This is a genomic window from Hylemonella gracilis str. Niagara R, from assembly GCF_000600295.1.
Classification (GTDB): Bacteria; Pseudomonadota; Gammaproteobacteria; order Burkholderiales; family Burkholderiaceae_C; genus Hylemonella; species Hylemonella gracilis_A.
This window is the reverse complement of record NZ_JEMG01000001.1, coordinates 28313-137821: the sequence shown is the minus strand read 5'-3', so window position 1 is coordinate 137821 and position 109509 is coordinate 28313. Positions and strand designations below refer to the sequence as shown.

General features: G+C 63.0%; 114 protein-coding genes, 1 tRNA gene and 5 pseudogenes (1 of these 120 running past the window's edge). 80 read left to right on the top strand and 40 right to left on the bottom strand.

Annotation, left to right across the window (positions count from 1 at the left end; all coding sequences use genetic code 11):
• The 11 genes from rplC to AZ34_RS00655 all read left to right on the top strand — a co-directional run.
• A protein-coding gene (rplC, locus tag AZ34_RS00705; RefSeq protein WP_035603694.1) for a 50S ribosomal protein L3 crosses the window boundary here: on the top strand, positions 1-480 show its 3' portion. Its footprint begins 195 nt before the window's first position; 480 of the gene's 675 nt are visible here — the last part of the coding sequence; its start codon lies off the left edge, out of view; it ends in the stop codon at positions 478-480.
• The gene (rplD, locus tag AZ34_RS00700) at positions 480-1100 is read left to right on the top strand and encodes a 50S ribosomal protein L4 (RefSeq protein WP_035603691.1); all 621 of its coding nucleotides are present in this window, start codon (positions 480-482) and stop codon (positions 1098-1100) included. Before rplC ends, rplD begins: the two co-directional genes overlap by 1 nt.
• Positions 1097-1414: a 50S ribosomal protein L23 gene (gene rplW, locus AZ34_RS00695; RefSeq protein ID WP_006296710.1), complete on the top strand. Its 318-nt coding sequence runs from the start codon at positions 1097-1099 to the stop codon at positions 1412-1414. The genes rplD and rplW overlap by 4 nt, the downstream gene beginning before the upstream one ends.
• A gap of 2 nt (positions 1415-1416) precedes the next feature.
• Complete coding sequence (gene rplB / locus AZ34_RS00690; RefSeq protein WP_035603688.1) at positions 1417-2241, top strand: 50S ribosomal protein L2; 825 nt, start codon at positions 1417-1419, stop codon at positions 2239-2241.
• A 10-nt stretch (positions 2242-2251) separates the two neighbouring features.
• Positions 2252-2530 (top strand): 30S ribosomal protein S19, encoded by a 279-nt coding sequence (gene rpsS, locus AZ34_RS00685; protein WP_006296712.1) that lies wholly within the window; start codon positions 2252-2254, stop codon positions 2528-2530.
• A 12-nt stretch (positions 2531-2542) separates the two neighbouring features.
• A complete protein-coding gene (rplV, locus tag AZ34_RS00680) occupies positions 2543-2872 on the top strand; it encodes a 50S ribosomal protein L22 (RefSeq protein ID WP_006296713.1) in 330 nt (109 codons plus the stop codon).
• A gap of 15 nt (positions 2873-2887) precedes the next feature.
• On the top strand, positions 2888-3778 hold the full coding sequence (gene rpsC / locus AZ34_RS00675; protein WP_035603685.1) for a 30S ribosomal protein S3: 891 nt from the start codon (positions 2888-2890) through the stop codon (positions 3776-3778).
• Positions 3779-3780: 2 nt separating this feature from the next.
• On the top strand, positions 3781-4197 hold the full coding sequence (gene rplP / locus AZ34_RS00670) for a 50S ribosomal protein L16 (RefSeq protein ID WP_035603682.1): 417 nt from the start codon (positions 3781-3783) through the stop codon (positions 4195-4197).
• Between the two features lie 14 nt (positions 4198-4211).
• Positions 4212-4409, top strand: a complete 198-nt coding sequence (rpmC, locus tag AZ34_RS00665) for a 50S ribosomal protein L29 (protein ID WP_035603679.1) — start codon at positions 4212-4214, stop codon at positions 4407-4409.
• Between the two features lie 9 nt (positions 4410-4418).
• Positions 4419-4688 (top strand): 30S ribosomal protein S17, encoded by a 270-nt coding sequence (rpsQ, locus tag AZ34_RS00660; protein ID WP_035603675.1) that lies wholly within the window; start codon positions 4419-4421, stop codon positions 4686-4688.
• A 138-nt stretch (positions 4689-4826) separates the two neighbouring features.
• Complete coding sequence (locus AZ34_RS00655) at positions 4827-5333, top strand: peroxiredoxin (protein ID WP_035603674.1); 507 nt, start codon at positions 4827-4829, stop codon at positions 5331-5333.
• Positions 5334-5426: 93 nt separating this feature from the next.
• On the opposite strand, the gene AZ34_RS00650 is transcribed toward AZ34_RS00655, so the two are convergent.
• Complete coding sequence (locus AZ34_RS00650) at positions 5427-6161, bottom strand: GntR family transcriptional regulator (RefSeq protein WP_035603671.1); 735 nt, start codon at positions 6159-6161, stop codon at positions 5427-5429.
• A 270-nt stretch (positions 6162-6431) separates the two neighbouring features.
• Here AZ34_RS00650 and AZ34_RS00645 point away from each other — a divergent pair, with 270 nt between their 5' ends.
• From AZ34_RS00645 to AZ34_RS00600, 10 genes are all read left to right on the top strand, one after another.
• Positions 6432-7754 carry an aromatic ring-hydroxylating dioxygenase subunit alpha gene (locus AZ34_RS00645; protein WP_035603669.1) on the top strand — a complete coding sequence of 441 codons (1323 nt, stop codon included), beginning with the start codon at positions 6432-6434 and terminating at the stop codon, positions 7752-7754.
• Between the two features lie 12 nt (positions 7755-7766).
• Positions 7767-9206 (top strand): glutamine synthetase family protein, encoded by a 1440-nt coding sequence (locus AZ34_RS00640; protein WP_035603667.1) that lies wholly within the window; start codon positions 7767-7769, stop codon positions 9204-9206.
• 22 nt (positions 9207-9228) lie between these two features.
• Positions 9229-9552: a 2Fe-2S iron-sulfur cluster-binding protein gene (locus AZ34_RS00635; RefSeq protein WP_035603664.1), complete on the top strand. Its 324-nt coding sequence runs from the start codon at positions 9229-9231 to the stop codon at positions 9550-9552.
• Positions 9552-10805: an NAD(P)/FAD-dependent oxidoreductase gene (locus AZ34_RS00630; protein ID WP_035603662.1), complete on the top strand. Its 1254-nt coding sequence runs from the start codon at positions 9552-9554 to the stop codon at positions 10803-10805. Before AZ34_RS00635 ends, AZ34_RS00630 begins: the two co-directional genes overlap by 1 nt.
• A gap of 21 nt (positions 10806-10826) precedes the next feature.
• Positions 10827-12005, top strand: a complete 1179-nt coding sequence (locus AZ34_RS00625) for an ABC transporter substrate-binding protein (protein ID WP_081767017.1) — start codon at positions 10827-10829, stop codon at positions 12003-12005.
• A 78-nt stretch (positions 12006-12083) separates the two neighbouring features.
• Complete coding sequence (locus AZ34_RS00620) at positions 12084-12941, top strand: branched-chain amino acid ABC transporter permease (protein ID WP_035603660.1); 858 nt, start codon at positions 12084-12086, stop codon at positions 12939-12941.
• Complete coding sequence (locus AZ34_RS00615; protein ID WP_035603658.1) at positions 12938-13903, top strand: branched-chain amino acid ABC transporter permease; 966 nt, start codon at positions 12938-12940, stop codon at positions 13901-13903. Before AZ34_RS00620 ends, AZ34_RS00615 begins: the two co-directional genes overlap by 4 nt.
• Complete coding sequence (locus AZ34_RS00610; protein WP_035603655.1) at positions 13900-14679, top strand: ABC transporter ATP-binding protein; 780 nt, start codon at positions 13900-13902, stop codon at positions 14677-14679. Before AZ34_RS00615 ends, AZ34_RS00610 begins: the two co-directional genes overlap by 4 nt.
• A complete protein-coding gene (locus AZ34_RS00605) occupies positions 14672-15391 on the top strand; it encodes an ABC transporter ATP-binding protein (protein ID WP_035603652.1) in 720 nt (239 codons plus the stop codon). Before AZ34_RS00610 ends, AZ34_RS00605 begins: the two co-directional genes overlap by 8 nt.
• Positions 15392-15424: 33 nt before the next feature.
• Complete coding sequence (locus AZ34_RS00600; protein WP_035603650.1) at positions 15425-15790, top strand: 5-carboxymethyl-2-hydroxymuconate Delta-isomerase; 366 nt, start codon at positions 15425-15427, stop codon at positions 15788-15790.
• 46 nt (positions 15791-15836) lie between these two features.
• Here the strand turns inward: AZ34_RS00600 and AZ34_RS00595 are convergent, their stop codons facing one another.
• Both AZ34_RS00595 and AZ34_RS00590 read right to left on the bottom strand, forming a co-directional pair.
• Positions 15837-16358, bottom strand: a complete 522-nt coding sequence (locus AZ34_RS00595; protein WP_035603647.1) for a GNAT family N-acetyltransferase — start codon at positions 16356-16358, stop codon at positions 15837-15839.
• A 52-nt stretch (positions 16359-16410) separates the two neighbouring features.
• Positions 16411-17121, bottom strand: coding sequence for a cytochrome b/b6 domain-containing protein (locus tag AZ34_RS00590; RefSeq protein WP_051509422.1), 711 nt, complete (start codon positions 17119-17121; stop codon positions 16411-16413).
• A gap of 40 nt (positions 17122-17161) precedes the next feature.
• On the opposite strand from AZ34_RS00590, the gene AZ34_RS00585 reads away from it, so the two are divergent.
• On the top strand, positions 17162-17629 hold the full coding sequence (locus tag AZ34_RS00585) for a c-type cytochrome (RefSeq protein WP_035603645.1): 468 nt from the start codon (positions 17162-17164) through the stop codon (positions 17627-17629).
• Positions 17630-17631: 2 nt separating this feature from the next.
• A complete protein-coding gene (locus AZ34_RS00580; RefSeq protein WP_035603641.1) occupies positions 17632-18315 on the top strand; it encodes a phytanoyl-CoA dioxygenase family protein in 684 nt (227 codons plus the stop codon).
• A gap of 36 nt (positions 18316-18351) precedes the next feature.
• Here the strand turns inward: AZ34_RS00580 and AZ34_RS00575 are convergent, their stop codons facing one another.
• Positions 18352-18906 (bottom strand): TlpA disulfide reductase family protein, encoded by a 555-nt coding sequence (locus AZ34_RS00575; protein WP_081767016.1) that lies wholly within the window; start codon positions 18904-18906, stop codon positions 18352-18354.
• A gap of 72 nt (positions 18907-18978) precedes the next feature.
• Here AZ34_RS00575 and AZ34_RS00570 point away from each other — a divergent pair, with 72 nt between their 5' ends.
• From AZ34_RS00570 to ptsP, 5 genes are all read left to right on the top strand, one after another.
• Positions 18979-19575, top strand: coding sequence for a hypothetical protein (locus AZ34_RS00570; RefSeq protein WP_035603638.1), 597 nt, complete (start codon positions 18979-18981; stop codon positions 19573-19575).
• A gap of 23 nt (positions 19576-19598) precedes the next feature.
• A complete protein-coding gene (locus AZ34_RS00565; protein WP_035603635.1) occupies positions 19599-20843 on the top strand; it encodes an MFS transporter in 1245 nt (414 codons plus the stop codon).
• A gap of 65 nt (positions 20844-20908) precedes the next feature.
• Entirely contained in the window at positions 20909-21325 is a 417-nt protein-coding gene (locus AZ34_RS00560; RefSeq protein ID WP_231495426.1) for a PTS sugar transporter subunit IIA, read from the top strand.
• 58 nt (positions 21326-21383) lie between these two features.
• Complete coding sequence (locus tag AZ34_RS00555; RefSeq protein WP_035610503.1) at positions 21384-21653, top strand: HPr family phosphocarrier protein; 270 nt, start codon at positions 21384-21386, stop codon at positions 21651-21653.
• 101 nt (positions 21654-21754) lie between these two features.
• The gene (gene ptsP / locus AZ34_RS00550) at positions 21755-23542 is read left to right on the top strand and encodes a phosphoenolpyruvate--protein phosphotransferase (protein WP_035603628.1); all 1788 of its coding nucleotides are present in this window, start codon (positions 21755-21757) and stop codon (positions 23540-23542) included.
• A 69-nt stretch (positions 23543-23611) separates the two neighbouring features.
• Here ptsP and AZ34_RS00545 read toward each other — a convergent pair whose 3' ends face one another.
• The 6 genes from AZ34_RS00545 to AZ34_RS00520 all read right to left on the bottom strand — a co-directional run bounded on the left by AZ34_RS00545 (position 23612) and on the right by AZ34_RS00520 (position 27781).
• Positions 23612-24469, bottom strand: coding sequence for a DMT family transporter (locus AZ34_RS00545; protein WP_035603626.1), 858 nt, complete (start codon positions 24467-24469; stop codon positions 23612-23614).
• A gap of 146 nt (positions 24470-24615) precedes the next feature.
• The gene (locus AZ34_RS00540; RefSeq protein ID WP_035603623.1) at positions 24616-25296 is read right to left on the bottom strand and encodes a helix-turn-helix transcriptional regulator; all 681 of its coding nucleotides are present in this window, start codon (positions 25294-25296) and stop codon (positions 24616-24618) included.
• Between the two features lie 9 nt (positions 25297-25305).
• Positions 25306-25605 carry a zf-TFIIB domain-containing protein gene (locus AZ34_RS00535; RefSeq protein WP_035603620.1) on the bottom strand — a complete coding sequence of 100 codons (300 nt, stop codon included), beginning with the start codon at positions 25603-25605 and terminating at the stop codon, positions 25306-25308.
• Between the two features lie 106 nt (positions 25606-25711).
• Positions 25712-26710, bottom strand: a complete 999-nt coding sequence (gene lipA / locus AZ34_RS00530) for a lipoyl synthase (RefSeq protein ID WP_035603617.1) — start codon at positions 26708-26710, stop codon at positions 25712-25714.
• A 7-nt stretch (positions 26711-26717) separates the two neighbouring features.
• Positions 26718-27404: a lipoyl(octanoyl) transferase LipB gene (gene lipB, locus AZ34_RS00525; protein ID WP_035603614.1), complete on the bottom strand. Its 687-nt coding sequence runs from the start codon at positions 27402-27404 to the stop codon at positions 26718-26720.
• 59 nt (positions 27405-27463) lie between these two features.
• Positions 27464-27781 (bottom strand): YbeD family protein, encoded by a 318-nt coding sequence (locus AZ34_RS00520; protein ID WP_419670225.1) that lies wholly within the window; start codon positions 27779-27781, stop codon positions 27464-27466.
• A 140-nt stretch (positions 27782-27921) separates the two neighbouring features.
• Here AZ34_RS00520 and AZ34_RS00515 point away from each other — a divergent pair, with 140 nt between their 5' ends.
• The 12 genes from AZ34_RS00515 to AZ34_RS00460 all read left to right on the top strand — a co-directional run bounded on the left by AZ34_RS00515 (position 27922) and on the right by AZ34_RS00460 (position 38497).
• Positions 27922-28485, top strand: a complete 564-nt coding sequence (locus tag AZ34_RS00515) for an ATP synthase subunit I (RefSeq protein ID WP_419670181.1) — start codon at positions 27922-27924, stop codon at positions 28483-28485.
• A gap of 24 nt (positions 28486-28509) precedes the next feature.
• Positions 28510-29400, top strand: coding sequence for a F0F1 ATP synthase subunit A (gene atpB / locus AZ34_RS00510; RefSeq protein WP_035603608.1), 891 nt, complete (start codon positions 28510-28512; stop codon positions 29398-29400).
• A 94-nt stretch (positions 29401-29494) separates the two neighbouring features.
• The gene (gene atpE / locus AZ34_RS00505; protein ID WP_035603606.1) at positions 29495-29743 is read left to right on the top strand and encodes a F0F1 ATP synthase subunit C; all 249 of its coding nucleotides are present in this window, start codon (positions 29495-29497) and stop codon (positions 29741-29743) included.
• Between the two features lie 36 nt (positions 29744-29779).
• Positions 29780-30250: a F0F1 ATP synthase subunit B gene (locus AZ34_RS00500; RefSeq protein WP_035603603.1), complete on the top strand. Its 471-nt coding sequence runs from the start codon at positions 29780-29782 to the stop codon at positions 30248-30250.
• Positions 30251-30260: 10 nt separating this feature from the next.
• On the top strand, positions 30261-30791 hold the full coding sequence (locus AZ34_RS00495; protein WP_035603600.1) for a F0F1 ATP synthase subunit delta: 531 nt from the start codon (positions 30261-30263) through the stop codon (positions 30789-30791).
• Positions 30792-30843: 52 nt separating this feature from the next.
• Positions 30844-32397 carry a F0F1 ATP synthase subunit alpha gene (gene atpA, locus AZ34_RS00490; protein WP_035603598.1) on the top strand — a complete coding sequence of 518 codons (1554 nt, stop codon included), beginning with the start codon at positions 30844-30846 and terminating at the stop codon, positions 32395-32397.
• Positions 32398-32426: 29 nt separating this feature from the next.
• The gene (gene atpG, locus AZ34_RS00485) at positions 32427-33308 is read left to right on the top strand and encodes a F0F1 ATP synthase subunit gamma (protein WP_035603595.1); all 882 of its coding nucleotides are present in this window, start codon (positions 32427-32429) and stop codon (positions 33306-33308) included.
• A 39-nt stretch (positions 33309-33347) separates the two neighbouring features.
• Positions 33348-34763, top strand: a complete 1416-nt coding sequence (gene atpD / locus AZ34_RS00480; RefSeq protein ID WP_035603592.1) for a F0F1 ATP synthase subunit beta — start codon at positions 33348-33350, stop codon at positions 34761-34763.
• A 118-nt stretch (positions 34764-34881) separates the two neighbouring features.
• Positions 34882-35301, top strand: a complete 420-nt coding sequence (locus tag AZ34_RS00475) for a F0F1 ATP synthase subunit epsilon (protein WP_035603589.1) — start codon at positions 34882-34884, stop codon at positions 35299-35301.
• A gap of 135 nt (positions 35302-35436) precedes the next feature.
• The gene (locus AZ34_RS00470; protein WP_035603586.1) at positions 35437-36450 is read left to right on the top strand and encodes a YheT family hydrolase; all 1014 of its coding nucleotides are present in this window, start codon (positions 35437-35439) and stop codon (positions 36448-36450) included.
• Entirely contained in the window at positions 36443-37015 is a 573-nt protein-coding gene (locus AZ34_RS00465) for a DUF2946 family protein (protein ID WP_035603584.1), read from the top strand. Before AZ34_RS00470 ends, AZ34_RS00465 begins: the two co-directional genes overlap by 8 nt.
• A 189-nt stretch (positions 37016-37204) precedes the next feature.
• Positions 37205-38497: a Glu/Leu/Phe/Val family dehydrogenase gene (locus AZ34_RS00460; protein ID WP_035603581.1), complete on the top strand. Its 1293-nt coding sequence runs from the start codon at positions 37205-37207 to the stop codon at positions 38495-38497.
• 39 nt (positions 38498-38536) lie between these two features.
• On the opposite strand, the gene AZ34_RS00455 is transcribed toward AZ34_RS00460, so the two are convergent.
• The gene (locus AZ34_RS00455) at positions 38537-39028 is read right to left on the bottom strand and encodes a low molecular weight protein-tyrosine-phosphatase (protein ID WP_035603578.1); all 492 of its coding nucleotides are present in this window, start codon (positions 39026-39028) and stop codon (positions 38537-38539) included.
• Between the two features lie 144 nt (positions 39029-39172).
• Positions 39173-39682: a c-type cytochrome gene (locus AZ34_RS00450; protein WP_035603576.1), complete on the bottom strand. Its 510-nt coding sequence runs from the start codon at positions 39680-39682 to the stop codon at positions 39173-39175.
• A 125-nt stretch (positions 39683-39807) separates the two neighbouring features.
• On the opposite strand from AZ34_RS00450, the gene AZ34_RS00445 reads away from it, so the two are divergent.
• Positions 39808-39883, top strand: a tRNA-Arg gene (locus tag AZ34_RS00445).
• A gap of 284 nt (positions 39884-40167) precedes the next feature.
• On the opposite strand, the gene AZ34_RS00440 is transcribed toward AZ34_RS00445, so the two are convergent.
• The 6 genes and pseudogenes from AZ34_RS00440 to AZ34_RS00425 form a co-directional block, all read right to left on the bottom strand.
• Positions 40168-40701, bottom strand: coding sequence for a hypothetical protein (locus AZ34_RS00440; RefSeq protein WP_035603573.1), 534 nt, complete (start codon positions 40699-40701; stop codon positions 40168-40170).
• 549 nt (positions 40702-41250) lie between these two features.
• Positions 41251-42066, bottom strand: a complete 816-nt coding sequence (locus AZ34_RS17810) for a TIGR04255 family protein (RefSeq protein ID WP_081767015.1) — start codon at positions 42064-42066, stop codon at positions 41251-41253.
• A gap of 81 nt (positions 42067-42147) precedes the next feature.
• Positions 42148-43014: a hypothetical protein gene (locus AZ34_RS17805; protein WP_231495425.1), complete on the bottom strand. Its 867-nt coding sequence runs from the start codon at positions 43012-43014 to the stop codon at positions 42148-42150.
• A 51-nt stretch (positions 43015-43065) separates the two neighbouring features.
• Positions 43066-43530 (bottom strand): annotated as a pseudogene (locus AZ34_RS18985) (TniQ family protein); the annotation flags it as partial.
• On the bottom strand, positions 43518-44678 hold the full coding sequence (locus AZ34_RS00430) for an AAA family ATPase (protein ID WP_081767013.1): 1161 nt from the start codon (positions 44676-44678) through the stop codon (positions 43518-43520). The gene AZ34_RS00430 and the pseudogene AZ34_RS18985, both read right to left, overlap by 13 nt.
• Positions 44675-47398, bottom strand: coding sequence for a DDE-type integrase/transposase/recombinase (locus AZ34_RS00425; RefSeq protein WP_035603564.1), 2724 nt, complete (start codon positions 47396-47398; stop codon positions 44675-44677). Before AZ34_RS00425 ends, AZ34_RS00430 begins: the two co-directional genes overlap by 4 nt.
• Positions 47399-48283: 885 nt before the next feature.
• On the opposite strand from AZ34_RS00425, the gene AZ34_RS00420 reads away from it, so the two are divergent.
• From AZ34_RS00420 to AZ34_RS00380, 9 genes are all read left to right on the top strand, one after another.
• On the top strand, positions 48284-50461 hold the full coding sequence (locus AZ34_RS00420; protein ID WP_155831683.1) for an RNA polymerase sigma factor RpoD/SigA: 2178 nt from the start codon (positions 48284-48286) through the stop codon (positions 50459-50461).
• Between the two features lie 47 nt (positions 50462-50508).
• A complete protein-coding gene (locus tag AZ34_RS00415) occupies positions 50509-51939 on the top strand; it encodes an ATP-binding protein (protein ID WP_035603560.1) in 1431 nt (476 codons plus the stop codon).
• A 48-nt stretch (positions 51940-51987) separates the two neighbouring features.
• Positions 51988-54882 carry a Z1 domain-containing protein gene (locus AZ34_RS00410; RefSeq protein ID WP_035603558.1) on the top strand — a complete coding sequence of 965 codons (2895 nt, stop codon included), beginning with the start codon at positions 51988-51990 and terminating at the stop codon, positions 54880-54882.
• 10 nt (positions 54883-54892) lie between these two features.
• The gene (locus tag AZ34_RS00405) at positions 54893-55867 is read left to right on the top strand and encodes a PD-(D/E)XK motif protein (protein WP_231495424.1); all 975 of its coding nucleotides are present in this window, start codon (positions 54893-54895) and stop codon (positions 55865-55867) included.
• Positions 55864-57651 (top strand): AIPR family protein, encoded by a 1788-nt coding sequence (locus AZ34_RS00400; protein WP_035603551.1) that lies wholly within the window; start codon positions 55864-55866, stop codon positions 57649-57651. The genes AZ34_RS00405 and AZ34_RS00400 overlap by 4 nt, the downstream gene beginning before the upstream one ends.
• Before the next feature lie 13 nt (positions 57652-57664).
• Positions 57665-58123 carry a very short patch repair endonuclease gene (locus AZ34_RS00395; RefSeq protein WP_035603548.1) on the top strand — a complete coding sequence of 153 codons (459 nt, stop codon included), beginning with the start codon at positions 57665-57667 and terminating at the stop codon, positions 58121-58123.
• A gap of 3 nt (positions 58124-58126) precedes the next feature.
• Positions 58127-59908, top strand: coding sequence for a hypothetical protein (locus tag AZ34_RS00390; RefSeq protein WP_035603545.1), 1782 nt, complete (start codon positions 58127-58129; stop codon positions 59906-59908).
• A gap of 248 nt (positions 59909-60156) precedes the next feature.
• Positions 60157-61746 carry a DNA cytosine methyltransferase gene (locus tag AZ34_RS00385; RefSeq protein ID WP_035603542.1) on the top strand — a complete coding sequence of 530 codons (1590 nt, stop codon included), beginning with the start codon at positions 60157-60159 and terminating at the stop codon, positions 61744-61746.
• 202 nt (positions 61747-61948) lie between these two features.
• The gene (locus tag AZ34_RS00380) at positions 61949-62185 is read left to right on the top strand and encodes a hypothetical protein (protein WP_035603538.1); all 237 of its coding nucleotides are present in this window, start codon (positions 61949-61951) and stop codon (positions 62183-62185) included.
• A 16-nt stretch (positions 62186-62201) separates the two neighbouring features.
• Here the strand turns inward: AZ34_RS00380 and AZ34_RS17800 are convergent.
• Both AZ34_RS17800 and AZ34_RS18590 read right to left on the bottom strand, forming a co-directional pair.
• Positions 62202-62459, bottom strand: a pseudogene (locus AZ34_RS17800) (IS21 family transposase); the annotation flags it as partial.
• Positions 62460-62578: 119 nt separating this feature from the next.
• Positions 62579-62716: pseudogene (locus AZ34_RS18590) on the bottom strand (IS3 family transposase); the annotation flags it as partial.
• A gap of 13 nt (positions 62717-62729) precedes the next feature.
• Here AZ34_RS18590 and AZ34_RS17795 point away from each other — a divergent pair.
• Positions 62730-62876, top strand: a pseudogene (locus tag AZ34_RS17795) (IS3 family transposase); the annotation flags it as partial.
• A 148-nt stretch (positions 62877-63024) separates the two neighbouring features.
• On the opposite strand, the gene AZ34_RS00375 reads toward AZ34_RS17795, so the two are convergent.
• Entirely contained in the window at positions 63025-63969 is a 945-nt protein-coding gene (locus AZ34_RS00375; protein ID WP_035603535.1) for a hypothetical protein, read from the bottom strand.
• 44 nt (positions 63970-64013) lie between these two features.
• Here AZ34_RS00375 and AZ34_RS17790 point away from each other — a divergent pair, with 44 nt between their 5' ends.
• The gene (locus AZ34_RS17790; RefSeq protein ID WP_081767012.1) at positions 64014-65063 is read left to right on the top strand and encodes a YiiX/YebB-like N1pC/P60 family cysteine hydrolase; all 1050 of its coding nucleotides are present in this window, start codon (positions 64014-64016) and stop codon (positions 65061-65063) included.
• Entirely contained in the window at positions 65060-65446 is a 387-nt protein-coding gene (locus AZ34_RS18460) for an AAA family ATPase (protein WP_051509420.1), read from the top strand. Before AZ34_RS17790 ends, AZ34_RS18460 begins: the two co-directional genes overlap by 4 nt.
• Before the next feature lie 21 nt (positions 65447-65467).
• Here AZ34_RS18460 and AZ34_RS00365 read toward each other — a convergent pair.
• Positions 65468-66558, bottom strand: a protein-coding gene (locus tag AZ34_RS00365; RefSeq protein ID WP_419670180.1) for an IS3 family transposase whose coding sequence is annotated in 2 segments (ribosomal slippage) — positions 65468-66300 and positions 66300-66558 — 1092 coding nt in all. Because the reading frame shifts where the segments join, the coding sequence is not laid out codon by codon here.
• Between AZ34_RS00365 and AZ34_RS00355 the strand changes: the two genes are divergently transcribed.
• Positions 66557-67138 (top strand): AAA family ATPase, encoded by a 582-nt coding sequence (locus tag AZ34_RS00355; RefSeq protein WP_231495423.1) that lies wholly within the window; start codon positions 66557-66559, stop codon positions 67136-67138. The two genes, AZ34_RS00365 and AZ34_RS00355, sit on opposite strands and share 2 nt — an antisense overlap.
• A gap of 221 nt (positions 67139-67359) precedes the next feature.
• Here AZ34_RS00355 and AZ34_RS00350 read toward each other — a convergent pair whose 3' ends face one another.
• Together AZ34_RS00350 and AZ34_RS00345 are read right to left on the bottom strand one after the other, a co-directional pair.
• A complete protein-coding gene (locus tag AZ34_RS00350; protein WP_035603527.1) occupies positions 67360-68172 on the bottom strand; it encodes a metallophosphoesterase in 813 nt (270 codons plus the stop codon).
• 2 nt (positions 68173-68174) lie between these two features.
• Positions 68175-68717 carry a hypothetical protein gene (locus tag AZ34_RS00345; protein ID WP_155831681.1) on the bottom strand — a complete coding sequence of 181 codons (543 nt, stop codon included), beginning with the start codon at positions 68715-68717 and terminating at the stop codon, positions 68175-68177.
• Positions 68718-69423: 706 nt separating this feature from the next.
• On the opposite strand from AZ34_RS00345, the gene AZ34_RS00340 reads away from it, so the two are divergent.
• Positions 69424-70680, top strand: coding sequence for a putative Na+/H+ antiporter (locus AZ34_RS00340; RefSeq protein ID WP_035603522.1), 1257 nt, complete (start codon positions 69424-69426; stop codon positions 70678-70680).
• An 87-nt stretch (positions 70681-70767) separates the two neighbouring features.
• Here AZ34_RS00340 and AZ34_RS00335 read toward each other — a convergent pair whose 3' ends face one another.
• The gene (locus AZ34_RS00335; RefSeq protein ID WP_035603519.1) at positions 70768-71673 is read right to left on the bottom strand and encodes a LysR substrate-binding domain-containing protein; all 906 of its coding nucleotides are present in this window, start codon (positions 71671-71673) and stop codon (positions 70768-70770) included.
• A 111-nt stretch (positions 71674-71784) separates the two neighbouring features.
• On the opposite strand from AZ34_RS00335, the gene AZ34_RS00330 reads away from it, so the two are divergent.
• Genes AZ34_RS00330 through AZ34_RS00310 form a run of 5 tightly spaced genes read left to right on the top strand, consistent with a single transcriptional unit; the run spans position 71785 to position 75714 of the window.
• Positions 71785-72675 (top strand): amidohydrolase family protein, encoded by an 891-nt coding sequence (locus AZ34_RS00330; RefSeq protein ID WP_035603515.1) that lies wholly within the window; start codon positions 71785-71787, stop codon positions 72673-72675.
• Positions 72672-73511: an SDR family NAD(P)-dependent oxidoreductase gene (locus AZ34_RS00325; protein ID WP_081767011.1), complete on the top strand. Its 840-nt coding sequence runs from the start codon at positions 72672-72674 to the stop codon at positions 73509-73511. The genes AZ34_RS00330 and AZ34_RS00325 overlap by 4 nt, the downstream gene beginning before the upstream one ends.
• Before the next feature lie 60 nt (positions 73512-73571).
• Positions 73572-74552, top strand: a complete 981-nt coding sequence (locus AZ34_RS00320; protein ID WP_035603511.1) for a Bug family tripartite tricarboxylate transporter substrate binding protein — start codon at positions 73572-73574, stop codon at positions 74550-74552.
• Between the two features lie 8 nt (positions 74553-74560).
• Entirely contained in the window at positions 74561-75079 is a 519-nt protein-coding gene (locus AZ34_RS00315; RefSeq protein WP_035603509.1) for a carboxymuconolactone decarboxylase family protein, read from the top strand.
• A 5-nt stretch (positions 75080-75084) separates the two neighbouring features.
• On the top strand, positions 75085-75714 hold the full coding sequence (locus AZ34_RS00310; protein WP_231495561.1) for a DUF4286 family protein: 630 nt from the start codon (positions 75085-75087) through the stop codon (positions 75712-75714).
• Here AZ34_RS00310 and AZ34_RS00305 read toward each other — a convergent pair.
• Complete coding sequence (locus AZ34_RS00305) at positions 75693-76589, bottom strand: LysR family transcriptional regulator (RefSeq protein ID WP_035603506.1); 897 nt, start codon at positions 76587-76589, stop codon at positions 75693-75695. The genes AZ34_RS00310 and AZ34_RS00305 overlap by 22 nt on opposite strands.
• Before the next feature lie 96 nt (positions 76590-76685).
• Here AZ34_RS00305 and AZ34_RS00300 point away from each other — a divergent pair, with 96 nt between their 5' ends.
• The 3 genes from AZ34_RS00300 to AZ34_RS18140 all read left to right on the top strand — a co-directional run bounded on the left by AZ34_RS00300 (position 76686) and on the right by AZ34_RS18140 (position 79573).
• Entirely contained in the window at positions 76686-77765 is a 1080-nt protein-coding gene (locus tag AZ34_RS00300; RefSeq protein ID WP_081767010.1) for an NAD-dependent epimerase/dehydratase family protein, read from the top strand.
• A 196-nt stretch (positions 77766-77961) separates the two neighbouring features.
• Complete coding sequence (locus AZ34_RS18145; protein ID WP_035603503.1) at positions 77962-78720, top strand: hypothetical protein; 759 nt, start codon at positions 77962-77964, stop codon at positions 78718-78720.
• 175 nt (positions 78721-78895) lie between these two features.
• Positions 78896-79573 carry a hypothetical protein gene (locus AZ34_RS18140; RefSeq protein ID WP_155831680.1) on the top strand — a complete coding sequence of 226 codons (678 nt, stop codon included), beginning with the start codon at positions 78896-78898 and terminating at the stop codon, positions 79571-79573.
• A gap of 332 nt (positions 79574-79905) precedes the next feature.
• Here AZ34_RS18140 and AZ34_RS00290 read toward each other — a convergent pair whose 3' ends face one another.
• Genes AZ34_RS00290 through AZ34_RS00235 form a run of 12 tightly spaced genes read right to left on the bottom strand, consistent with a single transcriptional unit; the run spans position 79906 to position 90058 of the window.
• Entirely contained in the window at positions 79906-80364 is a 459-nt protein-coding gene (locus tag AZ34_RS00290) for an SRPBCC family protein (protein ID WP_035603500.1), read from the bottom strand.
• 45 nt (positions 80365-80409) lie between these two features.
• Entirely contained in the window at positions 80410-81078 is a 669-nt protein-coding gene (locus AZ34_RS00285) for a glutamine cyclotransferase (RefSeq protein WP_051509417.1), read from the bottom strand.
• A 49-nt stretch (positions 81079-81127) separates the two neighbouring features.
• The gene (locus tag AZ34_RS00280; RefSeq protein ID WP_035603497.1) at positions 81128-82354 is read right to left on the bottom strand and encodes a hypothetical protein; all 1227 of its coding nucleotides are present in this window, start codon (positions 82352-82354) and stop codon (positions 81128-81130) included.
• A 41-nt stretch (positions 82355-82395) separates the two neighbouring features.
• Complete coding sequence (locus tag AZ34_RS00275) at positions 82396-82968, bottom strand: nuclear transport factor 2 family protein (RefSeq protein ID WP_035603495.1); 573 nt, start codon at positions 82966-82968, stop codon at positions 82396-82398.
• Positions 82969-82991: 23 nt separating this feature from the next.
• On the bottom strand, positions 82992-84275 hold the full coding sequence (locus tag AZ34_RS00270) for an amidase (protein WP_035603492.1): 1284 nt from the start codon (positions 84273-84275) through the stop codon (positions 82992-82994).
• Positions 84276-84308: 33 nt separating this feature from the next.
• Positions 84309-84815: a flavin reductase gene (locus AZ34_RS00265; RefSeq protein WP_035603490.1), complete on the bottom strand. Its 507-nt coding sequence runs from the start codon at positions 84813-84815 to the stop codon at positions 84309-84311.
• Between the two features lie 59 nt (positions 84816-84874).
• Complete coding sequence (locus AZ34_RS00260; RefSeq protein WP_035603487.1) at positions 84875-85852, bottom strand: PDR/VanB family oxidoreductase; 978 nt, start codon at positions 85850-85852, stop codon at positions 84875-84877.
• 13 nt (positions 85853-85865) lie between these two features.
• Positions 85866-86636, bottom strand: coding sequence for an SDR family NAD(P)-dependent oxidoreductase (locus AZ34_RS00255; RefSeq protein WP_035603484.1), 771 nt, complete (start codon positions 86634-86636; stop codon positions 85866-85868).
• Positions 86637-86646: 10 nt separating this feature from the next.
• Complete coding sequence (locus AZ34_RS00250) at positions 86647-87135, bottom strand: aromatic-ring-hydroxylating dioxygenase subunit beta (RefSeq protein WP_035603481.1); 489 nt, start codon at positions 87133-87135, stop codon at positions 86647-86649.
• A gap of 23 nt (positions 87136-87158) precedes the next feature.
• Positions 87159-88466, bottom strand: a complete 1308-nt coding sequence (locus tag AZ34_RS00245) for an aromatic ring-hydroxylating oxygenase subunit alpha (protein ID WP_081767009.1) — start codon at positions 88464-88466, stop codon at positions 87159-87161.
• A 29-nt stretch (positions 88467-88495) separates the two neighbouring features.
• Positions 88496-88855, bottom strand: coding sequence for a hypothetical protein (locus tag AZ34_RS00240; RefSeq protein WP_035603478.1), 360 nt, complete (start codon positions 88853-88855; stop codon positions 88496-88498).
• A 57-nt stretch (positions 88856-88912) separates the two neighbouring features.
• Positions 88913-90058, bottom strand: coding sequence for an acyl-CoA dehydrogenase family protein (locus AZ34_RS00235; protein WP_035603475.1), 1146 nt, complete (start codon positions 90056-90058; stop codon positions 88913-88915).
• 468 nt (positions 90059-90526) lie between these two features.
• Between AZ34_RS00235 and AZ34_RS00230 the strand changes: the two genes are divergently transcribed.
• The 16 genes from AZ34_RS00230 (at position 90527) to AZ34_RS18855 (ending at position 105088) form a co-directional block, all read left to right on the top strand.
• Complete coding sequence (locus AZ34_RS00230; RefSeq protein ID WP_035603472.1) at positions 90527-91678, top strand: ABC transporter substrate-binding protein; 1152 nt, start codon at positions 90527-90529, stop codon at positions 91676-91678.
• A 105-nt stretch (positions 91679-91783) separates the two neighbouring features.
• Positions 91784-92815, top strand: coding sequence for a branched-chain amino acid ABC transporter permease (locus AZ34_RS00225; RefSeq protein ID WP_035603469.1), 1032 nt, complete (start codon positions 91784-91786; stop codon positions 92813-92815).
• A gap of 2 nt (positions 92816-92817) precedes the next feature.
• Entirely contained in the window at positions 92818-94659 is a 1842-nt protein-coding gene (locus tag AZ34_RS00220; protein ID WP_035603467.1) for an ABC transporter permease subunit, read from the top strand.
• Positions 94656-95432 (top strand): ABC transporter ATP-binding protein, encoded by a 777-nt coding sequence (locus AZ34_RS00215; protein WP_035603464.1) that lies wholly within the window; start codon positions 94656-94658, stop codon positions 95430-95432. The genes AZ34_RS00220 and AZ34_RS00215 overlap by 4 nt, the downstream gene beginning before the upstream one ends.
• Complete coding sequence (locus tag AZ34_RS00210) at positions 95429-96460, top strand: ketopantoate reductase family protein (RefSeq protein ID WP_035603460.1); 1032 nt, start codon at positions 95429-95431, stop codon at positions 96458-96460. Before AZ34_RS00215 ends, AZ34_RS00210 begins: the two co-directional genes overlap by 4 nt.
• 31 nt (positions 96461-96491) lie before the next feature.
• Entirely contained in the window at positions 96492-97268 is a 777-nt protein-coding gene (locus AZ34_RS00205; RefSeq protein WP_155831679.1) for a class II aldolase/adducin family protein, read from the top strand.
• A 5-nt stretch (positions 97269-97273) separates the two neighbouring features.
• On the top strand, positions 97274-97726 hold the full coding sequence (locus tag AZ34_RS00200; protein WP_035603457.1) for a DUF4116 domain-containing protein: 453 nt from the start codon (positions 97274-97276) through the stop codon (positions 97724-97726).
• A 36-nt stretch (positions 97727-97762) separates the two neighbouring features.
• On the top strand, positions 97763-98230 hold the full coding sequence (locus tag AZ34_RS00195; protein WP_035603454.1) for a MarR family winged helix-turn-helix transcriptional regulator: 468 nt from the start codon (positions 97763-97765) through the stop codon (positions 98228-98230).
• 167 nt (positions 98231-98397) lie between these two features.
• Complete coding sequence (gene rfbF, locus AZ34_RS00190) at positions 98398-99171, top strand: glucose-1-phosphate cytidylyltransferase (RefSeq protein ID WP_035603451.1); 774 nt, start codon at positions 98398-98400, stop codon at positions 99169-99171.
• Positions 99168-100250, top strand: a complete 1083-nt coding sequence (rfbG, locus tag AZ34_RS00185; protein ID WP_035603449.1) for a CDP-glucose 4,6-dehydratase — start codon at positions 99168-99170, stop codon at positions 100248-100250. Before rfbF ends, rfbG begins: the two co-directional genes overlap by 4 nt.
• A gap of 8 nt (positions 100251-100258) precedes the next feature.
• Positions 100259-100825, top strand: coding sequence for a dTDP-4-dehydrorhamnose 3,5-epimerase family protein (locus AZ34_RS00180; protein WP_231495422.1), 567 nt, complete (start codon positions 100259-100261; stop codon positions 100823-100825).
• A complete protein-coding gene (locus tag AZ34_RS00175; protein WP_035603443.1) occupies positions 100822-102048 on the top strand; it encodes a class I SAM-dependent methyltransferase in 1227 nt (408 codons plus the stop codon). Before AZ34_RS00180 ends, AZ34_RS00175 begins: the two co-directional genes overlap by 4 nt.
• A 36-nt stretch (positions 102049-102084) precedes the next feature.
• The gene (locus tag AZ34_RS00170) at positions 102085-103158 is read left to right on the top strand and encodes an FkbM family methyltransferase (RefSeq protein ID WP_051509416.1); all 1074 of its coding nucleotides are present in this window, start codon (positions 102085-102087) and stop codon (positions 103156-103158) included.
• A 58-nt stretch (positions 103159-103216) separates the two neighbouring features.
• Positions 103217-104080 carry an NAD-dependent epimerase/dehydratase family protein gene (locus AZ34_RS00165; RefSeq protein ID WP_051509415.1) on the top strand — a complete coding sequence of 288 codons (864 nt, stop codon included), beginning with the start codon at positions 103217-103219 and terminating at the stop codon, positions 104078-104080.
• A complete protein-coding gene (locus tag AZ34_RS00160; RefSeq protein WP_035603440.1) occupies positions 104061-104714 on the top strand; it encodes a hypothetical protein in 654 nt (217 codons plus the stop codon). The genes AZ34_RS00165 and AZ34_RS00160 overlap by 20 nt, the downstream gene beginning before the upstream one ends.
• Positions 104715-104782: 68 nt before the next feature.
• Positions 104783-105088, top strand: coding sequence for a CmcI family methyltransferase (locus AZ34_RS18855; protein ID WP_331280890.1), 306 nt, complete (start codon positions 104783-104785; stop codon positions 105086-105088).
• On the opposite strand, the gene AZ34_RS00155 is transcribed toward AZ34_RS18855, so the two are convergent.
• Together AZ34_RS00155 and AZ34_RS00150 are read right to left on the bottom strand one after the other, a co-directional pair.
• Positions 105036-107264, bottom strand: coding sequence for a tetratricopeptide repeat protein (locus AZ34_RS00155; RefSeq protein ID WP_081767006.1), 2229 nt, complete (start codon positions 107262-107264; stop codon positions 105036-105038). The genes AZ34_RS18855 and AZ34_RS00155 overlap by 53 nt on opposite strands.
• Before the next feature lie 82 nt (positions 107265-107346).
• Entirely contained in the window at positions 107347-108849 is a 1503-nt protein-coding gene (locus tag AZ34_RS00150) for a flagellin (RefSeq protein WP_035603437.1), read from the bottom strand.
• Positions 108850-109358: 509 nt separating this feature from the next.
• On the opposite strand from AZ34_RS00150, the pseudogene AZ34_RS18580 reads away from it, so the two are divergent.
• Positions 109359-109509, top strand: a pseudogene (locus AZ34_RS18580) (flagellin); the annotation flags it as partial.

The window sequence follows — 109509 nt, the reverse complement described above, 5'->3', positions numbered from 1 at the left end:
ACCAAGCCTCAAGCCGGCCACCTCGCCAAGGCGGGTGTGGAAGCCGGTGAAATCATCCAGGAATTCCGCGTCGCCGCAGACACCGCCGCCAAGTACCAGGCCGGCGCCAAGCTGCCCGTGACCGAGATCTTCGCCGTGGGCCAGAAGGTGGATGTGCAAGGCACCTCCATCGGCAAGGGCTACGCCGGCACGATCAAGCGTCATAACTTCAGTTCGCAGCGCGCGTCCCACGGTAACAGCCGTTCGCACAACGTTCCGGGTTCCATCTCGATGGCCCAGGATCCGGGTCGCGTGTTCCCGGGCAAGCGCATGACGGGCCACATGGGCGACGAAACCGTCACCACCCAGAACCTTGACGTGATCCGCATCGACGAAGCCCGTCAGCTGTTGCTGATCAAGGGCGCAGTTCCCGGCTCCGCCGGCGGTTTCGTGACCGTCCGCCCCGCCGTGAAAGTCCAAGCCAAGAAGGGAGCGAACTGATGCAGCTCGAACTCCTGAACGAACAGGGCCAGGCCGCCTCCAAGCTGGAAGCGCCGGACACCGTGTTCGGTCGTGAATACAACGAAGCGCTGGTCCACCAGATCGTCGTGGCCTTCCAGGCCAATGCCCGCCAGGGCACGCGCGCCCAGAAGGATCGCGCCACGGTCAAGCACTCGACCAAGAAGCCGTTCAAGCAAAAGGGTACGGGCAACGCCCGCGCCGGTATGACGTCCTCGCCCCTGTGGCGTGGGGGCGGCCGCATCTTCCCTAACTCGCCGGAAGAAAACTTCAGCCAGAAGGTCAACAAGAAGATGTACCGCGCCGGCATGGCGTCCATCTTCTCGCAGCTTGCCCGCGAAGGCCGTCTGGCCGTGGTCGAGTCGCTCAAGGTGGATTCGCCCAAGACCAAGGCGCTGGCCGCCAAGTTCAAGGCCATGAAGCTCGACTCCGTGCTCGTCATCGCCGACGAGGTCGACGAGAACCTGTACCTGGCCTCGCGCAACTTGGCCAATGTGCTGGTGGTCGAGCCGCGTTATGCCGATCCGCTGTCGCTGGTCCACTACCGCAAGGTGCTGGTGACCAAGGCGGCCGTGGAACAACTCAAGGAGATGTACGCATGAGCGCCGCCATCCAATTCGATGAAGGTCGCCTGATGCAAGTGCTGATCGCGCCGATCGTGTCTGAAAAGGCCACGATGGTCGCCGAGAAAAGCAATGCGGTGACGTTCAAAGTCCTGCAAAACGCCACCAAGCCCGAGATCAAGGCGGCCGTCGAGCTGCTGTTCAAGGTCGAAGTCAAGGGCGTTTCCGTGGTCAACACCAAAGGCAAGACCAAGCGCTACGGCAAGTCCGTGGGCCGTCGCGACAACGTGCGCAAGGCCTACGTCATGCTGAAGCCCGGTCAAGAGCTGAACCTGTCCGGGGAGGCCGCGTAATCATGGCTGTCATCAAGATGAAACCGACCTCCCCCGGCCAACGTGCCGTGGTGAAGGTCTCGCGTGATCACCTGTACAAGGGTGAGGGGTACGCGCCGCTGCTGGAACCGCAATTCCAAAAGTCGGGTCGTAACAACAATGGCCACATCACCACCCGTCACAAGGGCGGTGGCCACAAGCACCACTACCGCGTGGTGGACTTCAAGCGCGACAAGGACGGAATTCCGGCCAAGGTCGAGCGCATTGAATATGACCCGAACCGCTCGGCCCACCTGGCTTTGGTGTGCTATGCCGACGGCGAGCGTCGTTACATCATCGCGCCGCGTGGCCTGGAAGTCGGTTCGACCATCCTGAACGGTGCCGAAGCGCCGATTCGCGTGGGCAACACCCTGCCGATCCGCAACATTCCCGTGGGCTCCATCATCCACTGCATCGAGCTGCAGGTCGGCAAGGGCGCGCAAGTCGTGCGTTCCGCCGGCGCCTCGGCCACGCTGCTGGCGCGTGAAGGCACCTACGCCCAGGTGCGCATGCGCTCGGGCGAAGTCCGCAAGATTCACATCGAGTGCCGCGCCACGATTGGCCAGGTCGCGAACGAAGAGCACAGTCTGCGCCAATTCGGCAAGGCTGGTGTCAAGCGCTGGATGGGCATTCGCCCGACCGTGCGCGGCGTCGTGATGAACCCGGTCGACCACCCGCACGGTGGTGGCGAGGGCAAGACTGGCGAAGGCCGTCATCCGGTGGACCCGTGGGGCAACCTCACGAAGGGCTACCGCACCCGCAACAACAAGCGCACGCAGACCTTTATCGTGTCGCGTCGCAAGAAGTAAGAGGTAGCAAATGACTCGCTCTCTCAAAAAGGGTCCGTTTGTTGACCATCACCTGCTGGCCAAGGTTGAAAAAGCCGTGGCCGTCAAGGACAAGAAGCCGATCAAGACCTGGTCGCGCCGCTCCATGGTTCTGCCCGATTTCATCGGTCTGACCATCGCCGTGCACAACGGCAAGCAGCACGTGCCGGTCTACATCACCGACCAAATGGTGGGCCACAAGCTGGGTGAGTTCGCGCTGACTCGCACCTTCAAGGGCCACCCCGCGGACAAAAAAGTCCAGAAGAAGTAAGGAGTAGCCAACATGGAAACCCGTGCAAGCCTCCGTGGCGTCCGCCTCTCCGTGGACAAGGGTCGTCTGGTCGCGGATCTGATCCGCGGCAAGAAGGTCGACCAGGCGCTCAACATCCTGCAGTTCACGCAGAAGAAGGCAGCCCTGATCATCCGCAAGGTGCTGGAGTCCGCCATCGCCAACGCCGAGCACAACGACGGCGCCGACATCGACGAGCTGAAGGTCAAGACCATCTACGTCGAGCAGGGCACCACGCTCAAGCGTTTCACCGCCCGAGCCAAGGGCCGTGGCAACCGCATCAGCAAACCGACGTGCCATGTGTACGTGACGGTCGGCAACTAATCGAGGTCTGAGGATATGGGACAGAAAATCAACCCGACCGGTTTCCGCCTTGCGGTGAGCCGCAACTGGGCCTCGCGCTGGTACGCCAGCAACCGTGACTTCGCCGGCATGCTGGCTGAAGACATCAAGGTGCGCGAGTACCTCAAGACCAAGCTGAAGAACGCCTCCGTTTCTCGCGTGCTGATCGAGCGCCCCGCCAAGAACGCCCGCATCACGATCTTCTCGGCTCGTCCGGGCGTCGTGATCGGCAAGAAGGGCGAGGACATCGAGAACCTGAAGCGCGACCTGGGCAAGCAGCTGGGTGTGCCGGTGGCCGTGAACATCGAGGAAGTGCGCAAGCCCGAAATCGATGCCAAGCTGATCGCCGACAGCATCACCCAGCAGCTCGAGAAGCGCATCATGTTCCGCCGCGCGATGAAGCGCGCCATGCAGAACGCGATGCGCCTGGGCGCCCAGGGCATCAAGATCATGTCCGCCGGTCGTCTCAACGGCATCGAAATCGCTCGCACCGAGTGGTACCGAGAAGGTCGCGTGCCGCTGCATACCCTGCGTGCGGACATCGATTACGGTACGTCCGAGGCCAAGACCACCTATGGTGTCATCGGCGTCAAGGTGTGGGTGTACAAGGGCGACAACCTGGGCCGCAACGACCAGCCCGCCGCCGCCGAGCCGCGCGCCGAGGAAGAGCGTCGTCCGCGTGGTCCGCGCCGCGATGGCGCTGGCCGTCCGGGCGCCGACCGTCCGGCCCGTGGGGGCGCGCGTCGTCCCGCTGGCACGAACGCCGCTCCCGCCGATGGAAGTGACAAACCCGCGGAGGCCGCAGACGCCGCCGCCCCGAAAACCGCCGTTAAGCGCGTCCGCAAAGCCGCGCCAGCCGCATCTGCTGACGGTGCTCAAGGAGAATAAAGATGCTGCAACCTGCTCGCAGAAAATACCGCAAGGAGCAAAAGGGCCGTAACACGGGTCTTGCCACCCGTGGCAGTTCCGTGGCCTTTGGCGACTTCGGCCTCAAGTGCGTCGAACGCGGCCGCCTCACGGCTCGCCAGATTGAGGCGGCACGCCGCGCCATTTCGCGCCACGTCAAGCGTGGCGGTCGGATCTGGATCCGTGTGTTCCCAGACAAACCCATTTCCCAGAAGCCTGCTGAAGTGCGTATGGGTAACGGTAAGGGCAACCCGGAGTACTACGTGGCTGAAATCCAGCCGGGCAAGATCGTGTTCGAGATCGTCGGCGTGCCCGAGGAACTCGCGCGCGAAGCCTTCCTGCTGGCCGCTGCCAAGCTGCCGCTGCGCACCACCTTTGTCAGCCGCATGATCGGCCAGTAATCAGGAGCATCGACATGACGAAATCTGCTGATCTGCGCCAGAAGGACGTGGCCGCCCTGCAAACCGAAGTGAAGTCCCTGCAAAAGGCCCACTTCAACATGCGCATGCAAAAGGCCACGCAACAGCTCAACAACACGGCGCAACTGCGTCTGACGCGCCGTGCCGTTGCGCGCGCCAAGACGATTCTTGCCGAAAAGCAAGCGGCCAACTAAGGAGTGACCATGACGGAAGCCAAGAAATCCCTCAAGCGCACCCTCGTTGGCAAGGTCGTCAGCGACAAGCGCGCCAAGACCGTGACTGTGCTGATCGAGCGTCGGGTGAAGCACCCGATTTACGACAAGATCGTGATCCGTTCCAGCAAGTACCACGCCCATGACGAAAACGGCGAGTACAAGCTGGGTGACGTGATCGAGATCACCGAGAGCCGTCCGCTGTCCAAGACCAAGAACTGGGTTGCGACCCGCCTGGTCGAAAAGGCCGTGGCGGTTTAAGCCTCGGCTCCGACTCGGACTTGCAGAACGGCTCACAATGGTGGGCCGTTTTGCTTTTTGCATGACCTGCGCTGCGGTCGGCAAAGACCAAGTTCTTGATGTATTCATCCCTCATTCATACGCAACCAGGAGCGCGACATGATCAAAGTTGGAGACAGCCTGCCGGACGTCACTCTGTCGGAATATTCCGAAGTCGAAGGCAATGGATGCAGCATCGGACCCAATCCGGTGCCGGTTGCCCAGGCCCTCGCGGGCAAGACCATCGCCTTGTTCGCCGTGCCGGGCGCCTTCACGCCCACTTGCTCGGCCAAGCATGTGCCGGGGTATGTCGAGCATCACGCGGCGTTCAAGGCTGCGGGTGTGGACGAGATCTGGTGCCTGGCGGTGAACGATCCCTTTGTCATGGGTGCCTGGGCGCGTGACCAGAAAACCAATGGCAAGGTGCGCATGCTGGCCGACGGCAGTGCTGAATTCGCCAAGGCCACGGGCCTTACGCTCGACCTGACCGCGCGCGGCATGGGTCTACGCAGCAACCGTTACTCCATGCTGATCAAGGACGGCAAGGTGCAGTCGCTCAACGTCGAGGCGCCGGGCAAGTTCGAAGTCAGCGACGCGGCGACCCTGCTGGCCCAGGCCAAGGGCTGAAGCGCGGAGCAGCGCAAGGCGCAAGCCCACAAAAAAGCCATCGCGGGTCGATGGCTTTTTTCATGCGCGGCTCCGGGCGGCGTGGCCACGGCGTCACTTGCCGGAATGCACGCCGACCAGTTTCAGTCCGGGCATGAGGTTGGCGGCCAGCTCCGGCCGCTCCGAGGCATAGTCGAGATTCATGCGGGCAATCTCCACATGCTCTTCGCCCAGGGCCTGGGCTCTAGAGCCTTGGCCGCGCTCGATGGCCTGAACAAGCGCATGGTGCTGGCGATGCGCCTGCTGCATCCATTGATGCCCCTCTTCCATGGAGGATTGCATCGGTAGCATCGCGCTGGGAGCGGCGAAGGGCTGGCCCATGAGTGACTCCATCGTCCGCTTGAGCGCGGCATTGCCGCAGCCGTCCATGATGAGGCGATGGAAGGTGTCGTTCATTTCGACGTAGGCGGCATAGTCGTCCAGGTCCATGCGCGCCTTGTAGACGGCTTTGTCCCCCGCAGCGAGGCAGTCGTGCAGCGCTCTGAGCAGGGGGCGGGTAGCGCCTTCTTCCGCCAGCAGCCGGGCTGCGCAGCCTTCGATCAAGCCCCGGACCCGGATGGCGTCAGAGATCTCGCGCAAGGTGAACCGCCGCATCTGGTAGCCCCCGCCGGGCGAGGGCTCAATCAAGCCCTCGTGCTCCAGGCTGCCCAGTGCCAGGCGAACGGGGGTGCGGGAAGCGCCCAGCCGCTCGGCCAGCGGAATCTCCGCCAGACGTTCGCCCGGGCCAAACTCACCCTTGAGGATCATGTCCCGCAGCTGAACCAATACCCGCGATTGTTGAGAGTCCATGTGCCGGCTGTATGCATGAAGGTCAGGAATCTTAACAGCAGCAAATTTGGCATACCAAGATATCAAACTGGCCTAAATAATGCATGCATTGATCGGGGATTAGCTAAATCCATAGAAGTGCACCGGCAAATTGCTGAAAATATAGGCAATTTATCTCCGTGTTTACCAGGATTTTTGAGAAATCTCGGCAAATTTCCTTGGTGAAATCCTTGGTAAGCAGAAATAATGAATTCAGTTGCATGCAACGGCATGCCAAATTGGAGCCTTTGAATGATCAGTGCAGAACAAAATGATTTCATGACCCTGGTCGGTGCTGGGACGCCCGCCGGGACCCTGTTGCGCCGCTACTGGCAGCCCGTGGCCTTGTCCGAGGAATTGAAAGGGCCCCGTCCGCTCAAGCCGCTGCAGCTCATGGGTCAGCACTACGTGTTGTTCCGAGACGAAAGCGACCGCCTTGGCCTGCTGGACCGCGATTGTCCCCATCGCGGTGCGGACCTGGCTTACGGTCGGCTCGAGGACGGCGGGCTGCGCTGCGCCTTCCATGGCTGGCTGTTCGATGCCACGGGTCAGTGCCTGGAAACCCCGGCCGAACCCGTGGGCAGCAAGCTGTGCACGCGCATCCGGCAGGGCGCCTACCCGGTCGTGGAAAAGAGCGGTGTGATCTTCGCCTACCTGGGCGAAGGCGAGCCCCCGGCCTTTCCGGAATTCGACTGCTTCGTCGCGCCCGACAGCCACACTTTTGCATTCAAGGGCCTGTGGGAGTGCAACTGGCTGCAGGCGCTGGAAGTCGGCATGGACCCGGCTCACGCGTCCTTCCTGCACCGCTTCTACGAAGACGAAGACACCGCCGAGAGCTACGGCAAGCAGTTCCGCGGCGCCTCGGCTGACTCTGACCTGGCCATCACCAAGGTGCTGCGCGAGTATGACCGCCCGGACATCCAGGTGCAGCCCGCACCCTTCGGCATGCGCCTGACCACGCTGCGCAAACTCAGCGAGGAACAGACGCATGTGCGCGTCACCAATGTGGTGTTCCCGCAGGCCTTCGTGATCCCGATGAGCACCGAAATGACGATCTCTCAGTGGCATGTCCCGGTCGATGACCATCGCTGCTACTGGTATGCCATCTTCACCAGCTTCACCAAACCCGTCGATAAGAAGCAGATGCGGGAGCAAAGGCTGCAAACCATCGAGCTGCCCGACTACGTCTCGCGCAAGAACAAGCGCAACGAATACGGCTACAACGCCGAGGAGCAGGCCACCAAGACGTACACCGGCATGGGCATGGACATCAATGTGCACGACCAATGGGCCTGCGAGTCCATGGGCACGATCCAGGACCGCACGCGCGAGCACCTGGGCACGACCGACAAGGGTATCGTGGCCTACCGCCGCATGCTGGTGCAGGCCATCGAAGCTGCGCAGGCGGGTGCGCCGGTGCCGGTGCGTCCGGACGCGGCCCAGGCCAGCACGCTGACCGGTCCGCCATCGATCGACGGTGTGGCCCCCGCTGACGCCGTTGACGGCTACTGCGAGCAGGCCGACCGGGCGCGACGCCTGAGCTGCGACTGGGCGCGCGCGCGCCTGCAGGCCTGAGGTCCCTGGCCCATGAGCGATTTCATCCAGCGTTTCGGCCTTTGGTCCGCTGATCAGCAGACCCAGGCCCAGGAACTGATGGCCCGGCTCGACGCCAGCGAGGTGGACGTGGTCCGCTTCGCCTGGGCCGACCAGCACGGCGTGTTGCGCGGCAAGACTCTGGTGGCCGAGGCCGCGCGCGGTGCCTTCAAGCGCGGTGTGAACCTGACCACCACCTTGCTGGCCAAGGACACCTCGCACCGCACGGTGTTCCCGGTGTTCACCAGTGGTGGCGGCTTCGACATCCCCGGTCTGCAGGGCGGAGCCGACTTCGTCATCGTGCCCGACCCGACCACCTACCGCATGCTGCCCTGGGCACCGCGCACCGCCTGGGTGCTGTGCGACGCCTACATGAAGGATGGCCAGCGTTGTCCCTTCGACACGCGTCGTATCCTCCAGCGCGCGGTGGAGCAGGTCCATGCGCAAGGCCTGAGCTTCGTCGCCGGCCTGGAAGTGGAGTTCCATGTCTTCAAACTCGACGAGCAAGCCATGCGTCTTGCCGATTCGGGTCAGCCAGGTGAGCCTCCACGCGTGTCCTTGCTGACACATGGCCATCAGTACCTGACCGAGCTGCGCTACGACAGCGTCGATCCGCTGATGGAACTGCTGCGCAGCCAGTTGATGGCCCTGGGCCTGCCCCTGCAATCGCTGGAGATCGAATTCGGCCCGAGCCAGTTCGAGCTGGTGTTCGGCCCGACGCGGGACATGCAACCCGCCGACACCATGGTGCTGCTGCGCAGCGCGATCAAGCAGATCTGCCGCCGGCATGGCTACCATGCCACCTTCATGTGCCGCCCGCGTATTCCGAACGTGATGTCCAGCGGCTGGCATCTGCACCAGTCCCTTTGCCACCAGGCCGACGGCCGCAACGTCTTCGTGCCCGAGCAGGACGGCGCCAGCCTCAGTCCGCTGGGCTTGCACTACCTCGCCGGCCTCAAGGTCCATGCCTGCGGCAGTGCCGCTCTGGCCAGCCCCACGCTCAATGGGTATCGCCGCTACAGGCCCTTCTCCCTGGCGCCAGACCGCGCGATCTGGGCCCAGGACAACCGCGGCGCCATGCTGCGAGTGCTGGGCGCGGTGGGTGACAGCGCCTCGCGCATCGAGAACCGCATCGGCGAACCCACGGCCAATCCCTACCTGTACCTGGCCTCTCAGCTCTACTCTGGTCTGCACGGCATGGCCGAGCGTCTGGACCCCGGCCCGTCGGCCGACGCGCCCTACGAAACGCCGGCCGAGCAACTGCCGCGCACCCTGGGCGATGCGCTCAAGGCCTTGCAGGCGGACCGTTGGCTGTGCACGCAATTCGGCCAGGGTTTCGTCGACTATTACTGCCACATCAAGCAGGCCGAGATCGCGCGTTTCAACCTCGAGGTGAGCGACTGGGAACAGCGCGAATACTTCGACATGTTCTGAGCCTGTGCGGACACCGAATTCCATGCCCACCATCCACTACATCCTGAAGGACGGCGCGACGCGCAGCGTCGAGGCCAAGCCCGGCGCCAGCGTGATGGAGACCGCCATCCGCCACAACATCCGCGGCATCGATGCCGAATGCGGCGGCAGCTGCTCCTGCGCCACCTGCCATGTCTACGTCGAAACGGCGGACCTGCCCCGGCTGACGCCACCCGACGAGATGGAAGACGAGCTGCTCGATGGCACCGCCAGCGCGCGTGCGCCCAACAGCCGCCTGAGTTGCCAGATCACCGTGACCGCCGAACTCGACGGCCTGACCGTGCGCGTGCCGGAGACCCAGGTCTGATGGCTTCCGTCGAGCCCCTGCTCATCGTCGGCGCTTCCCACGCCGGCACCCAGCTCGCCGCGGCCGCGCGCGAGCAGGGCTTCGATGCGCCCATCGTGCTGCTGGGCGACGAACCGCACATTCCTTACCAGCGCCCCCCGCTGTCCAAGGGGTTGCTCACCGGCAAGACCGCCGTGGACCAGCTTGCATTGCGCGGCCCCGATTTCTACCGCGAGCAAGGCATAGACCTGCGCCTGGGCACGCGCGTCACGGGGCTGGACCTGGCGGCGCGACGCCTGAGCCTGGCCGATGGCAGCACACTGGCCTTTGGCTGGCTGGCCCTGGCCACCGGGGCGCGTTGCCGGGCGCTGCCCATGCCCGGCGCCGACCTGCAAGGCGTGCACCAGTTGCGCACGCTGGACGACGCGCTGGCCGTGGCCGCCGCGCTGGGCGGCAGCTCACAGGCTTGCGTGATCGGTGGGGGCTTCATCGGCCTGGAAGTGGCCGCGGCCTTGCGCAGCGCCGGTGCCGCCGTGACCGTGGTCGAGAGTCAACCGCGCCTGCTGGCGCGTACCTTTCCGGCATCCATGTCCGACTACGTGGCTGCGGCGCACCGCCAACGCGGTGTCACGCTGGAACTGGGCTGCGGCGTGCGTGCCCTGCATGGTCAGCAGGGTCGGGTCGAAGCGGTAGAGCTGACCGATGGCCGGTGCATCGATTGCGATCTGGTGGTGCTGGGCATCGGGGTCCAGCCCAACAGCGAACTGGCCGAGCAGGCCGGCATCGCCTGCGACAACGGCGTCCTGGTCGACGCTTTGGGCCGTACCAGTGCGCCGAAGGTGCTGGCCATCGGCGACGTCGCCAACATGGCATTGCCGGCCGTGCCCGGTGGCCCGCAGCGCGTGCGCCTGGAGTCGATCCAGGCCGCGAACGACGGTGCCCGCGCCGCGGCGACCCTGCTGGTCGACCGCCCGCAGCCCCTGGACGCCGTGCCCTGGTTCTGGAGCGAACAGCATGAGCTGAAGTTCCAGATGGCAGGCCTGCCCGCTGCGGGCGACCAGACCGTGTTGCGCGGTGACATGGCCAGTGACAAATACACCCTGTTCTACCTGCGTGACGGCGCGGTGCGCGCCGCACACACGGTGAACCGCCCGGCCGAGCACATGCTGGCGCGCAAGCTGATCGCCGTGGGCGCGCGCATCGCGCCCGAGCTGCTGGCCGATCCTTCGGTCGATCTGAAGTCCTTTTCCACCCCCCCTCGGCCTGCGGGCTGATCTTTTCCACGGAGCACCACGATGAACCTCTCCAAACGCACCCTGCTGGCGGCCATTGCGCTGGCCACCTTGGGCACCGTCGCGCAGGCGCAGGACGCCCTCAAGATCGGCCTGATCGGTACCTACTCCGGTCCGTATGCCGATTACGGTCGTCAGTTCGATGCCGGCGTCGCGCTCTACCTCAAGGAGCATGGCGGCAAGATCGCCGGCCGCCCGGTGGAAGTCATCAAGAAAGACACCGGGGGCGCCAACCCCGACGCGTCCAAGCGCATCGCCCAGGAACTGATCGTGCGCGACAAGGTGCAGATCCTCACGGGCCTGGACTTCAGCCCCAATGCCTATGCCGTCGGTGCCGTCGCCGCCCAGGCCAAGGTGCCGGTGGTCGTCATGAACGCCTCGTCCTCGGCGATCACGAGCAGCTCGCCCTATGTGGCGCGGCTGTCCTTCACGGTGCAACAGGTCTCTGATCCGATGGCGCGCTGGATGCTCAAGCAAGGCATCAAGGAATCCTATGTGGTGGTGGCGGACTATGCCCCGGGTGTTGATTCGCTGACCGCGTTCAAGAAGGCCTTCGAACAGGGTGGTGGCAAGGTCGTGGGCGAGCTGCGCACGCCCATGAGCAACCCCGATTTCTCAGCCTATGTGCAACGCATCAAGGACGCCAAGCCGCAGTCCGTGTTCTTCTTCTTTCCCTCGGGCGTGATGCCGCCGGCCTTCCTCAAGGTCTGGAAGGAGCGTGGCATGGACGCCGCCGGCATCAAGCTTTTCGCCACCGGCGAGGCCACCGACGACAGCTACCTGGACGCGACTGGCGACGTGGCCTTGGGCCTGATCACCAGCCACCACTATTCCTATGCGCATCCTTCGGCCAAGAACCAGAAGTTCGTCAAGGACTTCGAGGCCCAGTTCGGCACCGGCATGCGCCCGAGTTACTTCGCCGTGACGGCCTACGATGCCATGGCCGCGATCGACCAGGCGCTCAAGAAGACTGGCGGCGACGTGACCGGCGACAAGGTGATGGAAGCACTCAAGGGCCTGCAGTTCGAGAGCCCGCGCGGTCCCATCGAGATCGACGCGGCCACGCGCGACATCGTGCAGACGGTCTACATCCGCAAGACCGAGAAGGTCGGTGGCAAGCTGGTGAACGTGGAGTTCGACAAGTTCGACCGCGTGAAAGATCCAGCCAAGGAAGCCAAGTAATTCCGGCGGCGTCGCGCCGCTGTATCCTGCGCGGGCCGGGCGCCACCCGGTCGGCCCGCGCGCAGCAATGGAAATTCGATGGCTATCGTGATCTTTGACGGAGTGGCCTACGGCATGCTCCTCTTCCTCATGGCGGTGGGTCTGTCCATCACCATGGGCCTGATGAACTTCGTCAACCTGGCGCACGGCAGTTTCGCGGTGGTCGGGGGCTACACCGCCGCCGTGGCGATGAACCAGCTGGGCCTGGGTTATGCCACGGCGCTGGCCTGCGCCTTCGTGGCGGCGGCCGTGCTGGGCGCCGTGCTGGAGTTCCTGCTCTACCGCCGGCTGTACCGCGCGCACCCTCTGGACCAGGTGCTGCTGTCCATCGGCCTGGTGTTCGTGTCCATCGCCGCGCTGACGTATTTCTTCGGCCCGACCATGCTGCCCTTCCATCTGCCGCAGTGGCTGCAAGGCCAGGTCGAGGTCGCTGGCCTCGGTGTCGGGCGGTATCGCCTCTTCCTGATCGGCGCGGGTTTGCTGATCCTCTTGCTGCTGCTCGGCATGCTGCGCACGCGTTACGGCGCCATGGTGCGCGCCGCAGTGGACAACCAGCGCGTGGCTGCAGGCACCGGCATCCATGTGCAACGGCTGTTCCTGCTGACGTTCGCCCTGGGCTGCGGCCTGGCCGGGCTGGGCGGCGCCCTGAGCCTGGGCATGCTGGGCCTGGAGCCGTACTTTCCGCTCAAGTACATGGTGTATTTCCTGATCGTGGTCTGCGTGGGCGGTGCCGGCACCATCGTTGGCCCCTTCGTGGCGGCCTTGCTGGTGGGCATCGTGGACGTGGCGGGCAAGTACTACCTGCCCGAAGCTGGCGCCTTCCTGATCTATGTCTTCATGATCGGCATGCTGCTGCTGCGCCCCAACGGCATCATTCCGCGCAAAGGCCTCGCATGAAACGACTCGCACTTTCTCCGGCGCAGTTGCGCGCCGCCGAAGTGGCCTTCTGGCTGCTGCTGGCCTGCAGCTTCTTCCTCGCGCCCGACCACCTGACGCTGCTGAGCCAGATCCTGCTCTTCGGCCTGTTCGCGGTCTCGCTGGACATGGCACTCGGTTACGCCGGCATCCTGACGGTCGGCCACGCCGCCTTCTTCGGCGCCGGGGCCTACGCGGCCGGCCTGCTGGCCCGCCATGGCTGGGGCGAACCTTTCACCGGCCTGCTGGCCGCGCTGCTTGTGGCGGGCGCGCTCGGCTACGCGCTGAGTTACATGGTCGTGCGCGGCGCGGACCTGACGCGGCTGATGATCACCATCGGCGTGTGCGTGCTGCTGTACGAATTGGTCAACCGGCTGTCCGGCATCACGGGTGGCACCGATGGCCTGCAAGGCATGGTGGTGTGGCCGGTGGCCGGGCTGTTCGAGTTCGACCTGTTCGGCAAGACGGCCTTTGTCTATGCCTATGCCATGGTGCTGCTGATGTTCCTGCTGGTGCGCCGCGTGCTGCGTTCGCCCTTCGGCCTGGCGCTGCGTGGCATCCACGACAACCGCAAGCGCATGCTGGCGATCGGCTCGCCGGTTGAATCGCGGCTGCGCATGGCCTATGCATTTTCAGCGGCCATCGCGGGTGTCGCGGGTGCCTTGCTGGCGCAGACCACGCAGTTCGTGGGCATCGAGTCGATCAGCTTCAACCGCTCCGCCGAGATCCTGATCATCCTGGTGCTGGGTGGCACGGGCCGCCTGTACGGAGGGCTGATCGGCGCCATCGTCTACATGCTGGTGCACGATGGGTTCGCCGACCTCAACCCCGAGTACTGGATGTTCTGGCTGGGCATCTTCCTGATCGCCGTGGTGATGGTCGGGCGTGGGGGCATCATGGGGGTCTTGTCCCGATTGGTGCGCGTGAAGGAGCAGGCACGATGAGCGCCCTCGCACTCGAAACCCAGGGCCTGGGCATCCGCTTCGGCGCCTTCCAGGCGGTGGCCGAGGTCAACCTGCAGCTGCAGGCCGGCGCGCGCCAGGCCCTGATCGGCCCCAATGGTGCTGGCAAGACCACGCTGATCAATCTGCTCACCGGCGTCTACAAGCCGACCGCCGGCAGCATCCGCATGAACGGGCAGGACATCACGGCGTATGCGGCCGATCGCCGCGCGCGCAATGGCTTGGCCCGCACCTTCCAGATCAACCAGCTGTTCCCGAGCCTGACGCCCTTGCTGTCGGTGGTGCTGGCCATCCACGAGCGCGAAGGACAGGGCGCGACCTGGTGGCGCCCCTATCAGCGCAGCACGGCCTGCTTCGACGAAGCCCATGCCCTGCTCAGGCGCCTGCGCCTTGACGCGCTGGCGCATGTGCCCGTGGCCCAGCTGGCCTATGGCAAGCAGCGTCTGCTGGAAATCGCGCTGGCGCTGGCGGCGCGGCCGCGCATCCTGCTGCTCGACGAACCCGCCGCTGGCGTGCCCGAGGATGAGAGTGGCGAGCTGTTCGACGTGATCGATGAACTGCCCTCGGAGATCAGCGTGCTCTTCATCGAGCATGACATGAAGCTGGTGTTTCGCTTCGCCCAGCGCATCTCGGTGCTGGTGGCTGGGCGCATCCTGACCGAAGGCGCACCCCGGGACATCGCCCACGACCCCCGCGTGCGAGAGGTCTACCTCGGCAGCGCCCATGTGGGTATCCACCAGGAGAAATCGCATGGCTGAATTGCTGGCCTTCGACCAGGTCACGGCGGGTTACGGCAATGCCGTGGTGCTGGACAAGCTGAGCCTTGCGCTAGAGGAAGGGCAGAGCCTGGCCATCCTGGGGCGCAACGGCGTGGGCAAGACCACTTTGCTCGAAACCCTGATGGGCAACACCCGCGTGACAGGCGGCGCGATCCGCTGGCGCGGGCAGGACATCACGCGCCTGCCGGCGCACCTGCGCGTGCGCGCGGGCCTGGGCTGGGTGCCGCAGGAACGCGAGGTCTTCCCTTCCCTGACGGTGGAGGAAAACCTGACGGTTGTCGCGCGTCCTGGCCCCTGGAAGCTGGACCGGGTTTACACGCTCTTTCCCCGCCTGCGTGAACGGCGCGCCAACTACGGTAATCAGCTCTCGGGTGGCGAACAGCAGATGCTGGCCATCGGCCGCGCGCTGATGACCAACCCCGCATTGTTGTTGTTGGACGAGCCCATGGAAGGCCTGGCGCCCATCATCGTCGAGGAGTTGGCGGCATCCATCCGCCGCCTCTGCGAGGATGAGGGCCTGGCTTCCATCGTGGTCGAGCAGCACCCGGTGCTGGCATTGGACATGACGCACCAGGCCATCGTGCTGGAGCGCGGCACCGTGGTCCACGCCGGTCCGTGCGCGGCGCTGGCGGCCGACCCGTCCTTGCTGGACCGTTTGCTGGGCGTGGGCATCGAGGCCGAAGTTGCTTGAAACACCGTCCAGACATTCACATCCGCCGCGTCCATGCCCCACATCGTTGTCGAATACACCCCGAATCTCGGAGAACTCCCGTTTGACGCCATGCTGGCCGCGGTGACGCGGCGGCTCGCGGCCAGTCCCGAGATCGGGGACGAAGCCGATTTGAAGGCGCGTGTGATGCGCGCCGAGGCCTTCCGCGTGGGGCTTGCGGACGAGGGGCGGGGGTTCATCCACGTCACGCTGCGCATCCTGGCCGGGCGCAGTCCGCAGGCCAAGAAAGACCTGAGCCAGCGCGTGCTCGCCGGCATGCGCGAGCACCTGCCCCCGCTGTCTGATGCACTCATCGCCCACCTGAGCGTCGAGGTGGTGGACATGGACCGTGAAAGTTACAGCAAGGTCAGGCTGAGCTGAGGCGCGCATCCCCGCAGGCGCGGGACCTGCGCGCCGGATCTTGAGGTCACTTTCGCGGAGCGGACAGCGTGGCCAGCAGGTAATGCGCCCCCGCGATGGGGTTGTGGTAGTAGGGCGGGATGTCCACGAAGCCCAGGTCTTCGTAGAGCGCGCGGGCCGCTTCCATGTCGTCCAGCGTGTCCAGCAGCACGTGGTCGTAGCCCTGCACCCGCGCGGCGTCCAGCACCGCCTCGCTCAATTGCCGGCCCAGCCCCAGCTTGCGGAAAGCCGGGCGCACGTAGAGGCGCTTCATCTCGCAGGCGTTGGTGTAATCGGCCGTGTCCAGCGGGCGCAGTGCGCAGCAACCAGCCGCCTGCCCGTCCACCCAGGCCAGCAGCAGGGCACCGCGCGGCGCGGCGTATTCCCCGGGCAGATCGCGCAGTTCCTGCTCGAAATTCTGGAAACCCAGGTCGATGCCCAGACTGTGCGCGTACTCGCGGAACAAGCCCCGCAGGATCTCCAGTTCCTGCGTGCTCCGCGGCGTGACCAAGGTGATGGAGGGAAAAGGCGAGGGAGCGGGTGCGGTCATTCGGTGGGAAGTTGTAAGGAACACGATGGCCCCACGACAGGGGGTGGCGCGATCACGCGGCAAAGCCGGTCAAGTACCAACTCGAGGCCACGCAGGCCAGCAGCAGGCCCAGGGCCAGCAGCCGTGTGCGCAGATCGTCGCGCGAAGCCGGGCTGGGCACGGTGGTGAGGCGGGGCATTTTGTCGCCATGCCACATGGGGCCGATCAGATTTTCCTTCTTCGCGAGCAGATAGAAAAAGACGGCGCCCAGGTGCAGCAGCACCAGCACCACCAGCAGCCATTGGCCGATGGCGGCATGGTAGTCCGTCATCCAATGGCTCACCGCTTCCGGCACCCGGTGTGCCCAGGGGCCGGCGTAGGCAATATCGTCGTCGCTGAGCAACCCACTCAACACTTGCGCGAACAGCACCAGTAGCATGGCCCAGACCGAGAGCGCGCCCAAGGGTTTGTGCCCGAGTGTTTCGGGCTCGACATCTGCTTTCGCACCCAGCCGAGCCCAGATCCGGCGCGGCGAGGGCAGGAAGCGCGCGAAGCGGGACCAATGGCCGCCGACCACGCCCCAGACCAGGCGAAACAGCAGCAGGGCCAACATGGCGCAGCCTATGCGCATGTGCCAGTCCAGGGCGCCGATGTAGGCCGTGATGAACAGGCAAACGACCAGCACCACCAGCAGGCCGTGGAAGAGGCGGGTGGGCAAATCCCAGACGCGCACCCTGTGCTTGGGCTTGGACGTTGTTTGATGCAAGAATGCCCCCGCGCTCATCGTGTGTTCATCCCTGTTCGTTGATTTAGGAGTCGAAATCATGACCGCAAAACAAGCCTTGCGTCGCTTCGCCCTGATGGCCGCCGTGGCCTGGATGTCCCTGCTGACTGCCATGCCCGCATCGGCGCAGTTTGCCAAAGCCGAGGACGCGATTCAATACCGGCAGGAAAAGCTCAAGGCCATGGGCGAGCAGTCCGATCGGCTGGGCGCCATGGTGCGTGGCCGCGTTCCCTTTGACGCCAAGGTCGCCCAGGACAGCGCGGACACCTTGCTGGCCCTCAGCAAGCTGCCCTGGCCCGCGTTCGCGCCGGGTTACGAGGGCGGCAAGGCCAAACCCGAGGTCTGGAAGGAGATGGACAAGTTCACCGCCGCGGCGCAGCGTCTGCAGGCCGACACGGCCAAGCTGGCCGAGGCCGCCAGGACCGGCGATCTGGAGCGCATCAAGGCCGCCTTCGGCGACACGGCGGATTCCTGCCGCGCCTGCCACCGGGAGTTCCGCAATCGCTGAGCATGACACCTGAGCAGACGCAGTTTTTTCGTGACCGTGGCTATCACTGTCTGAGGGGGTTTTACGGCCAGGCGACGATGGAACCGCTGCGGCGCCACGTGCTGGATGAACTGAAGCGCCTGCGCATCTGGGCATCGGGGCGCAAGCTCTCCCGCACGCTGGATGACATTCCACACTTTCAACAAATCGGCCGGTTGGCCCAGATGGTCCACAAGCCGCGGGATTTTCAGAACAGGCTGATTGCGCCAGAGCTCGTTGCCGCCATGTGTGCGCTGGCGGGGACTGAACTGGTTTCGGCGCAGGATGCGCAATGGCTCTTGTCGCTGCCCCATCAGGCCGACTGGTCGCTGTCTGGCTTGAACTGGCATGTGGATGTGGATGGCGGCGCGCAAGCCAAGCGACTTCCGGGCGTGCAGGCGTTTGTCCTGCTGGACGATGTAGCACCCCGGGGCGGCGCAACGCTGGCCATCGCCGGATCGCACCGGGACCCGGGTGTTCGCACCTGGCTGCAACAAGGCGGCGATGCCGGGCAGCAGTTGCGTGCCCGGGGGCTGGAGTTGCTGGAGATGTCCGGGCAAGGGGGTGATGTCTATCTGATGGACATGCGCCTCGTGCACACGCCGTCCATCAATGCCGCGAAGGTGCCACGCATGATGGCAACGGCGCGTTATTTCGCCAGCACCTGAGCGGCTTTGCGCTCCCGCCCTGGGTAACCTCGCTGGTCAAGCCTCGGCCAAGAGGCTTTCAATCAGCTTGTGCAATTCAGCGAAATCAGGCTCACCCACGTAGCGCTTGACGATCTCGCCCCGCTTGTTCAGCAGATAGGTCGTCGGCGTCAGGCGCACATCACCCCAGGCCAGCGCGGCCTCGCCGGTGTTGTCGAAGGCCACCTTGAAAGGCAGCTTGCGCGTCTCGGCGAAGTTCACGACGTAGCTGGGCGGGTCGTAGCTCATGGCCACGGCCACGGTGTCATAGCCTCGTGCGTGGTATTTGTCGTAGGTGGCGATGATCCTGGGCATCTCGGCCACGCAGGTGGTGCAGCTCGTGGCCCAGAAATTCACCAGCACCACCTTGCCGCGCCAAGCTGAGGTGCTTTCGGTCGTGCCGTCAAGCAGCACAAAGTTGGTTTGTGGCGCGGCGCCAAAACCGGAGCTGCGCAGCAGCCACCAAGCGCCCGCAGCCAGCAGCGTCGCGAGGGCGAGTACCAGCGCGCGGGTACGCCAGGGGCGGGACGTTGCCGCGGGGGAGGACGGGATGGGACAGCTATCGGTATCCATGACAAGGTCGAGTGTATCGCCGTGGGGCCGTCATGGGTGGTCGGGGGCGCGGCGGGCGGGGATAATTCCCCCATGCTTCAACGCCTATTCTTCCCGCTCTGTGTCGGTCTGGTCCTGATGGGCTGCAGCCCCAGCCTGAACTGGCGCCAGGTTCGCCTCAAACCGGAACCGGTCAGCACGACCGGGGCACAGGATGACGCGGTCGCCTTGCAGGCCCTCTTGCCTTGCAAACCGGACCGGGCCACGCGCCCCCAGCGCATGGCGGGTTACGAGGTGATGGTGACCATGCTGGGCTGCGAGGCGGATGGCGGCCTGTTCGCGTTGGCCGTCGCGGTGCCGGGCTCACCGCAGGCTGTGATGGCGGTGCTGGCGCAATGGCAGACGCATGTGCTGGCCAGCGTGCGTGCGCAGGGCGGCAGCCGCAAACCCTTCACGCCCAAGGGTGCGGACGCCTCCCCGCCCGGAACCCAGTTGCTGGCCCGGGGACGCGCAGGCTCGGCGCAGGGGGACTCCGGCATGCCTGAGACACCGGGGGCGTCCGGGTCGGCCATGAACGTGCAGGCGGTCTGGTTCGTGCGCGGCGGGCGGCTCTACCATGCGGCGGTGTATGCCGAGCGGCTCAGCCAGGCGATGACGGAGCCCTTCTTCAGCAGCCTCGCCTTTGAGTGAGGTCCCGGCGGACCGTGCTTTCCATGCAATTTGTGAATCGCCGCCAGGCTATCTGGATCTTCCTGGCCTTTGCCTTCGCCTATTTCTTCTCGGCGCTGATCCGCGCGGTGACGGCCACCTTGTCGCCCACGCTGACCCAGGAGTTTGAGCTTGGCGCGCGTGACCTGGGTCTGCTGGCCGGGGGCTACTTTCTCGGGTTTGCGGCCATGCAGTTGCCCCTGGGGCGCTGGCTGGACCGCCATGGCCCTCGCACCGTCATCCTCGGCTTCATGGCCGTGGCGGTCGCGGGCTGCGCGATGTTCGCCCTGAGCACGGGCTTCACCGCGTTGCTGCTGGCCCGGGTGCTATGCGGCGTGGGCCTGGCGGCCGGCCTGATGGCGCCCATGACCGGGTACCGCCGCTGGTTCACACCGGCCACCCAAATGCGCGCCAATTCCTGGATGCTGATGACGGGCTCCATGGGCATGGTCGCGTCCACCTTGCCGGTGCAGTGGTTGCTGCCGGTCCACGGCTGGCGGCCTTTGTTCTGGGGGCTGGCGGTGCTGTTGCTGTTGGCCATGGTCATGATCGCCTGGAAGACGCCCCGCTGGCAGGCCACGACCGCGCCAGCGGTGGCGGCAGCGGTCGGTCGGCCAGTGCGTTATGCCGACCTGCTGCGCCATCCCTATTTCCTGCGCCTGACGCCCCTGGGGTTCTTCAACTATGGCAGTCTGCTGGCGGTGCAGACCCTCTGGGCCGTGCCCTGGATGATGCAGGTCGGGGGCTACAGCGCCGCGCAGGCGGCCACCGGTCTGTTCGCCATCAACCTTTGCATGCTGACGGTGTTCTGGCTCTGGGGCCTGCTGTTGCCTCGTCTCACCCGGCGCGGGGTGCCGGTCGAACAACTGATTGCCTGGGGTGTCCCGCCCAGCCTGGCCCTGTTGGCCTTGTTGGTGTTGGCTGGCCCAGCACTGGGTGCGCACGCGGCATGGCTACTGGCCCTGTTCTGCCTCTGCTCCAGCGTGCTGTCGCTGGCTCAGCCGGCGGTGGGGCTGGCGTTCGCGTCCGAGCTCGCCGGGCGGGCGCTGTCGGCTTACAACCTCGTGATCTTTGGGGGCGTGTTTGTCGTGCAATGGGGCATCGGGTTGTTGATCGATGCCTTGCGCGCCCTGGACTGGGCCATGGCCCAGGCCTACCAGGGCGCATTTGGCGTGCTGCTGGTCTGCAATTTGCTGTCCTATGTCTGGTTTCTCTGGCTCAGAGGTCCAAGGCCAGGCAAAACTTCTTGAGGCGGCGCAAGGTCCGGGCTTGCGCGCCGGCCCTTCCAAGGTTGGGCCGCGAGGGAGACGCCATAATGGAACGTGTATCTATGAATGGCATCGTCATCATCGCCCATGCGCCTCTGGCCAGCGCCTTGAAAACCTGCGTGGCCCACGTGTTTCCCGACCGTGCGCAGGGCGTGTTGGCGCTGGATGTCCAGGCCGATGCGACCGCCGAAAGCAGCCTGAGCTTGGCGCGAGAGGCGGTGGCGAACCTGGGCGGCACGCCCCTGCTGTTGCTGAGCGACGTGTTGGGGGCCACGCCCTGCAACGTGGCCACGCAGCTGCTGCGGATCGTCCACGCCCAAGGGGCGGGACAGGCCCGATTGCTGGCGGGGGTCAACCTGCCCATGCTGTGGCGAGCCGTGAACTACCAGCAGGAGCCTTTGGACGCCTTGGTGGCCCGCGCCCTGCAGAGCGGCAGCCAGGGCGTGCAGGAGGTGGTGGTGTGAGCCGGTCCCTTGCCGCGCGCGGGCCCTGGGGGAAGGAACAAAGCGTATGGAGAACAACATGGTGAAAGCGCCTGCAACGATCAGCAACAAACTCGGGCTCCACGCCCGCGCTTCCGCCAAGCTCACCAAGCTGGCGGGCGGTTTCCCCTGTGATGTCTGGCTGACCCGGGGCGAACGCCGGGTCAATGCCAAGAGCATCATGGGCGTCATGATGCTGGCGGCGGGCCTGGGCTCGACCATCGAGATCGAGGCGGAAGGTGATCGCGCGCAGGAAGCGGTCGATGCCCTGCTGGCCTTGATCGACGACAAATTCGGCGAAGGCGAGTAAGTCATGCGGCCTTGCATGGGCGTCCATCGCCTCACCCCTGTCCGGGCCGGACGCGTGCGGCTTGGGGCCGTGCCAGCCGCACAAGCCCGCGGAGATCGCGGATGACGTTCTCGATTCACGGTCTGGGGGTGACTCGCGGCATCGCCATTGGGCGGGCCGTGCTGGTCGCGTCCAGCCGTGTGGACGTGGCGCATTACTTCATCGAACCCGACCAGGTGGCGGGCGAGATCGACCGCGTGCGGCGCGGCCGCAATGCCGTCATCAAGGAAATCCAGCGTCTGCAGCAGAGCGTGGAGCAGCTCGGCCCGAAGGAAGCGCCACCGGAGCTGAAGGCCCTGCTGGACGTGCACCTGATGCTGCTGCAGGACGAGGAGATCATTGGCGGCGTCAAGCACTGGGTGCGCGAACGTCTTTACAACGCTGAGTGGGCGCTGACATCGCAGCTGGAGGTGATGGCCCGACAATTCGACGAGATGGAGGACGAGTACCTGCGCGAGCGCAAGGCCGACCTCGAGCAGATCACCGAGAAGGTCCTGCGCGCCATGCAAGAGGAAATGCAAGGCGGCAGCGCGTCCCTCTACGTGCCCACCCAGGCCCTGTCCCCCAGCCTGCACGCCGCCAAGCCCGGGGACGCCGATGGCGCCGACAAGACTGCCCTGGTGCTGGTGGCGCACGAGCTGTCACCGGCCGACATGCTGCAGTTCAAGCAGGGTGTGTTCACCGGCTTCATCACCGACGTGGGCGGCAAGACCTCGCACACGGCCATCGTGGCGCGCAGCATGGACATTCCGGCCGTGGTGGGCGCGCGCACGGCCAGCCAGTTGGTGCGGCAGGACGACTGGATCATCATCGACGGCAACGCGGGCGTGGTCATCGTGGACCCCTCGCCCATCATCCTGGCCGAGTACCAATACAAGCAGCGCGAGCATGAACTGGCGCGCAGCCGCCTGGCGCGCTTGCGCGACACGCCGGCCATCACCCTCGACGGCGAGCCCGTGGAGTTGTTGGCCAACATCGAAATGCCCGAGGACGCCGCCCATGCCTTGCGCGCCGGTGCCCAGGGCGTGGGGCTGTTCCGCAGCGAATTCCTCTTCATGGGCCGCCAAGGCCACCTGCCGGACGAGCAAGAGCAGTACCAAGCCTACCGTCGTGCAGTCGAGGGCATGAACGGCCTGCCGGTGACCATCCGCACGGTGGACGTCGGCGCGGACAAACCGATGGACAGCAACGCGCAGGAAGGCAAGCACTTGAACCCGGCGCTCGGCCTGCGCGCCATCCGCTGGAGCCTGGCGGACCCGGCCATGTTCCTCACCCAGTTGCGCGCCATCCTGCGCGCCGCGGCGCATGGGCCAGTCAAGATGCTGGTGCCCATGCTGGCCCATCTGAGCGAGATTCGCCAGACCCTGTCCCTACTGGAACAGGCGCGCACCGAGCTGCACCGCGAAGGGCTGCCCCAGGGCGCGGTGCAGGTCGGCGCGATGATCGAGATCCCCGCCGCCGCGCTGATGCTCAAGACCTTTCTGCGCTATTTCGATTACCTGTCCATCGGCACCAATGACCTGATCCAGTACACGCTGGCCATCGACCGTGCCGATGAATCTGTCGCCCACCTTTATGACCCGTTGCACCCGGCGGTGCTGCGCTTGGTCGCGGACACCATCGCAGAAGGCCGCGCGCAGGGCAAGGAGGTGAGCGTCTGCGGTGAGATGGCCGGTGACGTGGGCATGACGCGCCTGCTGCTGGGCCTGGGACTGCGCAGCTTCTCCATGCACCCCGCGCAGATCCTCGCGGTCAAGCAGGAGGTGCTGCGTGCCGACGCGGCCAAGATCGCGCCCTGGGCGAGAGAGGTGCTGGAGTCCGAAACGCCTGCCGCCCTGATGGGCAATTGAAGCGGCGTACGGCCAGATCCAGATGCGCGCGGGGGCATCCCCCGGCGCGTGACGCCGTCCTCAAGTGCTTCAGCGCGCGCGCGTGCTGAGCAGGGCCGCGCCGATGATGAGCACCGCCGCCGCCGCGATGCTCCAGCGCCAGGGTTGGCCGCTGATCCCCACCAGCAAGGCGGTCGAGCCCAGGGGTGTGAGGTAGCTCAGCACCCCGATCTGCCGCGCGTCGCCGCGCTTGAGCGCGTAATCCCAGAGAAAGAAAGCGGCGCCCAGCGGGCCCAAACCCAGCAGGGTCAGCAGCAGCCAGTCGCGTGCGGAGAGCGCGGCGAAGGAGGCTGCGCCGGACTCCAATACCAGGTGGCACAGCAGGGACAGCAGGCCCGACACCAGGCCGAACAGACCGACCGCCGAAGTTGGAAAAGCCGCGACCCGGCGCGTGAGCAGCGAGTAACTGGCCCACACAAAGGCCGAGGCCAGCGCCAGCAGATAACCCCAGTGCCAGCCGCCGTCTGTCGCCGTCGGGTCCGAGCCGCCGCCCAGGATGGCAACCGCCGCCCCCGCGAAACCCATCACCGCCGCCACTAGGTGCAGGGGTTTGAGTCTGAGTTCGCGTAGGAACAGCGGCGCCATCACCACGATCAGCAGCGGCCAGAGGTAGTTGATCAGATTGGCCTGCACCGGCGGCGCGAGCCGCAGCGAGACGAAGAGCAGAAAGTGGAAGCCAAACAGGCCGTAGATGCCCAGCGCCAGCGTGGACAGCGGCAGCTTCCCCTGCCGCAGCAAACCGGGCAGGGCAGACCAGGCGGGGATGCTGCCGATCAGCAGGGCCAGACCCGTCAGCAGAAAGGGGGGAACGTGCTGGAGCGTGACGCCCAGCGCGGCCAGGGAAGCCCAGAGGGCGATGGCGCCCAGGGCATGAAGATTGGCGTGCATGGGCCGCAGTGTAAAAAATGCGCGACGTGCGCATCCTGGGTCTGTCGTCGCGTTTCACCGGTCTCGGTTCGGGCCCAACCTGCGGCATGGGGCATGGGGCGTGCGCAAGGACCAGCTTCGCAAGCCGAGATCTGGATGTACTGGCGCTAGAAACCAGCGCGGCGCAAGGCGGCCGTGAGCGCGGATGGCGAGCGGTAGCCCGTGCGCCGCGCCGTGTCCTGCACCGACCAGCCAGCGTCCCGCAGCGCGCGCGCGTGGCTCAGGCGCAAGCTGCGCAGCCAGGCCAGCGGGCCCATGCCCTGGGCTTCCTGGCAGCGTGCGGCGAACTGTGATGGGCTCAGGTGCACCTGTTGGGCAAGATCAGTGACCCCCAGCGGGTTGTCCAGCCGGGCCTGCACCCAGTGGCTCAGCGCCAGCCAGTCGATGGCGCGGCGTGGGCGTTGCGCCGCATTCGGCGCACGCCAGGCTTCCAGCAGCAACGCGGGCGCATGGCCCAGCGCCACAGGTTGAGGCCAGGCTTGCGCCAGGTACTGGGCCAGCGCCGCGACCTGAGCAGGCCGGTGGGGCTGGGCGGTGCAGGTGGCCCACGCAGGGTGGGCGCTGTCCAGCACCAGACAACGACTGCCTCGGGGGGATTCGAAGTCGTGGCGATCACCCGGCGAGATCAGCACGGCGTCACCCACCGCGACCCGCTGACCACGGCCCTCGATCTCGAGTTCGAGCAGACCCTCCAGCCCCACCAGCAACTGGTGATGCTGGTGCGCGTGGCTGCCGTGCGAGGGGCCGTAGTCGCGTAGGGACACGGGCAGTGCGGCGGGCGAGGACATGCCGAGTCTTCAGTCGAAGTCAAAAATGTCGGACAAAAACCCCTCCCGCTTTTTCTTGCGGTAGTACATGCCCTGCTGTGGGTAGGGTTGGGGTTGCGGGGGCTGGGGTGCGTAAGGCTGCTGTGCCGGCGCCTGCGCGCGCGGCTGTGGTGCCGCCTGCGCGGGTGCGGCGCTCTGGGAGCGGTCGATGATCTTGTCGAGCTCGCCACGGTCCAGCCACACGCCCCTGCATTGCGGGCAATAATCGATTTCGATGCCTTGGCGCTCGGACATCACCAGCCGGGAGTTCGAGCAGACGGGACATTGCATGCGGATTCCTTTCCAATGAAAGACACAGGTCTGAGTAAAGGCTGGCCTGTTGTGGTTTGGAATCCAGCGGGAAAATACAGGGGCCGGGCTCTAACCCGACCCGGGCTCAGGCGACCACGCCCGCGGCGTGTGCCTGCTGATCTGCGTGGTATGAGCTGCGAACCATCGCGCCCACGGCGGCGTGCGAGAAACCCATCTTGTAGGCTTCGTCCTCGAACATCTTGAAAGTGTCGGGGTGCACGTAACGCTTCACCGGCAGGTGTGAGTTGCTGGGCGCGAGGTACTGGCCGATGGTCAGCATGTCGATGTCGTGCGCGCGCATGTCGCGCATCACCTCGAGGATTTCCTCGTCCGTCTCGCCCAGACCGACCATGAGGCCGCTCTTGGTCGGCACGTTCGGGTGCAGGGCCTTGAACTTCTTGAGCAGGTTCAGGCTGAACTGGTAGTCACTGCCTGGACGGGCTTGCTTGTACAGGCGCGGCACGGTTTCCAGGTTGTGGTTCATCACGTCGGGCGGCGCGGCCTTGAGGATTTCCAGCGCGCGGTCGTCGCGGCCCCGGAAGTCCGGCACCAGCACCTCGATCTGCGTCAGCGGGGAGAGCTCGCGCGTCTTGCGGATGCAGTCCACGAAGTGCCCGGCGCCGCCATCGCGCAGGTCATCGCGGTCGACGCTGGTGATGACCACGTACTTGAGCTTGAGCGCCGCGATGGTCTTCGCCAGATTGAGTGGCTCGTCGGTGTCCAGCGGGTCGGGTCGGCCGTGGCCCACGTCGCAGAAGGGGCAACGGCGCGTGCACTTGTCGCCCATGATCATGAAGGTGGCCGTGCCCTTGCCGAAGCACTCGCCGATGTTGGGGCAGGAGGCTTCCTCGCAGACGGTGTGCAGCTTGTGCTCGCGCAGGATGTCCTTGATCTCGTAGAAGCGCGTGGTCGGGGAGCCGGCCTTGACGCGGATCCACTCCGGCTTCTTGAGGATTTCGCCGGCCTCGACCTTCACGGGAATGCGCGACAGCTTGGCGGCGGCCTTCTGCTTGGCCGATGCATCGTAGGCATCGACGCCTTGCGCCGTGCGCACGACCTGGGAGGCGGGGGTGGGGCTGTTCATCGTGTGTTCAGGGTTGGAGATGGGCGCGCAGTTTGTCGCCCAGCACCTGGGCCACGTCGTTCCAGTCGACGCTGACGTCCATTGTAGAAAGATCGACCGTGGGCAGTCCCGCGTACCCGCAAGGGTTGATACGGTTGTAGGGTTCCAGGTCCATGGCCACATTCAGGGCCAGGCCGTGGTAAGTGCAGTGGCGGCTCACTTTCACGCCCAGCGCGGCGATTTTGCCCAGGCCAGTGAAGTCGGGTTCCTGGTCGCTGGCCTGGTTTTTTTGCGGGCGCTGCGGAAGAGGCGCATGGCCGAACGGGTCGTCCAGCCGCACATAGATGCCGGGCGCGCCCGCCACGCGATGGCCCGTCACACCGTAATGGGCCAGGGTACGGATGACGGCCTCTTCCAGCCGATAGACGTATTCCTTGACGAAATAGCCCGTGCGACGCAGGTCGAGCAGTGGGTAGGCCATGACCTGGCCGGGCCCGTGGTAGGTCACCTGACCACCGCGATCCGTCTGCACCACAGGGATGTCACCCGGCATCAGCAGGTGATCGGCTTGGCCCGCCAGACCTTGCGTGAACACGGGCGGGTGCTCGCACAGCCACAACGCGTCCGGCGTGTCCGGGCCGCGTTGCGAGGTGTAGTCCTGCATGGCCTGGTAGGTGGGCAGGTAGTCCACCTTGCCCAAGACGCGCGTGTCCATTCAATGCCCCGGGCGATGTTTGTTCGGGAGCGGGCGAGGGTCGCTTGGGCGAGGCATCCCTAAAGCACGACCTTGACCATGGGGTGCGAGGTCAGCGCGCGGTAGAGGTTGTCGAGCTGTTCCCGGCTGGTGGCGGTGACCGTGATGGTCACGCCCAGGTAGTTGCCGCCCTTGCTCTCGCGCAACTCCACGGTCGAGGCGTCGAAACTGGGGTCGAATTCCCGGGCCAACTGAGTGACGGCATGGACAAAACCGTCCACCCGGGTGCCCATGACCTTGATGGGAAAGGCGCTGGGGTATTCGATCAGGCTGTCGGCGCGGGAGGCCGGGGTGTCTGGCTGGCTGGTCATGGACGGCAGTGTCGCAGAAGGGGTCATCATCCGGTGCAAATGGGGTTGGAAGGCTGTAAGCCAATGGGGAGGCACTGGCTAGGCGGCGCGATCCGTGCACGCAAGCCCCGGCGGGTCGCTTGGGATTACCCGGGGGAGCCGGAATTTTGAACCTATAATGCGTGGCTTTGCAAAAGTTGACAAACCACGCCAAAAACGAGGGTGCAGGCCGCGACAACCAGGATGCCTGGGACGAGGCCGAGGAGCTTGATTTCCAGCCCTTGAGTGCCGAGGAGGCGCGCTTGTGGCGCCAGCGGCATCCGGTTTCCTCGCCGTGGCGCATCGTGGCCTGGCAGGCTGTGGTGGGGGTGTTCGTTGCGGGGGTGACGGGGCTGGTCGGGCTGGTGAGCGGCTGGGCTGGTTCTGCGGGTGGCGCGCTGTCCATGGCGGGTTCCGTGCTGTATGGCGTGGCGGCGGTGGTTCTGCCATCGGCCCTGTTGGCGCGGGTGATGTCGCGGCCAGTGGCCCGGCAAGCCGGGGCGGCGGGCGTCGCTTTGCTGAGGTTTTTCATTTGGGAGCTGACCAAGCTCGTGCTGACGGTGGCCTTGCTGCTTGCCGCGCCTTGGTGGTTCCCCGGTTTGAGCTGGCTGGCCCTGGTGGGCGGGCTGGTGGTGGCGATGAAGGTGCATGGGCTGGCCGCATGGTTCGAGTTGCGGCGCATGTCCCGGAACATGCCATCGTCCAGGGTTTGAATTGAAAAGTTGGTGATCTGATCTATGTCTGCTGAGATTGCAAGTGAAGCTCACGGCCCGACGGCCAGCGAATACATCAAGCACCATCTGCAACACATGCAGATGGACTTTTCCTTTGCTTCCCGGAAGCAGGAAAGCATCGTTGATTTCAGCCTGTTCAACCTGGACTCGGTGTTCTGGTCGGTGCTGTTGGGCGTGATCGGCTGCTTCGTGCTCTGGCGTGCCGCGCGCAGGGCGACTTCCGGCGTGCCGGGTCGTTTCCAGGCTGCGGTCGAGATCCTGGTCGAGATGGTCGAGAATCAGGCCAAGGGCGTGATCCACAACGCCCAGAGCCGCAAGTTCATTTCTCCTCTGGCATTGACGGTGTTCGTCTGGATCTTCCTGATGAACTTCATGGACATGATCCCGGTGGACCTGCTGCCCAAGGCCTGGGAACTGATCTACGGCGCTGCGGGCCACGATCCCCATCACGCCTACATGCGCGTCGTGCCCACGGCCGATCTTTCGACCACCCTGGGTCTGTCGTGCGCCGTGCTGCTGGTCTGCCTGGTCTACAACATCAAGATCAAGGGCCTGGGCGGCTGGGCGCATGAGCTGATCGCCGCGCCCTTCGGCAACCATTGGGCGCTGTACCCCGTCAACTTCCTGATGCAGGTGATTGAATACGTCGCCAAGACCGTGTCCCACGGCATGCGGTTGTTCGGCAATATGTTCGCGGGCGAGTTGGTCTTCATGCTGATTGCGCTGATGGGCGGCGCCTGGGCGGTGTCGGGCACCGGCATTGGCCTGGCCATCGGTCACGTCATCGCTGGCACGGTGTGGACGCTGTTCCACATCCTGGTGATCGTGCTGCAGGCCTTCATCTTCATGATGCTGACGCTGATCTACACGGGTCAAGCACACGAAGCGCACTGATGCGGATGGCGCGGACGGCCGTTGAAGGCTGGCCCGTCACGCCGCTTTTCGATTTCCTTTTTTCTTTCATTTCTTTAACCTAGGAGTCTCCCAAATGGAAAACATTCTCGGCCTCGTTGCTCTGGCTTGCGGTCTGATCGTCGGTCTGGGCGCCATCGGCGCTTCCATCGGCATCGCCCTGATGGGTGGCAAGTTCCTCGAGTCCTCGGCCCGTCAGCCTGAGCTGATGAACGAACTGCAAACCAAGATGTTCATTCTGGCCGGTCTGATCGACGCCGCCTTCCTGATCGGCGTGGCCATCGCTCTGCTGTTCGCCTTCGCCAACCCCTTCGTGCTGGCCTGATCGCGCGAACCTTCACGCGAGAGAAGGGATCAAGCCGTGAACATCAATGCAACGCTGATCCTGCAAGCCATCGTCTTTTTGATCCTGGTATGGTTCACGATGAAATTCATCTGGCCGCCGATCACGAAGGCCTTGGACGAGCGGGCCCAGAAAATCGCCGACGGTTTGGCCGCCGCGGACAAAGCCAAGGCTGACCTCGCCGCCGCCAACAAGCGCGTCGAGGCCGAGTTGGCCACGTCGCGCAATGAGACGGCATCCCGCCTGGCGGACGCCGAGCGCCGCGCCCAGGCCATCATCGAGGAAGCCAAGGCCCGCGCCACCGAAGAAGGCAACAAGATCGTCGCCGCCGCCAAGGCCGAGGCCGAGCAGCAGGCCATCGCCGCCCGCGAGGCCCTGCGCGAGCAGGTGGCCGCGCTGGCCGTCAAGGGTGCCGAGCAGATCCTGCGCAAGGAAGTCAACGCTGGCGTCCATGCGGATCTCTTGAACCGCCTGAAGACCGAGCTGTGAGGGTGTGACCATGGCTGAACTTGCCACCATTGCCCGACCCTACGCCGAAGCGCTGTACGCCGCGGTCAAGAGCGACCTCGACGGCGCCTCGCGCTGGGTCGAAGAATTGGCCGTGATCGCGGCCAATCCCCAGCTTCAGCAGTTCGCGGGCAATCCGCGCGCGACCGAGGCGCAGGTGTTCGAGCTGATCGCTGGCGTGGCCAAGACGCCGCTGTCCGATGCTGCCAAGAACTTCCTGCGCACCGTCATCGGCAATGGCCGCCTGAGCGCATTGCCCGAGATCGCCGCCCAGTTCCGCGTCCTCAAGAACGCGCAGGGTGGTACATCGGACGCCACGGTCCACAGCGCCTTCCCGATCGAGGGCGCGGCGCTTGAAGACTTGAAGGTGACGCTGGAGAAACGCTTCGCCCGCAAGCTCAACGTGAAGGTGGCGCTGGCCCCCGAACTGATCGGTGGCATCCGCGTGGTGGTGGGTGACGAGGTGCTTGACACGTCCGTCAAAGCCCGTCTGGAACAAATGAAAGTGGCGTTGACGGCCTGAGGCTTGGAGCCCGCCGCGCGTCACCTCCTCAACGAGTAAGAAGGAAAGAGTCATGCAGCTCAATCCCGCAGAGATCTCTGAACTGATCAAGAGCCGGATCCAAGGCCTGTCCGCCAGCGCCGACATCCGCAACCAGGGCACGGTTGTTTCCGTGACCGACGGCATCGTCCGCATCCACGGCCTGTCCGAGGTGATGCAGGGCGAAATGCTCGAATTCCCCGCGACCAAGGATGGTCAACCCACCTACGGCCTGGCCCTGAACCTCGAGCGCGACTCTGTTGGCGCCGTTATTCTGGGCGAGTACGAGCACATCTCCGAAGGCGACACCGTCAAGTGCACGGGCCGCATTCTGGAAGTGCCGGTCGGCCCCGAATTGGTTGGCCGCGTGGTGAACGCCCTGGGCCAACCCATCGACGGCAAGGGCCCGATCAACGCCAAGATGACGGACGTGATCGAGAAGGTCGCTCCGGGCGTGATCGCGCGCCAGTCCGTGGACCAGCCCATGCAAACCGGCCTGAAGTCCATCGACGCCATGGTGCCGGTCGGCCGTGGTCAGCGCGAGCTGATCATCGGTGACCGCCAGACCGGCAAGACTGCCGTGGCCATCGACGCCATCATCAACCAGAAGGGTCAGAACATGACCTGCGTTTATGTCGCCATCGGCCAGAAGGCCTCGAGCGTCAAGAACGTGGTGCGTGCCCTGGAGCAGGCCGGTGCGATGGCGTACACCATCGTCGTGGCTGCCACCGCTTCCGAATCGGCTGCCATGCAGTACGTGTCGGCCTACTCCGGCTGCACGATGGGCGAATACTTCCGCGACCGCGGCCAGGACGCCCTGATCGTCTATGACGACCTGTCCAAGCAGGCTGTGGCCTACCGTCAGGTGTCGCTGCTGTTGCGCCGCCCCCCGGGCCGCGAAGCCTACCCTGGCGACGTGTTCTATCTGCACAGCCGTCTGCTGGAGCGTGCCGCCCGCGTGAACGCCGACTACGTCGAAGCCTTCACCAAGGGCGCCGTCAAGGGCAAGACCGGTTCGTTGACGGCCCTGCCGATCATCGAAACCCAGGCTGGCGACGTGTCCGCCTTCGTGCCGACCAACGTGATCTCGATCACGGACGGCCAGATCTTCCTGGAAACCAGCCTGTTCAACGCTGGCATCCGTCCCGCCATCAACGCCGGTATCTCGGTGTCGCGTGTCGGTGGCGCCGCCCAGACCAAGCTGATCAAGGGCTTGTCCGGCGGTATCCGTACCGACCTGGCACAGTACCGTGAACTGGCCGCCTTCGCGCAGTTCGCCTCCGACCTGGACGCTTCCACCAAGAAGCAGCTGGATCGTGGCGCGCGCGTGACCGAGCTGCTCAAGCAAGCCCAGTACAGCCCGCTGTCCATCAGCCTGATGGCCGCTTCGCTGTTCTCCGTGAACAAGGGTTTCATGGATGACATCGAGGTCAAGAAGGTGCTGCCCTTCGAGCACGGCCTGCACGCCTACCTCAAGGACAAGCACGCCGCCCTGCTGGCCAAGCTGGAAGCCAACAAGGCCATGGACAAGGACGCCGAAGCCGAACTGAGCGCCGCGATCGCCGCGTTCAAGAAGACCTTCGCGTGATCCCGGCCGGACAGGATTAGGAGCCCACGATGGCAGCAGGCAAGGAAATACGCGGCAAGATCAAATCGGTGGAGAACACCAAGAAGATCACCAAGGCCATGGAGATGGTGGCCGCGTCCAAGATGCGCAAGGCACAGCAGCGCATGGCTTCGGCCCGTCCCTACGCCGAGAAGGTGCGCAACATCGCCACCAACCTCGGGCGGGCCAATCCGGAGTACGTGCATCCCTTCATGCAGACGCATGAGGAGGCCAAGGCCGCCGGCATGATCGTGGTGACGACCGACAAGGGCCTCTGCGGCGGTCTCAACACCAACGTGCTGCGTGCCGTGACCAACAAGCTGCGCGAGCTGCAGGCCGCGGGCGTGGAAACCCGCGCCGTGGCCATCGGCAACAAGGGTCTGGGTTTCCTGAACCGCGTCGGCGCCAAGGTGGTGTCGCAGTCCGTCCAGCTCGGCGACACGCCGCACCTGGACAAGCTGATTGGCCCGGTCAAGGTGCTGCTCGACGCCTACACGCGGGGTGAACTGAGCGCGGTGTACCTGTGCTACACCAAGTTCATCAACACCATGCGGCAGGAGCCGGTGGTGCAGCAGTTGCTGCCCCTGTCCGTGCAGCAGATGCGCGACGAGACGCAAGCCAGCGGCCCGCAGCACGATTGGGACTACCTCTACGAACCGGACCCGCAGACCGTCATCGACGAACTGCTGGTGCGCTACGTCGAGGCCCTGGTCTACCAGGCCGTGGCCGAGAACATGGCGTCCGAACAGTCCGCCCGCATGGTGGCCATGAAGGCCGCGACCGACAACGCCGGCAACGTGATCAGCGAGCTCAAACTGGTCTACAACAAGACCCGCCAGGCCGGCATCACCAAGGAACTGTCGGAAATCGTGGCCGGCGCCGCGGCCGTCTGACGGCCGATCAAGCAAGATTCAATTTACCGGAGCAAAGACATGGCTCAAGCAAACACGCAAGTGCAGGGCAAGATCGTTCAATGTATCGGCGCCGTGGTCGACGTGGAGTTCCCGCGCGACCAGATGCCCAAGGTCTATGACGCCCTCAAGATGGAAGGTTCGGCCCTGACGCTCGAGGTGCAGCAGCAGCTCGGTGACGGCGTGGTCCGCACCATCGCCCTGGGTTCCTCCGACGGCCTGCGCCGTGGCCTGGTGGTCACCAACACCGGCAAGGCCATCACCGTGCCCGTGGGCAAGGCCACGCTGGGCCGCATCATGGACGTGCTGGGCAACCCGATCGACGAGCGCGGCCCCGTGGCGCAGACGCAGACCGCGTCCATCCACCGCAAGGCCCCCGCTTATGACGAACTGAGCCCCTCGCAAGAGCTGCTCGAAACCGGCATCAAGGTGATTGACCTGGTCTGCCCCTTCGCCAAGGGTGGCAAGGTGGGCCTGTTCGGTGGCGCCGGCGTGGGCAAGACCGTGAACATGATGGAGCTCATCAACAACATCGCCAAGGCGCACTCGGGTCTGTCCGTGTTCGCTGGCGTGGGTGAGCGTACCCGCGAGGGCAACGACTTCTATCACGAAATGTCGGACGCCGGCGTCGTGAACCAGGAGAACCTGGGCGAGTCCAAGGTGGCCATGGTCTACGGCCAGATGAACGAGCCTCCGGGCAACCGTCTGCGCGTGGCCCTGACCGGCCTGACGATGGCCGAAGCCTTCCGCGACGAAGGCAAGGACGTGCTGTTCTTCGTGGACAACATCTACCGCTACACGCTGGCTGGCACGGAAGTGTCCGCCCTGCTGGGCCGCATGCCCTCCGCCGTGGGTTACCAACCGACGCTGGCCGAGGAAATGGGCCGTCTGCAAGAGCGGATCACGTCGACCAAGGTCGGCTCCATCACGTCCATCCAGGCCGTGTACGTGCCGGCCGATGACTTGACCGACCCGTCGCCCGCCACCACCTTCGCCCACTTGGACTCCACCGTGGTGCTGAGCCGTGACATCGCCTCGCTGGGTATCTACCCCGCCGTGGACCCGCTGGACTCCACCAGCCGCCAGCTGGACCCGCAAGTCGTGGGCGAAGAGCACTACACCGTGGCCCGCGCCGTGCAAGGCACGCTGCAGCGCTACAAGGAACTGCGCGACATCATCGCCATCCTGGGCATGGACGAACTGGCACCGGAAGACAAGCTCACCGTGGCCCGCGCGCGCAAGATCCAGCGTTTCCTGTCGCAGCCCTTCCACGTCGCTGAAGTGTTCACCGGCGCTCCGGGCAAGTACGTGCCCCTGGCCGAGACCATCCGTGGCTTCAAGATGATCGTCAACGGCGAGTGCGACCACCTGCCCGAGCAGGCCTTCTACATGGTCGGCACCATCGACGAAGCCTTCGAGAAGGCGAAAAAAGTCTAAGTAAGCGGCGCATACGGGCGTCCGGTGTTGTTGCCGTGCACGCCGTACTGGTTGTACGGCTGTGCGCGGCGCCTAACCGGCCATCCCGTCTGCTTGCTTACGATGGAAAGGATTGAACATGGCAGCAACTATTCACGTCGATGTGGTCAGTGCCGAAGAGTCCATCTTCTCGGGCGAGGCGCGATTCGTCGCGCTGCCCGGCGAGGCGGGTGAACTCGGCATCTACCCGCGTCACACCCCGCTGATCACGCGCGTCAAGCCCGGTTCGGTGCGCATCGAGTTGGCCGACGGCAAGGAAGAGTTCGTCTTCGTCGCGGGCGGCATTCTCGAAGTGCAGCCCGACTGCGTGACCGTGCTGTCTGACACCGCCGTGCGCGGCAAGGACTTGGACGAGGAAAAGGCGGGCGCCGCGCGCCAAGCCGCCGAGGAAGCGATCAAGAACGCCAAGAGCGAGCTGGACCTGGCCAAGGCCCAGTCCGAATTGGCCATCGCCGCTGCCGAAATCGCGGCCCTGCGCAAGTACCTGCGCAAGAAGTAATTCTGGTCCGCCTATTCCGGCCCAGCCCGGTCTTGCCCACAGCCCCGGCAGCGATGCACGGGGCTGTTTGCTTTGCACCCACGGTTGTGCGCACGCATGACACTCAAATGAACGCCGAGCGACAATCGACGGTCCATGCAGAACTACCGTGCTCCTCTCTGGCTGCCTGGCGGCCACTTGCAGACCATCTGGCCGGCGCTTTATGGCCAGCGCGTTCAGGGCCCCGCGCCCCGGTTTGACCGGGAGCGCTGGGACACGCCCGATGGCGACTTCATCGACGTTGACTGGTTGCAGAACGTGGGCGACGCCCCCGCCGGTCTTTTGGTGCTCTTCCACGGCCTGGAGGGCTCCACGCAAAGCCAGTACGCGCAAGCCTACGCAGGCTGGGCACGTGAGCGAGGGCTGGCTTACGCTGTGCCGCACTTTCGCGGTTGCAGCGGTGAGCTCAATCGCGCGCCGCGGGCCTACCATTCGGGGGACTGGCAAGAAATCGACTGGATCCTGCGGCGCTTGCGCTCCCGCCTCGACACACCCGGACAGTGCCTGATCGTGGTCGGCATCTCGCTGGGGGGCAACGCCTTGCTGCGCTGGGCGGGGGAGCTGGGCGAGGCCGCCACTCAGGTGGCGGATGCGGTTGCCGCAGTTTGTTCGCCCCTGGACCTGGCGGCTGGAGGGCATGCGATTGGTCGCGGCTTCAACCGGCAGGTCTACACGCGCATGTTCCTTTCGACCATGAAACCCAAGGCCCTGGCCAAATGGGACCAGCACCCCGGTTTGTTCGACCGCGAGCGGCTGCACCGCGCGCGCACCCTGTACGAATTCGATGATGTGTTCACCGCGCCGCTGCACGGTTTCCGCAACACCGACGACTACTGGCACCGTGCCTCGGCCAAGCCGCATCTGCCCGCCATCCGCGTGCCTGCGCTGGCGCTCAACGCCCGTAACGACCCCTTTGTGCCCGCATCCAGTCTGCCCCGCGCGCAGGACGCCGGGCGCTTCGTGACGCTGTGGCAACCGACCCACGGCGGACATGTGGGCTTTCCCTGCGGACGCTGGCCGGCCGGTCATGTGATGGACATGCCCCGCGCCGTTGGGGACTGGCTGCTGGATGCAGCGGGCATGTCAAGCAAGGTGGCGGCGCATGGATGACATCGTCCGCCAGGCCATGGCCAAGTGGCCCAACGTGCCGGATTGTTATGGCTGGTTGGGCCTGGACGCGCGCGGCAACTGGTGGATGCGCGACGACCGGGCGCAGGCCGCAGGCGCCTTCGACAGCGGGCAGCCCGGAGCCAAGGGTTCGCTGCTCAGGCACGAAAAACTGATTGACTTCATCCAGCGCAACTACGAACGGGATGCGCGCGGCTGCTGGTACTTCCAGAATGGCCCGCAGCGGGTCTTTGTGGAACTGGAGGCCACGCCCTGGGTCTGGCGCCTGCAGCAGCATGCTGCGGACACTCAGCCCGCAGGGCCGGTGATGCCGGTCAGCGTGCGCGCGCACAGCGGCATGTCCGTCGAGTGTCTTGGCTGCCTGCTCGACGAAGCGGGCCGGCTGTACCTGCACTCCAGCCTGGGCTTGGGCTTGGTGCACACCCAGGACATGAGCCTCGCCGCGGATTTGGTGGAAGCCGGGCAATGGCAGCCCCAAGCTGTTCAAGCCGCGGAATTGCCGGCGCGTTACGGCTTTGTCCGCAGCCCCGCAACCGTCGCTGCGTAGAACACCAGCGAACGCGGGGCATCGCACCTGATGCAAGGGGCAGCTCACGGCAGATGGTCCGCGGATCGTTGAATAGGACACACAAGCCACGCAGGTGCAAACCTCGACATGCACCATGCGGCCCAGGCGTCACAATCTCCCCCGCAAGTCGCCAAGAGGGCGGCTTGCCTCTATCCACAGGAGTCTCCCATGAGTCTTTCCACCCATCCCAATCTGCCCTCCTACCTGAACCCCGCCGACCTGGGGCCCTGGGCCACCTTTCTTGAACAGGTTGACCGTGTGCTGCCCCATCTGGGCAAGCTCAGCGTCTGGGCCGACACCCTGCGGCGGCCCAAGCGCTCGCTGATCGTCGACGTGCCCATCCACATGGACGATGGCACGGTGCGTCACTTCGAAGGCTACCGCGTGCAGCACAACGTCTCGCGCGGACCGGGCAAGGGCGGCGTGCGCTACCACCCCGGGGTGACCCTGTCCGAAGTCATGGCCCTGGCGGGCTGGATGACGGTCAAGAACGCGGCCGTCAACCTGCCTTACGGTGGTGCCAAGGGCGGCATCCGCGTGGACCCCAAGCAGCTCTCGATGAGCGAGCTGGAGCGCCTGACGCGCCGTTACACCAGTGAGATCGGCCTCATCATCGGCCCCGAGCGCGACATTCCGGCACCCGATGTGAACACCAATGAGCGCATCATGGCCTGGATGATGGACACCTACTCCATGAACGTCGGTGCTACCAGCACCGGCGTGGTGACTGGCAAACCCATCACCCTGGGCGGCAGCCTGGGCCGGCGCGACGCCACCGGCCGCGGCTGTTTCGTCGTGGCGCGCGAGGCCATGCAACGCCTGGGCATGGAAATGAAGGGTGCGCGCGTGGCCGTGCAGGGCTTTGGCAACGTGGGCAACGCGGCGGCGCGCGTGTTCCAGGAAAACGGCGCGCGCATCGTGGCCATCCAGGACGTGGCGGGCAGCATCTACAACCCGGCGGGCATCGACCCGCACGCGCTCACGGCGTTCATCGCCGCGCGCCAGGGCACGTTGCTGGATTTTCCCGGCGTCGAGCGCATCAGCAACGACAAGTTCTGGGAGGTCGAATGCGAGGTCATGCTGCCGGCCGCGCTGGAGAACCAGATCACGGCCGACAACGCCGGGCGTATCCGCGCCAAGCTGGTGGTGGAAGGCGCCAACGGACCCACGACCCCGCAGGCCGAGGACATCCTGCTGGCGCGCGGCACCATCGTGCTGCCCGACGTGCTGGCCAACGCGGGGGGCGTGACGGTCAGTTATTTCGAGTGGGTGCAGAACGCCTCGTCCTTCTTCTGGACCGAGGCCGACATCAATGCCCGCTTGGACCGCGCGCTCAGCGACGCCTTCCGGGCCATTTGGGATCTGGGCCAGGAACGCAAGCTGGCGCTGCGCACGGCGGCCTTCGTGATCGCCTGCACCCGGGTGTTGGAAGCGCGCGAGCTGCGCGGCCTCTACCCCTGACGGCTGGGCTGTGCCCCGGCCAGTGATCGGGTCGGCGGCTCAGCCCAACTGCGCGCGCACATGCGCGAGCAGGGCCGCGCAGCCGTCCTCGACCAGGTCCAGAACCTGCTCGAAGCCTTGCGCGTCGCCGTAATACGGGTCAGGCACGTCCTTCACGCGATGATGCTGGCACCAGCGCGTGAAGGCTTGCAGCTTGTGGCTCAACTCGGGCGGGCAGTGCTCGGCGAGCAGGGCCAGGTGGCCGTGGTCCATGGCCAGGATCAGGTCATGGCGGGCAAAGTCCTGGTCCTGGACGCGGCGCGCGCGCAGCGGCGACAGATCGTAGCCCCGGCGGGCTGCATGCGCCTGGCTGCGCTCGTCCGGCGGGTCACCAACGTGGTAGCCGTGCGTGCCGGCTGAATCCACCCACACGCGATTCTGCAAACCAGCCAGCTGCAGCTGCTTCAGGAGCACACCATGTGCTGTCGGGCTGCGGCAGATGTTGCCGGTGCAGACGAAGAGGATGGCGTAGTCCGGACGGGCGGGGATCATGTTTTCGTTGTAAGCCTGGGCATGGTCAATGGCACATCACCTGACCATGACTGGCATGTTGTTGCGGAGCCCAAATGACAAAGCCGGTGCGAGACCGGCTTTGGTGTGGAACGTGGAACGGGCCGTCCGGCCCAGGGCGTGTGATTACTTCGCTGCGGCCGGTGCAGCCGGCTCAGTGAACTTGCCGCCAGCGGCATTGGCCAAGTAAGCCACGGCACGCGCGATCTCGGTGTCGTTGTGCTCGCCGCCGCCTTGCGCCGCCATGGCGCCCTTGCCCTTGAGCGCGGAATTCACCAGGCTGTCAAAACCGGTCTTGATGCGCGCGGCCCAGGCGCCTGCGTCACCGAACTTGGGCGCGCCAGCCAAACCTGCGCCATGGCAGGCCACGCACTGGGCCTGGTAGACCGCCTCACCGCTCTTGAGCGGGCGGTTGGCATCGCGAATTTCCACGGTACCGACCTTTTGCAGGCGCTCGGTCACGGCACGTTCCATATTGGTCGCGCCGGCGGCAGGCTTCTTGTCGGCCACCACGAAAAACACCAGACCGATGATGATGAAGACCGGAAGCACGAAGGCTGCAATCGACACCCACATCACCTGCCCGGGCGTCTTGATGGGGCCGGTGTGGGCTTCTTCGTGTTGTTGTGCGCTCATGTCTTGGTCCTTGGAAATCCTGGGAGTGAATGACTTGCAATCGGGCGGGATTATAGCTTTGGCCTTTGTTCGGACCGCCCAGCCGACGGGCGAAACCGCCTACAATGCCGGCCTGCGCAGACAACGCGGCTGTAGCTCAGTGGATAGAGTATTGGCCTCCGAAGCCAAGGGTCGTGGGTTCGATCCCCGCCAGCCGCACCAGCATCCTCGCCGAAAGAACCGGCAAGTCGTGTGGAGTCCGGCAATTAATGTGCACATTGCGCACGAATTGCCAGATTTCTCCTGTGTGCAGGAAATGCCGGATTACACATCGGAGGGGCTAAATCCGTTGCCCTGGACATGCATGGAGCGACCGAGTTGGCCTTGCAGATTGTTTGCCGCACTTACTGAATTTGAGGCCAAGCGGATCGACCAGGGACCGGAGGACGCGCTGGCTGCGGCCAGGGTCAGCGCACTATCCGTCGGATAAAAGAAGAGAAACAAAATCACGCATGGGCAGCCTGTGGCATCGATGGCCACGGGATAAATTCAGCTTGGTTCTCTTTAAGAAACGTGTTGAAGCTGTCAGCGAGTTGCTGGGCCAGCATAATTGACTTGCTTCGGCGGATCCCGCGAGAGTCATCAGTCTTGATCACGAGGAAGTCTTGCTTAACAAGATCGGCGTGATGCGGGTTTTGGTTGGGCTTAGGCGTTGCGATCACCGAATGGATGCCATGCACAGTTTTGAAGCGCTTAACGCTAGTGCAAGCCCAACCCTTCATCCCGTCCCAGCTTTCGCTGATGCATATCTCTGCGATTAAGTGGGTATGCGCTGCTTTACCCGCCTTAGAAGGCGCTTTGGTGTTGTTCCAGAACCGATCTACGGATATGTGAGCATCAGGTCGGTCTTCCATGAACGCGCCGGCCAAGACACGGAAGCCCCCGTCTCCGTCGGTGATTCCGTGATGCTCATGGTTGTCGCGAATGCGGCGTCCGACGACCTCGTGCTCCACCAGTTCTTCTTGCGGTTGCTCAGCCATTCTGTAATTTCAGGGCGCTGGAAATCTATCAAGATTCTCTGAAATTCTGGTAGCTCTGGCAACTGAGCGAATTCAAAAGACTCATAGCTACTAAAGTCATCCGGACGTTTCCGATAGCTGACGGTGGTTCCTTCGTCATCGGTAGCGATCAGTAACGTCCTGCCAGGGCGCCCAATTTCGCACATCAGCGTCTCACTGGCAACGTAAATTGTGGCACCCAAATAAAAGGCGGCATCGCTGTCGGACAACAACAGAAGCAGTTGGACTAGATGACTATCCCAGTGTTGAGCCTGCTCAGGGTTTAGTAGGCTTCGAACAGGAGATTTCCCCTCAACAATCGAGGTAGAGGCAAAAGGGGTGACGACATAGGACATCCCATAGCTCCTGTCGTCGAAGGAAGACACGACAATGTCATCAGCATGGACTGCAGAAGCCGGTCGTTGGTACCGTGCAAACTGAACAGGATTCAGCCCAGCTATTGCAGTGCGTGTCCGTTTTAGCGCAGCAGGCAGAAACTCGGCGACGATTTCAAATCGCGACGGGACTGACTTAAGCATGGCTTCCCTTTTCACGTTTGAGGTTGCCCATGATGTCACTAGGGATGACGGAAGTAAAGACATCCCAAGCACAGCTGTGGGCTTGATCAAACCAACTCAATATGGAGGCAACATCGAGAGGCTTCAAGTCGGGCGCGCCATTGACCACGAAGTCCAGAATCGCAGCCTGCCGAGGTGTAGCGGTGTTTTTAATCTGGCCACGTGAACCTCTCACCAAGATATTGGTGTTGGGAAGCGAGGGGTGGGCAGCTCGGATTTCACTAGTAGCAATAATGGCTGGCTTACCGACGACCTTGGAAAGAATATCCAGGCTACTCTGGTTGATCAACTGCACCTGTTTTGACAAGAAATGGTCAATGTCGGTGACGCCATGATCTTCTGTGAATGCGTCGCGGTAGGTAAGCTGGCAGCGTTCAGGTCTAAGAGCAGCAAAAAGCGGCGAAGCATCGCGAGCGGACGTAAGAATGCGAGAGAGTAGATTTCTTACAGCATCCCATCCGTCATATGGAGGAGTGGCATTTACAGTCACAATGCCTTGACCGATTTGTGCAAGCGGCCACGCTCCCGGTTTCGGTCGAAACCGGATCAGGGGCTCGCGTCCGAGTACATCCAGCGGAATGACCGTACCAAAAGGCTGCAGCGGTTCAATAACGGGGAGGATGCTTTGAAGCACGGGCTCAATCTGCATCGCCATCTTGAACCAACTGGGATCAACAGGATTGCCTTGCATGTTGTCGTCAAGGACCCAATGGATTTCAGCGATGACTTCAACCAAAGGGGCGTTGGACAAGCGGCGTTCGGCGGTCATGACAAGTGGCGATGTGTCGGCTTCCCGGACGGGTGGTTTTACGGTAGCACTACCCGCAGATACTACATTATTCGGGCTGTACTACCCGCGATGTTCATATGCGGCAGCAGTCCTCCCTTGTCCCTTCAATACCTCATTGCGAATTTGAGCAATGAGTTCGTACTCTTTTCGTCGCATCGAGTAGCCTAATAGCCGGAGCTCTTTTTCTATTGCTCGACGGCTTGGGTGCCGCCCAAGCTCATAGAAAGATTGCACGATACGAAAAGCCTCGAATGTCAGTGCATTCTTGCGCACGAGATCCTTCTTTTCTTGGGCGCGCTTACGCCTTAAAGATAGGACCTCGGCAACTGCTTGAGTTTCATTTTTTGCGATCCGACGCATCTCCCTTACAGAGATGTTGAGAATAGGTGATAGCGCAGTAAGAGTCTGGATGTGTGGGAGTTCGCCTGCGTGTACGCGAGCAAAGAGCTTTAGAAGGGAAGGGATATCGGTCCGCTGTGGGCGTCGCCTGGGCCGATGACTACTGGTGACCAAAAGCGGAAGTGGTCTGTGAAAAGAGACGGGAATGCAGTCCTTGCTACCCGTGAGCATTTCTTGCAACGGGACATGAAATGCATAACTGACGGTGCTCATCGCTTGCCAGCTAGGAGCGCTCCCGCGCGAAAGCCAGGTGGCAATCACCGATTTATTCCGGTCCAGGGATAAAGCCAGATGAGCGCTGACCCCTTGGAAATGGAAGTCTCGAATCTTCTGCAGTGTGGTTCGAAAACCTGAGCCGGCGTCTGTGGTCGCCGCCACTGGGTTTGCGAGCAGGTCAGCAAAAGACCGTGCAACCCAAATCAAATATTTGGACAATCCATCGCGATCCTCGTCTAAAAGACGCGCAGATCCTCCAAGCCACGCACCACAATGCACGCACTGGCCAGGGTTGTCTTTCCCCTGCAACATAAGTAAGTCGCCTTTTCCACAACGCGGACAGCGGGACGTGAGCAGGCAGCGGTGTATGTGGCACGCGTGAACCTCGTTGATGGTCCATAGCAATCGTTCGAAGGGTTCAAAGTACAAAATGTCTTGCTCAAGGCACATCGGGCACCAACGGCGTGCTCGCGTGAGGACAAGTCGACCAACACCCGTCAGAGATGTGAGATCACGCGTTGTCATATCCCAAGGAGATTGAACGATCGTCAAGGCCTCTAGCGCAGATAACCAAGCAGCAGATGTCTTTCCTCCTTTGGAGATGAGGTGAGTGCAGCCGTTTGATAGCTGAATTCGATTCGCCAAGTCGGCTGCAGTGTTTGATTTCGCCTCAGATACGAAAGTCGAAACGTGAATCTGGTTCTTGGCGCAGATGCGGCGCACATAAGACTGAATCGATTCTCGGCAGGATTGGCTTTCCGGAAGAGGCGCTGGCGGAAGTAGTGAGCATCTAGTGGCCAAGATGCTCGGGTGATTCAAGAGTCCCATTTGTCTGTCGCCTCCCTCCGAAACGACGGTTTCATCTCGCCAGGCTTTAACTTCTTGGTGGTAGAAACAGGCACTGAAACTTTGCGTGGCTCCTCGAGCATGTGTCGTGCGAGATCAGCATTGCTCAGAAAGGTTGAGAGCCTCTTGGTGCCAGAAACCATTTCCTGGCGGATCGCCTCGTGAGCCGGGGGACTCAGAAAACATTCCCGCAATACAGCAAAGCTGAGAGGGACTGATCGTTGAAGGGAGAGACTCAAAGCACGCTTCAGAATGTCCTTCAAGTTTCCGATGCAGCCCAGGCTTTGAAGTAAGAGTTCGGTCGCGTGCTCATGGAGTTCGAAAGCATTTTCGACAGGTAAGTGCCGAAGCAGCTCAATCAGTGCGCCGGTAAAACCACTGATGCCTTCGTTGTCCATCCCATAGGGTTCGAAGTGGACAATGGAGCTGCGCCGTGCAAGTTGAGAAGTACTGACTGTCAGTTCGAAGAAATCATGAGCACCTGCGAGGATAAAAGTTGTTGGAGACTTGTTGATGAACGAGCGGAGATGATTGGCTTGGGTTATGACGTGCTTTAGTCGATCCTCATGAGAGCTACTCGAGCCAATCTCAAATGCGAAGATCGCCTCATCAAGAGCAACAATCTCAACCTGACGGTCAATGAGATTGTTTCGGAACCGAATCTTCAGTCGCTCGCCTGAGGTATTCAACTCTTTGGCATCTACCGTGTGAAACAGGATTTGATCTCGTCCAGGTCTCCTCTGAGAAATAGGCAGTGTTTTATCGATGGCCGCCGCGTTCATCAATCCAAGGGCCTCCCGATAAAAAGGAACGAAGGAGAATTTGCCAGTGACCGGGGGTTCAAGTTCGACAAACAGGGCAGGGACACGACGCCGATCGCTAAGCATCTCCTCCTTTCGTGCGTCGAATCTTTTGGAGACGAGTGCTTCCAGAAGAGCGGTCTTCCCCACACCGGCTCCACCAAGTAGGAGGATCATCCGCTGAGAATCGAAAGCCGAAGTGGCTTCGTTCAGCCTTGTCAAGGCGCGCTTCATGTAAGGGTGCTCGACGACAGTCGAGCTGAAGTACTGTTCGCGCTCGGCATTCGAGCTTGCAAGTACTGAGGCCGGGACGAGAGACTGCATCTTCATGTTGCACTCCCCGACAGCTGCAAATGTCTGGCGACAGATTCGCGGACCTTCTCGTGTAGGCGGGTGTAGGCAGAAGTGTCTGTGGCTTCGCTTTCCGATTCGCCCAGATCTGTAATTTCTAGGGTGGCCTGGGCTTCAGCGCTCTCCCAATAGGCTATGTTCTTCAACGCCTTCTCATTCAAAGATTTGCACAGCGCCAGGACGCGAGCTCGTGATCTGGATTTGGCGTTCTTCACGATCAATCGCTCCATGCGCAGTTCTTCGAAAAGGCAAAAGCAAACAGGTTCAGAAAGTCGAGAGATCTGTGCAGAGATGTTGGAGTTGCACGTGACCCACTGACCATCAAGGAACGCAAGGATGGTGCTGGGGTCAAAAGGGTTGATACGGATTTCTGGCCTGGACCCCTTGAGAGCTAGCTTCGCCAAAAGTGGATGGCCATAGTGCCGGCCATTGACAAACAGGCCGCGTGCGGGGTCAATGCGGCTACCCCGTGAGGACGACGGAGGCGGAAGGATGATCGGGAGAATGGACGTCAGGTTCCGGCACCTGTGAATCCTGTGGCCATGAACTAAGAGAGATTGGTTGTAGGCATCCCGCGGTGTGAGATTGGTTGCGGGATGTTTGCGCGTGTCGTAGACGTCAAAGAAATACTCTTCAAGTTTTCCGTATAGATCCGCCAACCAAAGGCCATTGAATCGACTGGGATCAACCAGGGGCGACATGCTCCGAACCTTCTTTCTGAGTTTTGTATTTCCCGTGGTGTTGGCAAGCAACTCGGAAGTTGTAATGCCAAATACCCGCTCCAAGACAGCGCCAAAACGTGGAGCACTCTTGGGTCGGATGTGATGAGTGATCTGTAGTGAAGTAAGGGCGTACCACAGGCACTTGGCCTTGAACTCACTGCCCCAATCATGAATAACTGCGTCGGGGAGACGACCCGTCCTACGAACGATGTCAGCGAGAACCATGAGACTGCTGACATGGCTGGGCGGGGAGTACGAGAGGTACATCCCAACCACGCGACGAGTGTTTGCGCACATTGCCAGGGTGAGCCACGCACGACCTAAAGCCTCTCCCGAGATGGAGCTGCTCGTTTCTATATCGAGCAAAGTGCTATCGATGTGAACCACCTCCATTGCCCGGACTCCATGCATAGGAGTTTCTCGGTAGAGCATCCAATAGCTCGGAGCCAGTTGGTATGAATTTTTGTGCCCGGCAGATTTCTTGATGGTCTCGACGGAGCGGATGTTCTTTACGCGGACGTAGAACGCAGATCTACCAACGGGAGTAAAGCCATGGGCGATCGATTTCTCTTTGCTCTCCTCATATAAAAACTCTGTGGTCGGACAAGTGGGATCGCTTAGACGCTTCTCCAGCCAGAGATTTAACATATCGTGATGCTGAAGATCAATGTGTGGGCCGCGAAATCCACGCGCACCGGAGCTGTCAATCAAGGACTCAATTGCTGAGAGTCCCGCCGATTCGCCCTCACTAACTTTCTTGCGCCAGCGGCGAATAGCGGAAGCGGAATGTTGATCCTCTAGACTCAATTTTTCGCCACGATCAAGCGTCTCCAGGATCGTCAACTTGCGCAGTGCACGTTGCAAATCCTTGGGCGATGCCGTCCAGAGGGGCCCCGCAATCGCAACGTTGGCTATGTCGGAGGGTAAGGCAAGGATGCCTGCTTCCCTTGCTGAATTGAGCTGACCGTATGTAAGGGAGATGGCTTTCCCGCTCTCGTCAAAGGCGTGTAGAGCCGTCGCACCAACCACGCCTACAGATAATGTGCTGCCGTCGAATACGATTCGGCTGCCAGACGACAGAGCTTCCGGCTTGATGGTGCGAGAAGGTGGGCGTGAGCCATTGAGACGAATGGCACGGTTCCATGACTCCAGCAGTAGGCGAGAGGTAAAAACGTTGACTCGATCGGGTTCACGATCCAAGAGCGCAGCATCAAAATCGATGTGCAAGTGCCCGGTGGCGATGGCCCAGTTCAAGTCGTCTGCGTTGACACCTGCGGTAACGAGGTCGTCGTACGAACGGTATCCATGGCCCGTGAAGTTCCCAAGCAACGGTTCCTTAATTTGATGCCAGTCAAATACTTGTTCGACGCCGAGGTAGCTAAAAAGGAAGAGACGGTTTGCGTGGCCAATGGCGTGGATCTCATCATCAAAGCGCACGCGGAATCTGAACCCCCAAGGATGGACTACGTCTAAAGCGGGTGGACAAATGAAGTTGCGGTCATTTGCCTGCGCGTACTTCCCAGGGTGAAGCCGCAATAGATGTTCGCGATCTGACGCCGACTTGTATTCCTCGAGGTAGACGCCGCTGCGCCAATCAAACAGCGCGCAATCTGGTGTGTAGAGGCTTCGCACCTTCTTGTCGTTCCGTCCCAGATATCGCAACTCAAGTGAGGGCGGCTGCATTAGGTAGCCCAGAATCTGGCTGCTGAATATGTGGGCTAGACAGAACTTGAACTCAACAGACTGCGACTCGGTCGGCATCGCGACACCCATCTTGGGGCACGGAATGTCGCTCACCACATTGCGAGTGCCGCCTTGCACATTTCGCGATGGAGCGAGATATGCGCGATCGATGTAATCCTTGCCAGCCTCAGAGACAGGAAATTCCAAAAGAAACTGGTTTAGCTTGTTCAATGTGAAGCGCTCAAATCGCCCTTCAGTGACAAGCGTTTTGGTTCCGAAGCTAGATTGCGACATGTCGACCCCTGTACTTTGACAAAGCACTACCCCTCAATGGCGACGCATTGAACGAGCGGCTAAAAAATGTGTGCAGGGGATTGACCACCTTGAAAAAGGTGGCTAAAGTGCCTTCACCAAGAAATCACGGAATCCCCGTGTAGAAGCCTGGTCTGATTCGCAGTCGGACCGGGCTTTTTTTCGACCTTTTTTTGTCGAACGCATAGGCAACCGTCGGGCCTTGCCTTGGGCCATGGCTACTTCTTAGCTCATTAATCCTCCTGGGGATTTATCACTCTCATGAAGAATGGGCTACCGGTAAGGCAGCGTGCAATCGGCGCATGCTAGTGGGCATTCCTATTGCAATCAACCAGAAGATTGGTAATATCATTTCTTTGGTGTTGCTTAAATTCAGTTTGCGAAGATATATATATCTGAGGTTGATATAAGTAGGTGTTGCCTCAACTCACCAGCCAGCCTTTTTTGCATAAGGCCAGGCTCATGCTATTTGCCACATCCTTGTTCAGCCTAAGCGACCAATGCAGGATAACTAGATTGAGAATTTCAAAGGAATTTTCTGCAATTAGCCTGTGAGCGAAAACTGGATCGACGCTCTGTATCACATTGGTATGACCTTGGCGGTATTACGATGCCACTCACGTTCCATTGATCTAAAAGCTCATCGAATAATCTTGTCCTCGGTCTTCCACTTTTGATTGGTGCGTCTAAAGGGGGGCAGGTCAGACCTGTAGAATTTGTAACGGCACAAACTCACAGAGCCAAAATGGCTACAGGGACAGCACGAGGGTTTCGCCTATCTCAGCGCACATCGTTTGCGGATGTGTTCGCGCGTGAGTGGTGCCCTGGGAATGGCGTCATCAGCGCCTGCGATGAGAGGAGTGCTTCGTGAGCGCCCAAGCCGCTTCGATGCAACCTCTTTCTGACCAAGCCTCGAGCTTTGTCGTCAATCCCGTGGAAATTGGCTCGTTGCCTCCCCTGAGGCCCAACGACTCCGGTGAGTTCGTGCCGCCATCTACTCTGGACGCTTGGGAAGCAGAGGTTGAGGCACCGGCTTTACCCGACGACCCCCTAGTGTGGGAGGCGGCAAGGACGGCGCAGGTAGAGTTGGCCAAGCATGTCCCTGTTGACACTTGGCCAGACTGGGGCGATCTATCCGCCTACTTGCCAGACAACGCCTCGTTTCTTTCGGTCATTGTCGATCCAGAAGCTCACGCGCGGTTGAGGCAGCTGTTTCTACGTGCCTTGCGTGAAGGCAGCGTGCCGGACGAGGAAGTGGTCGAGCTTGCGCGTGACCCGGAAAGCGCGCAGGACGAAGTGAAGGCGGCTGTCTATCGCATGGTCCTGGCGGATATGGGATGCCAGACCGATGAGCGGTTGGAACGGGTAGAAGCATTTGAGGATTCCACCGTCTATGTCGATCCAGACGAGACACCCGAGGAGGAAGATGAGCTGACCGATGCGTTGGCGCATATCGGGACACTAACCTCCACACAATTCGATCCTTTCTACCTGTATCAACGCGAAGCGCAGCGGCACCGGCTGCTGAGCGCCGAAGAGGAAATCGAGATCGGTCAAGCCATGGAGGCCAGTCTCGAATCGGCGCTCAATGCGCTCGCTGCATGGCCTGCCGGCATCTCGCGCTTGCTCGGCGCGGTCCGGGCCGTCCAAGCAGGCAATTTGCCCATGCGCTGGCTTTGTGCAGGCCCGCGACATGACCTGCCTTTGATCCGAGACACGGACGCTACGATCGATGCTGCCCCCGAATTCAAATCCCCGACAAGCGCGGTCGACGACGACACAGAAGGCGATCCAAGCTCGGACTCTAGATCCGAGACCCGTGACGCTGAATTCTTCGCAGCCGCAGAGCACTTGTCCGTCGTCGACGTTGCCCTCAGCCAAAATTCGCCAGCATGGAGCGAGGCGCGAAGCCTGCTCGCATCCATGCGAGTCGCCAGCACCTTCTTGCTTGAGCTGGCTGACGAAGCGCCATTGGATAAATCCGATGCGGCATCCGACTTCAAACGAGCCATGGACACATATCGCCGCAAGCGCGAGTGGATGGCCATCAGTAATTTGAAGTTGGTTCTGTTCCAGGCAAAAAAATACATGTACTCCGGTCAGCCACTCGGCGACTTAGTCCAAGAAGGCAACATCGGCTTGCTGCGTGCGGTGGACCGATTCGATTGGCGGCGCGGCTTCCGGTTCTCCACCTTTGCCACTTGGTGGGTGCGCCAAGGTATCGGCCGCTTTATCGCCGACAAGTGCCGGACGATCCGTCTGCCTGTCTACGTCTTCGACGAGACCCAGCGTCTAGTCCGTGAGTCCGAAGCGTTCGAGGAGCGGATGGGGCGGGCTCCCGAGCCGCGCGAGATCGCCGCCACGGTCGGCCTGACTGAGCACAAGGCCGCCGCGCTGATGTGCATGGCCTTGGAACCACTGCCTTTGGAGGAGACTGACATCGACGTACGCATGGATCCGAGCGTGTCGCATGAGTTGATTGACCCCGATCCGATGGAGACAGTGGCCGAGCGCGAGCTCGAAGGTGCCATCGACACGGCCCTGAAGTGTCTTGCGCCCAAGGATGAGCGGATCATTCGCCAGCGCTTCGGACTTGGCGGCATGGCCGAACACACCCTCGACGAGATCGGCATGGTGATAGGGGTGACGCGCGAGCGCGTCCGGCAAATCGAATATAAGGCGCTTGCAAAATTGCGGCATCCGACGCGCGCCGGACTTCTGGACCCCAGCAGGGTTCGCTCTCGCACGGAAGGCTCGGAGCCGGCGGTCGATGCGGCCGACCGCGAAAGCGGCGGACCGGTGCCAACCGACCCAACCAAGAACATGCTGCCCATCGGGCCTTTGCGGATGGTTCCCATCGCCGTAAACAAGGCGTTGCGACTGGCCGAGAGAGTGAAAGCTACCGTCGAGGACGATAGGCTGGGAAGCAGCGGCAAGATTTGGGTTCGGGCTGATGACGACGAGCAGGCCCACATGCAGATCTTGATCCCGAGGCTCGTGGAGCTGGGCTTTGCGCGCGAGGCCGGGAAGGGCTACTGGCGATGATCCCGCATCCAACCAAAACGAGGGAGGCACCGCCGCGTGCGACCCCCATGCTCGAATCCCTTCGAGGGATGGGCTACTCGCCAGCCACCGCGCTGGCCGACATCATTGACAACAGCATCTCGGCCGGCGCCACGGAAGTCCGCATCGACCTTGCGTGGGATGGCTTGGACAGTCGCATCGCTGTCCTCGACAACGGCGGCGGCATGAGCGACCCGGAGCTTGAAAGCGCGATGACGCTGGGCGAGAAGAGCCCGCTCGACAAGCGCGCGGCGACCGACCTTGGGCGCTTTGGCATGGGCATGAAGACTGCATCACTTTCACAGTGCCGGCGCCTGACCGTGGCGACTGTGAAGGATGGTGCCTCGTGCTGCCTGCGCTGGGATTTGCGCGAGCTCGCGGCGCTGCCCCAGGCGAAGTGGCTAATGTTTGAAGGCCCCGCTCTTGGATCGGAAGCCCATATCTCGGCGCTCGAGGGCAAGACCAACGGCACGCTCGTCCTGTGGGAGCTTTTGGACCGCATAGTCACTGAGGGCTACACGGTCCAAGACTTCCTCAACATGGCCGACCATGTCGAAGCTCACCTTGCGATGGTGTTCCACCGGCTCATCCAAGGGCCCCGGCCCCGGCTTTGCATCCTCATCAATGACAGGCCCATCGCTCCGTGGGATCCCTTCATGACCGGTCGCTCGTGGTCCTCGCCAGTGGGGCGCAAGCACACCCAAGAGGGCTTGGTGGAGGTCGAGTGCTTCGTATTGCCGCACAAGGACAAGCTCACTGAAGACGAATGGAAGGCGGGAGCGGGCCCAAACGGGTGGACCGCCCAGCAAGGCTTCTACATCTATCGCAACGAGCGGCTTCTGCTTGCCGGCGGCTGGCTCGGCCTCGGGCCTGGCCGCGCGTGGAATCGGGAGGAGTCGCACCGCCTCGCCCGCATTCGCTTGGACATCCCCAACACCGCCGATGCCGCTTGGAAGATCGACATCAAGAAGTCCACCGCACGCCCGCCGGTGGCGCTTCGGTCCTGGCTCACCTCCTTGGCGGAGCATGCCCGCGAGCGAGCACGCAAGGTGTTCGCCTACCGTGGCAGCCCCACGCCCAGTCCTACCGGTACCCCGCTCGAGCAGGCTTGGCGGGTAGACCACACAGCCACGGGCATCCGCTACCGCATTGACGAGAAGCACCCGGCCATTGCCGCCGTCACCGAGGCAGCCGGTCCCCTGCTGCCCATGGTCAAGGCGATGCTTCGCGTCATCCAGGAGACGGTGCCGGTGCAGCGCATCTGGCTCGACACGGCGGAGCACAAGGAGACGCCGCGCACAGCGTTCGCCGGGGAGGCTCCTGCCGAGATAGTCGCCGTCATGAACACCATTTATCAAGACATGGTCGGACGGCGCGGCATGGCGCCTGATCTCGCCAAGCGCGCCTTGCTGTCCACCGACCCCTTTCAGAATTTTCCGTCGTTGATCGACAAACTCTAGGCCGAGGACCCGCCTTAGGCTCCAAGCTCCTAAAAGAACGAGAACGCCATGCCGCAACCCGAAAAATCCTTGCTGCCCGTCATCAACATGGCTCAACTCATGCTCGAGGCCGAGCGCGAGACCGTGGGTATCACGCCAGCCGCCATTGCCACCAAGGTCAAGCTCGCGGCCAGCATCCTGAACGTCGCGCCGTTCGAGGAGGCCGACGCGGCCGCCGCCATCGGTGTCTTAATCCAGCGGTTTAGCCACTGGATCGGCAAAGACACTACGCTGCAAGACGACGAGGGCCACTTGCCTTGGCTGGTCGCCGCCAAGAAGAAGGATTGGCGCTACTGGCCGCGCTACCAGCGGTTCTTGGAGCTCAAGATGTCGGTGGAGGTGGTCGGCGCGCTCGACAAATCGACCGACCACATCCTTGGTCTCTTGGAAGACCCTAAAAGGTCAGGCCCGTGGGACCGCCGGGGCTTGGTCGTGGGGCACGTCCAGTCTGGTAAGACAGGCAACTACTCAGGGCTGGTGTGCAAGGCGGCCGATGCCGGCTACAAAATCATCATCGTGCTGGCGGGCCTGCACAACAACCTGCGCTCGCAGACCCAAATTCGGCTCGAGGAGACGTTCCTGGGGTACGAGACCTCGGAGAACCGCGACCCCGGCAAGCCGTTGGGAGTGGGCGCCATCGACAGTGATCCGGCGATCCATCCGCACTGCGCGACCACGCGGGCCGACCGTGGTGATTTCAATTCCGCTGTCGCCAAGCACTTCGCCATATCGCCGGAAGAGAAGCCCTGGCTGTTCGTGGTCAAGAAGAACAAGACGGTCCTCACACAGCTCCTCAAATGGATTCGTGGGCATGTAGCCGATACGACGGATTTAAAGACGGGGCGCCGCATCGTCACCAAGCTGCCGCTCCTGATCATCGACGACGAGGCGGACAACGCCTCGGTGGACACCGGCGAGCAAGTCATCGACTTGGACGGCAAACCCGATGACGACCACGAGCCAAAGGCCATCAACGGCCTGATCCGAAGCATTCTGCATGCCTTCGACAGGAAGTCCTACGTTGGCTATACCGCCACGCCCTTTGCCAATATCTTTATCCACCGTCGCAACGCGACCACCGACGAAGGCCCCGACCTGTTCCCTCAGTCGTTCATCGTCAACCTGGCGGCCCCCTCGAACTACGTCGGCCCGGCTCGGGTGTTTGGGCTGCTTGGCCCCGAGGGTCGCGTCGGCGGCCTTCCGTTGATGCGCGACGTGTCCGACTACGTCAACGGCGACGAGCCCAGCGGTTGGATGCCCCCCAAGCACAACAAGGATCATCCGCCAGCCTACTTGGGGCAAGACATCTTGCCTCCCTCGCTCAAAGAGGCCATCCATTCGTTCGCGCTGGCATGCGCGGCGCGGACCTTGCGCGGGCAAGGCAAGGAGCACGCTTCCATGCTCATCCATGTGACGCGCTTCACCAAGGTCCAGAAGGAAGTGTTCCGCCAAGTCGAGGAATACGTCATGGGGATGGTCCAGCGGCTGACCCGGCGCATCGACCACGAGGCGCTTGAGAATGATTTGAAAGCTCTGTGGGAGACCGACTTCATTCCCACCTGCGCCGAAGTCGCCAGCCTTATCGAGGAGCCCGGCGAGAACTTGGCGGTTCCCGATTGGCCCGCCATTCTGGCCGCCCTTCCCGACGTGGTTGCCGACATCAAGATCAAGACCATCAATGGCACGGCCAAAGACGCCCTTGACTACTCGGAGCAGGAGGAGCATGGCCTCAAAGTGATCGCCATCGGAGGAGACAAGCTCGCGCGAGGCCTGACCCTCGAAGGCCTCAGCACAAGCTACTTCGTGCGCACGACCAAGATGTATGACACGCTGATGCAGATGGGGCGCTGGTTTGGCTACCGCCCCGGCTACGTGGACCTCTGCCGGCTCTACACCACCGAGGACCTAGTCGAGTGGTTCGGGCACATCGCCGACGCCTCCGAGGAGTTGCGGACGGAGTTCGACGCGATGGCCGAAAGCGGCGCGACGCCCAAGGAATACGGCCTCAAAGTGCAGTCGCATCCGGTGCTACTGGTGACATCGCCCTTGAAAATGCGTTCGGCCAAGAGCCTCTATCTATCCTTTTCCGGCGAGCTTCTCGAAACCATCGCCTTCTTCAAAGACGACACGCGGCTCAACCAGAACCTAGCGGCGGCCAACAAGCTCATTGGCTCGATGGGGAAGCCTGCCGAGTCCAGCCCCATCATCAGGAACCGCGCGGGCGTGGTCCAGGAGTTCAGCGGCTTTTTGTGGAACGCGGTTCCTGGCGACAGCGTGGCCGACTTCTTTGAGGCATTCGTCTCGCACCCCAAAGCCCACAAGGTCGTCAGCAAGCTACTGGCAGAGTTTGTGCGCAGCATGATGACCAAGTCCAACGAGCTCACGAGCTGGACCGTGGCAGTGATCGCGGGTGGGCGTGGCGCGCCATACACCTTCGAGGGCGGCTGGACCATCGACGGCGCGCTGCAGCGCTCGGCCAACTCCTCTTTCGACGACCGCTATTCCATCGGAAGGCTCTTGTCGCCACGCGACGAGGCGATCGATCTGGATGAAGCGGCTTGGTCGGCGGCGCTGGCCGCGACCAAAAAGGGCTGGAAGCCGGACCCCGCCAAGCAAAAGAACGGCGTGGTCCAAAAGGAGCCAGACCTGCCCAACGGTCCGGCCATCCGCCGCGCGCGCGGTATGGGCGCGGATGGGGTGCCTGCGGCCCCTGAGCGCGGGCTCCTCCTCCTCTATGCCTTAGACCCTGCGCAAGCTGGCAAGGACGTCTTCAAGACGCGCACTGATCCGATCATCGGCTTCGGGGTGAGCTTCCCGGCCAGCGAGTCGGGCGTCAAAGTCGAATACAAGGTCGATCACCTGATCTGGAAACAGTGGGAACTGGACTATGGCGCGTCCGAATGAGGAGATCGTCATGGCCTGGGCCTCTTTGGCTGGCACGGCCGCGTCTGCTGGATGGAGCTCCATCCCCATCGTGTCTCCGCCAGGTTGCTCGCTTTTGGCCGCCCGGCGCAGCCCCGACAATGAGGAAGCCATCCTCGCTGGCTTCACGGGCCTGTCGATCCCGACTGCCGAGAAGCTGCCCGAAGGCCAAGGCTTCGCGGTCGAGCACGTCGATCTAGGCGATGGCAAGGCTTGGCTCGCGCTCACGCGCAAACTCAGCGGCGGCGTCGAGCTCTTCCTGGCGATGGCCAGCGATGTCGTGGTGGCGTTGGAATCCGAAGGAACGGCGAACCCGCAGCGGCTGGCCAGAGCCTTTCTGGCACGCGTGCGCGCTTGGCAAGAATTCATGCGCAAAGGCGCGCAGGTCCTCTCGCCTGAAAACGAAATCGGCCTAGTCGGCGAGCTCGCGGTGCTGTCGGCCATCATCGCCGCAGGCGTGGCCCCCGATGTGGTCATGAACGCATGGGTGGGGCCGCAAGATGCCAACCAGGACTTCGAGCTCGGAACCGGTGCCATCGAGGTCAAGGCCACTGTCTCGCCCATCGGCTTTCCGGCTCACATCGGCTCACTGAACCAGCTCGACGACTCCACGCTGCAGCCGCTCTTTCTGGCAGGAGCGCGCCTAGCCCAAAGCGCCTCTGGTTTGAACCTGCCGCAGTGGGTCGAGTCCGTGCGCGCACAGCTCGTCGGCAGCGCGGACGCGGCGCGCATGTTCTCCGACAAGGTCATCGCCGCCGGCTACTTCGACGCCCACTCAGACAAATATCCGCGCAAGTTCAGCGACGCGGGCATGCGGCTCGCCGAGGTCGGCCCAGGCTTTCCAAGGCTCACGCTGGGAAGCGTGCCGCTAGGCGTCACCGGGGCAAAATACCACGTGGAGTTGGAGCAGGCGCTTGGCGCGGGTATCGGCATCGATTTGGCATTGAAGAAACTGGGAGTCTTATGAGCACCGCGATTCTGGAGTTTCTCAACGAATTGCAAGACGACATCGACTCACAAGTCAGCGAAGAGATGCCCATCGAGGAGTATGTCTTCTCGGACATCGTCATGAACCACTTGGCCGACGCTGGTATGACCTACAACGACCCGGTGGTTTGCCATTACAAGGGCCGGACCGGCAACGCCATCTTGCGCCTGAGCGGCTACTCTATTTCCGAGGACGAGGACCAGCTCGACTTGTTCATCAGCCTGTATGAGGGAGTCAGGGAGATCGCCTACATCCCCGAGGGTGACACCAAGACGGCCGTGGAGCAGTGTTTGCGGTTTCTAACCTTGTGCGCAAACGGGACCATGGCCGCCAAGCTCGAGGATTCGAGTGACGAGCGCGAGCTGGCCGTCAAGCTCCAGCAAATCTACGATGGCCTGGATCAGATTCGGGTGTTTGTGCTGACGGACAAGGTCGCCAAGACTAAGAGTTTCAAGCCGCGCGAGATTAATGGGAAAACGGTGCGCCTGGAGGTTATGGACACCGAGCGCCTCTATCGGCAAGTGTCCGAGGGCAAGCCGCGCGACGAATTGATCGCCAACTTCAACGAGCTTTGCGGCGCGCCGCTGCCTTGCGTATTCGTCCCTGGCAGCGACGGTGAGGACTACGACTACGCCTTGGCGGCCATCCCCGCCATCGCCTTGCAGGCGCTGTATGCCAAGTTCGACTCGCGCCTCCTCGAAGCCAACGTCCGCTCGTTCCTGAGTATTAAGGGTAAAGGTGTCAACGCGGGCATCCAGAGCACGCTGCGGTACGATCCTGGGCGCTTCATGGCCTACAACAACGGCATCGTGGTCGTGGCCGACCATATCGCGCTCGTCAAGTCTGCCAGCGGCAGCGACAGCATCTCGTTGCTCCGAGGCCTGCAAATCGTGAACGGAGGACAGACCACGGCGTCGATCTTCTTCACCAAGCGGAAATTCCCCGAGACCGATCTGAGCCGCGTATTTGTCCCGGCCAAGATCATCGTGATGCGGACCCAGGACCCCGTGCAGGAAGAGACCCTGATCTCTGACATCTCCCGATACGCTAACAGTCAAAACGCAGTCAAGCAGTCGGACTTGTCGGCCAACAAGCCTTTCCACATCGCCATCGAGAAGCTCTCGCGCAGCGTCTATTGCCCGGATGGGGTGAGCCAGTGGTTTTACGAGCGCGCGGCCGGCAGCTACAACACCCTGCTATCGCTCTCCGGCAACACCCCTGCCAAGCTCAAAGCCCTTAAAGAGTCGATCCCGCCTGCTCGGCGCATCACCAAGACTGATTTGGCTCGTTACCTCAACACCTGGGATGTCAAACCCGACGTGGTCAGCCTGGGCACACAGAAGAACTTCGACAAGTTCATGGCGGAGCTGACCGCCACCTATGGGCAGGACATCCCCGAGCCGAAGGTGGCCGACTTCAAGGCGATGATGGTCAAGGCCAAAATCTACCGCGACGCCCAAAAGCTGATGCGGCCTATGTTTGCAGCCTTCCAAGTCAACGTCGCCACGTACACGGTCTCGCTGCTGGCCCAGCAGCTTGGCGACCGGATCGACCTCGACAGGATTTGGAACAACCAAGCCCTGTCGCCTGAGCTACTGAGGCAGATAGCGACATGGTCCAGGGAGGTCAACGACGCGCTGCGCGAAAGCGCCCACGGCAAGATGGTGTCCGAGTGGGCCAAGAAGCCTGAGTGCAAGGCGGCTGTTCTTGGCGCGACCTACTCTGCGCCTGCCGCCAACATCCCCGAAGTGAAGACGGCCTGAGGTCGCGCGATCCATGGTCGATGTGGTGCCCGCCCATGTCCGAAGCCGGATGATGTCGGGTATCCAGGGCAAGGACACCAGGCCGGAGCTGATCGTCCGCCGAATGCTCTTCGCCTCCGGCTACCGCTTCCGGCTGCACCGAAAGGACTTGTCCGGCTCACCTGACATCGTCATGCCGGGCCGCCGCGTTGCCATCTTCGTCCACGGTTGCTTTTGGCACCTCCACCAAGGGTGCCGCTTTGCCAAGATGCCTTCCACCCGTCCAGAGTTCTGGAAGGTCAAGCTCGAGGCCAACGCCGCGCGCGACAGCCGCGCCGCCGCGAAGCTTCGCGAGCAGGGCTGGAGGGTGCTGTGCGTTTGGGAATGCTCAACGCGGGATGTTCACGCCGCCGCTGACCTGCAAGCCGCCATGAGCGCCTGGATTGAAGGCAGCGAGCCACTTGGCGAGATCGGCGCGTCGTCGCGAGTCTGAGCCATGGCCGATCCGACCGCGCAAGCCCTCAGAGTCCTGGCCGAAGCCCATTTGGCAAGAGTTCTTAAGCGCATTCCCACAGACAGGACGGAGCGTTTTATTCTCTTCGTCGAAATTGTCCGGACGATGGACTATTGGGGAACCCATGCCCTGACGGTGATCGGGGACAACGAGCAAATCGCGCAATCGTTTGACTTGATGTATTGGGGGTGGAACCGAGCCATCGCCGAGCTCTTTGACCCGTTGGAGCAGCCCGGCGCTTTCCTTCTCATGGAGAGCACTCAGCAATCTCGTGAATACGCGACCGAGCTAATGCAGAACCTCGGCATCGTAGGGCTGCTGCGTCGACTCGCCGACTTGGGCGATAGCGGCATCATGAAGATAGACCGGGAAGGCAACGAGTTTCATTTCCGCATGGACGCGGAGGCGAAAGCGCAATTCGCCGACTCCGCTGAAATGGACCGATTCAAGGCGGCAGAAGAACACTTGTCACCATCGGACTCGGGGTGGTCTATGGTTTCAATGCAAGACGCGCTGCGTTATCCCGACATGCCGGGAAACTACTTGGCTCGCGAGGACACGCCAGCAAAGCGCTGGCTCAGGCCCGACCTAGAGGAGCTCATCAAACCGCTTGTGAAACCATGGGACACAGGACGCGGCGTGATGTTGGCCTACGACGCCCGAATCGAAGTTGACGAGCATTACATGGCTGCGGCGATGGACATGGCTGGGCGCTGGCGCGAGGCGGCTGGCATTCACCCCAAGGCAAGGCTTGGCACCATAACCGGAGCCGACATTGTCGCCATCGGCGCAGCGCTCATAAGCCTCCACGCAAAACACTTCGCTTGCGTGACAGTGGGAAAAAGGCTGTTTGACCGTGTGTCGCTGCCCCAGAGCCTGACCATCTGGACATCGCGTGCGGAGCTAGAGGAAACTATCTCCCTCATGAGCCACAGAACCGCCAACGTCGTCCATCACGCCTTCGATGTGTTGGCAATGACATCTGAACAGGTGAAGAAGCTGGCGGACCATACAACCCCTCTGATTCCGTTGTTGTTCGATCTGGGCAACGGCTTTGTCCTGAGGCCCGTCTCGTGCATCACACGCAATCCATTCGTCGCCATCAAGACCCAGCGCCAATGGCTGGATGAAAGAACGGAGCATGCTGTCGCGCTGGACCGTGAAGAGTGGATGCGAGGCCAGCTGTATCGCATGTTCGGCGGCAATCGATACGCCTGCTTCCCAGGCAGCCTCAAGTTGCGCCGCGCCGGATCGCTTCTGACGGATATCGACGCAGTCGTCTATGACCGCCTAACCGGCGACGTGGGACTCTTCCAGTTGAAGTGGCAGGACTATTCCATGAACGATGTGCGCCAACTCCGAAGCAAGGCAGCGAACCTATCGGCCGAACTGACAGATTGGGCCAACAAGCTCAAGTCGTGGATCGAGGAGAACGGCGTTTCCGCGCTGGACCAATCGCTTCGCCTTAAGAAGAAGCGGCGTGAGGCGGCCAAGAGCATATTCCTCTTCGCGGTATCGAGAGCGGTTGTCCGTACGCAAGGCTATGGCGTCAAAACCAACGCGCCCGACTTGGCTATGGCAGTCTGGCCCCAGTTCGCTCGAGTCCGTGCGGAAGTCGGCCCTACGGAGCGCACGTTGAAAGATATTCATGCCAGACTGATCCAAGAGTACGGGCAAGTGCCCCAAATTCACCCGATGCCGGCCGTGTTTCGCATCGGTGACGCCACGCTCTACGTCCACGATTTTTGGAATCGTACTGAGTAAGGCAAGACCCGACCGAAGAATGCAGCATGGAGCGATTAGGCGACCTATGGGACTAGGCTTGGGTATTGGCAAAAGCGAGCCGGCCTTAGGCCTCTGCGGAGGCAGGCGCGGCCTTCGTCTAGCCAGTCTGCTTTAGATCAAAATGGCCTCGAATATCGAGATAAGATACAAACCTGCCGAAATTGGGCCTTGGCTTTCCCTCCGCGTTTCGGATGGGTCTTGGTTTGGATACTTGAAAAGAACAATCGATGTCGCGCAGTGAGATACCGGTGATCGACTTGTTCGCCGGTCCCGGCGGACTTTGCGAGGGCTTCTCGTCCATCGTGGACAAGACAGGCGTGCGCCGATTCGCGGTCAAAGTGTCGATCGAGAAAGATCCCGTCGCCCATCGCACGCTGATGCTGCGCGCACTATTCCGAAAGTTCCCCAAAGGCAAAGCCCCGCAGGCCTATTACGACTACATCCGCGGTTCGATCAAGCGCGAGCAGTTTTTGGCGCATCCCGACATCAAGGAGGCTGCCGAGGAAGCCGCTAAAGAGGCCCGCTTAGCCGAGCTAGGCAAGACGCCTCACGAACAAATCGACGGCTGGATCAGGGAAGCCCTTGGCGGCAATAGGGAATGGGTGCTCATAGGCGGACCGCCGTGCCAAGCCTACTCTCTCGCCGGCCGGTCCAAAATGAGGGGCAAGGATCCCAAGGCGTTCGAGGCCGACAAGCGCCATTTCCTCTACACCGAATACCTCCGAATAATCCAGGAATTCAAGCCTGCGGTCTTCGTCATGGAGAACGTCAAGGGGATGCTCAATTCCAAGCATGGCGGCTCGCCCATCTTCGACCGCATCCTCGCCGATTTGCGACAGCCAAGTGAGGGGCTGACCTACGATGTGCGTTCGCTTGTGGTCGCTGGCGAACAGCTCAGCCCCAAAGACTACGTGATCGAGGCCGACAGCTATGGCGTTCCTCAAAGTCGCCACCGTGTCATTCTCTTCGGAATCCGATCTGATGTGGCCGAATCAACCCAGGACCTAAAGGCCCACCCGCGTTGGTTCCTCATGAAAAAGTCGAGCGCCAAGGTCTGCGTCAACGATGCACTCGCCGGCTTACCTGCTCTGCGCAGCAAGTTGTCGAAAGAGCCAGATTCGTACGAAGCCTGGCTTAGAGTCCTGCGCGATGCTTCGCAAGGACTCAAAATGTGGCGGTCGCCGATTCGAATGCGGATTGAAACCTTGATGGCGGACAGTCAAAAGAAGGCTTTGGCGCATATCAGTTCAGGCGCAGCCTTCATGCCAATGAAGAACGTGGCAACTGGATCGATGCCGGACGAACTAAAGAAGTGGTTCATCGACCCTCGTCTAGGAGGTGTACTCCAGCACGAGTCCCGAAGCCACATGCGGACCGACCTTCAACGCTACCTCTTCGCTTCATGCTTCGCAAAATCCACTGGTTATTCCCCCAAGCTTCGAGCATATCCTCCACGCATGCTGCCCGATCATGAAAATTTGAAGCGGGACGAAGATGAAGACGAAATTACGGGCGAAGGGGACAGTAAATCCATCCCCTTTGCTGACCGTTTTCGCGTCCAGGTTGGAGGCGACCCCTCCACGACTGTCGTGGCGCACATCAAGAAAGACGGGCACTACTATATTCATCCTGACCCTTCGCAGTGTCGCAGTCTCACGGTCCGCGAAGCCGCCCGCCTGCAAACTTTCCCGGACAACTACTTCTTCGAAGGGAGCCGGACGGAGCAATATGGCCAGATCGGAAATGCGGTTCCGCCTCTCCTCGCCAATAAGATCGCCAAAACGGTCCTCAAGTTCTTGTTGTCATCCCGTAGTTAGGGAACATCTATATCGCTGCCAAACTAGCAGAGGTAGTTGACGATGGAAGTGAATCGCCCCGGGGTAATTGGACACCTCTTTCCTTTAGCTGAATTAACCAACCACTTTGGTTACAAGGTCGATTCAAAAAAAGAAATTAAACGCTAGTCCTACTCAGTGCGGGCCGTATCTAGTGAGAGCGATGCATTGGAAAAGAGATCACATGAAAAACCGCACCCCCTCATCGAGTGACTATCGCGCAACCTTGGTGCTCGACACAGGTGAACTGGTCAATATCAAGTGTCCGGACGCGGCCCAGGACGAGCTGTTGGATTCCCTGGAGATCGCACTGAAACTCGGTGCTTGGTGGGTTGCCAGTCTTATTGAGGGCTGCTCGGCTGACTACCTTGGGACGGCAATGGAGAGGGTTAACATGCGTCATGTGGTCGGCATGGCCTGAAATAAGGCTTGGCTGTGTAGATCTGCTTCAGATTGCGCCGCTGTTTCCGCGATTTTGTTGCCTCGATTCCTAGCCAACTGGCCAGCTTCTCGGCATAGGGATCGAGCTTGCTTGGGCTGACCCGCCTTGTGTAGGTGGGCTCGGTCTCCTCCGACCGCAGGTACTTCTTCACTGTGTTGCGAGCCACGCCTGTACGCCTGGAGATCTCGCGAATGGACATCTGTTCTCGCAGTGCCCAACGCCTGATGACATTCAATGTCGCCACGTCTATCACTCCAAATTTCCCTCCGCGTTTAAAGCTCGGAGGGTAGGGCCTACGTGGGTCAAATTTGGATGGAAATTACTATTCCAATGGAGTGAACCCCTCGGACTGAACCAAGAGGCTTGTCGGAACTAAGCCACTTGCTGAGCGAGTTGAGATTCGAATTCGTTGGGTGATCTGTAGCCGAGTGCGGAGTGGAGCCGCTTGGCGTTGTAGACCTCTTCGATGAAGCGCGGTAGCCGCGTGGCAACATCTTCGAATGTCTCGTAGCCGGCCAACTAGATCTACCCAACCCGTCAGGATGCACGGGCTGACGTGTTCAACTACATCGAGATGTTCTACAACCCGAAACGTCGCCATTCCACATCCGGCAACGTCTCTCCGGTAGAGTTCGAGATGCAACATTCCCAACGGCTCGAATGTGTCTAGCAGATCCTGGGCGATTCACAACGACATAGCGCAACCGAACTCCGAACTTGCATACCGAACCACACGGTGACGTGGAGTGGCAGTGGCAGTGGCAGTGGCAGTGGCAGTGGCAAGTCTCCAATCTGCGGTCTGACAAATCAATCGCTGCCTACTGCTCCGGACTAAAAACCAAGCGACTAGCCTGGAAAGCCGCGTCATAGCGAAGTTTGAATACCGCCAAATTGGTTGCAACAGCAGCGACTCCTGTCGCTAGCTGCTTGTATTTCGGTTTGACATCAATCAGATTTTTCTCAAAATTCCAACTAGCAAAAAGCCCGGCAATGTAGTCCGGCAATCGAACTAAATCATCGAACCAAAGAGCCTCCACATCTCCCTCTGGGGGAGCGCCAACACAGATAGGCCGGGAGGGCATAGCAATGGAAAATTTTTCACCAAGTCCGGCCAACGATTCCAGCGCTATATCCCAAACCACACCGTCTTCCCATGTCGTCATATTGTCTCGATCAGGAAACCAACCTATCAGCTCATTTTCCCGCTCACGCTGCAGCACAAGAGTCACAAAGGAAAATAGAAGCCCCAGCAGAGTCAGATCAGATAGTAGATTGACATTGAATCCTTTAGCGAGAGACTGCTGCTTGAGTCTCTTAAGACGCTTCAACTGATCGGCAGGCCTCTCAATCTCAGCTAGCTGATCGATGGCTTGCTGGAGGCTATTTCGAGCAACCTCTAGTCGCGCGTCTCTGTTCGGAGCAGAAAACAAATCCGGTGGGTGGTCGAAGATGAATGCGAAATGGAATCTCCGAGGATTCACAAGCAAATCCAGTCCGCACTGACTAATTTCCTTCGTCTTCTTAATATCCTTGGGTAAAGCTTGTCGAATCTCTTCCTGCATTTCTGCAAGGTATGCGTCATATGGAACTACCGTGAAGGCGAACGCGCTATTACTCTTTTCGTTGTCGCGAACACAAAAATCAGCCGTAATGAGCCATTTCTTTATTACTGATTGAGAGCTCAGAAATTTCCGGAACTCCTTGACTGCTGAACCATCGAAGGTTTGGAAAAGGCATCGGAACACATCGGGCAGAGGAATCATTGAATGGCTCATCAGAATATTCTGACATTGATGATATTCAATTTATGGATTTCAAGAAATTAGCAAAAAAATCGATACGCCATTTCGAAATGCAATCATATTTCCTTCTTGACACCAAAATTCTTCGGCCAGGAGACATTGTGCTCACTAAGCAGGTTGGTGGCATCAGCAAGAAGATTCGGGTAGCTACAGGTAGCACCTACTCCCATGCCATTCTCTTCGTTGCCACTGACAGCTATATACACTCGGACAGAACGGGGGTTCATTCCGGTAACCCTCAAAGGCTACTTTTTACAAACAATGATCATGCAACGATCCTACGTCTTAAGCCAATCAGCACAGCTGCTTCGGTTTTGGAGAGCGCCTGTTCATACGCTCGTTCTCAGATAGGAAAACAATACTCCGTGCCTGAAGCTGTTAAATCAAAATGGTACAGGTCCAGCGACAAGGAGGCAAAAGTCGACCGCCAGTTTTGCTCACGCCTTGTTGCTCAAGCATTTTCACACGCTGGTGTTGATCTAGTATCAAACACTGATTATTGCTACCCAGATGATTTTCTGAGATCTCGGGTACTGTTTACAGTCAAGGCCTCGATTCGATCAGCAACAAGAAACGAAGTCTCTTTCGCCAAGAGTCCGAGTCCGCTAGAGAAGCAGGCTCAGGTGACAAATCGCATTCTGGAACAGGCACGAAAACTGACGGGCCTAGACATTCAAACATTGAACGATATCGATGCTTACATCGAAAAACAGCCAATCCACGATGATGCAATTTCCAAAATATTCCGAGATTCTGGTTACCTAGAGCTCTGGAAAACTGATTTAGCCAAGAATCCTTGGCGGTATAACACCGACCAATTCTTAGCACTCAATGAGTCCATAGAAGCTAAAAATGAGCTTGCGCGCCGAGAATTTGAATCGGCCTCGAATCTACTTCGATCGCGGAAAGAAATGCTCTTTGCATATCAGTTCCGCCTAAAGGAAACCCCTCTTCTTTATTTTCAAATAATGGTTAATTTGTACGAAAAATTGGTTGATTTGGAACAGAGGCGCATCACCGTAGCAAGAAACTTTCTGCAAACCTTGGCCCCGTGAGACAGTCAATCTGCCCCGACGCCGCCAAGTCGCGACGGCACGCAGGTACCGTTGAAGGCGCCATCCCGCTGGCCCGCCCCAAAGGCGAACTGGCCTCGCTGCTCAGCGCATCCTACCCGTCGAGTCGACTGTCGGACATGGTGCTTGCACAGCCGGTGCTCGCGGGGCTGCAACGTGTCTTGAAGGAGCAGCGGCATCTGAGCAAGTTGCGCAGTCACGGCCTACACCCGAGACGCAAGCTTCTGCTCGTCGGTCCCTCGGAAACAGGAAAGGCGATGACTGCGGCGGCACTGGCGGGCGAGCTGGGGATCCCGCTGTTTGTCGTTCGCCTGGACGCCTTGATCACCAAGTTCATGGGGGCGACGTCCCCCCGATTTCAGTAGCACTCGGCTTTGGAGTCCGGGTTAATTTAACTGCTTTTGCATCAGCGTTTTGGCGTAGGCAGAAGGTGTCAGTCCGCCCAGGGATCGCTTGGGTCGCTCCTCGTTGTATTCCCTGCGCCAGTTCTCAACGACCACACGGGCATGCGTCAGGCTGGTGAACCAGTGCTCATTCAGGCACTCGTCCCTGAAGCGCCCGTTGAAGGACTCGATGTAGGCGTTCTGGTTCGGCTTGCCAGGTTCGATCAGGAACAGCTCAACCCCGCGTGCATGCGCCCAGCTCAGCATGGCTCGACCGCAGAACTCCTTGCCGTTGTCTGTCCTGATCGCCTGGGGTAGGCCTCTGGTGTTCGCCAACTGCTCCAGAATCTGCACCAACTGGTTGCCTCCCATCGCCCGCTCTGACACGATGGCTACGGCCTCGTGAGTGGCGTCATCCACGATCGTCAGGTTCTTGATGCTGCGCCCCTCGGCTGTGCGGTCGAACACGAAGTCCATGGACCACACCTGATTGGCTACCGTCGGTCGATGCAGGGGATGGCGGTCCGCCAAGGCGATCTTCTTGCGTCGGCGCTTCTTCACCTGCAGCCCCGCCTGCGCATACAGCCGCTCCACCCGCTTGTGGTTGACGAGCTCACCCGCCTGCCGCAGCTTCAGGTAGATCATGCCGGCACCGTAGCGCCGGTGGCGTTGCGCCAGGGCAATGATCTTGTCCTTGAGCCCGCAGTTGCGGTCCGCCGCAGGCTCGTAGCGGTAGGCGCTTGGGCTCATGCCCATGACAAGCAGTGCGTGCCGCTCGCTCAGCCCTTGGCCTGTCATGTGGCGCACCAGATCCCGCCTTGCTGGTGCGCTCACCACTTTTTTCTCAAGGCTTCTTTCGTCACCTCGTTTTCAAGCATCGCTTCGGCCAACAGGCGCTTGAGCCGCGTGTTCTCGCTTTCCAGCTCTTTCAGCCGCTTGGCGTCCGAGACGCTCATGCCACCGAACTTGCTACGCCACAGGTAGTAGCTGGCCTCCGAGAAGCCGTGCCGTCGGCACAGCTCGGCCACTGCCAGACCCGATTCCGCTTCCCGCAGGAAGCCAATGATCTGCTCTTCCGTAAACCTCTTCTTCATGTCCAATCTCCTGTCGTTTGGGATTGGACTCCAAGCTCAACCGCTACTCAATTCCGGGGGGACGTCGGGGGAGTCGGCCGCCAAGTTGCGGCAGGTGTTTGACGCGGCCGCATCTACGCGAGGCGTGTATTTCTTCGATGAGTTCGACGCCATCGGCAGCCAGCGCGGTATGGCCAACGACGTCGGCGAGATCCGGCGCATCCTCAACAGCTTCCTGATGATGATCGAGCAGGATGAGTCTAGCAGCGTCATCGTTGCCGCCACCAACCATGTCGACATCCTGGATGAGGCGCTGTTCCGCCGTTTTGACGACTTGGTCGAGTACCACGTGCCGGCCGCCGACGAGATGCGCGCGCTGTTGCGCATGCGGCTTGGAGGCTACCTCAAGTCCGCCAAAACCATCTTTGCGTTGGCCAGCGAAGCTGTGGGCCTGAGCCACGCCGAGATCACGCGCGCAGTTGGCGATGCGGTCAAGGAAGCAGTCATGCACGACCGAGACAGCGTGCCGACGGATGACGTGAAAGCCCTTTTACAACAGCGCCAAGCCGTGCTACGCCGCGCGCCCGTGGCCAAGGCTTGAGGGCGCGTCCGCTGAATGGCCGCAGGCGACCAGAAACAACGACCGCACCTGTTTCCCCGGGACACTCGGAGTGTCGAGGGCTATACCGCAAAGTTGGCAGCAATGCCTCTCAAGTAAGCGCTGGGCTGCGCGATAAATCGATTGCCCGATTCTCGCTTAGTGGAGTGATCTTGTTGGACCGAATCGCCGTGTTTTTTGACCCGCTGCTCTCTAATTCCATTTCATACCTCGACGATCAGATCTGGTCTGAACCACTTGTTCATGTCCCCGCTCTTGGCATAGGAATATCCACGGGGATTGCAGATCACCCGGGTCGCACCGACCAAGTAATCCGCGTTGAAGTGGATGTGCCCATGGATCCAGAGCTTGGAGCGCCCGAGCAGGTGCGACAAATCTGACGCGTAGGCAGGGCTTAGCGGGTGTCCCTTGTACTCTGTGGGTACCGATTGCTCATGAGGCGCGTGGTGTGTCACGACCACCGTCTTCTCCGGTCTACCTGCTGTGAGCTCTCGATCCAGCCATTGCACACTCGCCTCGTGGCGACGCCGAGCGAGCAGCGGAATCAGCTGGGTGCGACGCAGTTCTTTCCACTCCCGGTTTTCACCCGGTAAACGGTCCAACTTGATCCGCTGGTAGTCGTTCATACGGTCTTGTGCTTTAGCCATGTAGTCCCGCGACTGGTCCGAGCCGTACAGAGCGAAATCGGTCCACAAGGTGCACCCCAGGAACCGGATCCCGAACAGTTGCACGGCGTCATCCTCCAGGAAATGGATTTCCAGCTCGGCTGACTTCTGACGCAGCTTGCGCAGGTTCTTGTTCCAGTAGCGGCCGTAGAACTCGTGGTTGCCAGCCACGAGGACGATCTCCTTGTCTGGGAACGCCTGGCGCGCCCAGATCGGCGCCTGCACCCCTTCATGGATGTCGCCGGCGAGAACCACGACGTCGGCGTCGGCATCAATCCGGCGGCCATTCACCTCCGAACGCATGGGCTGAATGTCGTTGTGCAGATCACTCAAGATCAGGAGCTTGGTCATGGTCACGCGCTCCCTTGGTTGTTCTCGTCTTCAAGCGTTTCCCAGTCAATCAGCCCTTCCTGGCTGTCCAATTGGCGGCGCCGCGCCTGGTGCTCGGGGCATAGCATCAGGACGTAGCCTTCACCGACGTCTGGACTACCCGGCGCGCCGCAGGCCAGGCAAACGTTCTTGGTCGCAACTTGGGCAGCATCGGTCAGCTGCAGGATGGCCCTGCTGATGTCCTGGAAGCTGCGATCCTTTTCAGTTCTGACCTTGCGTTTGGGCGAGATCTCCTGGCTCAAGACACCCTGGGGCGTCCAGATATCCAATCGAGTACCGGATTTGCGGCGCCCGAAGCGGTAGTAGAACCGCGCCGATCCGAACTTCTCCTTGATCTGACTCCAGTGAAAGCCCAGCTTGTCCTGTCCCAGCGTTTGGTCCACGTCGGCGCAGAGCTTGGCAAAGATGGGCATCCAGCCCTTGGCAACGTCCATATCAGCTGGTTTGCTGAACTGGTAGGGATAAAGCGCCTGAAGTTCTTTCAGGGAAACGGGTTGTGAGTTCACGATGGGCTCCTTTGACTGGTGAGTCAGGAGCCCGGGCGTCTACGCGTGGTCAGAGGTGTTTCGCGTTTGCCTGAACTCCTGGACGGAATTCGCTGGTGTGGCGGCTTTGCAGGTTCGGGTTCGCACAGGGTGTGTGAACCGTTTGCTGTTGACCGCAAGGCAAACCCGTGAGTCGTAGGAGAAGCGCATGGACATGGCCAAGACGGAGCGCTTGATGGAGGACGTCAACGCACGCGAAGGCATCACGCCAGCAAGCAGCTGGCGAGGTGATCGTGATGCGGTGACGAACATCTAGTGGCTCCGTAGGATGAAGGCAGATTACTAGATTGACGGTTGTTGCGCAAAGAAGGGGCGATCAATCCCGACTAAAAAATTCCCGATATCTGATTTGCATCGAGCGCTGTTGAATATCGACACACACAGCATGAGGAATGCAGATGTCATTTATTGCCGGATTTCCGATGCGAACTGCATTAATTGCCGGATTCGGGTGAGAGGTTCGGGTGCAAAGAGGCCGGATTTGCTCTAAAACGCGCGTGAATTGCCGGACTGGGCAAGCTTAAATTGCTGGATTCAACACGGCTGATCCAGCCATCGGGATCAGCACACAAGCTAAAATGCCCCCGGGTGTCATGCCAACAGGGCATGGCAGGTACAGCGCAGGTCGGGCCGCCGCGCGGCTTGTTCACGATCTGTTCCCCTGCCCATGACCCCCACGTCCATCGAGGCCATCGCCGCCTTCATCTTCGCCCTGGCCCTGTTGCACACCCTGCTGGCCAAGCAGTTCGAACGTCTCTCCCACCGCTTTCCCAAACATGCCGGCATCTTCCACCTGCTGGGTGAGGTCGAGGTGGTTTTCGGTTTCTGGGCCATTGTCCTGGTGACAACCATGGCGCTGGTGGCCGATGGCGCCACGGCACTGAACTACGTCAATGGGCGCAATTACACGGAGCCCCTGTTCGTCGTCGCCGTCATGGTGGTCGCAGCCTCCCGGCCCATCATGCAGACGGTGGCCTTCATCATCCGCGCGCTCGCGCTGCGCGCGCCCATGCCGGCCCACGTGGCCTCGGTCTGGCTGGGGCTGGCCGCCGTGCCCTTGCTGGGTTCCCTGGTCACGGAACCCGCCGCGATGACCATCGCCGCGCTGATGCTGGCACCCCAGGTGTTCCGCTTGGCCGTGCCCGCGCTGCCCAAGTACTTCGCGCTCGGTGTCCTGTTCGTGAACATCTCCATCGGCGGGACCTTGACCTCCTACGCGGCGCCTCCCGTGCTCATGGTCGCGCAGGCCTGGGGCTGGGACAGCGCCTTCATGCTGACCACGTTTGGCTGGAAGGCGGCGCTGGCCGTGCTCGTCAATGCCACGGTGGCGACCTGGTTGCTGCGTCCGCACCTGACCGCGATCGACATGGCCGAATCGAGTCAGGAGCGGCGTGTGCCCTGGCCCCTCGTGCTGGTCCATATCGCCTTGCTGGCCGGCATCGTGGTCTTCGCGCATCACCCGGTGGTGTTCCTGTCCCTGTTCCTGATGTTCCTGGGCATCGTGCAGTCCTATGGACGCCATCAGAGCCCGCTGGTGCTGCGCGAGGCTTTGCTGGTCGGGTTTTTCCTGGCCGGGCTGGTCGTGCTCGGCGGCATGCAGGCCTGGTGGCTGCAGCCTCTGGTCAGCAGCCTTGCGCCACTGGAGCTGTACTTCGGCGCCTTGGCGCTCACGGCCATCACCGACAACGCGGCACTGACCTACCTGGGCTCCTTGATCATGGGCATCTCGGACGAGGCCAAGTACATGCTGGTGGCGGGTGCGGTGGCCGGCGGTGGCCTGACGGTGATCGCGAATGCCCCGAACCCGGCGGGTGTGGCCTTGCTCAAGAAAGGCTTCACGCACGAAACCATCAGCATCGGGGGCTTGCTGCTGGGTGCGCTCCTGCCGACGGCTGTGGCGGCGGCTGCGTTTCTGGTGTTCTGAGGGGCGGCCGCGCGCCGGCATCCCACCTGTGGCGTTCCGCTTGGGACGCCGTTGCCGTGCCTGTCCGACAGGCCCGACGCCAGGCGTTCATCTGCAGGACGGGCCCATCAGCATGGCCCGGTGGTCGAGTTCCAGCAACAGGGCGTGCGTTTCCTTGAGCAGGCGGGTGTTGGGCCCCGCCAGTGGCGAGGCCAGTACCAGCCTGTTGCGCACGCCGGGCGGGCCGATGGGGGCGTGGGGCAGGCGCACGCCCGAGCCCAGCTGCAGGGCGCTTTCGGGCAGCAGGGTGCAGCCCACGCCGCGCTCGACCAGGGCCAGCACTGTCTGGACGGCGCCCACCTCGGCCAGCACCTGCAGCGTGATGCCGCGCGGGAGCAGCAAGTTCTCGACCAAGTTACGGATAGAGTTGGGCGCGCTGGGCAGCACCACGGGATAGCCCGGCAGTGCGGACAGGGCGACCCGCGCCGGCAGCGTGGTGCCCTGAGGCGCCACCAGCAGCAAGGGCTCCTGCAACAGCGTGTGGTAGCTGAGTTGGGGCGAGGGTGCCGGATCGAAGAGCAGGGCGAGGTCCAGCCGGCCGGCCACCAGCCATTCCCGCAAATGCAAGCTCAGGCCCTCTGAGATCGAGAGCACGGCGCGCGGCAGCCGCTCGCGGAAACGGGCCACCAATTCGGCGCTCAGTTGCAAGGCCACGCGGGGTGGCAGGCCGATCACCACGCGCCCGGAGGGACTGGCGTTGAGTTCGCGCAGTTCCTCGCGGGCCCGGGTCGCGATCTCCAGGATCTGTCGGGCATGCGCCAGCAGGGCTTGCCCGGCCTCTGTCGGCGTGACGCCGCGGCCGGTGCGGATGAGCAGCCGTTGCCGCACATCGGCCTCGAGCAGGGCGACCTGCCGACTGAGCGAGGGTTGCGTCATGTGCAGCGCGGCGGCGGCGGCGCTGAAACTGCCGGATTCAACGACGCGCACGAAATACTGGAGCTGGCGCATGTCCATAGGAGCCGAGCATAGCTGCTATAGAAGCCATTGGCTTCCCGAATCCTGGGCTGGTTTCAATAATGGCCCCAACTTGAACCAGCTACCCGTCGTTGGGCATCGAACAAGAACATGAGCGAGATCAGCTCCGAGCCCGTGCTCACCTACCTGCGCCAGCCGAGCCAGCCGGTCTTGCGCCTGCCGCCCGGCGCGTGCGACGCGCATGTCCATGTGTTCGGGCCTGCCGCCATGTATCCGTATGCACCGCAACGGCACTTCACACCCGTCGATGCGCCGCGTGAAACGCTGTTCGCCTTGCACCGCCGCCTGGGCATTGCGCGCTGCGTCGTCGTGCAATCCGTGGTCCACGGATTGGACAACCGCGTGGTCGAAGCCGCGATCGCGGCCGGAGAAGGCCGGTACCTGGGCGTGGCGCTGGTGGAGGCGCAGGTTTGCGATGCGGAGTTGCGTCGCCTGGCCCAGGTCGGGTTCCGCGGTGTGCGCTTCAACTTCATGAAACGGCTCGGCGAGGCCGGCCGGATCGACCCCATCATCGCCCTGACCCGTCGCTTGGCGGAAGTCGGCATGCACCTGCAGGTGCATTTCGAAAGCGCCCTCATCCACGCGCTCGCCGGGCCTCTGGCGCAGAGCGCTGTTCCGGTGGTGATCGACCACATGGGCCGTGTCGACGCCACGCTGGGCGTGGGACATGCGGATTTCCAGGCCTTGCTGCGTTTGCTGGAGAACCCTCTGTTTCGCGTCAAGGTGAGCGGCATCGACCGCATCGACGCCCAGGCGCCGCCCGAGCGTCGTTATGCCGCCGGTGTCGCCCTTGCCCGCGAACTCGTGACACGTTTTCCCGAGCGTTGTTTTTGGGGCAGCGATTGGCCGCACCCCAACCACACCCATGTGCCGGACGACGGTGTGCTGGTCGATGCGCTCGCGCGCGTGATGCCGGACCACGCCCATCTGGAACAGGTGCTGGTCCACAACCCGATGAATTTCTACCGGTTTCCCGCATGAGCCCCTTATCGACGCTCGATCCCTTCGACGTTCCCGTGGCGGGCCGTCTTGCCGGCAAGGTGGCCCTGGTGACCGGCGCGGGTTCGGTCGGGCCCGGCTGGGGCAACGGCCGCGCCGTGGCCGTGCGCTTCGCGCAGGAAGGCGCGATCGTCCACGGTCTGGATCTGGACGCGGACTGCTTGAGCGAGACGGCCCTCAAAGTGGCGGCTTGCGCCGGGCGCTTCATCGGAGGCGAATGTGACGTGACCCACTCAGCCTCCGTGCAAGCAGCGGTGCAGCGCGTGCTGAAAGCCGAAGGCCGCATCGACATCCTGGTCAACAACGTGGGGGGCTCCGCCAAGGGCGGGCCCGTGGAGATGAGCGAGGCGGTCTGGGACCAGCAGATCGCCTTCAACCTCAAAAGCGTGTTTCTGACGAGCAAGCATGTGCTGCCGCCGATGGTGGCGCAGGGCTGCGGTGTCATCGTGAATGTGTCCTCCACCTCCGGACTGCGCTGGACCGGTGCCGCCCAGGTGGCCTACGCCGCCGCCAAGGCCGGGGTGATCCAAATGTCCAAGGTGATGGCGGTGGAATACGCCAGCCGCGGCATCCGCGTGAACACCGTGGTGCCCGGCCAGTTGCACACCCCCATGGTGGAGGCGCGCTTGGCAGGCCAGCGCGCGGGCGGTGACGTCCAGACCTTGCTGAAGGATCGCCAAGCCCGCATCCCGCTGCCCTTCATGGGCGATGGCCGCGACACCGCGACCGCGGCCGTGTTCCTGGCCAGCGACGAAGCCCGTTTCATCACTGGCGCCGAAATCGTCGTGGACGGCGGCATGTCCGTGCGCTGCGACTGAGGCACCCCGCGCACGGCAAATCAAACCACCATCACGTTCAACCCCCAGGAGACAGAAGTCATGACCCACCATTCCCTGACCCGGCGTCAACTCGCGCTGGGCGCTGGCGCCGCCTTGCTCGGCACTGCGCTGCCGTTGCGTGCGCAAGGCAAGTTGACGCGCTTGATCGTCGCTTTTCCGCCGGGCGGCCCGGTGGATTTCGTGGCCCGCACCCTGGGTGAGGCCCTGTCGCGCGAACTGGGGCATCCGGTCATCATCGAGAACAAGCCCGGTGGCAATGGTGCGATCGCGGCGGAGTTCGTCGCGCGTTCGACGCCCGATGCCGGGACGCTCTGGCTGACCAGCGTGGGTGCCGTGGCCATCAACCCCTCCCTCTACCCCCGCCTGAGCTACGACGCGCAGAAAGACCTGACGCCAGTTTCCTTGGTCGTCAACAACGTGGAGGTGCTGGTGGTGCCTGCCAACGCGCCTTACAACACAGGTGCCGAATTCGTCGAGGCGGCGCGCAAGCGTGGCCCTGACGCGCTGGCCATGGCCTCGTCTGGTTCGGGCAGCGTGCCGCATCTGGCCATGGAGTTGCTCAACGACGCGGCCGGCATCAAGCTGATGCACGTGCCCTACAAGGGCGCAGCGCCTGCCATCACCGACGTGATCGCGGGCCATGTGGACGGCTTCTTTGGCGATATTCCTGGTCTCATCAACCACATCAAGGGCGGCAAGCTCAAGGCCATCGGCATCGCGGCCGCGCGCCGCCATCCCCTGCTGCCCGAGGTCAAGACCTTCAAGGAAATGGGCATCGCGGGCGTGGACTCGGACAACTGGTACGCCTTGTTCGCGGGCAAGGGCACCCCCGCGACGGAAGTCAACCGCGTCAACCGAGCGGTGCGCAACGCCTTGCAGAACGAGGCCGTGCGCAGCAAGTTGGCGGCTTCGGGCGCTGAGCCGAGTGCGAACTCGCCAGCGGAACTCGCGGCGCTCTTGCGCGCCGACACGGACAAATGGACCCGGGTGGTCAAGGCCAAGCAGATCAAACCCGACTGATCCCCGGCATGCGCATCGCACCCATCACGCCGGGCACCCGTCCGGAGCTGGCCGCGCTGGAAGCGCGCATCGCCCAGGCACGCGGCCGTATCTCGCCGCTCTACCAGCTGCTGCTCAACAGCCCGCCCATGGCCGAGGGCTGGGAGCAGCTGCTGTCGGCCGTGCGCAACCGCAATACCTTGCCCGCGGATGTGCGCGAACTGGTGATCCTGCGCGTGGCGGTGCTCAACGGCGCGCCGTATGAGTTCGACGCGCATGTGCCGCATGCGCAAGCCGCAGGCGTGGCGGATTCCGTCATCGAAGCCCTGCGCCTGCGGTCCATCGATGCGCGTGTTGGTCTGAGCGAGTTGCAGTCCCTGGCTTTGCGTTTGACCGATCAGATGACGCGTGACATTCAGGTCGAACCCGTCTTGATGGATCAACTGTCGTCCTCGATGGACGAGCGTTCCTTGCTGGACCTGGTGGTCACCATCGCGGCCTACAACATGGTGTCGCGCCTGTTGGTGGCGCTGGAGGTGGGGCATTGAGCGAGGTGGCCGTGTCCGTCGATGCGCTGTTGCTGCGCGCCGGCCTGCGAGAACTGCGCAACGCATGGGGCGAGGACTGGATCAGTCCCTTGCGCGCCGCCTATCCGGAGTCCGTCTCCTTGCGCTTCGCGCATCAAGCGCAGGAGGACCTTCTGTACGGTTACCTGATGCTGCCGCGCAAGCTCCCGCTGGAAGACGGGGTCTGGCAGGCGTGGAGGGCGCGCCTGAGCGAGCTTGGCCTGGCTGGCGCCGAGCTGCATCGCCTGGAAAAGCAACTGGACCTGCCCGGTGTGTCGCAGGGGCAGGAGCCCCACGCGCATTACGTGGTCGAAACCGACGCGGACGAAGGGTGGATGCAGGAGATCGAGCGCTGGTACGCCGACGAGCACTTGCCGGGCCTGGCCAGCGTGCCGGGCTGCATCCGCGCCCAGCGCTGGACCAACCACGACGGCGGACCGCGTTCGCTCGCCTGTTATGACTTGGTCAGTGAAACCACCCTGGGCTCGGTGCCTTGGTTGGCCGTCCGGGGAACCCCGTGGAGTGATCGCACACGGCCCCATTTCCGCAATACGCGGCGGACCATGTTCCAACGCTTGAGCGCCCCGGAATTCAGTCAGGGCGCAGGCGTGGTGTAGCGCCGAAGGCCCGCCACCAGCGCGTCGAACACGGCGCGGAAGCGCGGGTTGGCACGCAGGCCCTCGTGCATGACGACCCAGGTCGTCAGCGGAAACACAAATTCATCGGCCAGCACGCGCACCAGCTCCGGCTCGCGCCGCGCCAACTCCACCTGGCAGGCGCCGATGCCCGCGCCCGCGCGCAGCAATGCCCGCTGGGCCAGGTCACTGTCGCAGCGCCAGGCGAAGTTCTCGCGCTTCCAGAGCGGTTGGCGTTCGCTTGCCGCGCGGATGAAGGGCGTCTCCTGGTCAAAGCCGATCAAGGCGTGTTCGGCCAGATCGGCCATCTGCTGGGGCTGGCCGTGCGCGGCGATGTAGCTCTGGTGCGCGTACAAGCCCACGGGCACCTCGCCCACGCGCGTGGCCAGCAGCACGTCTTGCTGCGGCGTTGTCATGCGCACCGCGATGTCCGCCTCGCGCCGCACCAGGTCTTGCACCTTGTTGCTCAGCACCAGCTCGATCTCCAACCCCGGATGCTGTTCGCGCAAGGCGACCAGGATGGGCGGCAGCACCTCGACACCCACCACCTCGCTGGCCGACACGCGCACCGCCCCCCGAATGCCCGCGCCCAGGCCGCGCGCGTTGCGTTCGAGCGCGGCGGCCGTGCTGTGCATGGCCTCCAGGTCCTCGCGCAGGCTCAGGGCCAGGTCCGTGGGCAGCAGCCCGGTCTGCGAACGCGTGAACAGCGTCACGCCCAGTGATTCTTCCAGCGCGGAGATGTGGCGGCCCACGGTCGGCTGCGCCAGGCCCAGCGCGCGGGCAGCGCCCGACTGCGAACCCTCCTGCAGCACGGCCAGAAAGGTCCGGTACAGCTCCCATCCGATGGTGTTGGTCATGCATTAATGTATGGCGGCTCTGCGCATTTAGGCAATTCTCATGGGAGCTGATCGCGCCAAGAATCCCTCCATCGCAACTTTGGATGGAGAACGGACATGCAGGACAGCAAGCCAACGAATGAGGGCGCCATTGCGGGGGCAGCACGCGCGGCAGGCACGGCAGGGGCAGCAGGCCAGGCCTTGGTGCTCGGCGCTACGGGCGGTATCGGCGGCGAGTTGGCGCGGCAACTGCGCCGGGCGGGCTGGCAGGTGCGGGCGATGAAACGTGGCGTGGTCGCGGCGGTGGACGCCGCGGGCATCGAGTGGGTGCCGGGTGACGCGCTCAACGCCACCGATGTGCTCGCTGCCGCGCAGGGCTGCACGGTGATCGTGCACGCCGTCAACCCGCCCGGCTACAGGCGCTGGGCTGAATGGGTGCTGCCCATGATGGACAACACCATCGCGGCGGCGCGCGCCGTGGGGGCGACGGTGGTGCTGCCCGGCACGGTCTACAACTACGGCCCGGATGTGTTTGCCCAGCCCATCCGCGAAGACGCGTCGCAGAACCCGACCACGCGCAAGGGCGCGATCCGCGTCGCGCTGGAACAGCGCCTGGCCGATGCCGCGGCCAGCGGCGAGATGCGGGTCATCATCGTGCGCGCCGGGGATTTCTTCGGTCCCAAGGCGGGCAACAACTGGCTGGCGCAGGGCATGGTGAAGCCAGGGCAGCCCGTCAGCGCCGTGCAACTGCCCAGTGTTCAGGGTAGGGCGCCCGGCGTCGGCCACCAATACGCCTACCTGCCAGACGTGGCCGCCACCATGCTGGCCCTGTTGAAAAAACGTCATGCGCTGCCCGCCTTCGCACGTTTCCACATGGCCGGTTATTGGGATGCCGATGGTCGCGAATTCGGCCGTGCCATCCAGCGTGTGGTGGCGCGTCGCGGTGGCCAAGCCCCCAAGCTGAAGGCCTTTCCCTGGTGGCTGATGCGCCTGGTATCGCCTTTCGTCGCGACCTTGCGTGAAATGATGGAGATGCGTTACCTCTGGACGACCGAGGTGCAGATGGACAACCAATTGCTGGTGCGCACGCTGGGGCAGGAGCCGCATACCCCCTTGGAAGTGGCGATTGAGGCGACGCTGGAGGGGTTGGGGTGCTTGCCTGTGGAGCGAGGTTTGATTGCGCGTGCGGTGGGCTGAGAAAGGCCAAGAGCAGACGCCGTGCAATGCTCCCACAAAGCAGTCGCCGTACGCCTACCTTTGAGGATGCTGTGTCTAGGATTGCGGAATCGGTCAATCGCCGATATTGAGAGTTTCTGATCGATTGAGCTGGGCAACTGAGTTGGGACAAAGAAACTATGAAAACCACTACACAACTTGCAGTAGATTTTCGAGTATGACAACTGCGCGCCCCCAATACCAGCCGGTTGGCCGCTGTATTTATTGCGGTTCGAAGTTAAACCTCTCAAATGAGCACATCATTCCATATGCTCTTGATGGTCTAGACGTATTACCTAAATCGAGCTGCCGTCGATGCAGCGAGGTAACGTCAAAGATCGAAGGTAAGCTCACCCAACAAATGTGGGGGCAATTTCGCGCAGCCTTGAACTCGAAATCTCGCACAAAAAAATGGACGCCTGAAACACCTCACAAGGTCTCCGTCATCCAGGAAGGTGTTCGCCGCACGGAGATCGTGCCCACAAGGAATGTGCCTGCGGTTTTGATCATGCCAGTCCTACCGATGCCTGCCATCATTACGGGGAAGCAGGTCACAGATTACACGACGAAAAATTTCGTGATAAATACTCACCAACTTGAAGATTGGCAAAAGCAGCACGTCCTTGTCGGGGCATTCGATCTCGAAATTTTTTGTCGATCTCTTGCGAAAATCGCGCATGCCTATTTGTGTGCTCAGATAGGCGTTGACAACTTCAAACCAGTATTGCCTCCCGCGATTCTCGGCGAAATAGGTGCACTGCATTTTGTAGGATCGCCGCCCGAAGATGCAGCGCCGTTACCAAGTGGGGAAGATGTCCGGCATGTGATGGCTGTCGTTGATCTTTCTGGTGACGTATCGTACGTTGGTGTTCTGATGCGCCTTTTTTCCAATTTCGGCGCTCCTGAATTTCTTGTGGTTGGCGGAAATCGAAATTGAACTCAGTGGACGCCAAACTGCTAGCGGGCCCCTTCAGTGGTTCCAATGGACGTGTTAGGCACTGTGTTTGGGGTAGGCGAACCGCGCAATTGAAGGTCCGGCTCCTTAAGTCTGGCCGTTTGCAACGGGTAGAGATCAGAAGTCAGCATCAAGTTAGAGGTGTAGGCATCCCACCATGAGTTTGACTTCGAAACTTTCGAAGCGGAATGATCCGATAAGGCTTTTGCGTTTGGCAATTGCGTTCATCGCATTAATACTTTGCGTTTGGGTGGTGTTCCTTCCACGCCCTTATTACTGGGCTATAGGCGCCGCATTCGCTTTTGTGCCAGCGCTTGTGTTGGGTTCTCTTATCGAGAGGGCCCCATTTTCGCTTTTAGACCCCAGTCGCTCAGACGGTAACACCATCAATCTCTTTTACCCGTTCTTCTTTGTTTCTGGCGCGTTAGCTTGGCGCACCATGGCTGACTTTCAAACCACAAGTGATCTGGATCTCCTGCGGCTCACAGTCCCAGTTGCCTTTTTTCTCGCTCTACTCGCCTGGGTTGTCATAAAAAAAACCAGTTTTCCCGCAGCCCTAGGTTTTGCAGTGATGTACGCACTACCGCTGGTTGTTCAAATTAACGATATCGGACCACCATCTGGCGAGGTTGTCTTTAAAGGTTTGATATACAGAAAATACTCCTCCATAAAGCCGGTCACATACACAATCGTTATTCGCTCCGGAAGCGAAGAAAAGCACGTCAGAGTGAGTAAAAAAGCCTATTCAAACTACAGTTTGGTGAATCCGGTTTGTGTCAAAGAAGTAAAAGGCTGGCTGGGTATTAGCACGCGGTTTCCAATTCGCTGCGAGTAGCAACAACAAGGTGCTCTGCCTCGCTCCCTTCAGTCGCTGGCCTCTTCGCCGGGACTTGGCTTGAGCTGGTTAGCTCCACGTCGAGCGCCTGCTTTCTTGCGGGGTGACCGTCCGCGACGGGCCGAGACAACGCATCGACCTTGCTCCGACTCAGACCTGCAATCAGCGGGAGAAATCGCCGAAGAGCGGTTTTTCGAATCTCTGCTTCCCGCGCCATCGGCATGTGCCAGCCGCCTTGCCCGCCTTCATCGACTTCGTGCGCCTGCACCGGCGCTGACCATGGTCGTGCAGTCGTGCAGTCGTGCAGTCATCAGGCGGCCGGACCGCGTGCCTCAGTTCCAGTTATCGATCTTGAGGTCCTCGGGCGCGGGCTGACCGCGGCCTTGTTCCACCAGCGCGCGCAGGCTGAGCAGAAAGGTCGCCCACTTCATGCTGCAGTGGGCCATGAACTCCACCTCCTCGCGCCAGTCGCGGTGCGCGAACAGCAGCACGGTCTGGCCGTCTTGACTGGACAGCGCGAAGCACACCTCGGTGCCCACCCATTCCGGCGGACCGGCTTGCACGGACCAGCGCACCTGTTGCGTGGCGGTGGGCGGCAACACCTTCATGACAAAACGCCCCATCTCACCGCCGCCGTGGTCGCGGAAGGTGAAGGTGATGGTCTGGCCGACGCCGGTCTGGCCCTCGGTGTCGCGGGTCCACCAGCCAGCCAGGCCGTCGATGGTGGTCAGCGCTTGTTGAACTTGGGCCAGGGGGGCGTGGATGCCGATGCGGTGGGTGATGTGGTGCATGGTGGTTCCTTCGGGTGGGGATGAAAGGCTGAGGCTCGTCGGTGGTCAGTTCGTCGCGCGCCGGGGCCGACGCACCGCGCGCACGGTGCCGCTGCCGCCACCGCCGCAATAAAAGAGGTCGGCGCCGTCGGATTCCATGCCGCTGACGCCCGTACCGGGCGGCATGGTCAGTCGTTCCAGCACCTCGCCGCTGTCGGGGTCGATGCGGCGGATCTCGCTTTCCTCGCCTTCCCAGGTGCCGTGCCAGAGTTCACCGTCCACCCAGCTGACACCGGTCACGAAGCGGTTGGCCTCGATGGTGCGCAGCACCTGGCCCGTCTGCGGGTCGATGCGCAGGATCGTGCGGTCCCGGTACTGGCCAACCCAGAGGCTGCCTTCGGCCCAGGCCAGGCCGGAGTCGCGGCCCTGGCCGGGTGCGGGGATGGTGGCCAGCACCTCGCCGCTGGCCGGGTCGATCTTATCGATGCGTGCCTCGGCGATCTGGTAGAGGTATTGGCCGTCGAAGGCCGTGCCCGCGTCGCCCGCGCGGGGCAAGGTCCGCGCGATCCGGCCATCGGAAGGGTCGATGGCGATCAGCCGCTCGCCGACCGCGGCCCAGACTTGCTGGCCATCGTGGGTGATGCCATGGACGGCCTGCACACCCTCGTAGGGACCGAACTCGCGCACGATCTCGGCGGGGCGTGCCGATGCGGAAGGGCGGGGTGTCTTGCTCACGCGGCTTGCTCCTGAAGTCGCGCCGGGGGTCGGCGCCGATGCAGGGAATTTACGCGCGTGGCAGCGAAGTGGGGAGTAACAAGATCGTCGTGAATTCGGCCAGGGGCGGCGCCAGCCAGCGGCGCGCACGCCCCTGGCCCACCGCGCGGGCCTGGCCCTGCGTGACCAGCTCGGCCAGCGCGCGTTGCACCGTGCGCTGGCTGGCGTCGGTCGCCAGCGCGAGGGCCGAGGTGGACCAGGGCAGGCCATCACTCAACAAGGCGCGCAGCGCACCCTGCTCGCCAGCGATGGGGGGTGCCAGCAGCACGGGTGTGCGGTCGGCGTGGGGACGCAAGGCATAACCACCGGCGGTCGCTTCCACGCTGGCGAACTCGGCGATCAGCGCGCGCAGGCGTCCCATCTCCACGCGCAGACGCGCCCGGTGGCTTTCGTCCGGCCGCCGTGTGCGAAAGACGTTCGCGATCAAGGCCCCGCGCTCGGCCTCGCCCGGCCAGGCCAATGCCAGCGCCCGCGCGAGCGCGAACAGCACGGGCCGACGCGCGAGCCCAACGCTGTGCTGGCCCGCGCGCAGCACCCGATGCAAGCCATCGACCAGCAGGGTTCCGGGCTTGACGAGCAAGTCGGCCACGCCGTCCAGCGTCAACGCGGTTTCACGCCCACCCGCATCCACGCGCAGGGCCGCGGTCTGTTCGAGCGCGGCGGCCACCTCGCGGACCTCCGCCAGCAGCGCTGGCACGCCCGCGCGCTGCGCCCAGGTGTGGGCCCGATCGAGCGCAGCCCGGGCCGTTGGTGTGTGCAAGGACCGCAAGGCGACTTCCGCCGACAGCAGTTCGATGACCGCAGCCACCACGGGCGTGGCCTTCGCGGGGTTGATCGTGGCCAGCAAGTTCGCCGCTTCGTCCAGGCGACCCAGCAACAGCGATCGGCGCGCGACGATCAGGCGCGCGTGTTGCGCATTGCTCGGGTCGCCATGCGTGTCGAGCACGCCGATGGCGGTGGTCAACCCCCGTTGAGAGGCGCCTAGATCACGCAGCGCCAAGGCCACCTCGGCTTCGGCGACCACGCAGCGGGCCCGCGACACGGCTTCGCGGGCGCCAAAGCCACGGGCGGCCTGGCGCAGCAGTTCGCGCGCCCGGGTGTATTCACCCAGCTGGGCCAACGCCACGCCGCGCAGCGCGAGCGCGGGCGGGTCGTCGCGCAGGCTGACGTGCTTGAGCGTCTCGATCACGTCGCCCCGAGCATAGGCCCGGGCCGCGGCGGCCAGCAGGGAATCCATGCGGGCAGGTTAGCACGTGGCCTGACGTGCCCGGGCGCGGCTCAACCCTGCATCAACACCGACTGACTCGGAAACGCCTCGGCAAAGTTCTTCGTCAGCGGCGCGACGAACACGTTCTCCGTGCGCGTGCGCGTGATCTTCCAGACCCCATCGACCTTCTTGAACAGGTTGTTCAAGCGGCTGGAGCGCAGCAGGGCCTGGCCGTCGGAGAAGAGCCAGGGTTGCATGTGGATCCATTGCCCGTCGGCGTGGAGGCCGTCGGCGTGCACGTGGATCTGCTCGCTGGTCAGGTAGTGCGCGTTGAGCAGCAGGGCCGGGTCTTTCTTCTGGCCCCAGAAGTTCTGGAAATGCTGGCGGATGGCGGCCTTGCCCTCGGCGCGGCCGAACTGGCCGGTGTAGTACTCGCCCACGCCTTCCCACACCGCATCCTCGGCGTACAGCTCCAGGATTTTTTCAATGCGCTTGGCATCGTCCGCCACGCCGAACTCGGGGCAAGGCGTGTCGCAGAGGAACATGTAGCGGGCCTGCAGGCGGCGCACGTCGGCTTCGGCTTCGAGCACGCTCACGCGTGCTTGCAGGGCCTGGACGGTTTGTTGCAGTTCTTGTTCGGACATGACGGGGGCGTTGCGGCGAGGCGTCAGGTGGTCAGTTGCTGGAGCATCCAGCGCGAGGCAGTGAGCAGGGCGCGGTCGCGGTGCAGGGGGCCAATGGCCTGCAGGCCCACCGGCAGGCCCTGCGGGCCCTGCGTGAAGGGCAGGTGCACGCAAGGCAGGCCGAGCAAGGTCCACATCCGGCACCAGGTCGGGTCACCCGTGCCGGCTTCGAACAGCGGCGCTTCGCCGGCGGCGCTGGGCGCGAGCAGCACATCACAACGCCCGTAGAGCGCGGGCAGCGTGGCGCGGGTTTCCTCCGCGTAGCGCAGCTGCGCCGCGTAGTGGGCGTAATCCATCTGCAGCCCCTTGTCGATCACGCCGCGCAGCCCGGCGCTGATCTCGTCCCAGTGGCGCAGGCGTTCGTCGGACAGGGCGCGTGCCGTCTCGAAAGCCATGATGTCGATGTGCGCTTGCGTGAGTTCCGCGTGGTCGGGCGACAAGGAAATTTCCACCACTTTTGCACCCGCGGCGGCGAGCTTTTTCGCGGCCAGTTCCATGACGGCGTGGGTCTCGGGCAGCAGTTGGTCGGCGTGGGGTTTGCACAGGCCGATGCGCAGGGGTTTGTGAATGGCGGGCAGATCGGTCAAGGTCTTGTCGCCGCTGAGCGCGGCGGCGAACAGCGCCACGTCGTCCACCGTGCGCGCTATGCAGCCGATGGTGTCCAGCGTATGGCTGAGCGGCTTGACGCCCACGCCCGAGATCAGGCCATGCGTGGGCTTGTAGCCGACCACGCCGCAGTAGGCTGCGGGGCGGATGATGCTGGCCGCTGTCTGCGCGCCGAAAGCCAGGGGCACCATGTCATCGCCCACGGCGGCGCAGGAGCCGCTGGACGAGCCGCCGGGCGTGTGTTGCAGCTTGCGCGGGTTGCGCGTGGGGCTGGCCTGGAATGTGCTGAACTCGGTTGTTGCCGTCTTGCCCAGCAGCACGGCGCCGGCTTCGCGCGCCAGCGCCACAGGCGCGGCGTCAGCATTGGGGCGGTTCCCGGTGTAGATGGGCGAGCCGTACTGCGTGGGCATGTCGTGCGTGTCGAACACGTCCTTCACGCCGACGGGCAGGCCGTGCAGCAGGCCGCGCACGGGGCCCTGGTCCAGCGCGCGGGCCTGCGCCAGCACCAGGTTTTCGTCCACATGCACCCAGGCCTTCAATTCACCATCGCGTTCGGCCACGCGCGCCAAGCAGGCGCGGGCGACTGCTTCGGCGCTCAGGCTGCGGCTTTGCAGGCCGCGGGCGAGTTTGGTGGCGGATAGCTGGTGGAGGTCGGGTGTCATGCGCGGTGGGGTGTGTTTCGGCGATTCAGCGGTTCAGGTCAGGCGGGAGGCGGCGTTGAGGTGGTGGTAGGCACGGTTGAAGTAGGCCAGGGCCTCGTCGTCGGGACGGGTGCGCACGCCGAACACACGGCAGATGCAGACATCGTGCGTGCCGATGACGTGGGTGTCCACCACGCGGCAATCGAGGTTGATCAGCGCGTCGTGCAGCGCCGGCGCACCGGAATCCAGCGCGTCCCAACTGCCGTGGGTGAAGCGTTGGGCCTGGTCGATGCGCGGGTCGGCGAAGGCCACCGCCAGCGGCCGCTGCGCAGGCGTGAGCACGTTGACACAGAGCACGGCATTGCGTCGGAACAGGGGGTTGGACGGCGCCGCGCTGCGCATGCAGACCAGCACGGTGGGGGGATCGTCCGAGACGCTGCAGACAGCCGAGGCCGTGAAGCCTGCCCGCCCCGCGGGGCCGTCGGTGGTGATCAGCGTGACCGCGCCGGTCAGCAGGGCCAGCGCGCCGCGGAATTCTTGCGAGGTGACGGGGGTGCTCATGAGGGTGTCTGCGGGTCCGGGGACGTCCGGTTGCCAGGGCAGGCGCCGGACGCGGGGTCTTAGAGGTCCAGCACCAGGCGCGGCGTGAGCGAGCGCGAGCAGCAGATGGTGATCTGCTCGTTGGCCGCCTTCTCCTCGTCGGTCTGGTATTCGTCGCGGTGGTCGGGTGTGCCCTCGATCACATTGGTCAGGCAGGTGCCGCAGATGCCCTGTTCACAGGACACCTGCACGCGGATGCCGATGCGTTCCAGGGCGTTGGCGATGGTCTCCTCCGCCTCCACCACCACTTCCTTGCCGCTGGCCTGGGCCACGACGGTGAAGCTGTCGCCGCCCTTCTGCACATCGACCTGGAAAAACTCGTAGTGGATGCGCTCTTTCGGGAAGCCCTGGGCGCGTGCCGTGTCCATCACCCAATCCATGTAACCCTTGGGGCCGCAGACGTAGACATGCGCGCCGGGCGGGGCGGCGCCGAGGATGGCGGCCGCGTCTGCGCGTTGCTGGGCGGGCGTGGGCGCGTTTTCGTCGAAGTGCTTGTGGATGCGGCTGGCGTAGGGCGCGGCGTCCAGCTCCGCAGTGAAGGCCATGTGCGCGGGCGAGCGGCTGCTGTAATGGAACTCGAAGTCCATGCCCGTCTTGTGCAAGGTATGCGCCATCGCGATCATGGGCGTCACGCCGATGCCGCCACCAAACAGGTAGGCCTTGCCCGCGCCCGGGCCGGTGATCAGCGGGAAGTGGTTGCGCGGCGCGCTGATCTCCAGCTCCACGCCTTCTTTCAGGTGTTCGTGCACCGCGATCGAGCCGCCGCGGGAATTGGCGTCGCGCAGAACGCCGATGCGGTAGTGGGTTTTGTCGGTGGGGTCGCCGCACAGCGAGTACTGGCGAACCAAGCCACCCGGGAGGTGGACATCGAGGTGCGCGCCTGCCTCAAAAGCGGGCAGTTGCGCGCCGTCGGCGCTGACCAGGGTGAAGAGGGCGATGTCCTGGCCGCTGGCCTGTCGTTTTGCAACACGAACGCGGAGAGTCTGGGCAGAAGTCATGTGGGTCTGGGTGTCAACGCATGAAGATGCCGCCGTTCAAATCCCAGGCTGCGCCAGTCACATAACCGGCTTGACGCGAGGCCAGATGCACCAGGGTGTCGGCGATGAAATCCGGATTCCCCAATTGGTGAACCGGAATGACATTGTCGATGATGTGCTGGAGCTTTTCAGCCGGCACGGTGGCGCGCACCGTGGGCAGATCGATGGGGCCGGGGGCGAGGGCGTTGACGGTCACGCCCGCGCCGGCCAGTTCCTTGGCGACCACCTTGGTCAGCACCAGGATGCCGGCCTTGGACGAGGCGTAGTGCGCCCCCGCCGAAGTGCCGCCGTTCTGCCCGGCCAGCGAGGCCAGGTTGATGATGCGGCCGTACTTCTGCTCGGCGAAATAGGCGCCGAACACCTGGCAACCCAGGAAGGTACCGCCCAGGTTGGTGGTGATGACGTGGTTGAATTCCTCGGGGCTGATTTTCATCAGCGGGGTGTGCAGGGTCACGGTGGCGTTGTTCACCAGCACCTGCACGCTGCCCCAGCGTGCGAGCAGTGCGTCGCGCGCGGCCTCGAAATCCGCCTTGCTGCGGATGTCCAGCTTCAGGGCCGTGGCCCTTTCTTCGTGGTTTGTGCCGCTGGCGTTCAGCGACTTTGCCACGGCCTCGGCCTGGTCCAAGTCCAGGTCAGCCAGGGCCACCTTGTAACCTGCGGCGTGCAGGCGGCGGGCGATCACCTCGCCCAGGCCCTGGGCGGCGCCGGTCACGAGGGCAACGTCATGGGTTGTGGCTTGCGTCATGCCGTGCTCCTCAAAGGATGTAGCCGATGGTCTGCAGCACGTCGTCGGCGTTGATCAGCTTCACGACCTTGCGCACGATGCGAAAGCTATCGCCATGGCGTTCCAGGGTGTAGACCAGGTTGGCCGTGTACTGGTGCTGGTTTTCCTTGCGGAAGTCGGTCAGGAACTGCGCGCAGCGCACGGTCAGGGTGTCGCCGTTTTCCTCGACGATGCGAAAGCGCGAGGCCATGCGCACGGTGCGCGGCTCGGGGCTGGTCGAGATGGACTCGCCGCCCGTCAGGCGCTGCACGCGCATCCGGCGCATCTTGGCGTTGTCGTAGGCGTAGTTCAGCGTGTTTTCGTGGTCCGTCTCTTTCGGGTCGATGGGCACGATGTAGAGCCCGTCCTCGCGCCAGAGTTGCAGCCATTCCTCGTACAGCTCGTTGTCGAGCATGTCGGCCTCGGCCCAGAGGAAGGCCGTGACCTCGTTCAACACGTCGGTCTTCAATGCGGTGTTCATCAGGAATCCTTGTCGGTCGCGGCTCAGGCGGTCATGGACTTGAGCCATTGACGGTAAGCCGCACGCATGCCGGTCTCGGCGCTGACGTCGCCGCGCGGACCGTCGGTGCCGGGCTTTTCGCCGGGCAGGCCGCGGTTGACCATGATCCAGAGGTCCTCGCCCGCGCGTGCGCCCTTCTGCACACGTTCCCAGGCCTCGCCGTCGTCCGGCGTGCCAAAACCCATGGGGCCCTGGAAGTGCTCGTGCAGGCGCAGCCGGTACTGGTTGGCGATGGCCGGGCCGCCGTCCATCACGATGGCGGCGTGGTGGATCTCGGTCTCGTTGACCGAGATGGGGCGCAGCACGCGGAAGAAGGCCATGGAGCAGGCCACGTTGGGGTAGAGGTTGAGGTTGAAGCCCGTGCCGCCCACGGCGCGCACGATGCGGCGTACCTTGGCTTCCTCATGGCCCTCGTCGCGCAGGGCTTGGGCCAGTTCGGCGAAGCGGTCGGGGATGGGTTTGTCCAGGTCGGCTTCGAGGTCGATCAGCTCGGGGATCATCACCATCACGCTGTGGCCGTTGCCCAGGTCTTCCACATAACCCGGGCCGGCCACGAAGTCGAAGGTCTTCTTGGCCTGTTCGTCCAGCGAGCTCAGGAAACTCTTGTGCACCAGGGGGAAGTGGTAGGCGTCCGTGGTGTTCTCGAGCTGGATCTTCCAGTTGCCGGGGAAGGTGAAGCGGTGTTCACCCGCCACCTTGACGGGGTAACCGCCCGCCTGCTTCATGAACAGGTCCATCCACTTCTTGGCGGGGCCCAGCCACTCGGACAGGGGCATGAGGTCGTCCTTGAAGGTGGCGAAGACCATGCCGGCGTACTCTTCGACGCGCAGGCTCACCAGGCCGAGCTTGTCTTTCTCCAGCGTGTCGCCGTAGCTCTCCGGGTGCGGCACGCCGCGCAGCGCACCGTCTAAGCCGTAGCCCCAGCCGTGGTAAGGGCAGACGAAGCTGGCGGTCTTGCCCTTCTTGTGCTCGCAGACCGTGGCGCCGCGGTGGCGGCAGCGGTTCAGCAGCACGTGCAGTTCCTTCTTGCGGTCGCGCACCAGCACCACGGGCTGCTGGCCGATCCAGGTGGACTTGAAGCTGCCTGGCTCGGGCACTTCACTCACGTGGCCGACCCAGATCCAGTTCGAATAGAAGACCTTGTCCATCTCTTCCGTGAAGATGGCCGGGTTGGTGTAAAGCGAGGTGTGCACGCGGTCGGGCTGCACCAGTTCGGCGTAGGGGATGCACGAAGCCTGCGTGGCGCCTTGCAGGGCGGCGGACGCGGGCTGTATGGAGATGACGGTACTCATGGTCTTGTCTTCTTCCTGCTGCGCGGCGCTCAGACCGGGAACTCCAGTTCGCGACCGATGCGGGCCTCGACCTTGGCGTACTTCCAGAACTTGTAGGTGCCGTCACCCACCGGCGTGGTGCGCCACAGATTGCAGGCTGCGACCACGGTGTCGTAGTCGGGGAAGTCGCAGAGGAAATAGGTGGTCCAAGGCGCCTCGGTGGAGGCGCCGACCTGGATGCGGTCGTCGTCGAAGTTGCCCAGCACCTTGACGCCGGGCAGCGATGTCAGGCTCTTGTACATGGCCAGCGTGGCGATCCACACCTCCTTCTGTTCGGCGGGGGTGGCGTCGAAGAAGTTCTGGTTCACGCCCATGCAAAGCAGGACGCGCAGGGGTTTTTTGTCGCTCATGGTGTTTCCTTTCAGGGGGGTGTTCGTTGGGGTGGTGCTGGTGCGGGCGCGGTCGGCTTACAGAAAACCCGGCAGGGGATCGCGACCGAAGGCCATGGCCCCGGCGTTCTGGTAGACGATGTCGCCCAGGAAGGCGTGCTGCGTCACGGCATTGGCGTCGCGCACGCAGCGGGCGATGGGGCTGCTGTTGTAGATGCCGGCCATGCCCGAGAGCATCTGGATGTCGCGCGCGACCTCGGCGCCGGTGCGCGCCGCGTGCGCGGCCGACAGGCGCAGCGCGCTGGTCTGCGCGGGCGAGACCGGGTCGCCCTTGAGCAGGCTGTCCCACGCTTCGTCGATGGCGTTGTAGAACCAGGCCCGCGCCGAGCGCAACTGCCCCTCGTTGCGGGCCAGGCTGGCTTGCGTGGCAGGCCGGTCGCCCAGGCTGGGCGCGCCGGTCACGGCCTTGTGGCCACCCGCCATGCGGCGCAGTTCTTCGATGGCGGCGCGGGCGATGCCCAGGCCCACCACGGCCAGCACCTGGGCCGCGAAGGCCAGCGTGGGGTAGCGGAACATCGTTTCAGTCTGGCGCGAGGGCCCGCCCCGCACAAAGGTCCAGTCCTCGGGCACGACCACCTTGTCCACCACCAGGTCATGGCTGCCGGTGCCCGCCAGGCCGCTCACGTCCCAGGTCTCGACGATGGTGGCCTGGGCCCGCGGCAGCACGGCCATGCGCGGCAGCCCGGCACTGGTGGCGCCCTCCGCGCTCGCCTGGCGCGGGCTGATGCCCACGCCCAGAACGCTGGCGCCCATGCAGCCGCTGGAAAAGCTCCAGCGTCCACTCACCTCGATGCCACCCTCCACGTACGGGGCGGGTTGGGGCGGGAAGATGCCGCCCGCGAACACCGTGTCCGGGTTGTTGCGGTAGATCTGTTCGAAGGTCGTGGGTGGCAGCGCGGCCAGGTAGGTGGGTGCCATGCCAAAGCTGGCCACCCAGCCCGCCGAGCCGTCGGCTTCGGCGATGGTCTCGATCAGCTCGCAAAACTGGCGCGCGCTCCATTCCAGCCCGCCCAGGCGTTTGGGTAACAGGGCGCGGTAGACACCCAGGCGCTTGAAGGCCTCGATGACGTCGGGCGAAATGTGGCGCTGACGCTCGAATTCCGCGGCGCGAGCGCGGATGTCGGTCAGCAGGCCTTGCAGCGTGTCCGGGGAACGGGTGGTCATGGTCCTGGTGCTCCTGTGGCAAATCAGATGCGCTTGGAATTGCTTCCCATCAGATTGCCTAAGTAGTTCATGTGAAATTTCAACCAAATAAAAAGGTGACAGCGCAAAGAGTAAGAAGGTGCAAGACCTTCGTTTGACCAGGATCTGAGCAATTAGTGGGCCAGTTTTTCTGGCTGACTTCCTGAAAAAACAAGAAGTTGCAGGTGCACTGAGCACCTTTTAGGGGTGGGTTGCTCGCTTTTTTGGCACGCGGCGCCACGCAAACGTGCGCACCGTTCGCGGGTCGGCAAGTCGCTTTTCTTGCGCATTAACTGCATGAAATATTCATTCACGATTCAAGTGAATGGTGGCATGAAAGATGCTTGGAGTCTTTGCCCTCGTCCGCCGGACTGCTCAGGCCGGGGGTGCTGGCCTGAGGCAGGCTGGCGCTTAGCGACCTTGGGCGGCCGGCTTATTTGGAGTATGGATATGGTGATGAAGCGGATGGTGAGCGCCCTGGCCGCCTTGGCGGTGGGTGTGGGCATGGCGGCGGGCGCGCAGGCCCAGGTGAAGATCGGCGTGGTGACTTCGTCCACCGGACCGGTGGCCTTGGTGGGCATCCCGCAGAAGAACTCCATCGAACTGCTGCCGACCAAGATTGGTAGCCTGAGCGTGGAATACATCTCGCTGGACGACGCGAGCAATCCGACGGCCGCGGTCACGGCCTTCAAGAAATTGGTCGGCGATGGCGTGGACGCCATCATCGGCCCAAGCGGAACGCCCGCGGCCATGGGCGTGATCCAGATCGCGGCCGAAGCCGGCGTGCCCATGCTGGCGCCGGTCGGTGGGGCGGCCGTGGTGCTGCCCATGACCGAACCCAAGAAGTGGGTCTTCAAGACCACGCAGAACGACGACATCATCGCCGAGGCCTTGGTCGGTCACATGAAGTCCAAGGGCGTGAAGACGCTGGGCTTCTTCGGCCTGGCCGATCCCTTCGGCCAGAACTGGCTCACCGTCACGACCGAGCTGGCCGAAAAGGCGGGTATCAAGGTCATCGCGTCCGAGCGCTTCCAGCGCCAGGACACCTCGGTCACGGCGCAGTCGATCAAGCTGATCGCCGCCAAGCCAGACGCCATCCTGATCGCCGCGCCGGGCAGCTCTTCCGTGCTGCCGCAGACCACGCTGGTGGACCAGAAGTACGCGGGCCAGATTTACCAGACGCATGGCGCGGCTCTGCCGGACTTCCTCAAGCTGGGCGGCAAGAAGGTGGAAGGCACGGTGCTGGCCGCCAGCCTGATGCTGGTGATGAATGAGGTGAGCGACAGCCACCCGTCCAAGAAGATCGCCGCCAAGTACATCGCCGACTACAAGGCCAAGTTCGGCGCGGAGCCCGCCACCTTTGGCGCCAACGTCTACGACGCCGGTCTGCTGCTGCAAGCCACGATTCCCGTCGCGGCGAAGAAGGCCAAGCCCGGCACGCCGGAGTTCCGCGCCGCCCTGCGCGACGCGCTGGAGCAGATCAAGGACCTGCCGGGCACTCAGGGCGTGTACACCATGACGGCAGCCGACCACAGCGGTTTCGACGCGCGCGGCCGTGAGCTGATCACCGTCAAGGACGGCGCCTGGCGCCTCGTGAAGTAAAGACGAAAGACCGCCGATTCGACGCGGCGCTCCCGTCCCATTCGCCCGCGCGACGCTCGGGCGAGGTGGCCGGCGGCAACGGGTCCCTGTTCCGATCGCCCCCCAATGAACCTGCAAATCATTGCCCTGCTGGGCCAGGACGGCGTGAGCAACGGCGCGATCTACGCGCTCGTGGCCTTGGCCATCATCCTGGTGTTTTCCGTGACCCGGGTCATGCTGATCCCCCTGGGGGAGTTCGTCGCCTTCAGCGCGCTGACCATGGCGGCCATGCAGGCCGAACGGCCCGTGCTGATCGGCTGGCTGGTGCTGGCCCTGGCCTTGCTGGGCGCCGTGGCCGATCTTGGCTTGGCCACGCGGGGACGCGCGGCCTGGCGCTGGACTTCGTTGGGGTGGCCCGCGTATGGGGTGGCCCTGGTGCTGGCCCTGGCCTTCCTGCCGCTGCATGAACTGCCCATGCTGGTGCAGGCCGTGTTGACGCTGGCGGCCATCACGCCGCTGGGTCCTTTGATGTACCGCCTGTTTTTCCAGCCCGTGGCGCATGTCTCGGGCCTGCTGCTGATGATCATCGCCATCGCGGTGCACGTCAGCCTGCTGGGGGTGGGCCTGCTGGTCTTCGGGGCCGAGGGCTCGCGCACCGCACCGTTTTCTGAAGCCAGCCTGGAGTTGGGCGGCTTGAGCATCGCCAGCCAGACGATCTGGGTGCTGGTGGTGTCCTTGCTGCTGATCGCCGGGCTCTACGCCATGTTCGAGCGCACGCTCTACGGCAAGGCCCTGCGTGCCACGGCCATCCACCAGCTGGGCGCGCGGCTCATGGGCATTTCGCCCGTGCTCGCGGGCAAGGTCAGCTTCGCGCTGGGCACCTTCATGTGTGCGCTTTCGGGCGTGCTGATCGCGCCCTTGACCACGCTGTATTACGACTCGGGGTTCATCATCAGCCTCAAGGGTTTCGTGGGCGCCATCATCGGTGGCCTGGTGAGCTACCCGGTCGCGGCCCTGGGTGCGCTGGCCGTGGGCCTGGTCGAATCTTTCTCGACCTTCTGGGCCAGCGAATACAAGGAAGTCATCGTCTTCACGCTGATCCTGCCTTTCCTGCTCTGGCGTTCGCTCAAGAGCGGTGGCCGCGAGGAGGAGCACTGAAAATGAAGACTTCGCGTCGTCAAGGCATCGTCATCGCTGCGGGGCTGCTGGTCCTGCTTCTGATCCCGCTGCTGTCTTCCTCCTTCTACATCACGGTGCTCAACAACATCGGCATGTACGCGCTGGCCACGCTGGGCGTGGTGCTGCTGACCGGTGTGGCGGGCATGACGAGCTTCGGCCAGGCAGCATTCGTGGGCCTGGGCGCCTACACCACGGCGGCTTTGATCGGACCTTCGGTGTTCAACCTCGGCGCGATGACCGGTGTACCTTGGATCGCGCTGGGCCTGGGCCTGCTCATCACACTGGCCTTTGCTTTCGTGCTGGGCCTGCTGACGCTCAAGCTCAGCGGCCACTACCTGCCGCTGGGCACCATCGCCTGGGGCATGTCGCTGTATTCGCTGTTCGGCACGCTGGAGAGCCTGGGCAGCCATACCGGCATCGCCGACCTGCCGCCGCTCAAGATCGCGGGTGTCGTGTTCGGCGACGGGCCGCGCATGTATTACCTGATCTGGGGCAGCGTGCTGCTGGCCGCGCTGCTGATCCACAACCTGCTGGAGTCGCGCATGGGCCGAGCCATCCGCGCGCTGCGCGGCGGGCAGGAGATGGCGACCTCCATGGGCGTGGACGTGTTCCGCGCCAAGATGGTGGTGTTCCTGATCGCGGCCGGTCTGGCTGGCATTTCGGGCTGGCTCTATGCCTACACGCAGCGTTTTGTCAGCCCCGCGCCCTTCAACGTGCAGTCGGGCATTGACTACCTCTTCATGGCCCTGCTGGGCGGCGTCACTAGCCTCTGGGGCGCGCTGATCGGCGCCAGCATCGTGGTGCTGCTGCGCGAATGGCTGCAGGACCTGTTGCCCCTGCTGCTGGGCCGCGCAGGCAACTTCGAAAGCATCGTCTTTGGTCTGCTGATCGTGCTGGTCATGCAGCGCTGGCCGGGGGGTGTTTTCGGCGCGGTGTCGGCCTTGCTGGCGCGGCGCTTCCAACTGACGCCGCGCAGCCAGGCCCGTCTGCCCCTGCAGGGCGCGCAGCGCGCCGGCACGGCCGGGCTGCAGGCTTTGCCCCAGCGTGCCCGCCCGAGCCCGGGTGAACGCGTGTTGGACGTTCGTGGCGTGACCAAGCGTTTTGGCGGCCTGGTGGCCAACAATGCGGTGTCGCTGCAGGTGGAAGCTGGCGAGATCATGGCCGTGATCGGCCCCAACGGTGCGGGCAAGAGCACGCTGTTCAACCTGATCTCGGGCGTGATGGCGCCCGACGAGGGCGATGTGATTTTCCGTGGGCATCGTGTCAACGGGCAGAGCCCGCGCCTGCTGGCGGCTGCGGGCCTGTCGCGCACCTTCCAGCACGTCAAGCTGCTGCCCGAGATGACCGTGCTTGAAAACGCCGCCCTGGGCGCGCACCTGCGTGGCCGCAAGGGCGTGTTCGCCTCGGCCCTGCGGCTGGACGGCGAGGACGAAGGGCGTTTGCTGAACGAGGCCCGCACGCAGCTGGAGCGCGTGGGGCTGGGCGAATTTTTGGACCGACCGGCTGGCAGCCTGGCCCTGGGCCAGCAGCGCATCCTGGAGATCGCGCGCGCCCTCTGCGCCGATCCTTGCCTTTTGCTGCTGGACGAGCCCGCAGCCGGCCTGCGCCTCAAGGAGAAGGAAGCGCTGGCCGAGTTGATCCGCAAGCTGCGCACCGAAGGCGTGGCCGTGCTCCTGGTCGAGCACGACATGGATTTCGTCATGGGTCTGGTCGACCGCATTGTGGTGATGGAGTTCGGCCAGAAGATCGCCGAGGGCCTGCCGGACGCGATCCAGCGGGACCCGGCGGTGCTCAAGGCTTACCTGGGCGGGGTGGACGAATGAACGCAAATCAGAAGCCGACGGCACCCCTGCTGAGCGTGCGCCATCTCAGCGCGGCCTACGGCCGCATCGAAGCCATTTCGGACATCAACCTTGAGATCGGCCAGGGTCAGATCGTCACCGTGATCGGTCCCAATGGCGCTGGCAAGAGCACGACGCTGGCCGCGCTCATGGGCATGTTGCCGATCAGCGGCAGCGAGGGCCAGGTGCTGTTCGACGGCGAGAACCTGGCGAGCTGCGACATCGAGCAGCATGTGGCGCGTGGCATCGCGCTGGTGCCGGAGACCCGTGCACTGTTCGCGCAGATGAGCGTGCAGGACAACCTGGTGCTGGGGGGCTTTCGCCTGCGCGGCCAATCGCGGCAGGCCAGGCAGACCGCCCTGGCCGAAGTCTATGAACTGTTCCCTCGCCTGAAGGAGCGCGCCAGGCAGGAGGCCGGGACTTTGTCCGGGGGCGAGCGCCAGATGCTGGCCCTGGGCCGCGCCCTGATGGGCCAGCCGCGGCTGCTGATGCTGGACGAACCTTCGCTGGGCCTGGCGCCGCTGATCGTGCGCGACATCTTCCGCATCATCGTGGAACTGCGCCGGCGTGGCGTCTCCATCCTGCTGGTGGAACAGAACGCGCGCGCCGCGCTCAAGGTGGCCGACCACGCTTACGTGCTGGAGCTGGGCCGTGTCGCCATGGAAGGCCCGGCGCGTGAACTGGCGAACGACCCGCGCGTGATTGAGGCCTACCTGGGCGCGGCGGGGCGGCATCAGGAGTTGTTGTCCTCATGAGCACAGCCTGGTCCACCGAACCGCTGCGCATCGGCGTGGCCGGTGCCGGCGCCATTGGTTGCACCCTGGCCACCCTGCTGGCCCGTGTGGAGGATGGCAAGGCCGAGGTGCGGGTGCTGGCGCGCGGTGAAACCCTGCGTCGCATCCAGGTCGAGGGCCTGACCCTGCAGCGGCGGGGCGAACGCCTGCAGGCCCGCGTCACGGCGTCCGGTGACGCCGCGCAGCTCGGCGTTCAGGATGTGCTTTTTCTCTGCAGCAAGTCACACGACCTGGCTGGCATGCTGACGGCCGCGCGGCCCCTGGTCGGTCCGCAGACCCTGGTAATTCCCCTGGTCAACGGCGTGCCCTTCTGGTTCTTCCAAGGCCAGTCTGGGCCTTGGGGCCGTCGGGCCGTGCAGGCGGTGGACCCTGGCGGTGTGCTGTTGAACGCGCTGGAGCCGCAGCAACTGCTGGGTGCCGTGACCTTCATCACCGCAGAGCGCACGGGGCCGGCGCAGGCCGTGTCCGACAACCCCTTGCTCATCGTGCTGGGTGAGATCGACCACAGCGCGCCGGGCGCGCGCATGCAGCGCTTGGCCGAGGTGCTGAGTCGCGCCGGGATCGAGGCGCGTTGCGTGCCCGCGTTGCGCGACACGCTCTGGACCAAGATCCTGGCCAACCTCACGTCCAATCCCTTGTCGGTCGTCAGCGGCGCGACGCTGGACGCCATCTATGGCGATGCGCGCCTGCTGCCCATCGTGCGGCGCATGCTGCAGGAGGGCCTGGCGCTGGCCGCCGCTTATGGCGCGCGCATTCCCTTTGACCCGGCCTCCTTCATCGCCGAAGGCGCGTCCATGGGCCCCATCCGCACCTCCATGCTGCAGGACCATCTGGTCGGCCGGCCGCTGGAGCTGGCGGCCATCGGCGACGCCGTGCTGGAGCTCGCGCGGCTGCAGGACATCGCCTTGCCCGTGACCGCGCGCATGATCGCCCTGGCACACTTCCGCGAGGAAGTGGCCATCTCGCCCATCCAACTCGCCGCAGCCTGACCCTCTGCGCTGCCACAACCAGGAGTACCCCATGGACATGACGCCCCGAACCCAGACCCTGTTCAAGCCTGGCCACCTGTCCGACGAGGAATGGGCCCTGCGCTGCGAATTGGCCGAGTGCTATCACCTGATCGACTACTTCGGCTGGACCGAGACCATCTTCAACCACATCTCGGCGCGCTTGCCCGGTCCGGCCCACCATTACCTGGTCAATCCGTTCGGACTCCACTACACCGAGATCACGCCGGCCAACCTGATCAAGGTGGATCTGAACGGCCACAAGGTCGAGGACTCGCCCTATGAAGGCAACCCGGCCGGTTTTGCCCTGCACGCCGCGATCCATGGCGCGCGCGAGGACGTGCACTGCGTGATCCACACCCACACCACGCCGGTCTCCGCCGTGGTGCAGAAGCTGGGTGGCATCGACCACAACGGCTTCTACGGCGCCCAGCTCTACGGCCGTGTGGGGTACCACGACTTCGAGGGCATCACGCTGTTCGCCGAGGAAAAGGGCCGCATGATCGCCAGCCTGGGCGACAAGCATGTGCTGGTGCTGCGCAACCACGGCATCGCGGTGGCCGAGGCCTCCATCGCCAAGACCTTTTTCCTGCTCTGGACCGTGCAGCGCGCGGTGGAAATCCAGTGCGCCGCCGGTGCCCTGCCGGGGCCGGACGTGCCGCTGTCCGACGAGATCAAGACCAAGTGCCGCGATCTGGCTGCCCAGCTCATCAGTGAAAGCGGTTTTGCCAAGCAGTTCTTCACGGCCATGGTCCGCAAGATGCACACGGAGCGCGGGCCAAGCTGGTGAACGGCATGGACAAGACGGCGGCTCTGGAACGAGTGCGCGCCGAGGGCTACGCGCTGGCTCGGTTGGAGCCTGCGCTGCGGGACGACGACGGCGTGGTCCTGCAGGCGGTGGCGACGACGGGCATGGCGCTGGAGTTCGCTTCTGAACGCCTGCGCGCCGACAAGTCCGTGGTGTTGGCAGCGGTGACGCAGGACGCCTTGGCCTTGACTTTCGCCGACGAGGCGCTGCGCGGCGACAAGGACGTGGTCTGCGCCGCCATGAAAAACAACTTCATCGTCTACACCCTGGCCTCGCGTGCCCTGCGCGAGGACGAGGCCTTCATGCTGCAACTGTTCCGCAAGGAGGTGCGCGACCAGGTGCTCTGCGGCTTCATGCCGCAGGAAATCCCTGAACTGATCGCGGAGGCCTTGCGCGAGCGTGAAACCCGCAAGACGCGCGCGCTGGCTGAGCCACAATAAGCGCAAAGAGAACAGCGCGTCTTGAAGGAGACACCGGTGAGCAAGCAACTGAGCCGTCACAACCCGGCCAGCGAAGATTTTGTCAAGGATGATTTCCCGTTCTACTGGGTCGCCCGGCTGAACAACATCTACCACCACCACATGGAGCGCGCCCTGCGCAAGGTGGGGGCCGACCTGCCGACCTGGCGCATCCTCTTCATCCTGCGCGAAAACGGCACCTCCAGCATGTCGGAGATCTCGCTGCACGCCGTGGTCAAGTTGCCAACCATCACCAAGATCGTCTACCGCCTGCAGGAGCGCGGCCTGGTGCTCACCTCCACCTCCACCGCGGACGGCCGCGTGACCGAAGTCTCGCTGACCCAGGCCGGTGAGCAGATGATCGCCGACATGCGCAAGGCGACCGAAAACGTCTTCCTCAAGGGCTACGAAGGGCTCACGCCCGTCAAGATCGCGCGGCTCAACAAGATGCTGATGCAGGTGTTTGACAACCTCAGCCATTACTGAGCGGATCGTTGCACCTGGTGGCCCGGCCACCCCTGCCCAGGGCCCGTCCTGTTGTCGCCTTTCCCGACAGAAGCGGGAAATAGGCCGACTAGCCCAGACAATTTGCCCGTTCTGCGTCCCGGCCTTGGTTTACGCTCCCGGTCGGACCTACATCACGGCAGCAATCCATGAAAGCAGTCATTCTGGCCGGTGGCCTGGGCACGCGCATTTCCGAGGAGACCCACCTCAAGCCGAAACCGATGATCGAGATCGGCGGCAAGCCCATTCTTTGGCACATCATGAAGATCTACAGCGCCCATGGCGTCAATGACTTCGTGATCTGCTGCGGTTACCGTGGGTATGTCATCAAGGAATACTTTGCCAACTACTTCCTGCACACCTCGGACATCACTTTTGACATGTCCAGCAACCGCATGGAAGTTCATCAACGCCATGCCGAGCCCTGGCGCGTGACGCTGGTGGACACCGGCGAAGACACCATGACGGGTGGCCGCCTGAAGCGTGTCGCGGACTACCTGGTGGACGAAGAGGCGTTCTGCTTCACTTATGGCGACGGCGTGGCCGATGTGAACATCGCCGAAACGATCCGCTTCCACAAGGCGCACGGCAAGTTGGCCACCGTCACCGCCGTGCAGCCGCCCGGACGTTACGGCGCCTTGCAGATACAAGGGGAGCAAGTGCATGGTTTCGCGGAGAAACCTCGTGGCGATGGGGGCCTGATCAACGGGGGATTTTTCGTGCTGTCGCCGAACTGCATTCCGCGCATTGCCGGTGACACCACGAGCTGGGAAATCGAACCGTTGACAGGGTTGGCGACCGACGGCGAATTGATGGCCTATACCCACAACGGCTTCTGGCAACCCATGGACACCTTGCGCGAAAAGAACCTGCTGGAAAGCCTCTGGGCCGAGGGTCGCGCGCCCTGGAAGGTCTGGCAATGAGTCTTGCCGGGCCTGACGCCAACTTCTGGCGCGGCAAGCGGGTCCTTCTGACCGGCCATACCGGCTTCAAGGGGGCCTGGCTGGCGTTGTGGCTGCAACGTCTGGGCGCCCAGGTGACAGGCCTGGCGCTTGCGCCCGCCACGCAACCGAATCTGTTTGAGCTGGCGGGTGCCTCCAAGGGCTTGGATCACCACGTGGTGGACCTGCGCGATGCCGAAGCCGTGGCTCGCGTGGTGCGCGACAGCCGGCCAGAAGTGGTGCTGCACCTGGCCGCCCAAGCCCTGGTGCGCGAAGGCTACCGCGAACCGGTGGGTACCTGGGCCAGCAATGTCATGGGCACGGTGCACTTGCTCGACGCCCTGCGCCGGCATCCCGGCACGAAAGTGGCGGTGTGCGTCACGACCGACAAGGTCTACCGCAACCACGAATGGCCCCACCCTTATCGTGAAGGCGATGAACTGGGTGGACACGACCCGTACAGCGCCAGCAAGGCCGCCTGCGAGCTGGCCATCGCCAGCTACCGCGACGCCTTCTTGAAAGAGCAGGGCCTGGCCCTGGCCAGCGCCCGCGCTGGCAACGTCATCGGCGGGGGGGACTGGGCTGCGGACCGCCTGCTGCCGGACGCGGTGCGCGCCTGGCAGGACGGCCGCGCACTGGAGATCCGTCGGCCCGAGGCCACGCGCCCCTGGCAGCACGTGCTGGAGCCCCTGGCCGCCTACCTGGTGCTGGCCCAGACCTTGTGGACCGACGCTACGGCTGCCCAGGCCTGGAACTTCGGCCCCCTGCCCCACGAGCGCGCGACGGTGCGCACCGTGATCGATTTGGCGCGGACCGCTTGGCCTGGTGGCCAGGTGAATTACGCACAGCGCATCGAAGGTCCGCATGAGGCGGGCTGGCTGGCGTTGGACACCTCGTTGGCGCAAACCCGTCTGGGCTTGGCGCCGCGCTGGAACCTGGCGGAGTCGGTCGGGCGCACCATGCGCTGGTACCGCGCCCTGCACGAGGGCGCACAGGCGCGTGCGCTCTGCCTGGCCGATCTGGATGCCTGGAGCGGCGTGGACGCGAGGGCGGCGGCGTGAGCGGCAGCTTGACCCTCACCGATCTGCCGCTCGTGGGCTTGAAGCGCGTGCAGCGCCGCTTGCGCACGGACGAACGCGGCGTCTTCGCCCGCCTGTTCTGCGCGGACGAACTGCGTTCGGCCGGTTGGGTCTGGCCCATTGCCCAGGTCAACCACAGCCTCAGCCGGGGGCGGGGCCTGGTGCGCGGCTTGCATTACCAGCAGGCACCCCACCAAGAAGCCAAGCTGGTCAGCTGCGTGCGTGGCGAGGTGTGGGACGTGGCGGTGGACCTGCGCGTTGGATCGCCCACCTTCTTGCGCTGGCACGCCGAGCGCTTGAGCCCGCAGGCCAGCGACACGCAGGGCTCGGCCGTGTTGATACCGCCCGGCTTCGCCCATGGCTTCCAGGTTCTGAGCGACGAGGCCGAACTGATTTATTGCCATTCCGCGCCCTACGCGCCGCAGTCTGAGCACGGCCTGCCCGTGCTCGACGCGCGCCTGGCCATCACCTGGCCGCTGCCCGTGCAGGGCCTGTCGGCGCGGGACGCGGGCTTCGCCCCCATCACGCCGGACTTTGCTGGAGTTGAAGTGTCATGAAATGCCGCCACTGCGGAACTGAATTGCGTCTGCCCTTCCTGGACCTGGGCAGCGCGCCGCCGTCCAATGCCTACCTGACCGAGGCCGCGCTGCACGGTCCAGAGACTTGGTACCCCTTGCGCTTGCTGGTGTGCGAGAGCTGCTGGTTGGTGCAGACCGAGGACCACGCGGGGCGCGAACAATTGTTCGACGCCGACTACGCCTACTTCAGCTCCTATTCCAGCTCTTGGCTGGCGCACGCGAAGACGTATGTGCAGGCCATGCGTGCGCGCTTTTCGCTGGGCGCGCAGAGCAATGTGGTCGAGGTGGCCGCGAACGACGGCTACCTGCTGCAGTACGTGCAACAGGCGGGCGTGCCTTGCTACGGCATCGAACCCACGGCCAGCACGGCAGCCGCCGCGCGTAAGCTGGGCATCGAGATCGTCGAGCGCTTCTTTGGCGTCGCGCTGGCGCGTGAACTCGTGGCTGTGGGGCGCAGCGCCGACCTCACCGCGGCGAACAATGTGCTGGCCCACGTGCCTGACATCAATGACTTCGTGGGCGGCTTCGCCGTCCTGCTGAAAGAGCAGGGCGTGGCGACCTTTGAGTTCCCGCACCTCTTGCGCATGGTGCAGGAGTGCCAGTTCGACACGGCCTACCACGAGCACTACTCTTACCTGTCGCTGACCGCCGTGCAGCGCGTCTTCGCGGCCAATGGCCTGAAAGTGTTCGACGTGGAAGAGCTGACGACGCATGGCGGTAGTCTGCGTGTTTATGCCCAACGTGCCGACACCGGACGGCATGCCATGTCACCAGCGGTGGACGCCTTGCTCGCGCGGGAACGCGAGGCCGGTGTCCATGGCCCCGCGTTCTATGCTGGCTTCCAGCGCGAGGCCGAACGCATCAAGCGCGAGTTGCTGGAATTCCTATTGCAGGTCAAGAAAGACGGCCGCAAGGTCGGCGCTTACGGCGCGGCGGCCAAGGGCAACACCTTGATGAACTTCGCTGGCGTGCGACCTGATCTGTTGCCTTATGTGGTGGACCTCAACCCGGCCAAGCAGGACAAGTACATGCCGGGCAGCCGCATTCCCATCGTGGGAGAAGTGCATTTGCGCCAGGACCGGCCGGATTTCGTGCTGATATTGCCCTGGAACCTGCGCACGGAGATCACCGCGCAGCTGAGCTATATCCGCGAATGGGGCGGGCGCTTCGTAACGGCCGTGCCGCGCCTGGCCGTGAATTGAAATTGTTGTAGATGACTACGGAAAGAGGACTAGACCATGGCGAACGATCCCCGTGACCTGAGCGGCTCCCGCCTGCAGAATGCCTTGCTGCAGCTGGGGCGCGACGCGAGCCTGCGCGTTGAACTGATGGACTGGCTCAAGCGTGCCGAAGGCCGCCTGAGCTATGGCGCCTCCGTGCGCGATGACATCACCGGCCCCATCATCGATTCCCTGCACAGCGAGCAGGACACCTACGAGAAGCAGCTGGCCGACGGCACGCGTTTCCGTTTTCTTTACCGCACCAAGATCGCGCGCGATTTCCTGCTGGCCGAGCAGGAGCGGCCCAGCCATGTTTGGGAGCCGCAGACCACGCGCCTGCTGCAGCACCTCACGGCGCGCACTCCCGGTGACGTGCTGATTGGAGGCGCCTACTTCGGCGACCACGCCGTGGTGCTGGGTGTGCAGCTCAAGGGCAGTGGTCGGCTGGTGCACTGCTTCGAGCCCAACACCGACCAGGCGGCCATGCTGACCGCGAACGGCCAGCTCAACGGCCTGGACAACCTGCGCATCAACAAACTCGGGCTCTGGCACGAGAGCAGCCAGCGCCTGAAGCTCGATGGTTTCGATTCCTTCGCGAACGCGGTGCTGGCCACAGGCGATGAAGGGTTCGAGACCATCACCATCGACGACTACTGCCGGGCCCAGAAGCGCGCCATTGGCGTGCTGATGCTCGACATCGAAGGCGCCGAACTGCATGCCCTGCAAGGCGCGGCCCGCGTGCTGGGTCAGGACAAACCGGCTGTGGTGTTTGAAGTGCATCGCGACTACGTGGATTGGAGCGTGGGCCTGACCAAAACACCCATCTGCATGCTGCTCAAGAACGCGGGCTACCAGTTGTACGCCGTGCGTGACTTCAACACGCACCAGGAAATGGGTGACCGACCCATTGAGCTGATTCCCGCCGACAGCGTTTACCTCGAAGGCCCGCCGCACGGCTTCAACATGCTGGCCGTGGCCGATGCCGCCGCGATCGCAGGCCCGCTGTTCAAGCAGGTGAAGAACGTCAGCCCCAAGCTGCTGCGGCACAAGTCGCCCGCCTTGCACCATCCGCTGGATGGCATGCCGGATTGAGCGGGGCTTTTGCCCATGCTCGTTCGCTCGACGGTCCCGCGCCGACTGAGTCATGCCCATGACTGACGCTTCCGCTCCCATCGCCACCCTCATCGGTGGCCGAGGTTTTGTGGGCGCTGGGCTAGCGAGTCATCTGCGCTCGCAAGGTTGGACCTGCCATGTGCCTGAGAAGGGCGCGACCTGGCCGGTCCGTGGCCAGCGCCTGGGCCATGTTTTCTACTGCGCGGGTCTGACCGGGGACTACCTGGCGCGCGCCGCGGATACGGTGGAAGCGCATGTCAGTCTGCTGGCGCGCGTGCTGCAGTCCGAGCAATGGGACTCGCTGGTGTACCTGTCGTCCACCCGGCTTTACGACGGCCTGCCCGCTGGACACTTGGCGAGCGAGGCGGACTTGTTGCCCGTGGCGCCGCAGGTGCCGCGACATCTCTTCGACCTGACCAAGCTCGCCGGTGAATCGCTCTGCCACGCCTTGGGGCAGGGCCGTGCGCGCGTGGCCCGCTTGGCCAGCGTGTACGACAGCCCGGCTGACCCGAACGGCTTTCTGCCCGCGCTCTTACGGCAAGTGGCTCAGACCCCGCGCGGTGGCGTGCTGGCCGTGGAATCCAATGCCCAGTCCGAGCGCGACTATGTGCACCTGCCGGACGTGCTGCGTGCGCTGGCTGATATTGCGCTGCGTGGAACGCAGACGGTCTACAACGTGGCCAGTGGTGAGAACGTCAGCAACGCGCGATTGGCTGCTTGGGTGGCGCAACGCACCGGCCGCCAACTGCAATTCCGCGCGGGGTCACCCGGCAAGGGCTCCGCGGTGGTTGACATCCGCCGGCTACGCGAGGACTTCGGCTGGCAGCCTGCGGGGCTAGAGGCCGTGATCGGACCATGGCTGAACAAGATAGGGCAAGACGATGAAAACAGTCAATCTTGAGCGCAACCGTCTGGCCGCCTACGTGCAGGCCCAGATCAAGCAGTTCTTTCCTCTGGACGATCAGGCGGACTTGGCCCTGATCGATGCGCATGTGGACGAGGCCTTGCTGCGGGTCGGGCGATGCATAGACCAGGTGCGCATGTGGACGCCTGGCCAGTTCGACGTGCTGCATTCCTCACAATACTGCATCTTCCTGTATTACCTGTCGAACACGATCTGGCGGCGCGAGAAAGTTCGCGGTGTCTGTACAAAGCTTTTTCTGCTGAACAAGGCGCTCAACGCGATCGACTGCTTCTACGAGATCGAGCTGCCCGAGGTGTTCTTCATCGGCCACTCTGTTGGCATCGTGCTGGCCAAGGCGACGTATGGCAATCATCTGGTGCTATACCAGAACTCCACCGTGGGCAAGAACCATGGGGACGCGCCAGTTCTGGGCGAGGGCGTGATCATGTACCCCAACACCGCCATCATTGGGCGTTGCCACGTGCGCGACCGCTCTTACCTCGCCCAAGGCGTGAGCGTGATCAACCGCGACACCGAACCGGGTCGCATTGCGTACCAGGGTCATGGCGGTAGTCTGGTCTTCAAGCTGCCGGGGCACGACATCCTCGCGGACTTCTTCCGCGACGTCTGAATCGTTGGGCGGGCAGGCGCCTTCGTAAGCCGCCTCTGCCGGAACCTAGGTGGTTCGAGGGGCAGGCAGTGGTCGTTCAGTTCAGGCTTCGCACCCGGTCAGGTCGGCGCCGTGCTGACCTCCCTTGCGCCAGCAAACGCTGTGTGTGCGGTCTGGACATCGACATACGCGCGCACAATCACGCCGCTCACGCGCACCTGGTCACGTCCGGTTGTTATCGCGTGGTGTTCGACACCTTGGTCGAAGACATACCCGCCGACCTGTTCATCGATCGTCCCAGGTCACCTGGTGACAATCCTAAGATGCCGGTGCTTGCTCTGCTTACGCCATGGCCCGCGCGGCCAGCGCTTCTTGGGCGTAACGCAGGTAAGTGACGGCAAATTCCGTGTGCGCGTGGGCATGTTCCACCTCGGCCAGATAACTCAGGGCCACGGGGTCGTTGGGAACCGCGCACAGAATGTGTTCAGCCATTTCCGTCACTTCGCGCCAAGTGCGGTGCATCACCTGCCCCACCGTGACTTCGTTGGCGCCACCCTGGATGGCTTTGCGAGCTTCTGCGGGTGGGTGTTGCCGTGCCTTGACCAGCAGGGCTTCGAGTTTTGCATGGGCTTCGTGCAGCGGCACGCGTTGGCCGGGGGCCAGCCCCACCCCCAGTTCCGGGGCCTGCGTCCATTCGGGTGGCGCTTGCGGCAACCAACTCTCGATCAGTCGGCTTTGAGCTTCGATGTCATCGGGGTGCTCACCTTGGGCCAGCCACTGCAGCCACATGACACGCAAGCCCTCGCCAAAATGGTGGTTGAAGATGTCCTCGCGCATCAGCACCGATTGTTCCACCTCGCGGCGCAGGCCCAGGCGCAGGGTGTTGAGCGCGTTGACGTCGGCGGCGAGGGTCTGAGCGATGCGCAGGTAGTCCTCGTGCGTCTGGGCCAGCCATTCTGTGCGTCCCAGGTAGCTCAGCAAGCCGGTGCCCATGCGGCTCTTGAAGCTTTCGCCCTCCATGGTCACCATGGGCAAACCCATCCACAGCAAGTCGAATGAGGTGGTGCCACCCGTGAGCGGGAAGGGGTCGAGGGCAATGTCAATGCGGTGGTACGTCAAGTACTGATTGCGGTACTCGAGAGTCACCAGATCCAGCCGTTCTACATCGATGCCCAGACGCGCGCAGCGCGCGCGGTAGTCAGCCGCGAAGGCAGCTTGGTCCAGGCTCTTGCCCTCGATCAGCAGGCGTGAATTCGGCACCGCCGCCAGGATGCGACCCCACAAGGTCAACACCTCGTCCGTGAGCTTGCCCAGGTTGTTGCACGAGCCAAAGGTGATGAAGCCATTGCTCAGCGCGGGCGTGGGGCGCACGCTGTAGGACGGTTGATAACGCCAGAGCGGGCTGCGGCTATGGGGGCGGTAGCAGCAGAAGAGGGTGGGCAGGCGGTACAGGCGTTCGCTGTATTGGTCATCAGCCCCGGGCGGATCGGTCACTTCATCGGTGAACTTGTAGTCGATCGCGCTCAGCCCGGTGGTGGCGGGGTAGCCGAGCCAGGATACCTGCAGCGGCGCGGGCTTGCGTATCATCGCAGTCAGTCCATTGCCGCCGGTGTAGCCGGCCAAGTCGATCAGGATATCGATTTGCGCGTCTTGAATCGCCTTGGCCTGCTCTTCTGCAGTCTTGCCATTGAGCTTCATGAAGTGGTCCGCGTGGCAGCGGACGCGCTCGGTCACGTCATCATTTTTCGGTGAAAGGTAAAAAGCCCAGACCTCGAACTGGCGTCGGTCCAGCTGAGCCAGCACGCCTTCAACGAAGTACATCACCGCGTGCATGCGGAAGTCTGGTGACAGAAAACCGATTCTCAGCTTCCTCCACGGGCCGTGGCGCAGCGCGGCGTGGTCGGGCCAGTGTGGCTTGAGTGGGTGCTCGAACACGGCGGCGCACTCGAGCGCGGCGGTCGTGACCTGCTGCGGACTCGCTTCGGGGTCCGCCAGAATGAAAAGCAGGCGGTTGGTGTGGTGCGCGAAGTCGCCGGGAAAAAGGGCGATCGCGGCTTCACAATCCCGCACCGCCTCGCGTACCTGACCCAACTCGCGCCGATGGATAGCCAACTGGTTGAGGACGGCCATGCGGTCGGGCAGAGACTGCGCCAGCGGCAGCGCTTTTTCTGCGGCAGCCAAGCCCTTGGTGTTGAGCTGCAGGGGGTAGCAGCACTGGGCATAGGTCAACCAAGCGGTCGGGTGGTTCGGTTGCAGGGTGCAGACCTTCTCAAGCAGGGGGAGCGCATCGAATGCGCGGCCTTGCTCGTGCAGAAGAATCGCGTAGTTGATCAGCAGCTCTGCATTTTCCGGGTGCAGGGCCGCGCCCTTTTTATAGGCGGCGACTGCGTCGTCAAGCTGGCCCTGCTTCTTGAGCGCGAACCCCAGCATCTGGTGCGCACGCAAATGCATCCCGTTCTTGCGCAGAGTCTGACGGCACAGGCGTTCAAGCAGTGGCCAGTCCTCTTTCAGGAATGCCTGGCTGATTTTGACTGCGCTGGGGTCGGGTTGGGCAACGGGGTGGACAGACATGACGGACTCGGATTGGAATGTGCGAAAGAAAAAGCACGCCCATGTGCATAGGGCGTGCTTTTGGTCCGGTGTGAGGGCTTGATCAGCCTTGCAGCAATTGCAGCACGCCTTGCGGGATCTGGTTGGCCTGAGCCACCATGGCGGTACCCGCCTGCTGCAGGATCTGTGCGCGAGAGAGCGCCGCGGTTTCCGCCGCGAAGTCCGCGTCCAAGATCCGACTGCGTGAGGCGGTCAGGTTCTCCGTCGTGATCTGCAAGGCATTGACGGTCGATTCAAAACGTGACTGCAAGGCACCCAGCTTGGCCCGCTCACCGCTGACAAAGGCCAGGGCGGCGTCCACGGTCTTCAAAGCGTCGTTGGCTTTCTCAACCGTCGTGATGTCCAGGTCAGCCACCTTGTGCAAGGTCGAAGAGGTGTCCGCGCCCACATAGGCGCTGGAAGCCGCCGTGCCGTTGGTGTCCAGCACGAAGGACTTGTTCGAGTCGAAGGTGAGGTACCCACTGACCAAGACGTTGTTGGGCGTCGTGTCCGCCGCGAGCGAGCCCGTCGCGACCACGGACAGCACGCCACTGCTGTTGACGGTCATCTTCGAAACCGCGATGGAGCCTGCGTTCTGAACCGACGTGTCGGACACCATGACGTCGTTGCCGGTGGCGTTGTTCAGGACGATCGCGTTGCCCGCTGCATTCAGGCTGGCCACCACGCCGGTCTTGGAGGATTTCTCGTTGATGGCGGCAATGGCGTTGGAAAGACCGTCCGGCGTGTTGGGGTTCGTCACGGAGAACGAGGCCACTTCCGGTGTGCCATTGTCAGATTGGATCGTCAGCGTGTAGGCGCCCGACGCGCCAAAGACCACCCGCACGTCGGTGCGCGCCGTGGCGGTCACGCCCGTGACGGGCGTCTGCTGATTGACGTTGACGGCGACTTGCTTCGCCGTGTCGTTGGCCGCGATGGTGACCGTGGAGGTGCCCGCGGCGGCGTTGATGGTGACGGCCTCGGAGGCCATGCCGTTGGTGCCCCAGCCACTGGTGCCCAGTGATTGCATCGTTGCTGAGGTGTTCAAGGCCTGGTTGTTGCCATACACACCGGTGCGCAGGTTGGCCGTGGCCGCCACGATGGTCTGGTTGGCGTTGGCGCCGATCTGGAACTGTGCGGTGCCGAAAGTGCCGTCCAGCAGCTTCTGGCCGTTGAATTCGGTGGTGGTCGCGATGCGGTCCAGTTCGGCAATCAGCTGGATCACTTCCTGGTTCAGGGCCTGGCGGTCACCTGCGCTGTTGGTGGCGTTGGCCGATTGCACGGCCAGTTCACGCACGCGCTGCAGGATGGCGCTGGCGGCGCCCATGGCGCCTTCGGTCACCTGGGCCAGCGAAATGCCGTCGTTGGCGTTGCGCGCGGCCTGGGTCAAGCCGCGGATCTGGCTGGTGAAACGCTCGGAAATCGCCAACCCGGCGGCGTCGTCCTTGGCGCTGTTGATGCGCAGGCCGGAGGACAGGCGCTGGATGGCTGTGCTCAACGACTTGTCGCTGATGCCCTGATTGCGCTGGGCGGTCAGCGAGTTGATGTTGGTATTGATGACGGCAGCCATTAAAAACTCCTTCAGTTCAAGTTCGGGGTTGCGGCCTCACCTCTAAGGACGGGCCGGGTTCCATGCCATGACTCCATGAGACGGAACCGGCATTGCGTGGGAAAGATTGTGGGTGGCGGGTTATCGGGCGTAAGCCAGATAAATGGGGCGGAAACCCCTCAGTTTTCAAAATCAAGTCTAAAGTTCTGGCTGGCCTGGCCGAAATCGCGGCGCGCCTTGTTGGCGGTGATCTGAAGGTATGTGTGTGAGCACTAATTTCCGTTTAAGCGGAAAACAGGTGTAAAAAAAGGTGTCTTTTTCTCCTTTAGTTCTAAAGTTCTCTCTGTTTGAGGCCGATGCTGGACCTGAGGACTGGTCCCTGCATGGGGTTTTGGTTTTTGGCATGGGCTTCCCTCGCGCCAAACACCAAAGCCCTTGCATTCAAGGGGTAGGCCTGAGTTGCCAGCCGTGGAGACGCCATCTCCCGGTCGGCTGTTTTCCCAGAGTGCTGTTAATTCAGGAGATCTGCAATGTCATCTGTCATCAATACCAACATCAACTCGCTGTCCGCCCAGCGTTACCAGGGCATCAGCGGCCAATCGCTGTCCACGGCGATCCAGCGGCTGTCTTCTGGCCTGCGCATCAACAGCGCCAAGGACGACGCCGCCGGCCTGTCGATCG

What these genes read in the sequence shown, in the direction of transcription:
- AZ34_RS17805 (WP_231495425.1), bottom strand. Translation starts at nt 43,014, where the DNA reads ATGTTGCAGGGGAAAGACAACCCTGGCCAGTGCGTGCATTGTGGTGCG.
- rplB (WP_035603688.1), top strand. Translation starts at nt 1,417, where the DNA reads ATGGCTGTCATCAAGATGAAACCGACCTCCCCCGGCCAACGTGCCGTG.
- AZ34_RS00640 (WP_035603667.1), top strand. Translation starts at nt 7,767, where the DNA reads ATGAGCGATTTCATCCAGCGTTTCGGCCTTTGGTCCGCTGATCAGCAG.
- AZ34_RS00305 (WP_035603506.1), bottom strand. Translation starts at nt 76,589, where the DNA reads ATGACCAACACCATCGGATGGGAGCTGTACCGGACCTTTCTGGCCGTG.
- AZ34_RS00175 (WP_035603443.1), top strand. Translation starts at nt 100,822, where the DNA reads ATGAAATGCCGCCACTGCGGAACTGAATTGCGTCTGCCCTTCCTGGAC.
- AZ34_RS00235 (WP_035603475.1), bottom strand. Translation starts at nt 90,058, where the DNA reads ATGACCACCCGTTCCCCGGACACGCTGCAAGGCCTGCTGACCGACATC.
- AZ34_RS00245 (WP_081767009.1), bottom strand. Translation starts at nt 88,466, where the DNA reads ATGAGTACCGTCATCTCCATACAGCCCGCGTCCGCCGCCCTGCAAGGC.
- lipB (WP_035603614.1), bottom strand. Translation starts at nt 27,404, where the DNA reads ATGGACACGCGCGTCTTGGGCAAGGTGGACTACCTGCCCACCTACCAG.
- lipA (WP_035603617.1), bottom strand. Translation starts at nt 26,710, where the DNA reads ATGAACAGCCCCACCCCCGCCTCCCAGGTCGTGCGCACGGCGCAAGGC.
- AZ34_RS00215 (WP_035603464.1), top strand. Translation starts at nt 94,656, where the DNA reads ATGAACGCAAATCAGAAGCCGACGGCACCCCTGCTGAGCGTGCGCCAT.
- AZ34_RS00655 (WP_035603674.1), top strand. Translation starts at nt 4,827, where the DNA reads ATGATCAAAGTTGGAGACAGCCTGCCGGACGTCACTCTGTCGGAATAT.
- rfbG (WP_035603449.1), top strand. Translation starts at nt 99,168, where the DNA reads ATGAGTCTTGCCGGGCCTGACGCCAACTTCTGGCGCGGCAAGCGGGTC.
- AZ34_RS00410 (WP_035603558.1), top strand. Translation starts at nt 51,988, where the DNA reads ATGCCGCAACCCGAAAAATCCTTGCTGCCCGTCATCAACATGGCTCAA.
- AZ34_RS00620 (WP_035603660.1), top strand. Translation starts at nt 12,084, where the DNA reads ATGGCTATCGTGATCTTTGACGGAGTGGCCTACGGCATGCTCCTCTTC.
- AZ34_RS00225 (WP_035603469.1), top strand. Translation starts at nt 91,784, where the DNA reads ATGAACCTGCAAATCATTGCCCTGCTGGGCCAGGACGGCGTGAGCAAC.
- rplD (WP_035603691.1), top strand. Translation starts at nt 480, where the DNA reads ATGCAGCTCGAACTCCTGAACGAACAGGGCCAGGCCGCCTCCAAGCTG.
- AZ34_RS00585 (WP_035603645.1), top strand. Translation starts at nt 17,162, where the DNA reads ATGACCGCAAAACAAGCCTTGCGTCGCTTCGCCCTGATGGCCGCCGTG.
- AZ34_RS00325 (WP_081767011.1), top strand. Translation starts at nt 72,672, where the DNA reads ATGAGCCCCTTATCGACGCTCGATCCCTTCGACGTTCCCGTGGCGGGC.
- AZ34_RS00335 (WP_035603519.1), bottom strand. Translation starts at nt 71,673, where the DNA reads ATGGACATGCGCCAGCTCCAGTATTTCGTGCGCGTCGTTGAATCCGGC.
- AZ34_RS00300 (WP_081767010.1), top strand. Translation starts at nt 76,686, where the DNA reads ATGCAGGACAGCAAGCCAACGAATGAGGGCGCCATTGCGGGGGCAGCA.
- AZ34_RS00330 (WP_035603515.1), top strand. Translation starts at nt 71,785, where the DNA reads ATGAGCGAGATCAGCTCCGAGCCCGTGCTCACCTACCTGCGCCAGCCG.
- AZ34_RS00320 (WP_035603511.1), top strand. Translation starts at nt 73,572, where the DNA reads ATGACCCACCATTCCCTGACCCGGCGTCAACTCGCGCTGGGCGCTGGC.
- AZ34_RS00590 (WP_051509422.1), bottom strand. Translation starts at nt 17,121, where the DNA reads ATGAGCGCGGGGGCATTCTTGCATCAAACAACGTCCAAGCCCAAGCAC.
- AZ34_RS00625 (WP_081767017.1), top strand. Translation starts at nt 10,827, where the DNA reads ATGAACCTCTCCAAACGCACCCTGCTGGCGGCCATTGCGCTGGCCACC.
- AZ34_RS00575 (WP_081767016.1), bottom strand. Translation starts at nt 18,906, where the DNA reads ATGGATACCGATAGCTGTCCCATCCCGTCCTCCCCCGCGGCAACGTCC.
- AZ34_RS00265 (WP_035603490.1), bottom strand. Translation starts at nt 84,815, where the DNA reads ATGAGCACCCCCGTCACCTCGCAAGAATTCCGCGGCGCGCTGGCCCTG.
- atpE (WP_035603606.1), top strand. Translation starts at nt 29,495, where the DNA reads ATGGAAAACATTCTCGGCCTCGTTGCTCTGGCTTGCGGTCTGATCGTC.
- AZ34_RS00425 (WP_035603564.1), bottom strand. Translation starts at nt 47,398, where the DNA reads ATGTCGCAATCTAGCTTCGGAACCAAAACGCTTGTCACTGAAGGGCGA.
- AZ34_RS00565 (WP_035603635.1), top strand. Translation starts at nt 19,599, where the DNA reads ATGCAATTTGTGAATCGCCGCCAGGCTATCTGGATCTTCCTGGCCTTT.
- AZ34_RS00385 (WP_035603542.1), top strand. Translation starts at nt 60,157, where the DNA reads ATGTCGCGCAGTGAGATACCGGTGATCGACTTGTTCGCCGGTCCCGGC.
- AZ34_RS00455 (WP_035603578.1), bottom strand. Translation starts at nt 39,028, where the DNA reads ATGATCCCCGCCCGTCCGGACTACGCCATCCTCTTCGTCTGCACCGGC.
- AZ34_RS17790 (WP_081767012.1), top strand. Translation starts at nt 64,014, where the DNA reads ATGGATTTCAAGAAATTAGCAAAAAAATCGATACGCCATTTCGAAATG.
- AZ34_RS00650 (WP_035603671.1), bottom strand. Translation starts at nt 6,161, where the DNA reads ATGGACTCTCAACAATCGCGGGTATTGGTTCAGCTGCGGGACATGATC.
- atpG (WP_035603595.1), top strand. Translation starts at nt 32,427, where the DNA reads ATGGCAGCAGGCAAGGAAATACGCGGCAAGATCAAATCGGTGGAGAAC.
- AZ34_RS00240 (WP_035603478.1), bottom strand. Translation starts at nt 88,855, where the DNA reads ATGAGCGACAAAAAACCCCTGCGCGTCCTGCTTTGCATGGGCGTGAAC.
- AZ34_RS00610 (WP_035603655.1), top strand. Translation starts at nt 13,900, where the DNA reads ATGAGCGCCCTCGCACTCGAAACCCAGGGCCTGGGCATCCGCTTCGGC.
- AZ34_RS00400 (WP_035603551.1), top strand. Translation starts at nt 55,864, where the DNA reads ATGAGCACCGCGATTCTGGAGTTTCTCAACGAATTGCAAGACGACATC.
- AZ34_RS00210 (WP_035603460.1), top strand. Translation starts at nt 95,429, where the DNA reads ATGAGCACAGCCTGGTCCACCGAACCGCTGCGCATCGGCGTGGCCGGT.
- AZ34_RS00250 (WP_035603481.1), bottom strand. Translation starts at nt 87,135, where the DNA reads ATGAACACCGCATTGAAGACCGACGTGTTGAACGAGGTCACGGCCTTC.
- AZ34_RS00255 (WP_035603484.1), bottom strand. Translation starts at nt 86,636, where the DNA reads ATGACGCAAGCCACAACCCATGACGTTGCCCTCGTGACCGGCGCCGCC.
- AZ34_RS00580 (WP_035603641.1), top strand. Translation starts at nt 17,632, where the DNA reads ATGACACCTGAGCAGACGCAGTTTTTTCGTGACCGTGGCTATCACTGT.
- AZ34_RS00405 (WP_231495424.1), top strand. Translation starts at nt 54,893, where the DNA reads ATGGCCTGGGCCTCTTTGGCTGGCACGGCCGCGTCTGCTGGATGGAGC.
- AZ34_RS00350 (WP_035603527.1), bottom strand. Translation starts at nt 68,172, where the DNA reads ATGACCAAGCTCCTGATCTTGAGTGATCTGCACAACGACATTCAGCCC.
- AZ34_RS00475 (WP_035603589.1), top strand. Translation starts at nt 34,882, where the DNA reads ATGGCAGCAACTATTCACGTCGATGTGGTCAGTGCCGAAGAGTCCATC.
- AZ34_RS18140 (WP_155831680.1), top strand. Translation starts at nt 78,896, where the DNA reads ATGAGTTTGACTTCGAAACTTTCGAAGCGGAATGATCCGATAAGGCTT.
- ptsP (WP_035603628.1), top strand. Translation starts at nt 21,755, where the DNA reads ATGACGTTCTCGATTCACGGTCTGGGGGTGACTCGCGGCATCGCCATT.
- AZ34_RS00450 (WP_035603576.1), bottom strand. Translation starts at nt 39,682, where the DNA reads ATGAGCGCACAACAACACGAAGAAGCCCACACCGGCCCCATCAAGACG.
- AZ34_RS00165 (WP_051509415.1), top strand. Translation starts at nt 103,217, where the DNA reads ATGACTGACGCTTCCGCTCCCATCGCCACCCTCATCGGTGGCCGAGGT.
- AZ34_RS00160 (WP_035603440.1), top strand. Translation starts at nt 104,061, where the DNA reads ATGAAAACAGTCAATCTTGAGCGCAACCGTCTGGCCGCCTACGTGCAG.
- AZ34_RS00415 (WP_035603560.1), top strand. Translation starts at nt 50,509, where the DNA reads ATGCTCGAATCCCTTCGAGGGATGGGCTACTCGCCAGCCACCGCGCTG.
- AZ34_RS00630 (WP_035603662.1), top strand. Translation starts at nt 9,552, where the DNA reads ATGGCTTCCGTCGAGCCCCTGCTCATCGTCGGCGCTTCCCACGCCGGC.
- AZ34_RS00600 (WP_035603650.1), top strand. Translation starts at nt 15,425, where the DNA reads ATGCCCCACATCGTTGTCGAATACACCCCGAATCTCGGAGAACTCCCG.
- AZ34_RS00605 (WP_035603652.1), top strand. Translation starts at nt 14,672, where the DNA reads ATGGCTGAATTGCTGGCCTTCGACCAGGTCACGGCGGGTTACGGCAAT.
- AZ34_RS00290 (WP_035603500.1), bottom strand. Translation starts at nt 80,364, where the DNA reads ATGCACCACATCACCCACCGCATCGGCATCCACGCCCCCCTGGCCCAA.
- AZ34_RS00170 (WP_051509416.1), top strand. Translation starts at nt 102,085, where the DNA reads ATGGCGAACGATCCCCGTGACCTGAGCGGCTCCCGCCTGCAGAATGCC.
- rpmC (WP_035603679.1), top strand. Translation starts at nt 4,212, where the DNA reads ATGACGAAATCTGCTGATCTGCGCCAGAAGGACGTGGCCGCCCTGCAA.
- rplW (WP_006296710.1), top strand. Translation starts at nt 1,097, where the DNA reads ATGAGCGCCGCCATCCAATTCGATGAAGGTCGCCTGATGCAAGTGCTG.
- AZ34_RS00430 (WP_081767013.1), bottom strand. Translation starts at nt 44,678, where the DNA reads ATGAAGATGCAGTCTCTCGTCCCGGCCTCAGTACTTGCAAGCTCGAAT.
- AZ34_RS00540 (WP_035603623.1), bottom strand. Translation starts at nt 25,296, where the DNA reads ATGTCCTCGCCCGCCGCACTGCCCGTGTCCCTACGCGACTACGGCCCC.
- rplV (WP_006296713.1), top strand. Translation starts at nt 2,543, where the DNA reads ATGGAAACCCGTGCAAGCCTCCGTGGCGTCCGCCTCTCCGTGGACAAG.
- AZ34_RS00155 (WP_081767006.1), bottom strand. Translation starts at nt 107,264, where the DNA reads ATGTCTGTCCACCCCGTTGCCCAACCCGACCCCAGCGCAGTCAAAATC.
- AZ34_RS00520 (WP_419670225.1), bottom strand. Translation starts at nt 27,781, where the DNA reads ATGACCCCTTCTGCGACACTGCCGTCCATGACCAGCCAGCCAGACACC.
- rfbF (WP_035603451.1), top strand. Translation starts at nt 98,398, where the DNA reads ATGAAAGCAGTCATTCTGGCCGGTGGCCTGGGCACGCGCATTTCCGAG.
- AZ34_RS00570 (WP_035603638.1), top strand. Translation starts at nt 18,979, where the DNA reads ATGCTTCAACGCCTATTCTTCCCGCTCTGTGTCGGTCTGGTCCTGATG.
- AZ34_RS00275 (WP_035603495.1), bottom strand. Translation starts at nt 82,968, where the DNA reads ATGTCCGAACAAGAACTGCAACAAACCGTCCAGGCCCTGCAAGCACGC.
- AZ34_RS00395 (WP_035603548.1), top strand. Translation starts at nt 57,665, where the DNA reads ATGGTCGATGTGGTGCCCGCCCATGTCCGAAGCCGGATGATGTCGGGT.
- AZ34_RS00535 (WP_035603620.1), bottom strand. Translation starts at nt 25,605, where the DNA reads ATGCAATGTCCCGTCTGCTCGAACTCCCGGCTGGTGATGTCCGAGCGC.
- AZ34_RS00200 (WP_035603457.1), top strand. Translation starts at nt 97,274, where the DNA reads ATGGACAAGACGGCGGCTCTGGAACGAGTGCGCGCCGAGGGCTACGCG.
- AZ34_RS00460 (WP_035603581.1), top strand. Translation starts at nt 37,205, where the DNA reads ATGAGTCTTTCCACCCATCCCAATCTGCCCTCCTACCTGAACCCCGCC.
- atpB (WP_035603608.1), top strand. Translation starts at nt 28,510, where the DNA reads ATGTCTGCTGAGATTGCAAGTGAAGCTCACGGCCCGACGGCCAGCGAA.
- AZ34_RS00205 (WP_155831679.1), top strand. Translation starts at nt 96,492, where the DNA reads ATGGACATGACGCCCCGAACCCAGACCCTGTTCAAGCCTGGCCACCTG.
- AZ34_RS00230 (WP_035603472.1), top strand. Translation starts at nt 90,527, where the DNA reads ATGGTGATGAAGCGGATGGTGAGCGCCCTGGCCGCCTTGGCGGTGGGT.
- AZ34_RS00615 (WP_035603658.1), top strand. Translation starts at nt 12,938, where the DNA reads ATGAAACGACTCGCACTTTCTCCGGCGCAGTTGCGCGCCGCCGAAGTG.
- AZ34_RS00375 (WP_035603535.1), bottom strand. Translation starts at nt 63,969, where the DNA reads ATGATTCCTCTGCCCGATGTGTTCCGATGCCTTTTCCAAACCTTCGAT.
- AZ34_RS00280 (WP_035603497.1), bottom strand. Translation starts at nt 82,354, where the DNA reads ATGGATTCCCTGCTGGCCGCCGCGGCCCGGGCCTATGCTCGGGGCGAC.
- AZ34_RS00470 (WP_035603586.1), top strand. Translation starts at nt 35,437, where the DNA reads ATGCAGAACTACCGTGCTCCTCTCTGGCTGCCTGGCGGCCACTTGCAG.
- atpA (WP_035603598.1), top strand. Translation starts at nt 30,844, where the DNA reads ATGCAGCTCAATCCCGCAGAGATCTCTGAACTGATCAAGAGCCGGATC.
- AZ34_RS00560 (WP_231495426.1), top strand. Translation starts at nt 20,909, where the DNA reads ATGGAACGTGTATCTATGAATGGCATCGTCATCATCGCCCATGCGCCT.
- AZ34_RS00340 (WP_035603522.1), top strand. Translation starts at nt 69,424, where the DNA reads ATGACCCCCACGTCCATCGAGGCCATCGCCGCCTTCATCTTCGCCCTG.
- AZ34_RS00220 (WP_035603467.1), top strand. Translation starts at nt 92,818, where the DNA reads ATGAAGACTTCGCGTCGTCAAGGCATCGTCATCGCTGCGGGGCTGCTG.
- atpD (WP_035603592.1), top strand. Translation starts at nt 33,348, where the DNA reads ATGGCTCAAGCAAACACGCAAGTGCAGGGCAAGATCGTTCAATGTATC.
- AZ34_RS17810 (WP_081767015.1), bottom strand. Translation starts at nt 42,066, where the DNA reads ATGACCGCCGAACGCCGCTTGTCCAACGCCCCTTTGGTTGAAGTCATC.
- AZ34_RS00595 (WP_035603647.1), bottom strand. Translation starts at nt 16,358, where the DNA reads ATGACCGCACCCGCTCCCTCGCCTTTTCCCTCCATCACCTTGGTCACG.
- rplP (WP_035603682.1), top strand. Translation starts at nt 3,781, where the DNA reads ATGCTGCAACCTGCTCGCAGAAAATACCGCAAGGAGCAAAAGGGCCGT.
- rpsQ (WP_035603675.1), top strand. Translation starts at nt 4,419, where the DNA reads ATGACGGAAGCCAAGAAATCCCTCAAGCGCACCCTCGTTGGCAAGGTC.
- AZ34_RS00635 (WP_035603664.1), top strand. Translation starts at nt 9,229, where the DNA reads ATGCCCACCATCCACTACATCCTGAAGGACGGCGCGACGCGCAGCGTC.
- AZ34_RS00465 (WP_035603584.1), top strand. Translation starts at nt 36,443, where the DNA reads ATGGATGACATCGTCCGCCAGGCCATGGCCAAGTGGCCCAACGTGCCG.
- AZ34_RS00390 (WP_035603545.1), top strand. Translation starts at nt 58,127, where the DNA reads ATGGCCGATCCGACCGCGCAAGCCCTCAGAGTCCTGGCCGAAGCCCAT.
- AZ34_RS00150 (WP_035603437.1), bottom strand. Translation starts at nt 108,849, where the DNA reads ATGGCTGCCGTCATCAATACCAACATCAACTCGCTGACCGCCCAGCGC.
- AZ34_RS00270 (WP_035603492.1), bottom strand. Translation starts at nt 84,275, where the DNA reads ATGACACCCGACCTCCACCAGCTATCCGCCACCAAACTCGCCCGCGGC.
- AZ34_RS00645 (WP_035603669.1), top strand. Translation starts at nt 6,432, where the DNA reads ATGATCAGTGCAGAACAAAATGATTTCATGACCCTGGTCGGTGCTGGG.
- AZ34_RS00495 (WP_035603600.1), top strand. Translation starts at nt 30,261, where the DNA reads ATGGCTGAACTTGCCACCATTGCCCGACCCTACGCCGAAGCGCTGTAC.
- AZ34_RS18145 (WP_035603503.1), top strand. Translation starts at nt 77,962, where the DNA reads ATGACAACTGCGCGCCCCCAATACCAGCCGGTTGGCCGCTGTATTTAT.
- AZ34_RS00440 (WP_035603573.1), bottom strand. Translation starts at nt 40,701, where the DNA reads ATGGCTGAGCAACCGCAAGAAGAACTGGTGGAGCACGAGGTCGTCGGA.
- AZ34_RS00555 (WP_035610503.1), top strand. Translation starts at nt 21,384, where the DNA reads ATGGTGAAAGCGCCTGCAACGATCAGCAACAAACTCGGGCTCCACGCC.
- rpsS (WP_006296712.1), top strand. Translation starts at nt 2,252, where the DNA reads ATGACTCGCTCTCTCAAAAAGGGTCCGTTTGTTGACCATCACCTGCTG.
- AZ34_RS00545 (WP_035603626.1), bottom strand. Translation starts at nt 24,469, where the DNA reads ATGCACGCCAATCTTCATGCCCTGGGCGCCATCGCCCTCTGGGCTTCC.
- AZ34_RS00380 (WP_035603538.1), top strand. Translation starts at nt 61,949, where the DNA reads ATGAAAAACCGCACCCCCTCATCGAGTGACTATCGCGCAACCTTGGTG.
- rpsC (WP_035603685.1), top strand. Translation starts at nt 2,888, where the DNA reads ATGGGACAGAAAATCAACCCGACCGGTTTCCGCCTTGCGGTGAGCCGC.
- AZ34_RS00355 (WP_231495423.1), top strand. Translation starts at nt 66,557, where the DNA reads ATGTCCAATCTCCTGTCGTTTGGGATTGGACTCCAAGCTCAACCGCTA.
- AZ34_RS00315 (WP_035603509.1), top strand. Translation starts at nt 74,561, where the DNA reads ATGCGCATCGCACCCATCACGCCGGGCACCCGTCCGGAGCTGGCCGCG.
- AZ34_RS00260 (WP_035603487.1), bottom strand. Translation starts at nt 85,852, where the DNA reads ATGACTTCTGCCCAGACTCTCCGCGTTCGTGTTGCAAAACGACAGGCC.